Raw genomic sequence first — 112,769 nt, 5'->3', positions numbered from 1 at the left:
GTCCCGGCGGACTTCCAGTTCGGCCAGAGCGTCTGGCGCAGGCTGCAGCGCGTCCGCAAAGCTGGTGGCGGCCGCGGTCAGGCAGCAGGCGAGGGCTAGGCGGGATGCTTTCATAAGGGGGCTCGCGGTTCTGGTCCTGCGGTTTGGACCACGGACGAGCGGCTTCGGCTCCCGCCCATTCAAGGGTTCTAACCCTCGGGGCTGCCCATTACACTACGCGCCCCTCAACACACCCCTTCAGCTCCTATGCAAATCGCCTTGGCACCCATGGAAGGCCTGGTCGACGAAATCCTGCGTGACGTCCTCACCCGCGTGGGCGGCATCGACTGGTGCGTCACCGAGTTCATCCGCGTGTGCGACCGCTTGTTGCCCGCCACCACCTACCAGAAGCTGGCGCCTGAACTGGCCGACGGTGCACGCACCCGAGCAGGCACGCCCATGCGGGTGCAGTTCCTCGGCTCGGACCCGGTGTGCCTGGGCGAGAACGCTGCCTTTGCCTGCGAGCTCGGAGCGCCGGTCATCGACCTGAACTTCGGTTGCCCGGCCAAGACGGTGAACAAGTCCCGGGGTGGTGCCGTCCTGCTCAAGGAGCCCGAGCTGCTGCATGCCATCGTTTCCGAGGTGCGGCGCGCGGTACCGGCAGCCATTCCGGTGACGGCGAAGATGCGTCTGGGTTACGACAGCCCCGAGGTCGCCCTCGACTGTGCCCGCGCGCTGGCCGACGGCGGTGCCCAGCAGATCGTGGTCCACGCCCGTACCAAGGTGGAGGGTTACAAGCCGCCTGCCCACTGGGAGTGGGTCGCGCGGGTGCAGGACGTGGTGCGCGTGCCGGTGTTCGCCAACGGCGAGGTGTGGACCCTGGACGACTGGCGACGTTGCCGGGAGGTGAGCGGGGTGGAGGACATCATGCTCGGTCGCGGCCTGGTTTCGCGGCCCTCGCTGGCCCGGCAGATCGCGGCCGTGCGCGATGGTCGCGAGCCGGAGGAGATGAGCTGGGAAGCGTTCTTCCCGCTGCTGCAGGACTTCTGGCGCCAGGCCCGGCACAAGCTCGCGCCGCGCTACGCCCCCGGTCGCCTCAAGCAATGGGTGGGCATGCTGACCCGGACCTACCCCGAGGCGGTGGCGCTGTTCGCCGAGATCCGCCGGGAGCATGAGTGCCTGCGCATCGACAGCCTGCTGGGCTGCGATCTGCTCGCGGTTCAGCGGCCGCCCGAAACGTCCAGAATGGCGCCGGTGGTGTAGGACGCCTCGTCGCTGGCCAGCCACAGGATGGCCGCTGCAATTTCCTCCGCTTCGCCCCCGCGCTTCATCGGCACATTGTGGCGCACCCGTTCGATCCGGTCGGGCTCGCCGCCGCTGGCATGGATGTCGGTGTGGATCACCCCCGGGCGAACCGCGTTGACCCGGATGCCCTCGCCGGCCAGTTCCTTCGCCATGCCCAGGGTCATGGAATCGATGGCGCCCTTGGCGGCGGCATAGTCGATGTATTCATCGGGAGCGCCGATACGGGCTGCCACCGAGGACAGGTTGACGATGGCGCCACCGGTGCCGCCGTGCCGGGTCGACAGGCGGCGGATGGCCTGCTTCGCACACAGGAAGCTGCCTATCACGTTGGCCCGCAGGACGCGCTCGAAACGCGCCGCGTCCATGTCTTCCAGGCGCATCTGCCGCTCCAGCATGCCGGCGTTGTTCACCAGCACGTCCAGCCGGCCGAACGCCTCGTCCAGGCGCTGGAACATCTGCTCGACCTGTTCTTCGACACCCACGTCGGCCTGGATCGCCAACGCTTCGCCGCCCGCCGCGCATATGGCATTGACCAGCGCTTCGGCTTCTTCGCGCCGCTCCCGGTAGTTGATGCCCACGGCGTAGCCGCGTTGCGTGGCGAGGCGTGCCGTGGCAGCACCGATGCCACGACTGGCTCCCGTGACGAGCATGACCTTGCGCATGATTTGCCCCCTTGAAAAGTTTCGGCCTGTCCCTATCTAGGGTACTGCGGGATGCCGAAGTCGGGTCCCGCACCCGTAGAACCCTTGCTGATCTATTCAGGAGAACACTATGAGCACTGCATTTTCCCTGGCCCCCCTGTTCCGCCATTCCGTGGGTTTCGACCGCTTCAACGACCTGTTCGAGTCGGCCCTGCGCAACGAAGGGGGCAGCAGCTACCCGCCCTACAACGTCGAGAAGCATGGCGATGACCAGTACCGCATCGTGGTCGCGGCCGCCGGCTTCCAGGAAGACGACCTCGAACTGCAGGTCGAGCGTGGCGTGCTGACCGTCAGCGGTGGCAAGCGCGACAAGGGCCCCGAGAGCAGCGTGACCTACCTGCACCAGGGCATCGCCCAGCGCGCCTTCAAGCTGTCGTTCCGCCTGGCCGACCACATCGAGGTGAAGGGTGCGTCGCTGCAGAACGGCCTGCTCAACATCGACCTGGTGCGTGTCGTGCCGGAAGAGGCCAAGCCCAAGCGCATTCCCATCGGTGGCAATGGCGGGCCGGCCATGCTGGAGCACTGATCGACTCCTGGCCATGTGAAACAAGGGCGCCCGAGTGGCGCCCTTTTTCTTGTCCGGGAATCAGGCGTTGGCGGCCGTCGCCGGTTTGAGCAGGGTGCGGAAGGCGGAGAAGGGCAGGGGGCGGCTGAACAGGTAGCCCTGATAGAGGTGGCAGCCCTGCTGCTCGAGGAACTCCAGCTGCTCGGGCTGTTCCACGCCTTCGGCCACCATGCCCAGGCCTAGGCTGCGCGCCATGGCAACGATGGCGCGGATGATCTCGGCGTCATTGGGGTCGTTGGTGGCGTCGCGGACGAAGGACTGGTCGATCTTCAGCACGTCCACCGGCAGGCGCTTGAGGTAGGTGAGTGACGAATACCCCGTGCCGAAATCGTCCATGGCGAAGCTCACGCCGAGCTTCTTCAGTCGGCGCATCTTGCCGATGGTGTCGTCGATGTTCTGGATCACGATGCCCTCGGTCACTTCCAGCTTGAGGAGGCGGCGGGGCAGGTGGCTGTTGCTCAGGCTCTTCTCGATGCGCTCGACGAAATCGTTCTGGCGGAACTGCCTCGGGCTGATGTTGACGCACAGGCTGAAGTCGCTCGGGTCGATCAGGCCATCGGCGATCAGCGTGGCGCAGTTGCGACAGGCTTCCTCCAGTACCCAGCTGCCGACCTCGAGGATCTGCCCGCTTTCCTCCAGCACCTGGATGAACTGGCCCGGTGACTGCGGCCCCAGGGTCGGGTGCACCCAGCGCAGCAGCGCTTCGGCACCGACGATGCGGTTGCTGCGGGCGTCCACCTGGGGCTGGTAGTGCAACTCGAACTCGCTGCGGGCGAGCGCCAGGCGCAGGTCGTTCTCCAGGCGCAGTCGCTCGCTGGCCGCTTCCTGCATGGTGGAGCGGAACAGCTGGATGGCGTTGCGCCCGGAGTCCTTGGCCCGGTACAGCGCGATGTCGGCGCGCTTGAGCAGGTCGGCCGGGGTCTGGCCGTGGTCCGGGATCAGCGCAATACCGATGCTCGGCGTCACCTGCAGGTGGTGGCCGTCCAGCAGCATCGGCTCGGCCAGCAGCTTGCGCAGCTTGTCGGCGATCTGGCGGACCTGGCGGGTCACTTCCGAGCGCTTGCCCTCCAGGCCGCTGAGCAGCACCACGAACTCATCACCGCCCAGGCGGGCCACGGTGTCCTCCAGGCGCACGCTGGCTTCGAGGCGTGCAGTGACCATTTTCAGCACGGCATCGCCCACCGGGTGGCCGAGGGAATCGTTGATGTGCTTGAAGTGGTCCAGGTCGAGGAAGAGCAGGGCGCCGCGCAGATCGTGCCGCTTGAGCAGGGCGATCTGCTGGGTGAGGCGGTCCATCAGCAGGGCGCGGTTGGGCAGGTTGGTCAGCGGGTCGTGGTAGGCCAGGTGGTGGATCTGCTCTTGAGCATCCTTCAGGGCGCTGATGTCCCGCGCGGTTAGCAGCAGGCAGGCCTTGCCGTCCAGCTCGATGCGCTCCACCGACACTTCCACCGTCTTGGTGTGCCCGTCGCGGTGGCGACCGACCATTTCCAGGTGCAGCGCGCGGCCGTCGCGGTCCAGCACTTCCAGCAGCCGCCGGCGTTCGGCCGGGTCCGACCAGATCTGCATCTCGCCGGCGGTACGGCCGATCACCTCCTCGGCGCTGTAGCCGGTGAGGCGGCAGAAGCCTTCGTTGACCTCGATGTAGCGGCCGCTTTCCAGCTCGGTGATGGTGATGGCGTCCGGCGAGCTGTGGAACGCCTTGGCGAACTTCTCCTGGCTGGCCTTGAGCGCGGCTTCCGCCTGCTTGCGCTCGGTCACGTCGCGGAAGGTGGTGGTGATGCACAGCTGCCGTTCGACGCGGATGAAGCGGCTGGAGACCACGCAGGTGATCGGCTCGCCGGAGCGCTTCAGGTAGTGCACCTCGACGTTGTCCAGGCCCTTGTCCCGCATCAGTTGGGCGGAGAGTTGCTCGCGCTGTTCCAGGTTGGCCCAGAAGCGGATCTCGGGGGCGCAGCGGCCGACGATCTCTTCCGGTTTCCAGCCGAACACGTCGGTGAAGCTGGGGTTGATCTCGATGAAGGCGCCGTCACGCAGGCGGGTGACGCAGATCGGGTCCGGGCTGGCCTGGAACAGGGTGGAGAACTTTTCCTCCGAGGCAGCCAGGTGCTGCTCGCGGCGCACGCGCTCGGTGATGTCCATGAGGGTGCCCGCCATGCGCAGCGGTGCGCTGTTGGCATCGCGGTAGAGCTTGGCGGTGCTCTCCAGGTAATGCACCTCGCCATTGGCGAAGCGCGAGCGGTAGATCAGCTGGTAGCGCGTCTGCTGGCCGTCCTGCAGCTCCTGGTAGGCCTTGCGCATCGTCCGGCGGTCCTCGGCGGGAACGCTGGCGAAGAACAGGTGGAAGTCGCCGTCGAAGGGTTCCGGTGCCAGCCCGTGGAGGGCCGAGGCGCGTGCCGAGCCATACAGCCGCCCGCTGGGGATGTGCCAGTCCCAGGTGCCCAGGTCGGCTGACTCCAGCGCCAGCGCCAGGCGTTCCTGGCTGTCACGCAGGGCACGCTCCTGGGCGCGTACGGCGGTGATGTCGCGCACGGTGAGGACCAGGCAGTCGCGCCCCTGCAACTGGATCTGGTCGCCGTAGATCAAATTGGTGCTGGTGGTGCCGTCACGGTGGCGGAGTTCCACTTCCACGCCCATCAGCCGGCCGTTGTCGTCCTGGCCGAGGAGCATCTGCCGGCGCTGCGCGGGGTCGATCCACAGGCCCAGCTCGGTGGAGGTGTGGCCGATGGTCTCGGCGTTGGTCCAGCCGAACTGCCGGGCGAAGCTGGGGTTGGCCTCGATGAACAGCCCGCTCTCGCGCTCGGTGATGACGATGGCATCCGGCGAGCTGTGAAAGGCCTTGGCGAACTTTTCCTCGCTGGTGCGCAGGGCGGCTTCGGCCTGCCGACGCTCGGTGGTGTCGAGGAAGGTGCTGATGAAGAAGGCCTCGCCGTCCAGCTCCACGTACTGGGTGGACAGCACGCCATCCAGCAGGCGGCCGTCACGGGTGCGCATCTGCACTTCCTGCACCACGGGCTCGCTGGAGCCGGGGCCGATGCGATAGAGGTGCTCGCGCTGGCGGGTGTCGACCCAGAGGTCCAGCTCCAGTGCGTTGCGCCCGATCACCTCGCAGGAGGGCCAGCCGAACAGCGTTTCGAAGTGCTGGTTGGCCTCGGTGATGCGGCCGTCCTTCACGCGCACCAGCATCACCACGTCCGGACTGAGCTGGAACAGGGTGGAGAAACGCCGTTGCGAGCTGGCCAGAGCCTCGTCGCGCTCCTGCTGGGCGGTGACGTCGCGGATCACGCCGATGACATGGCGACGGCCATCGTCGTCCTGCTGCAGGCTGCCGCTGATCTCCAGCCAGTGCAGGCTGCCGTCCGGCCAGCGGATGCGGTGCCGGTAGGCGTGGGAGATGGGGCGGTTCTCCAGTACCAGCCTGAACAGCCCGATGATCCGTTCGCGGTCGTCCTCCGGGATCAGCTCCATGTAGTCGACCCGCTGCGCCAGCGGTACCCGCGGATCGAAGCCGAACAATGCCTGGGCACCCCGTGACCAGTTGACCCGGCCGCTGGCCAGGTCCCAGTCCCACGCCCCCAGCCGTGCGCCGTTGAGCGCGGCGATCAGTCGCGGGGCGTCCTGCCAGCTCTGTTCGAACTCGACCGGGTCCAGGGCTGGAATGAAGGGCAGCGGGGGGCTATCGGAAGATTGGGTCATGGCGCCTGGGTCTGTCAGGAGGGTACGAATTGGCGCGGTTGAGGCCTGGAACCGAGGCAGGCATGGGAAAGCCTTTTCTTATCGTTATGGCGTTCACGTTAGCCCCAGCTCCCCGGATCAGGCAAGCGGGTCGCGCTGCCCATCCAGCAGGACCATGAAGGCCCGGGCGGCGTTGGAGAGGGTGCGGTCGGTATGGAAGATGTAGCCGAGCTGGCGGCTCAGCTGGATGTCCTGCAGCGGCAGGCGCACCACCTGCTCGTCGAGCATGGTGCGTGGCAGCACGCTCCAGGCCAGGCCGATGGACACCATCATCTTGATGGTCTCCAGGTAGTTGGTGCTCATGGCGATGTTCGGTGTCAGGCCTTCCGCCTCGAACAGGCGGCGGACGATGTGGTGGGTGAAGGTGTTGCCGCCGGGGAACACCGCCGGGTGCTTGGCGACGTCGGCGAGGAAGATGGTCTTGTCGCGGGCCAGCGGGTGTTCGGGCGCGGCGACGAAGTCGAGGGCGTCGTCCCACACCGGCACGGCCTGGACCGGGTCGGCGGTCTCCGGAGCCAGTGTGATGACCGCCAGCTCGGCGCGACCGTGGAGGATCTCCTCGTAGGCCACCTCGGAATCGAGGAACTGGATATCCAGCGCCACCTGCGGGTAGGCGCGGGTGAAGGCGCGCAGCAGCGGCGGTAGCCGATGCAGGCCGATGTGGTGGCTGGTGGCCAGGGTGAGCCGACCGCTGATGTCGCCGGACAGGTTGCTCAGCGCGCGGCGGGTGTCGTCCAGCACGTTGAGGATCTGGTAGGCGCGGGGGAGGAGGGCGCGCCCGGCTTCCGTCAGCCCCACCTCGCGTCCCAGGCGGTCGAACAGGCGGACGTTCAGCTGCTGTTCCAGCGAGGCGATGCGCTTGCTCACCGCCGGCTGGGTGAGGTGCAGGCGTTCGCCGGCTTCGGAGAAGCTGCCGGTCTCGGCGATGGCGATAAAGGCGTTGAGGCTGGCGAGGTCCATCGGTATCGGCTCCTGGCGGCGATGGCGGATGCATCGCGGGCGTGTTCCGGTGCCTGTCGGCTACCGGGTTATGGATTCCTGTCAGGAATCATTTGGATAAAAAATATGAATTTGAGTTATTCAATGCAAGCCCCTAGCATCCCCACACGAGCCAAGGGGCCTTTGCAGAGCCCCCGCATAGAAACACGCCGATGAGGAAAGTCCGATGGCTGGCAAGACGCTCTACGACAAGCTCTGGGAAATGCATGAGGTGAAGCGCCGCGACGACGGTTCGTCGCTCATCTACATCGACCGTCACATCCTCCACGAGGTGACCTCGCCCCAGGCCTTCGAAGGCCTGCGCCTGGCCGGTCGCAAGCCGTGGCGCATCGATGCCAACATCGCCACCCCGGACCACAACGTTCCCACCACCACCGCCGAGCGCAAGGGTGGCCTCGAGGCCATCGCCGACGAGGTGTCGCGCATCCAGGTCAAGACCCTGGACGAGAACTGCGATGACTTCGGCATCCTCGAATTCAAGATGAACGACGTGCGCCAGGGCATCGTCCACGTGGTCGGGCCGGAGCAGGGCGCCACCCTGCCGGGCATGACCGTGGTCTGCGGCGACTCCCACACCTCCACCCACGGTGCGTTCGGTGCCCTGGCCCACGGCATCGGCACCTCCGAGGTGGAGCATGTGCTCGCCACCCAGTGCCTGGTGGCCAAGAAGATGAAGAACATGCAGGTCCGCGTGGAGGGCCAGTTGCCCTTCGGCGTCACGGCCAAGGACATCGTCCTCGCCGTGATCGGCAAGATCGGTACCGCCGGTGGCAACGGCCATGCGCTGGAGTTCGCCGGCAGCGCGATCCGCGACCTGTCCATGGAAGGCCGCATGACCCTCTGCAACATGGCCATCGAAGCCGGTGCCCGCGTCGGCATGGTGGCGGTGGACGAGAAGACCGTTGCCTACGTCGAAGGCCGCCCCTTCGCGCCCAAGGGTGCTGACTGGGACAGGGCCGTGGCTGCCTGGAAGGACCTGGTGTCCGATGCCGACGCCCACTTCGACACCGTGGTCGAGCTGCGTGCCGAGGACATCAAGCCCCAGGTCAGCTGGGGCACCTCGCCGGAGATGGTCCTGGCCGTCGACCAGAACGTGCCGGACCCGGCCGTCGAAGCCGACCCGGTCAAGCGCGACTCCATCGTCCGCGCGCTCAAGTACATGGGCCTGAACGCCAACCAGGCGATCACCGACATCCGCCTGGATCGCGTGTTCATCGGCTCCTGCACCAACTCGCGGATCGAGGACCTGCGCGCTGCCGCCGCCGTCGCCAAGGGCCGCAAGGTCGCCGCCACCGTCAAGCAGGCGCTGGTGGTGCCGGGCTCCGGCCTGGTCAAGGCCCAGGCCGAGCAGGAAGGGCTGGACAAGATCTTCATCGAGGCCGGCTTCGAATGGCGTGAGCCGGGCTGCTCCATGTGCCTGGCGATGAACCCGGACCGGCTGGAAAGTGGCGAGCATTGCGCCTCCACCTCCAACCGCAACTTCGAAGGGCGCCAGGGCGCGGGCGGCCGTACCCACCTGGTGAGCCCGGCCATGGCCGCCGCCGCTGCGGTGACCGGCCACTTCATCGACGTCCGTGAATTGATGCAGGCCTGAGGAGCAGAGTCATGAAAGCCTTTACCCAACACACCGGCCTGGTCTGCCCGCTCGATCGCGCCAATGTCGACACCGACCAGATCATCCCCAAGCAATTCCTCAAGTCGATCAAGCGCACCGGCTTCGGCCCCAACCTGTTCGACGAGTGGCGCTACCTGGACGTGGGCCAGCCCAACCAGGACAACTCCAAGCGCCCGGTGAACAAGGACTTCGTGCTCAACTTCCCGCGCTACCAGGGCGCCAGCGTGCTGCTGGCCCGCGAGAACTTCGGCTGCGGCTCCTCCCGCGAGCACGCCCCCTGGGCGCTGGATGAGTACGGCTTCCGCGCGGTGATCGCGCCGAGCTTCGCCGACATCTTCTTCAACAACAGCTTCAAGAACGGCCTGCTGCCGATCGTGCTGAAAGATGAAGAGGTGGATGAGCTGTTCGAGCAGTGCGAGGCCACCGAGGGCTACCAGCTGACCGTCGACCTGGCGGCCCAGACCGTGACCCGTCCGGATGGCAAGTCCTATGCCTTCGAGGTGGACGCCTTCCGCAAGCATTGCCTGCTGAACGGCCTCGACGACATCGGCCTGACCCTGCAGGACGCCGATGCCATTCGCACCTTCGAAGCCGGCTATCGCCAGCGCCAGCCCTGGTTGTTCCAGGGCTGATCAGCCAGAGGAGGCTCACCATGACCGCCAGCCAGCACGAGGATGTGGTCCAGCGCCAGTTCGGCAGCCAGGCCACCGCCTATCTGAACAGTGCCGTTCACGCCCAGGGCGAGGAGTTCGTCCTGCTACGCGAGACGGTGGCGGCTGACGCCGGGGCCCGGGTACTCGACCTGGGCTGCGGTGCCGGTCATGTGAGCTTCCAGGTCGCCGAGTTCTGCCACGAGGTGGTGGCCTACGACCTGTCCGCCCAGATGCTGGACGTGGTCGCCCGCACGGCCGCCGAGCGCGGGCTGGACAACATTCGCACCCAGCAGGGCGCTGCCGAGCGCCTGCCGTTCGATGACCAGGCCTTCGACTATGTCTTCAGCCGCTATTCCGCCCACCACTGGCGGGACGTCGGCCAGGCCCTGCGCGAGGTGCGTCGGGTCCTGCGTCCGGGCGGCGCGGCGTGCTTCATCGATGTGGTCGCCCCCGGCCAGCCGTTGCTGGATACCCACCTGCAGACGGTGGAAGTGCTGCGCGACACCAGCCATGTGCGCGATTATTCGCCCTCCGAATGGGCACGGCTGGTCGGCGAGGCCGGGCTGGTACTGACCGCTTCCAAGCGGCAGCGCCTGCGCCTTGAGTTCGCCACCTGGATCGAGCGCATGCGCACGCCGGACGTATTCCGCGAGGCCATCCTGGCATTGCAGCGCTCGGTGGGCGACGAGGTGCGCGAGTATTTCGAGATTGCAGCGGACGGCTCCTTCAGCACCGATGTGCTGGTGCTCTGGGCCGAGCGCTGAACACTGAACACCCCGGCGCCGAGGCGCCGACAGATGAATGACGAGGAAAGCATGAGCAAGCAGATTCTGGTTCTCCCCGGTGACGGCATCGGTCCGGAGATCATGGCCGAGGCGGTCAAGGTGCTCGAGGTGGCCAACGACAAGTACCAACTGGGCTTCGAGCTGGTGCACGACGTGATCGGCGGCGCCGCCATCGACAAGCACGGTGTGCCCCTGGCCGACGAGACCCTGGAGCGCGCCCGCAAGGCCGATGCCGTGCTGCTGGGCGCCGTGGGCGGCCCGAAGTGGGACAAGATCGAGCGTGACATCCGTCCGGAGCGCGGCCTGCTGAAGATCCGCTCGCAACTGGGCCTGTTCGCCAACCTGCGTCCGGCCATCCTTTATCCGCAACTGGCCGAGGCGTCCAGCCTCAAGCCGGAAGTGGTCGCCGGGTTGGACATCCTCATCGTCCGCGAGCTGACCGGCGGCATCTATTTCGGCCAGCCCCGCGAGCAGCGCGTGCTGGAGAATGGCGAGCGCCAGGCCTACGACACCCTGCCGTACAGCGAGAGCGAGATCCGCCGCATCGCCCGCGTCGGCTTCGACATGGCCCGCGTGCGTGGCAAGAAGCTGTGCTCGGTGGACAAGGCCAACGTCCTCGCCTCCAGCCAGCTGTGGCGCGAGGTGGTGGAGGAGGTGGCCAAGGACTATCCGGACGTCGAGCTCAGCCACATGTACGTCGACAACGCCGCTATGCAACTGGTGCGTGCGCCGAAGCAGTTCGACGTGATGGTCACCGACAACATGTTCGGCGACATCCTTTCCGACGAGGCCTCCATGCTCACCGGCTCCATCGGCATGCTGCCGTCCGCCTCTCTGGACGCCAACAACAAGGGCATGTACGAGCCCTGCCACGGCTCCGCACCGGACATCGCCGGCCAGGGCATCGCCAACCCGTTGGCGACCATCCTCTCGGTGTCGATGATGCTGCGCTACAGCTTCAACCAGGGCGCCGCTGCCGATGCCATCGAACAGGCCGTGAGCCGCGTGCTGGACCAGGGCTTGCGCACCGGTGACATCTACTCCCCGGGCACGACCAAGGTCGGTACCCAGGCCATGGGCGATGCAGTGGTCGAGGCCCTGCGTAATCTGTAATCTGTCGGGCCCGCTGCGCGGCAGCGGCCCACTTTTTTCCTGAAAGGTGCAGTTGTCATGAAGCGTGTAGGTCTGATCGGTTGGCGCGGCATGGTGGGTTCGGTGCTCATGCAGCGGATGCTTGAGGAGCGGGACTTCGACCTGATCGAGCCGGTGTTCTTCACCACTTCCAACGTCGGTGGGCAGGGCCCGGCGGTCGGCAAGGACATTGCCCCGCTGAAGGATGCCTACAGCATCGAAGAGCTGAAGACCCTCGACGTGATCCTGACCTGTCAGGGTGGCGACTACACCAACGAGGTCTTCCCCAGGCTGCGTGAAGCGGGTTGGAACGGCTACTGGATCGACGCCGCCTCCAGCCTGCGCATGCAGGATGACGCGGTCATCGTCCTCGATCCGGTCAACCGCAAGGTCATCGATCATTCCCTGGATGCCGGCACCAAGAACTACATCGGCGGCAACTGCACCGTCAGCCTGATGCTGATGGCCCTGGGCGGCCTGTTCGAAGCCGGCCTGGTGGAGTGGATGAGCGCCATGACCTACCAGGCAGCTTCCGGCGCCGGCGCGCAGAACATGCGTGAGCTGATCAAGCAGATGGGCGCCACCCACGCGGCCGTCGCCGATGACCTGGCCAACCCCGCCAGCGCCATCCTCGACATCGACCGCAAGGTCGCCGAGAGCATGCGCAGCGAAGCCTTCCCCACCGAGAACTTCGGCGTACCGCTGGCCGGCAGTCTGATCCCCTGGATCGACAAGGAACTGCCCAACGGCCAAAGCCGTGAGGAGTGGAAAGGCCAGGCCGAGACCAACAAGATCCTCGGCCGCTTCAAGAGCCCGATCCCGGTGGACGGCATCTGCGTACGCATCGGTTCCATGCGCTGCCACAGCCAGGCGTTGACCATCAAGCTGAACAAGGACGTGCCGATCGCCGATATCGAAGGGCTGATCAGCCAGCACAACCCCTGGGTCAAGCTGGTGCCGAACCATCGTGAGATCAGCATGCGTGAGCTGACGCCGACTGCCGTGACCGGCACCCTGTCGGTTCCGGTCGGCCGCCTGCGCAAGCTGAACATGGGTTCGCAGTACCTGGGCGCCTTCACCGTGGGTGACCAGCTGCTCTGGGGCGCTGCCGAGCCGCTGCGCCGCATGCTGCGCATCCTGCTGGAGCGTTGATCGAACCTGGCGCGTGCGGGGCTCGCCCGCGCCAATCGGTCCGATTGCCTGCATACGGGGTGACGGTTAAAGTGCCGCTCCCCGTTTCGCCATAGGCAATGACCATGAGCCCGTCCCTTGAAATCGCCGTGATCGGCGCCACCGGCACCGTCGGCGAAACCCTCGTCCAGCTCCTTGAGGAGCGCGAGTTCCCCGTATCCACCCTGCATCTCTTGGCCAGCATCGAGTCTGCCGGTGCCTCCGTGCCGTTTCGCGGCAAGAACCTGCGCGTGCGGGATGTCGCCGAATTCGACTTCGCCCGTGTCCGCCTGGCCTTCTTCGCCGCCGGCGAGGCCGTGACCCGCAGCTTTGCCTCCCGTGCGCTGCAGGCCGGTTGCTCGGTGATCGACCTGTCCGGGGCGCTGGAGCAGGGCGTGGCGCTGGTTGCAGGGGCCAACGGTTCGGCCCTGGCAAAGCTCCAGGCCCCGTTCGCACTGATAAGCCCCAGCCCCTCTGCCGTCGCGCTTGCCAGTGTGCTCGCGCCGTTGCGGGAAGTCCTGACACCTGAGCGCATCTGCGTGACGGCGTGCCTCTCGGTATCCAGTCGGGGGCGGGAGGGCGTGAATGAACTGGCCCGCCAGACGGCCGAGTTGCTCAATGCGCGCCCGCTGGAGCCGCGCTTCTTCGACCGGCAAGTGGCCTTCAACATCCTCGCGCAACCCGACGCGGTGGACGAGGAAGGCCATGCTCAGCTTGAGCGGCGCCTGGCACGGGAATTGAAAGAGGTATTGGCTTCGCCGGGGCTGGACGTCGCGGCGACCTGCGTCCTGGCGCCGGTGTTCTTCGGCGACAGCCTGAGTGTCTGCATCCAGTCCGCCACGGACGTAGATCTCGGTGCAGTCAATGCTGCACTGGAAGAGGCCGATGCGTTGGAGTGCGTCGAGTTGGGGGACTATCCCACGGCAGTAGGTGACGCTGTTGGGCAGGATGTGATCTACGTCGGCCGTGTGAGAAAGGGCCTGGAAGATCCACGTCAACTCAATTTGTGGATTGCGTCAGATAATGTGCGAAAAGGCGCTGCGCTCAATGCCATACAGTCTGGCGAGTTGTTGATAAAACACTATCTGTAAAAGATACTTACCTGAAAATTTGAAGTACTTTTCTAGCTTGACAATACTGATCTGGTTGATCGCTGGCGGGGAAGCGCAAAGCGCGCGTTGTGGCGGCGATCAATTACCCTCTCGTTCGAGCGAGAAGAAAAGATAAAACAAGGGATTACGCTATGGTTCGGGTTCGCAAACTGGTACTGGCAATTGCGGCAGCTTCGGCTCTGTCTTCCGGCATGGCACATGCCCTTGGGCTTGGTGAAGTCACTCTCAAGTCTGCATTGAACCAGCCGCTGGATGCTGAGATCGAGTTGCTCGACGTCCGCGATCTGTCGTCCAGTGAAGTCGTTCCCAGCCTCGCTTCCGCCGAAGAGTTCGGCAAGGCGGGCGTTGATCGCCAGTATTTCCTCACGGATCTCAAGTTCACCCCCGTGCTCAAGCCCAACGGCAAGAGCGTGGTGCGCGTGACCTCCAGCAAGCCAGTGCGCGAGCCCTACCTCAACTTCCTGGTTGAGGTGCTGTGGCCCAACGGCCGACTGCTGCGCGAGTACACCCTGCTGCTCGATCCGCCGGCCTATTCGCCTGAAACCGCTGCCGTCGCTCCTGCTCTGGCTGCCACCGCGCCGGCCCAGCAGGCTCGCCCGGCCGCACCGCGAGCCTCTGCACCGGTCGCCCAGGCTCCGTCCGCCTCCCCGGCCGCCAGTGCCAGCAAGGTTGCAGGTGGCGGCGATTACCGCACCACCGGCAAGGACACCCTGTGGGACATCGCCCAGCGCAACCGCGCCAGTGGCAGCGTTCACCAGGCCATGCTGGCCATCCAGGACCTGAACCCCGACGCCTTTGTGGGCGGCAACATCAACCGTCTGAAGAGCGGCCAAGTTCTGCGCATGCCGACCGAGCAGCAGATCGCCAGCCGTTCCCAGTCCGAGGCCATTGCCCAGGTCGCCGCCCAGAATGCTGCCTGGCGCAGCGGCAGTGCCGTGGCCGATACCGCTGGTCAGCGCCAACTGGATGCCACCAAGCGTTCCACCGCGGGTGCCGCCCCGGCCAAGGCCGAGAGCAAGGACAGCTTGCGTCTGGTTTCCGCCGAGAGTGGCAAGGCAACCGCCGGCAGCGAGAAGGGTGCCGCCAACGGTAACGCCAAGGCCCTGGCCGAGAAGCTGGCGGTCACCCAGGAAAGCCTGGACACCACTCGCCGCGAGAACGCAGAACTGAAGAGCCGGATGACGGATCTGCAGAGCCAGCTCGACAAGCTGCAGCGCCTGATCCAGCTCAAGGACGATCAACTCGCCAAGATGCAGGGCGATCTGTCCAAGAAGCCCGAGGCCGCCGCTCCGGCAGCACCGGCTTCCGCCACACCGCCGGCACCTGCCGCCGAGCAGCCCGCACCTGCACCGCAGACCCAGGCGCCCGCCGAGGCGGGCGCCCCGGCGACTCCGCCGGCCGGCGCCGCGCCGGACTACAACTACAACCAGGAGCCGGCCGCACCCGATGCGGCCAGCCAGACCCAGAACCAGCAGCCGGCCACAGAGCCGGCTGAAGCCGTTGAGAAGCCCGCTGCCCAGCCGACCCCGGCCCCGACTCCGGCGCCGGTTCCCCCGGTCGAGGCCGAGCAGCCGAGCTTCCTCGACGAACTGATGGGCAACACCATGTTGCTGGGCATCATTGGCGGCAGCGCGCTGCTGGTGCTGCTGGTGGTGCTGATGATCCTTTCCCGTCGTAACGCCATGAAGGAAGCCGAGCTGCAGAACAGCCTGGCCGACCAGGATGGCGATGCCAATGCGGACAGCGATCTCGACCTGCAGGACAATGCCTTCTCCGGTTTCGACGTCGAGCCGGCTGCCGCCCCAGCGGCCGCAGCCCAGGGCGCGTCCGAGGAGCGTGTCACCGCCCAGACTGGCGACGCCCTCAGCGAAGCCGACATCTATATTGCCTACGGCCGTTTCAACCAGGCTGCCGAGCTGCTGCAGAACGCCATCAACGACGAGCCGCATCGCGCGGACCTGCGCCTGAAACTGATGGAGGTCTACGCCGAACTCGGTGATCGCGACGGTTTCGCCCGCCAAGAAGGCGAGCTGCGTGAAATCGGTGGTGCCCAGGCTGACGTGGACCTGCTCAAGTCCCGCTACCCGGCCATGGCCGCCGTGGCGGCCGCGGGTGCCGGCTTTGCCGCTGCCTCGGTTGCAGACGACCTGGACAGCTTCAGCCTCGACGACCTGACCCTGGACGAGCCGGCTGCTCCGACCCAGAAGCCGCAGGATCTGGACGATGCCTTCGACCTCAGCCTCGACGACGAACTGGATGCCACGCCGGCCGCCCGTGCCCCGGTCGAAGAGCCCCTGCCCAGCCTCGACGACCTGGATCTGGATGCCGATCTGAACCTCGACCTGCCGGCTTCCAGCCCCGCCGCCGCTGACGACGACCTCGGTTTCGACCTGGATCTCGACAGCAAGCCCCTCGCCGAGGACAACCTTTCTCTGGGTGACGACCTGGCCGATTTCAGCCTGGACCTGGACGAAGGCTCCAAGCCCTCGGCTGCTGCGGAAGACGACTTCCTGCTGAGCCTGGACGACGACCTGCCGGCCGCCGAGCCCGCCAAGCTCGAAACCAGTGACTTCGACCTGCCTTCCGACTTCGACCTGTCCATGCCCGAAGAGCCGGCGCACGTCGAGCCGCAGGCAGACAGCTTCGCCGCCAAGCTGGAGGAAGTCACCGCCGAACTGGACCAGCTCGCCGAGAGCCTCGACCAGCCGGCCGAAGAGGCGCCCATCCCGGCTCCGGCTCCTGAAGTCGCGGCACCTGCTGCGGACCTGGAAGGGGACGACGACTTCGATTTCCTCTCGGGCACCGACGAAACCTCCACCAAGCTCGACCTGGCACGTGCCTACATCGACATGGGCGACACCGAAGGTGCTCGCGACATCCTCGACGAGGTGCTGACCGAAGGCAGCGAAACCCAGCAACAGGAAGCGCGCGACCTGATCGCCCGTATCAGCTGATCCATGACACAAGCAGTACCCGCAACGGCAGCCGAAAAGGCTGCCGTTGGCATTTCCAGAATCGCCCTTGGCGTTGAGTACAAGGGTTCCCGCTACCGTGGCTTCCAGCGCCAGATCGCCGGTGTGCCGTCCATCCAGGAAGCCCTCGAGAAGGCGCTGACCAAAGTGGCTGGCGGGCATCCCGTCACCCTCAGTTGTGCGGGCCGGACAGACGCGCTGGTTCACGCCAGCGGCCAGGTCGTGCATTTCGACACGCCGGTCCCGCGCTCCATGCACGCCTGGACCATGGGCGCGAACATGAACCTGCCCGGCGACATCAGCGTCACCTGGGCCCAGGCCATGCCTGCGCATTTCGATGCGCGCTTCAGTGCCATGGCGCGGCGCTATCGGTACGTCATCTACAGCGACCCGATCCGCCCGGCCCACATGGCCGAAGAGGTGACCTGGAACCACCGGCCTCTGGACGTCGAGCGCATGCGCGAGGCGGCTGCCTACCTGGTGGGCACCCACGATTTCACCTCGTTCCGCGCCAAACAGTGCCAGGCCAAATCGCCGGTGAAGACGGTCCATCACCTGCAGATCCACGAGCATGGCCGTTTTATCGTGCTGGACGTGCGAGCCAATGCCTTCCTCCACCATATGGTGCGCAACTTCGCAGGCGTGCTCATGGCCATTGGTGCCGGCGAGCGCCCGCCGGAGTGGGCGAAGGAAATCCTCGAAAGCCGTTGCCGGCGTACCGGCGGTGTCACTGCGCACCCCTACGGGCTCTACCTGGTGAAGGTGGAATACCCGGAGGAGTTCGAGCTTCCCAGGCGTTACCTGGGGCCGCATTTCCTCTCCTGGATGCCTGAAGACGCAAGCTGACGCTGTAGCGGACCTTTGCTACCATCCAGCAACTTTTTGCCCAGCAGGTGTCTGCACGTTGTCTACCGTTCGCGTCAAAATCTGTGGCATCACCCGTGTCGAGGACGCCCTGGCGGCTGTAGCCGCCGGTGCCGATGCCATCGGGCTGGTGTTCTACGCGCCCAGTCCCCGGGCCGTGACCGCCGAGCAGGCGAGGGCGATCATCTCCGCTCTGCCGCCCTTCGTGACCACGGTCGGATTGTTCGTCGACATGCCGGGGGAGGAACTGGACAGCGTGCTGGCGACGGTGCCGCTTGACCTGCTGCAGTTCCACGGCGACGAATCGCCGGAGGCATGCCGGCGCCATGGACGCCCTTATCTCAAGGCCCTGCGTATCCGTCCCGGTGACGATGTCCCGGCGCTAATCGACCGTTACCCGGATGCATCCGGCGTTCTGCTGGATACCTACGTGCCCGGCACGCCCGGCGGCACGGGCGAGGCCTTCGACTGGAGCCTGGTGCCCAGCGCGCCTTCCCGTCCGGTGGTGCTTGCCGGTGGCCTGACCCCCGGCAACGTCGCCGAGGCCATCCGTCGCGCGCACCCCTATGCCGTCGATGTCAGCGGCGGGGTCGAGGCGTCCAAGGGCATCAAGGACCCTGTGCTGATCCGTGCCTTCATCGATGCCGTGCGTTCTGCCGAGTGATCGTCTTTCCCGCCATCGTGTCGAGCGGCAGCGCTCGACTGGATGTGACGACGGCGAGCGGGCTGCCGTCCATAACCCAGTTGTCCGCTCGGACGCTCCCCGGGAGCGCCGCGAGCCGGGCCGGAACCAGGTGCTGCCGGCACGTTCTATTGGCGTGGATGGCGGCGGCGGTCGGGGCGAACCCGGCCATGAATTTGATTTCGCTCAGGAACAGGCGCAGCGCTTCGAGCCGCTAGCGCGTGTTCGGGCCTGAAGCTATGGAGAACGAGAGCATGAGCAACTGGCTGGTAGACAAGCTGATCCCTTCGATCATGCGTTCCGAAGTTAAGAAGAGCTCGGTACCCGAAGGCCTCTGGCACAAGTGCCCGTCCTGCGATGCCGTGCTGTACAAGCCCGAGCTCGAGAAGACCCTGAATGTCTGCCCCAAGTGCGACCACCACATGCGCATCGATGCGCGCACTCGCCTGGACATCTTCCTCGATGCCGAAGGCCGGGAAGAACTGGGCGCCGACCTCGAGCCGGTGGATCGCCTGAAGTTTCGCGACAGCAAGAAGTACAAGGACCGCCTGGCCGCCGCGCAGAAGGACACCGGTGAAAAGGATGCCCTGATCGCCATGAGCGGCAGCCTCGAAGGCAACCCCATCGTGGCCTGCGCCTTCGAGTTCTCCTTCATGGGCGGCTCCATGGGCGCCATCGTCGGTGAGCGCTTCGTGCGTGCCGCCAACGTTGCGCTGGAGAAACGCTGCCCGCTGGTGTGCTTCTCCGCCTCCGGTGGCGCGCGCATGCAGGAGGCGCTGATCTCCCTGATGCAGATGGCCAAGACCTCCGCTGTCCTGGCGCGCCTGCGCGAAGAGGGCATTCCCTTCATCTCCGTGCTGACCGACCCGGTCTACGGCGGCGTGTCGGCCAGCCTGGCCATGCTGGGCGATGTGATCGTCGGTGAGCCCAAGGCCCTGATCGGCTTCGCCGGCCCGCGCGTGATCGAGCAGACCGTGCGCGAGAAGTTGCCTGAAGGCTTCCAGCGCAGCGAGTTCCTGCTGGAACACGGCGCCATCGACATGATCATCCCCCGCCAGGAACTGCGCAGCCGCCTGTCGCGCCTGCTCGCCCAGTTCCAGAACCTGCCGTCTCCCGAACCCACCCCCGTACCGGCCACTGCATGACCCAGAGAACCCTCGCCGACTGGCTCGATTACCTCGAACACCTCCACCCCAGCGCCATCGACATGGGGCTGGAGCGCAGCCGGCAGGTGGCCGAGCGCCTGGGTATCGGGCAGCTTGCCCCCAAGGTGATCACCGTCACCGGCACCAACGGCAAGGGTTCCACCTGTGCATTCCTGGCTGCGCTGCTGCGCAGCCAGGGGCTGCGCGTCGGGGTCTACAGCTCGCCGCACCTGCTGCGCTACAACGAGCGCGTCCAGTTCGACGACGGCCTCGCCAGTGATGAGGCCCTCTGTGAGGCCTTCGCCGCAGTCGAAGCGGCGCGTGGCGATATCACCCTGACCTATTTCGAGATGGGCACCCTGGCGGCCTTCTGGCTGTTCCAGCGCCGAACCCTGGATGCGGTGGTGCTGGAAGTCGGCCTGGGTGGACGGCTCGACGCCGTGAACCTGGCCGATGCCGACCTGGCCCTGGTTACCAGCATTGGTATCGACCATGCCGACTGGCTCGGCGACACCCGTGAAAGCGTGGCCTTCGAGAAGGCCGGCATCTTCCGCCCGGGCAAGCCAGCCGTGTGTGGTGATCTCGACCCGCCTGCCCCCCTGCTGGGCCGGGCTGCCGAGATCGGTGCGCCGACGCTGGTGCGGGGGCGCGACTTCGACCTGGCCGAGGCCGAGCAGAGCTGGCACTGGCGTGGCCGCTCGCCGTCCGGCGAGTTGCTGCAATTGCACGACCTGCCGCTGCTGGACCTGCCCCAGGAGAATGCGTCCCTCGCCCTGCAGGCCTATGCGCTGCTTGGCCTGCCCTGGCAGCCCGAGCACCTGGCGCAGGCCCTGGCCGCTACCCAGGTCAGTGGGCGTCTCGAGCGTCGCAACATCCTGTGGCAAGGCAAACGCATCTCCCTGGTGCTGGATGTCGGGCACAACCCCCATGCCGCCGAGTTCCTTGCCGGCCGCCTGGTTGCGCGGCCTGTCGCGGGGCGCCGCCTGGCCGTGTTCGGCCTGCTGGCGGACAAGGACCTCGACGGCGTGCTCCGCCCGCTGCACGCGCATCTGGCGGACTGGGCGGTGACTGCGTTACCGTCGCCCCGTTCCCGGCCGGCCGGCGAACTGCAGGCTGTCCTCGATGCCCTGGGGGCGCGGGTGCATGGCCATGAGTCCGTCGCCGCCGCCCTGCAGGCGCAGTGCGAACAGGCCGGGGAGGGGGATGAAATCCTGGTGTTCGGATCGTTCTATTGCGTGGCCGAGGCCCTGGCCTGGCTCGCGCAGCAGGCTTGATAGTGGGGGTAGCCGTGCTGGACAAGGGACTCAAGCAACGTATCGTCGGCGCCGTGGTGCTGCTGGCATTGGCCGTGATCTTCCTGCCGATGCTTTTCACCCGCGAGGACGAGTTGCGCCAGGTGCACGTCGAAGCACCGCCGATGCCCCAGGCGCCAGCCATGCCCTCGACCGAGCTGGAGGACGTCCAGGTCCCCGAGCCCCAGGCCCTGCCGGACGAGCCCGTGCCCCCGCTGGACGCCAACGGTGGCGTGGCCCAGGTGCCGACCACTCCCCCTGCCGTTCCGGCGCCCAGCCAGGCGCCGCGCCAGCAGCCGGCCCCGGCACCTGCACAGCCCGTTGCGGCCCCGCCCGTCGCCCAGGCTCAACCCCAGGCTGCTCCGGCACAGCCGGCGGCCAAGGTCGAGGAAAAGCGCCTGGACCCCAACGGCCTGCCCGTCAGCTGGTCCATCCAGCTGGCCAGCCTGTCCAACCGGGCCAGTGCCGAGAACCTGCAGAAGTCCCTGCGCAACCAGGGCTACAACGCCTACATTCGCAGCGCGGACGGCATGAACCGGGTGTTCGTCGGGCCGGTCATCGAGCGCGCCGAAGCCGAGCGCCTGCGCGATTCCCTCAGCCGCCAGCAGAAGCTCAACGGTTTCGTGGTGCGGTTCCAGCCGGAGAAGGGCTGAGTCAGCACCGCCGTCGGACCTTTCTGATTCGCGGGTTACCGGAGTCCAAGGCCTCTGTTAAAATGCCCGCCTTTTCCGTTCGTGGGCTGCATACGTGGCATTCACCTGGGTCGATTGGGCGATCATCGCCATCATCGCCATTTCCAGCTTGATCAGTCTGAGACGCGGCTTCGTCAAGGAAGCCCTCTCGTTGCTCACCTGGATCATTGCCGGTGCAGTCGCCTGGATGTTCGGGGGCGCGCTGTCGCAGCACCTCACCCAATTCATCGAAATGCCCTCGGCCCGCGTCATCGCGGCCTGCGCCATTCTCTTCATCGCCACCCTGCTGGTGGGGGCGTTGGTCAACTTCCTGATCGGCGAGCTGATCAGGGTCACCGGCATGGACGGCACCGACCGCTTCCTCGGCATGGTCTTTGGCGCGGCGCGCGGGGCCTTGCTGGTGGTGGTACTGGTCGGCCTGCTCAGCCTGGCACCGGTGCAACAGGATCCTTGGTGGCAGCAGTCCACGCTGCTGCCGCACTTTCTCATGGTCGCCGACTGGTCCAAGAACCTGATCCTGGGTCTGACCGGTCAGTGGCTCAACGGCAGCGTCAGCCCACCCGGCTGAGCTGCCAGACGAAGGGCGCCACCCCGGGGTAAACCCCGTGCGGCGCCCAGTATTGGCTCGAACTACTAGCAGGGGTTGCGTCACATGTGTGGCATCGTCGGTATCGTCGGCAAGTCGAACGTCAATCAGGCGCTGTATGACGCGCTCACCGTTCTCCAACATCGCGGCCAGGATGCGGCCGGGATCGTGACCAGCCATGACGGCCGCCTGTTCCTGCGCAAGGACAATGGCCTGGTGCGCGATGTGTTCCAGCAGCGCCACATGCAGCGCCTGGTCGGCCACATGGGCATCGGCCATGTGCGCTACCCCACCGCCGGCTCCTCCAGCTCCGCCGAGGCGCAGCCGTTCTACGTCAACTCGCCCTACGGCATCACCCTGGCCCACAACGGCAACCTGACCAACGTCGAGCAGCTGGCCAAGGAGATCTACGAGTCCGACCTGCGCCACGTGAACACCAACTCCGACTCGGAAGTGCTGCTCAACGTGTTCGCTCACGAGCTGGCCCATCGCGGCAAGCTGCAGCCCACCGAGGAAGACGTGTTCGCCGCCGTCTCCGGCGTGCATGACCGCTGCCTGGGCGGCTACGCCGTGGTGGCGATGATCACCGGCTATGGCATCGTCGGCTTCCGCGACCCCAACGCCATCCGCCCGATCGTGTTCGGCCAGCGCCACACCGACGAAGGCGTCGAGTACATGATCGCCTCCGAGAGCGTGGCCCTGGACGTGCTCGGCTTCACCCTGATCCGTGACCTCGCCCCGGGCGAGGCGGTGTACATCACCGAGGAAGGCAAGCTCTACACCCGCCAGTGCGCCAAGGCGCCGAAGCTCTCCCCGTGCATCTTCGAGCACGTCTACCTGGCGCGTCCGGACTCCATCATGGACGGCGTCTCCGTCTACAAGGCGCGCCTGCGCATGGGCGAGAAGCTGGCCGAGAAGATCCAGCGCGAGCGCCCCGACCACGACATCGACGTGGTCATCCCGATCCCGGACACCAGCCGCACCGCGGCACTGGAACTGGCCAACCACTTGGGCGTGAAGTTCCGCGAGGGCTTCGTGAAGAACCGCTACATCGGCCGGACCTTCATCATGCCGGGCCAGGCGGCGCGCAAGAAATCCGTGCGCCAGAAGCTTAACGCCATCGAACTGGAATTCCGCGGCAAGAACGTGATGCTGGTGGACGACTCCATCGTCCGTGGCACCACCTGCAAGCAGATCATCCAGATGGCCCGCGAAGCCGGCGCCAAGAACGTCTACTTCTGCTCCGCCGCTCCGGCGGTGCGCTACCCCAACGTCTACGGCATCGACATGCCGAGTGCCCATGAACTGATCGCCCACAACCGGACAACCGAGGACGTGGCCGAGCTGATCGGTGCCGACTGGCTGGTCTACCAGGACCTGCCGGACCTGATCGAAGCGGTCGGCGGTGGCAAGGTGAAGATCGAGCACTTCGACTGCGCCGTGTTCGACGGACAGTACATCACCGGTGACGTCGACGAGCAGTACCTGGACAAGATCGAGCAGGCCCGCAACGACCTCGCCAAGGTCAAGGCCAGTGCGGTCAGCGCCATCATCGACCTGTACAACAACTGAGCCAGGCGCGGCCCAGGCCGCGCCCTCCGTGACACCCCGCAGCCCGGACCCGATCCGGGCTTCGTTTCTGGAGAGATAGGGTTATGACGCAAGAATGGGAAGCCGGAAGGCTGGACAGTGACCTCGAAGGCGCCTCCTTCGACACCCTCGCCGTGCGTGCCGGCCAGCGCCGTTCGCCGGAAGGTGAGCACGGCGAGGCCATGTTCCTCACCTCCAGTTACGTGTTCCGCACCGCCGCCGATGCCGCCGCGCGCTTCGCCGGCGAAGTGCCGGGCAACGTCTACTCGCGCTACACCAACCCCACCGTGCGCACCTTCGAGGAGCGCATCGCCGCGCTGGAAGGCGCCGAGCAGGCCGTGGCCACCGCTTCCGGCATGTCCGCCATCCTCGCCATCGCCATGAGCCTGTGCAGTGCCGGCGATCATGTGCTGGTCTCGCGCAGCGTGTTCGGTTCCACCATCAGCCTGTTCGAGAAGTACCTCAAGCGCTTCGGCGTGCAGGTGGACTACCCGGCGCTGTCGGACCTGGCCGGCTGGGAAGCGGCGATCAAGCCCAACACCCGCCTGCTGTTCGTCGAGTCGCCGTCCAACCCCCTGGCCGAGCTGGTGGACATCACCGCCCTGGCCGAAATCGCCCACGCCAAGGGCGCTCTGCTGGTGGTGGACAACTGCTTCTGCACCCCGGCGCTGCAGCAGCCGCTGAAGCTGGGGGCCGACATCGTCATGCACTCGGCCACCAAGTACATCGACGGCCAGGGCCGTGCCATGGGAGGCGTGGTGGCCGGCCGTGCCGAGCACATGAAGGAGGTGGTGGGCTTCCTGCGGACCGCCGGCCCGACCCTCAGCCCCTTCAACGCCTGGTTGATGCTCAAGGGCCTGGAAACCCTGCGCGTACGTATGCAGGCCCACAGCGCCAGTGCGCTGGAGCTGGCGCGCTGGCTGGAAACCCAGCCGGGCATCGAGCGGGTGCACTACGCCGGCCTGGAAAGCCACCCCCAGCATGAGCTCGCCAAGCGCCAGCAGAAGGCCTTCGGCGCCGTGGTCAGCTTCGAGGTGAAGGGCGGCAAGGAGGCGGCGTGGCGCTTCATCGATGCCACCCGGATGATCTCCATCACCACCAACCTGGGGGACACCAAGACCACCATCGCCCACCCGGCCACCACCTCCCACGGGCGGCTGTCGCCCCAGGAGCGGGCCAATGCCGGCATCGCCGACAACCTGATCCGCGTGGCGGTCGGTCTCGAAGACGTGGCCGACATCCAGGCGGACCTGGCGCGAGGCCTGGCGGTTCTGTGATGGAGTGGAGTGTTGAAACCTGCCTCGCCAACAATGGCAAGGTCGCGCTGGTTACCGGCGCGGCCCGGGGCATCGGGCTGGGCGTCGCCGCCTGGCTGCTGGCCGAAGGCTGGCAGGTGGTGTTGTCCGACATCGATCGGACCCGGGGTTCCAAGGTCGCCAAGGCGCTGGGCCCCAACGCCTGGTTCGTCGGCATGGACGTGGCTCACGAAAGCCAGGTAGCCGTGGGCATTGCCGAAGTCCTCGGCCAGTTCGGCCGGCTGGATGCCCTGGTGTGCAACGCCGCCGTTGCCGATCCCCATGGCGCACCGCTGGAAAGCCTTGAGCTGTCAGCCTGGAACCGCACCCTGGCAGTCAACCTCACCGGCCCCATGCTGCTGGCCAAGCACTGCGCCCCATACCTGCGGGCGCACAAGGGCGCGATCGTCAATATCGCCTCCACCCGCGCCCACCAGTCCGAGCCGGATACCGAGGCCTATGCCGCGAGCAAGGGTGGCCTGGTGGCGCTGACCCATGCACTGGCTATCAGCCTGGGGCCGGATGTTCGGGTGAATGCGGTCAGCCCCGGCTGGATCGACAGCCGTGACCGTGCCGAGCGCGAGGCCGTGCCGCTCACCGAACTGGATCATGACCAGCACCCGGTGGGCCGGGTCGGGCTGGTGGAGGATGTGGCGCCGTTGGTGGCCTGGCTGCTGTCCGACCAGGCGGAGTTCGTCACCGGCCAGGACTACCGCGTCGACGGCGGGATGACCCGCAAGATGATCTACCTCGACTGAGGTCGGGCTCTAAAAACGTAGGCGAGGCGGTCAGCGCAAGGCGAAAGCAGGCGAAAAAGCGCAGTTTACGTGCGGTAAATGAGCATTTTGATCGGACTCGCGCACGAGCCTGCTTTTAACGCCGCGATGACAACGCAGGTAGTTTTTAGAGGTGCCCTGAAGTCGGGGAGGGGCCTGAACGGGCGGTGGCGCTGGCGCGTCACCGCCCGTTTGCGTTTCAGGGGCGCAGGTCGATGGCCGGGGTGCCCTGGCCGTCGAACAGCTGGGCCGGTTCGGACGGCAGGATGCTCGGGCGGCTGCGTTGCGGGCCCGGATCGCCAAGTACGCGGATGTCGCTGTACTTCTTGCCTGACAACGCCGCCAGGCCGGCGCGGTCGCGCACCACGGTGGGCCGCAGGAACACCATCAGGTTGCGTTTCACATGGCTGTCCTTGGTGGAGCGGAACAGCCGGCCGAGCAGGGGGATGTCGCCCAGCAGCGGCACCTTGGAATCGGTGGTGGTGATGTCGTCCTGGATCAGGCCGCCGAGCACGATCACCTGGCCGTCCTCGGCGAGGATGGTGCTCTTGATCGAGCGCTTGTTGGTGATCAGGTCGACGGCCTGTGCGCTGACGCTGGCCGTCGGGGCGATGGAGGAGATTTCCTGCTCGATCTCCAGGCGCAGGGTGGCGCCTTCGTTGATGTGCGGGGTGACCTTGAGGGTCACGCCGATGTCCTTGCGCTCGATGGTGGTGAAGGGGTTGCTGGCGCCGGTCGAGCCCGTGGTGTAGGAGCCGGTCTGGAAGGGCACGTTCTGGCCCACCAGAATCTCCGCCTTCTGGTTGTCCAGGGTCAGCAGGCTCGGCGTGGAGAGCAGGTTGCTCTTGCTGTTGGCCGACAATGCCGTGACCAGGGCGCCGAAGTGGTCGGTGCCGACGCCGATGATGGCGCCGTCCGGCAGCGAGTCCGGCACCTTCTTGTCCTGGATGGCCTTGAGCACGGTGCCCACCGACAGGCCGGTGTTGGCGAAATTGGCGCCGCCCAGGCCACCGGTGCGGCCACGGGCGTCCACGGCCCACTGCACGCCGAGGGCGTCGCTGATGTCGCCGGAGATTTCCACAATGGCGGCTTCCACCATCACCTGGGCGCGTGGCACGTCCAGCTGGCGGACGATGTCTTCCAGTGCATTCACTGTGTCCGGTTCGGCCAGCAGCACCAGGGCATTGAGGCTCTCGTCGGCGCGGATGAGGATGTTCTGCGGCTTGCCCTTCTGCTCGGTGCCTTCGGGGGACTTGAGGCCCTCGGAAATCTCGCCGAGGGTGGTCGCCAGGGCCTTGGCATCGTTGTGGCGCAGGCGGATCACCCGGGTATTGGCCGAGCGCGCGGTGGGTGTGTCCAGGGACTGCGCTAGGGACACCAGCTTGGCCCGGGCCGAAGGCGGGCCGACGATGATCAGGCGGTTGGTGCGGGAGTCGGCGATCACCTGGGCGGCGTTGGTGCCCTTGGCCTGGCCGCGTGTGACGGCGTTGTTGAGCACCTCGGCGGCGTCCATCACCCAGGCGTTCTGCAGGTTGAGCACGGTGTAGTCGCGGTCGCCCTTCTGGTCCAGCTGGCGCATCAGGTCTTCGATGCGGGCGATGTTGGCGGCGCGGTCGCTGATGATCAGTGCGTTGGCCGAGGTTACCGCGGCCAGGTGGCCGTACTGCGGCACCAGCGGGCGGATCAGCGGGATCAGCTCGGTGACCGGCGCGTGCTGGACCTGGATCACCCGGGTCTCCAGCGTGTCCGGCGCTTCCGGGCCGCTACCGGCTTCGGCCTTGGCCTCGGCGTTGGGGATGATCCGCGCCTGGTCACCCTGGGTGATCACGGTGAAGCCGTGGGTGGCCATCACCGAGAGGAACAGCTGGTAGACCTCCGACAGGCTCAGCGGCGCCTTGGAGACCACGCTCACCTGGCCCTTCACCCGCGGGTCGACGATGAAGGTCTGCCCGGTGATGTCGGCCACCTGGTCGACGAATTCGCGAATGTCCGCATCCTTGAGGTTGATCGTCCAGCTGTCCTGCTGGCTGCTGCTGGAGGCGGAAACGGGTTCGGCGGCGAAAACGGGGAGCGGGGCGGTCGCAAGTCCGGCGACCAGTACGGCAATACTCAGGCGCGAGAGGGCTGTGGGCATTGATTCATTCGCTTTCCATGGGCTGTTCGGGCGGTGAGTCCGGGGGCAGGCCGCCGGATTCTTCCATCTGTTTTCTGAGGGCTTCCATGCGCTCACGCAGCTCGGCGGCATTCTCGTCCTGAAGGCCTTCGAGTGCCTCGATCGCTCCGTCGGCGGGCGCTGCGTCCATCACCGGCGAAACGGTTGCACTGGGGCGGGTATGGGGAAAGGTCAGGGTCTCCAGGCGGCCACCCCGTTCGATCTCCACCCGGTCGCGGTAGACAGCGTGCAAGCGTACGCCGTCGCTGATCGACTCGCCTGCCAGTATCCGCCTCGGCTTGTTGTCGTCCGCGCGGATGATGGCGCTGGAACGTGCCGGGTCGGCGTTGATGAAACTGCCCAGCAGCACCAGGCGCAGGTTGGTCGCCGGCGGCGGTCCCTCCTGCTGGATGCGGGCCGGGCCGAACAGGCGCTCCAGGCGGTCGAGGCTGGGCGGAACCGCCGCCGCTTGCGGGCTGTCGCTACTGGTGGGGGCGGGCGCGCGCAGCAGGCGGATCCAGTCGGCGGTCTGCCAGGCGAGGCTCAGGCTCATCGCTGCGACCAGCGCCACCCCGACGACGACGGGGGCCTTTTCCTGCAAGCGATATCGGGCACCTGGAACGTGCAAAAGAGGGTCTCCGCGAGGCGAGTCAGTGGTGATTGTGGGGGGACGTCGGGGAAAAAGTGCGTTGATCATAGCAGCACGAATGGATCACGCTGCAAGCGTCCGGAAGATGTACGACCGGCGACGATGTGCTAAAGATAGCGCCGTTTTTTTACGACTTGCCGTGCATCCGGCAGCACAACGAAAAGAATTCGGCAGGGATTCGCCGAACAACCGTCAGACCCCGTGCTAGACGTTTCCGGGGTGATTTCATTAAGGCATGACACGGATGAATTCCTCTTCGCTGGACGCGCCGCTGCGGCGCCTGCCATTCGGTTTCGCCAAACGACACGGTGTCTTCCTTCAGGATGGCGCCGAACCCTGCCTGGCCCATCGCCAGGGCGCCGAGCTGGTGGCCCTGGCCGAGGCCCGCCGCTTCGTCGGGCGCAGCCTGCCGTTCCGGGCGCTTGCCCCCGAGGCCTTCGACCAGGCCCTGGCCCAGGCCTATCAACACGATTCGTCCGCCACCATGCAGTTGGCCGAGGACCTGGGCGGCAGCCTGGACCTTGCCGCGCTGGCCGAGCAGATGCCCGAGACCACCGACCTGATGGAGCAGGAGGACGACGCACCGATCATCCGCCTGATCAACGCCATCCTCGGCGAGGCGATCCGCGAGAACGCCTCGGACATCCACCTGGAAACCTTCGAGAAGCGCCTCGTGGTGCGCTTCCGCGTCGACGGCATCCTGCGCGAAGTGCTGGAGCCCAAGCGCGAGCTGGCGGCGCTGCTGGTGTCGCGGATCAAGGTCATGGCCAAGCTCGACATCGCCGAGAAGCGCATCCCACAGGACGGCCGCATTTCCCTGCGGGTGGCCGGCCGCGAGGTGGACATCCGCGTCTCCACGCTGCCCTCGGCCAATGGCGAGCGCGTGGTGCTGCGTTTGCTCGACAAGCAGGCCGGGCGCCTGACCCTGCAACACCTGGGCATGAGTGCACGGGACCGCGCGCTGATGGAGGAGACCGTGCGCAAGCCCCACGGCATCCTGCTGGTCACCGGCCCCACCGGCTCGGGCAAGACCACCACCCTCTACGCCAGCCTCACCACTCTCAACGACCGTACCCGCAACATCCTCACGGTCGAGGACCCCATCGAGTACCACCTGGAAGGCATCGGCCAGACCCAGGTCAACCCCAAGGTGGACATGACTTTCGCCCGGGGCCTGCGGGCCATCCTGCGTCAGGACCCGGACGTGGTGATGGTGGGCGAGATCCGCGACCACGAGACCGCCGAGATCGCCGTGCAGGCCTCGCTCACCGGTCACCTGGTGCTCTCTACCCTGCACACCAACAGCGCCATCGGGGCCATCACCCGCCTGGTGGACATGGGCGTCGAGCCCTTCCTGTTGTCGTCTTCCCTGCTGGGCGTGCTGGCCCAGCGCCTGGTGCGGGTGCTCTGCCCGCACTGCAAGGAGGCCTACCAGGCCGACGCTGCCGAATGCCAGCTGCTGGGCGTCGACCCGACGCAGCCGGTCACCCTCTATCACGCACGTGGCTGCAGCGAATGCCACCAGCAGGGCTATCGCGGGCGAACCGGCATCTACGAGCTGGTGGTGTTCGACGACCACATGCGCAGCCTGATCCACAACGCCGCCTCCGAGCAGGAGATGACCCGCCACGCCCGCCGCTCAGGCCCGAGCATCCGTGACGACGGCAAGCGCAAGGTGCTGGAAGGCGTGACGACCGTGGAAGAAGTCCTCCGCGTAACCCGGGAAGAATAAATGGCCGCCTTCGAATACATCGCCCTGGACGCCCGCGGACGCCAGCAGAAGGGCGTGCTGGAGGCCGACAGTGCCCGGCAGGTCCGCCAATTGCTGCGCGAGCGGCAGCTGGCGCCGCTGGAGGTCAAGGCCACCCGCACCCGCGAGCAGGCCGTCGGCGGCCAGCGCTTCGGCTTCGCCCGGGGGCTGTCCGCCCGCGACCTGGCCCTGGTGACGCGCCAACTGGCGACTCTTGTGCAGGCGGCGCTGCCCATCGAAGAGGCCTTGCGTGCTGCGGCGGCCCAGTCCACTTCATCGCGCATCCAGTCGATGCTGCTGGCGGTGCGTGCCAAGGTGCTGGAGGGTCACAGCCTGGCCGGCAGCCTGCGCGAGTTTCCCGCTGCCTTCCCCGAGCTCTACCGCGCCACCGTTTCGGCAGGGGAGCACGCCGGCCACCTCGGCCCGGTGCTGGAACAACTGGCGGACTACACCGAACAACGCCAGCAGTCGCGGCAGAAGATCCAGCTGGCGCTGCTCTACCCGGTGATCCTGATGTGCGCCTCCCTCGGCATCGTCGGCTTCCTGCTGGGCTTCGTGGTGCCGGACGTGGTGCGGGTGTTCATCGATTCCGGGCAGACCCTGCCGCTGCTCACCCGTGGCCTGATCGCCCTCAGCGACCTGGTCAAGCACTGGGGCTGGCTGGCCATCCTGCTGCTGGTGGCCGGCATCACCGCGATCCGCCTGGCGCTGCGCCAGGAGGCGGCGCGCCAGCGCTGGCACGGCATCCTGCTGCGGGTGCCTTTGGTGGGGCGGCTGGTGCGTGCCACCGACACTGCGCGCTTCGCCTCTACCCTGGCGATCCTCACCCGGAGCGGCGTACCGCTGGTGGAGGCCCTCGGCATTGCCGCCGAGGTCATCGCCAACCGGGTGATCCGTGCCGAAGTGGTGCTGGCCGCACAGAAAGTGCGCGAAGGCGGCAGCCTGACCCGCGCCTTGGAGCAAACCGGTCAGTTCCCGCCGATGATGCTGCACATGGTGGCCAGCGGCGAACGTTCCGGCGAGCTGGACCAGATGCTGGCCCGCACCGCCCGCAACCAGGAAAACGACCTGGCCGCGCAGATCGCGCTGCTGGTGGGGCTGTTCGAGCCCTTCATGCTGGTGTTCATGGGCGCCGTGGTATTGGTCATCGTCCTGGCTATTCTCCTGCCCATCCTTTCTCTCAACCAACTCGTGGGGTAAACGCGTGAAATCGAGCCGTCTACAGAGGGGCTTCACCCTCATCGAAATCATGGTGGTGGTGGTCATCCTCGGCATCCTCGCCGCGCTGGTAGTGCCCCAGGTGATGAACCGCCCGGACCAGGCCAAGATCACCGTCGCCAAGGGCGACATCAAGGCCGTCGGCGCCGCCCTGGACATGTACAAGCTGGACAACTTCGCCTACCCCAGTACCCAGCAGGGCCTGGAGGCGCTGGTGAAGAAGCCAAGCGGCAACCCGCAGCCGAAGAACTGGAACAAGGACGGCTACCTCAAGCGCCTGCCGGTCGACCCGTGGGGCAACCCCTACCAGTACCTGGCGCCGGGCACCAAGGGCCCGTACGACCTGTATTCCTTCGGTGCCGACGGCAAGGAAGGCGGTACCGACGCCGATGCCGACATCGGTAACTGGGACAACTGATGGGCGCGCGCGGGGCCCGGGGCTTCACCCTGATCGAGCTGCTGGTGGTCCTGGTGATCATCGGCTGCCTGGTCGGGCTGGCAGTCTTCAGCACCGGCATTGCCGGGCCCTCGCGTGAACTGAACAACGAAGCCGAGCGCCTGGCCGGCCTGATCGGCGTGCTGGTGGACGAGGCCGTGCTGGACAACCGCGAGTACGGCCTGCGCCTGGAAAACGACCGCTACCAGGTGCTGCGCTTCGACGAGGCCAAGGCCCGCTGGGAGCCGGTGGGCAAGCAGCCCCACGTGCTGCCCGCCTGGGCGGAGATGAAGCTCGAGCTGGAAGGCGATGCCCTGGTGCTGCCGGGCAGCGTTACCGATGGGGATGAGAAGAAGGGCAGCCCGAACGCCCGGGCGCCGCAATTGCTGATTCTCTCCAGCGGCGAACTTAGCCCGTTCCGCCTGGAGATGGGTGAGCGCAGCAAGGACGGTATTCGCCTGCAACTGAGCAGCGACGGCTTCCGCCTGCCGCGAATCGAACCGGTCGTGCGGGGGCGCGCCGGATGAAAGCGCTGCGCGGCTTCACCCTGCTGGAAGTGCTGGTGGCCCTGGCGATATTCGCCGTGGTCGCCGCCTCGGTGCTCACCGCCAGCGGCCGCAGCCTGCGCAACGCCGCCCGCTTGGAAGACAAGACCCTGGCCATGTGGGTGGCCGACAACCGCCTCACCGAGATGCAGCTGAGCCGCACGCCCCCTGCTGAAGGCCGCGACCAGGGCGAGGTGCAGATGGCCGGCCGGCGCTGGGAATGGCAGAGCCAGGTGGAGGCCACCTCCGACCCCGCCCTGCGCCGGGTCACCCTGTGGGTGGCGCAGCGGCCCGAGCGCAGCGAGCGCGGCAAGCTGGAAGAGCGCGCTGCGGCTCGCCTGGTCGGCCTCATCGAGACCGCACCATGACCCGCCAGCGTGGCTTCACCCTGCTGGAACTGCTGATCGCCATCGCCATCTTCGCGCTGCTGGCCCTGGGCACCTACCGCATGCTCGACAGCGTGCTGGCCACCGACCGCGCCACCCGCGTGCAAGAGCAGCAGCTGCGCGAGCTGGTGCGTGCCATGGCCGCACTGGAGCGTGATCTGCAGCAGGTGGTGGTGCGCCCGGTGCGTGACCCCAACGGCGAATGGCGCAGCGCCCTGCTGGGCGAGCGTGCCGACAACGACAGCGTCGAATTCACCCGCAGCGGCTGGCGCAACCCCATGGGCGCGCTGCGCTCGGGCCTGCAGCGGGTGCGCTGGCAGCTCTCCGGGGAAAAGCTCGAACGCCGCTACTGGACGGTGCTCGACCAGGCCCAGGACAGCCAGCCCCGGGTCCAGGAGGCGCTGGATGGCGTCACACGGATGCGCCTGCGCTACCTGGACAAGGACGACAACTGGCTGGAGACCTGGCCGCCGGACGGCGAAAGCGACAGCAAGCGCCTGGAGAAAGTACCGAAGGCCGTCGAAGTGACCCTGGAGCACCGCCGCTACGGTGAGCTGCGCCGTGTCCTGCGGCTGGTGGACGAGCCGCCGGAGCGCAAACCGGTACCCAACAGCACCGATCCCGACTCGGACACACCGCTTCCCGAGGAGGGCGCCCAGTGAGAGCACAACGGGGCGTGGCCCTGATCACCGTGCTGCTGGTGGTGGCTGTGGTGACGGTCGTCTGTGCCGGGCTCATCGCCCGCCAGGAACTGGCCATTCGCTCCAGTGCCAACCAGTTGCACACCCGCCAGGCGTTGCAGTACGCCCTCGGGGGCGAGGCGCTTGCCCGGGCGATCCTGGTGCGTGATCTGCGCGCCGGTGACCCGCGCACCCCGGTGGACCACCTGGGTGAAGCCTGGGCGCGGCCCCTGACCAGCTTCCCGCTGGACGACGGCGGTGAACTGGTTGTGCGCATCGAGGACGCCACCGCACGCTTCAACCTCAATGGCGTGGTGCGCCAGGGCCGGGTAAACGAGCAGGGGCTCAAGCAGTTCCGCCGTCTGCTGCTGCGCCTGGGCATCGAGGCGCCCTACGGCGAACGCCTGGTGGACTGGCTGGACAAGGACCAGGAGCCTACCGGTGCCAATGGCGCCGAAGACAACCAGTACCTGCTGAACCAGCCGCCTTATCGCGCGGCCAACCGCGTGATGGCGGACGTATCCGAGCTGCGCCTGCTGGCCGGCATGACGGAGGCCGACTACCGTCGCCTGCTGCCCTTCGTTACCGCCCTGCCCAGCGACGCCACCCTCAATGTCAACACCGCCGGGGCCCTGGTGCTCTCCAGCCTGGGCGACACCCTCAGCCCCTCGGTGGCCGAATCCCTGGTGGCGGCCCGCGGCCGTGAAGGGTTCAAGACGGTGGACGCCTTCCTCGGCCAGCCGGCTCTGGCGGGCCTCGGCCTCGAAGCCCAGGGCCTGGCAGTGGGCAGTGAATATTTCCGCGTGACCAGCGAAGTCCGTCTGGGCGACCGCCGGCAGGTGCTGGTGAGCACCCTGCAGCGCAGCAATGACGGTCGGGTACGGGTGCTGGCGCGCGACCTGGGACAGGGCGGATTGCCGCTCACCCTCAACAAGGAGCAGGACAAACAATGATTCAGACGAGCGTGTTCCTCCCGCCCCAGGCCCTGCAGTGGGGCATGGGTGACCTGGAGGTACGACTGGTCAGTGGGGGCGAGGTGCGGCGACTGCCGTTCGCCGACGCCGTGGCAGCCGCAGGCAAAAACTGGCGGCTGGTGCTGCCCGTGGAGGCGGTGACCGCCTGTGCCGTGCGCCTGCCGACGCAAAAGGCGCGCTGGTTGCGCCAGGCCCTGCCGTTCGCGGTGGAGGAACTGCTGGCCGAGGACGTGGACGGCCTGCACCTGGCCGTGGGGGAGCCCCTGGAGGACGGTCGCCACCGGGTCCTGGCCGTGCGCCGGGCCTGGCTGGCGTCGTGGATCGACCTGGCGGCGGCGAGCGGTACCTCGCCGGCCAGCCTGCAGGTAGACGCGGACCTGCTGCCGCTGGAAGGCACCCGGCTGTTCTGGCTGGATGGCCGCTGGCTGTTGGGCGGGGAGGGCGTCTCCCGCCTGAGCGTGCAGGACGAGGACTGGTCGATGCTGCGCGAGGCCTGTCCGCACCCGTGGATCGGCCAGGCGAGCGCCGACCGTCGCAGCCTGGAGGGCATCGAACGCTGGGAGGGCGTGCAGGACAGCCACGTCGACCTGGCGCGCTGGCAGGGCACCGAACTGGCCCAGGGCGACTTCGAGGTCCGCCAGCGCAACCGTCAGTGGGCGCTGTGGCGGCCGGCACTGGGGCTCGTGGGGCTGTGGGCGGTCCTGCAGTGCGGCTTCTACCTGGCCCAGGGCTGGCACCTGCGGCACCAGGGGGATGCCTATGCCCAGGCCAACGAGGCGCTGTACCGCGACCTGTTTCCCCAGGACACCCGGCTGGTGAACCTCCGGGCGCAGTTCGACCAGCACCTGGCCGACGGCAACCGGCCCGGGCAGGGCAAGCTACTGGAAACCCTCGGACAGGCCTCCGGGGCCTTGCTGGAAGACGGCGCCGTGGTGCGCATCCAGCAACTGGATTTCAGCGAAACCCGTGGCGACCTGGCCCTGCAGGTGCAGGCCCCCGGGTTCGACGCACTGGAGCGGCTGCGCGAGCGCCTGATCGGCGCCGGGCTGGCCGTGCAGATGGGCTCTGCCAGCCGGGAAGGTGACAGCGTGAGCGCGCGACTGGTGATCGGAGGATGAGCATGGTCACTCTCAGGGATCGTTTGCAGACCCACTGGCAGGCCTCCAGCGCCGCGACCCGCTGGCAAGCCCTGCCACCCCGCGACCGGCTGGCACTGGCGGCGCTGGGTGGTTTCCTGGCGCTGGTGCTGCTGTACCTGGCCCTCTGGCGTCCTGCCCACAACGGGATGCTGGAGGCGCGCCGGTATTTCGAGCAGCAGCGCGCGCTGAACCTCTACATGCAGGCCCAGGCGCCCCAGGCGCGGGCCGGCGTCGAGCGGCCCCAGGCCAGTGTCGAGCCCGAGCGCCTGCAGGGGCTGGTCACCGCCAGTGCCGCAGAGCAGGGCCTTTCGGTGGAGCGCATGGACAGCGATGCACCCGGCCAGGTGCAGGTCAGCTTGCAGCCCACCGCCTTCCCCCAGCTGCTGCGCTGGTTCGTGGCGCTGGAGGCCCAGGGCGTGCGCATCGAGGAAGCCGGGCTCGATCGTGCGGAAGAAGGACGCGTTGCCGCCCGGCTGACCCTGCGGGTCGGCGGCTGAGTCATCGGTCGAGCGGGAAAAGGGACGCGGCGAAGACGTCCCCTCAGCCCCTCGAAAAATCGCCTCGATGAAAAAAACTTCAAGCAGGGTGTTGACTTAGGTGAGCCCTCTGCGTAAATTGCGCGCCTCGCAAGGCGATGGGTGATTAGCTCAGCCGGGAGAGCATCTGCCTTACAAGCAGAGGGTCGGCGGTTCGATCCCGTCATCACCCACCACTCCTTGTGATACTTCGGACGAAAGTCCGGCCGACGCGCAGCGGTAGTTCAGTCGGTTAGAATACCGGCCTGTCACGCCGGGGGTCGCGGGTTCGAGTCCCGTCCGCTGCGCCACTTTTCTTCCATCCAGGGTCCTGCCCGGGATGAGGCGAAGGCCGAAAGGCAAGCGCCAGACGCTCCAAAGCAAAGCTCCACCGGACGCAAGTCCAAACCGACGCGCAGCGGTAGTTCAGTCGGTTAGAATACCGGCCTGTCACGCCGGGGGTCGCGGGTTCGAGTCCCGTCCGCTGCGCCATATACGAAAGCCCTCAGGTAGCGATACCTGGGGGCTTTTTCTTTGCCTGCCTTTTATAGGCCTGCCGAGGTCCTGGCCGGTTGGCCTGGGCTTCCTTCCTTCCAGAACCGCTGCACAGCCCTAGGGCCATGGCAGCACGCTGCATGGGAGATTCCTGGATTTCGCTTCAGCCGGTTCGTTACTTCCCAGAGGGGCCTGGACAAGGCCGCCCAGGGAGGGAACTGAGATGGATGATTACCAGGAAGAACTGCTCGACCTGCATGCCCGCGAGCGCGACATGCCCGAGCCCGCCGACGACGCCACCGAACTGTGATCAGCCGACCTGGCGCTGGGCGCGGCGGAATTCGCCGGGAGTGCTGCCGCTCCAGCGCTTGAACGCGCGCTGGAAGGCCTCGGCCGAGGCGAAGCCCAGCAGGTAGGCGATCTCGCCGAAGGCCAGCTCGGTGTCGCGGATGTAGGCCATGGCCAGGTCGCGGCGGGTGTCGTTGAGAATGCTGCGGAACTGCGTGCCTTCCTCGGCGAGCTTGCGGCGCAGGGTCCAGGTCGGCAGTTGCAGGCGCGCCGCGACCTCTTCCAGGTCGGGCTCGCGGCCGTGGAGCAGGGGGCCGAGCAGCTGCGCGATGCGCTCGCGCAGGCTGCGGGTGCGGGTCATGTGCTCCAGCTCGCGCTCGCACAGTTCCAGCAACTGGCGCCAGGTGCTGGGGCAGTGGGCCGGGTTGCGCAGGGCCAGGGTGGCCCGTGACAGGCGCAGCTGGTTGGTGGCGGCGCCGAACTCCACCGGGCAGCCGAACAGCTCGCCGTAGCGCTCGGCGTAGGTCGGGGCGGGGAACTCGATCTCGACCCGTTCCGGCTGCAGCGCCTGGCCGGCGAGATGGCCGAGCTGGCAGGCCCAGCTGGCCAGCACCGAGTCCACCACGAAGCGGTTGTAGGCGTTGTACGGGCTGATGGAATAGAAGCGCAGCCAGGCTCCGCTGGCGTCTTCGTGGAAGCTCGACTGGCCCCGGTAGTTCTGGGCGTAGAGCGGCTCGAAGCGGGTCAGAGCGCGGGCCGCCTCGCGCACGTTCGGCGCCTGTTCGGCGGTGACGCCCGCCAGGCCCAACTGGCTGAAGCGCCCCAGGCGGCCCATGGCCAGGCCCAGGGCGGGTTCGTCCAGCAACTGGCTGGCGGCGTGGCCCAGGCGCATGTAGCGGGGGATGGACAGCCGGCCCCGGGGTTCGGCCAGGCGCGCGGCGTCCAGGCCGTACTGGTCCAGCAGCGGCACCGGGTCATGGCCGTGGGCGCGCAGGGTTTCCGCCAGGTTCTGCACGAAACCGACGGACAGGTCCCCCAGCTTGACCCGGGGCGCCTTCATAGCCAGATGTTCACCAGCTTGGCGCCGCGCCCGGCATCGGCCACCGCCGTGTCCGTGGCGCTGCCTGCCAGGCTGCGGCCATCGCTGCCCAGGTCCCACAGCTGGCCACGCAGGAATACCGCCAGCGCCGCGCGGGCTTGGGGGGCGTGCAGCTGTTCACGCCAGAGATCCAGGGCGTGCGCGCCGTCGGCCAGTGGACGCTCCCAGCTGCCGTTGCCGGGGGCGAAGGCCGGGTAGGCCAACAGCTCCGCGCCCTGTTCCGCGAGGGCCTGGCGGCCTTCGGGGCTGCGGCCGTCTTCGCCGAGGAGGACGCCCAGGCGGCCGGCGGGGGTGTCCAGAGCGCTCAGCCCGGTGATCGTGCCGGCCTGGGTGTAGGCGAGTTCGTGGTGGTCCGGATGCAGCTTGGGCTGCGGCTGGCCGATGGGCAGGCCGTGGGCGTCGAAGACCAGGCTGACGTTGTACAGCGGGCCGTCGCTGGCCCGCAGGGTGCCGCCTTCGACCCGGGGGGCGGGCAGCAGGATGGAGCCGGCCACCAGGGTCACGCCGAAATCCCTGGCCAGGCCGCCGAACAGCGCCTGGTAGTCGTCGGCCATGCGCCGTGCCTTCATGCGGAAGACCGCATCGGTGAAGCGATCATCGCCGTGGCCGCTGGCCAGGGCGCGGGCCAGGCGCAGGGGGTTGGCGGCGGCCAGCCAGAGCATCGCCTCGTCGAGGTGGTGGGCCTCGTAGACCTGGGGTTTCTCGCCGGCAGCCACCAGCCAGGTGCCGACGTGCTCGGGCAGCACGACGATGGTGCGCGCATTGAGCAGGCCCTGGTCACGGGCCTTGCCCAGGTAGGCGGCCAGCTTCAGGCGCAGGCGCTCCACGCTCTGGTAGTCGGCGGCGAAGAGTTCGGGCTGGATGCCCAGCAGGTTGCCGCGCTCGCCGGGCTGGCCCTGGTTGGCCGCCACTTCGCTGCGCAGGTCCGACAGGTAGTGGCCGACCGGGCGCCGGTCGGTCCACAGCGAGTAGGCCACCAGCAGGCCGGCCAGCAGGGCACAGGCGAAGATGTAGAGCAGTTTGCGCATGTCGGCTCGGTCATCGTGAAGGTGCCGGCCAGGGTAGGGGAGCGGGCCCGGCTTGCCAAGGGCGGCTGTGCGTTTGGATCAGTAAGTTGTCACTTTCGATCATTGAGCGGCCTCGTGTCGCTGACTATCGTCTGGCCCATAACCGACCATGGCCCGCGAGGCCGTGGCACCCGTGAGAGAAAAAGCCTGCTGGAGATACCACCCCATGGCCGCTTACCCGCACCTGCTCGCGCCCCTCGACCTGGGCTTCACCACCCTGCGCAACCGCACCCTGATGGGGTCGATGCACACCGGCCTGGAGGAGAAGCCCAACGGCTTCGAGCGCATGGCCGCCTATTTCGCCGAGCGCGCCCGTGGCGGCGTCGGCCTGATGGTGACCGGCGGCATCGGCCCGAACGAGGAGGGCGGTGTCTACTCCGGCGCGGCCAAGCTGACCACCGAGGAAGAGGCCGAGAAGCACCGCATCGTCACCCGCGCCGTGCACGAGGCGGGCGGCAAGATCTGCATGCAGATCCTCCACGCCGGCCGCTACGCCTACAGCCCCAAGTCGGTCGCGCCGTCCGCCATCCAGGCGCCGATCAACCCCTTCAAGCCCCACGAGCTGGATGAGGCGGGCATCGAGAAGCAGATCCAGGACTTCGTGAACTGCTCCGTGCTGGCGCAGAAGGCCGAGTACGACGGCGTCGAGGTCATGGGCTCCGAAGGCTATTTCATCAACCAGTTCCTCGCTGCCCACACCAACCAGCGCACCGACCGCTGGGGTGGCAGCTACGAGAACCGCATGCGCCTGCCAGTGGAGATCGTCCGCCGCGTGCGCGAGGCCGTGGGCCCGAACTTCATCATCATCTACCGCCTGTCCATGCTGGACCTGGTGGAAGGCGGCAGCACCTGGGACGAGATCGTCACCCTGGCCAAGGCCATCGAGGCCGCCGGTGCCACCCTCATCAACACCGGCATCGGCTGGCACGAGGCGCGCATCCCCACCATCGCCACCAAGGTGCCGCGCGCGGCCTTCACCAAGGTCACCGCCAAGCTCCGGGGCGAGGTGAAGATCCCGCTGATCACCACCAACCGCATCAACACCCCGGAAGTGGCCGAGCAGGTGCTGGCCGAAGGCGACGCCGACATGGTGTCCATGGCCCGTCCGTTCCTCGCCGACCCGGACTTCGTCAACAAGGCCGCCGAAGGCCGCAGCGACGAGATCAACACCTGCATCGGCTGCAACCAGGCCTGCCTCGACCACACCTTCGGGGGCAAGCTGACCAGCTGCCTGGTGAACCCGCGCGCCTGCCACGAAACCGAACTGAACTACATCCCCACCACCCAGGTGAAGAAGATCGCCGTGGTCGGCGCCGGCCCGGCGGGCCTGGCCAGTGCCACCGTCGCCGCCGAGCGCGGCCACAGCGTGACCCTGTTCGACGCGGCTGCCGAGATCGGTGGCCAGTTCAACGTGGCCAAGCGCGTGCCGGGCAAGGAGGAGTTCTACGAGACCCTGCGTTACTTCAAGCGCAAGCTGGAAACCACCGGTGTCGACCTGCGCCTGAACACCCGCGTCAGCGTCGAGGACCTGGTCAAGGGCGGCTTCGACGAGATCATCCTGGCCACCGGCATCGCCCCGCGTACCCCGGCCATTCCGGGCATCGACCATCCGAAGGTGATCGGCTACCTGGACGCCATCCTCGAGCGCAAGCCGGTGGGGCAGACCGTGGCGGTGATCGGCGCCGGCGGCATCGGCTTCGACGTCTCCGAGTTCATCACCCACCAGGGCACCTCCACCAGCCTGGATCGCGAGGCGTTCTGGAAGGAGTGGGGCATCGACGGCGCGCTGGAAGCCCGTGGCGGCATCGCCGGCGTCAAGCCGCAGCCCCACGCGGCGGCCCGCCAGGTGTTCCTGCTGCAGCGCAAGAAGACCAAGGTCGGCGACGGCCTGGGCAAGACCACCGGCTGGATCCACCGCACCGGCCTGAAGAACAAACAGGTGCAGATGCTCAACTCGGTGGAGTACCTCAAGGTCGACGACGCCGGCCTGCACATCCGCGTGGCCGAGGGCGAGCCCCAGGTGCTGCCGGTGGACACCGTCATCGTCTGCGCCGGCCAGGACCCGCTGCGCGAGCTGCACGAGGGCCTGGTGGCTGCCGGGCAGTCCGTGCACCTGGTGGGCGGTGCCGACGTGGCCGCCGAGCTGGATGCCAAGCGTGCGATCAACCAGGGTTCGCGCCTCGCCGCCGAACTCTGATGGAAAGACGCCCCGCCTCGTGCGGGGCGTTCTCTTTACAGGCTCATAAGAACAAGGAGAAGCCGATGTCCCTCGACGCCCGACTCAACCCTGCCGCGGCCGCCAGCCTTCAGCGCTGGCACCAGTTCATCGCCAGCCAGGACCTCAGCCGCCTGCCCGAGCTGCTGCACCCCGAGGCGGTGTTCCGTTCGCCCATGGCCCACACGCCCTACCCGGGCGCGCAGGCGGTCAACCTCATCCTCAATACCGTGCTGCAGGTGTTCCAGGATTTCGCCTATCACCGCGAACTGGCCAGTGACGATGGCCTCAACGTGGTGCTGGAATTCAGTGCGCGGGTGGGCGGGCGTGACCTCAAGGGCATCGACATGATCCGCTTCGACGAGCAGGGGCTGATCCGCGAATTCGAGGTGATGGTGCGCCCGATGAGCGGCCTGGCGGCCCTCGGCGAGGAGATGGGGCGGCGCCTGGCACCCTATCTCGCCGCCATGAAAGGCTGAAACTCTCCAACCCCATCACAAAACGGCCGTGCACTTCGTCCGCCTCCCGCCAGGGGCCGGGCGAGTGCCAACCCAGTCACATTGCCCGCCTCGGCTTTTACCCTAGACTCCGACAATCAGCCGGTGCGCCTGTCATAAAGGCCCCGTTTTACCGACAAGGAAGTCGCCCGTCCCCTCCGGGACTCACCGCGTTGGCCAGAGGTAAACCCGATGAGCATGCAGAACAAGCCGCAGATGGTTGAGGCCGTGCTGTTCTTCAATGAACGGGGCATCTGCAAGGAAATGCTCTTCCCCGAATTCGAAGCGATGCTCGACGGCGTGGTGAACATGCCCGAGTTCGCCGACCAGCAGATGCGCCTGGTCTACGTCCTGATCAACCCGCGCCTGATGGTCCGCTCGCTGGTCTTCTTCTACCTCGACTTCGACGAGAAGGGGCAGGCTGACACCGGCTGGAACATGCCCCTGCGCCACCTGGCCGAACGCGCCGGGCGCGGCCCCGACCTGGGCGCCGGCCCCATCCGCCTCGCCTGCCGCAGCCAGTGCCCGGTTTCCTGGCATCAGATGCACATGTGGGACCCGAACCTCGCCCCCGGCCAGAACGACCTGGCCCTGGTGCGCGACACCGTGCGCCGCAATGCCCTGGGCCTGATGGTGGAGGAGGACGCGCCCCAGGTGGTCGAGCCCCAGCGCCTGCAGATGGCGCCGGAGGACAAGTGGTACGCACCGCCGGATGCCGCCGCCGAAATGGCCGAGAAGCTGGCGCAGCAGCTGGAGCAGGAGCACCGCCTGAAGACGGCCCAACTGATCAAGCAGCAGCGCCTGCGCATCGCCAGCCTCGGCCAGCAGAACGAAGAGGCCCTGGCCAAGTACCGCCTGGCCGCCGAAGAGAAGGCGCGCGAGCTGCAGCAGACCATCGACTCCCTGCAGCTGGAACTGCGCCAGCAGCAGGACATGAACGCCGACCTCAAGCGCCAGCTGCAGGTCCAGGCCGAGGGCTTTCAGAAATCCCGCGAGGAGATGAGCCAGCAACTGCGCGCATTGGAGCGCCACGGGCGCACCGAGGTGGACATCCTCCGTTCCCAGTTCGAGGGCGAACTGCAGGCCAAGGTGGCCGCCGCCGTCATGGACTACAAGGAGCAGCTGGCCATCCGTGACGTCGAGCTGGCCTACCGCAACGAGCTGGACACCCAGCTGCAGCAGGAGATCGACCGCCTCAAGCAGGAGCGCGAGCAACTGGTGAACCAGGGCGGTGACCAGATCCTCGAGCGCCTGGCCCGCCTGGGTGTGGTGTTCGTGGTCTACCACCCGGGCGCCGGCCACCTGACCATCCCGCTGCAGGACATCGCCCGCTACCAGGACAACCCTTACGCCTACGCGGCGGCCAAGTGCTTCGTCTCCGAGGCGCAGTACCGCCAGTGGCTGGCCCACTACCAGCAGCCCACCTGCGAGGCGACCCTGCCGGGCGGCGAGCGCTGCGGCATGCCCATCGACCGGGTGGATACGCCCAGCCGCTTCGTCGCCGGGGACTCCAACTGCTGCGCCCGCCACAAGGCCACTGCCCGCCTGCGCACGGTGGGCTGATCGCCATGGCGCGGCGCTTGCCGTAAGCTCCGCGCCTTTTCCGAGCGAGCCCATCCGTGCCGTTGCCGCCTCCCGACTGGAACCCGCAAGCCCTTCTCGAACCCTTGCACCTGGGGTGGCTGAGGCGTGCGGGCGTCGAGGTGGCGATGCTGCGCCTCGACCGCATCGACCCGCTGGTGAGCGGCAACAAATGGTTCAAGTTGGCGCCCCATCTTCAACGCGCGGCTGCCAAGGGTTTCGCCGGGGTGATGACCCTGGGCGGGGCCCATTCCAACCACCTGCATGCGGTGGCCGCTGCCGGCCAGTGCTTCGGCTTCGACACCGTGGGCCTGCTGCGTGGCGACCCTCAGAACACCCCGACCGTCGCGGACCTGCGCCGCTTCGGCATGACCCTGCACTGGCTGGGCTATGGCGGCTATCGGGCCCGCCACGCGCTGGGCTTCTGGGATGACTGGCAGGCCCGCTACCCCGCGTTGATGCCGGTGCCCGAGGGCGGCGGCGGATTGCCGGGCGCCCTCGGCTGCGCGCCGCTGGTGGCGATGATCCAACGGCAACTGCCGGTGCTGGGCTGGGCCGACTACGACGCGCTGTGGACCGCTGCCGGCACCGGTACCACCCTGGCGGGGCTGGTGCTCGGCGAGGCTGGCCGCCATCCGGTGGTGGGTGCCCTGGCGGTACCGGCGGACCATGGCGTGGCGGAGCAGGTCCGCGCGCTGCTGGTTGAAGCCGGCGCAGTCGATGCCGGCTACCGCCTGTTGGATGCCTGCCGAGGCGGTTTCGGTCGTGTCGATGCCGAGCTGGCCTGCGCCATGCTCGCCTGGGAAGCGGAGGGCGGCATCGAGCTGGACCCGCTCTACACCGTCAAGGCATTGCTGGCGTTGCGCCAGCAGATCGAGGCCGGTTACCTTGCTGCCGGCAGTCGGATCGTCCTGCTGCACACCGGTGGGCTGCAGGGGCGCCGCGCCCTTTCAACGCGCCTGCACCACCTGGCTGGCTACACTTCCACCTCAGCCGATGCCCTGGAAATCAACCGATGACCGAACCGCTCAATCCGGATCAGCTGCGCAGCCTGACCCCGCTCAATGCGCTTTCCGAGCAGCAGTGGCGGGAGCTGCGTGGGCAACTGGTGCCCCAGCCCCTGCTGGCGGGCCAGGTGCTGTTCCGGCGCGGCGACCAGGCCCGGCTGACCTATTACCTGCTGGCCGGCGAGCTGCTGCTGCGGGACGCCGCGGGGGCGGAAATCCGCCTGGTGGCTGGCAGCGAAGCCAGCTGCCACCCGCTCTCGCCCAGCCTGCCGCGCCTGCAGGAGGCGGTGGCGCTCACCGAGGTCAGCGTGCTGGCCATCGACAGCGCCACCCTCGCGCGCCTCATCACCTGGCGTTCCGCCTACCAGGACCTGTTGCTGCAGATGGACAGCGACGACGTCGAATGGCTGGAGCGCCTGCTGGAGAACCCGCTGTTCAGCAAGGTGCCGCCGGCCAACGTCCAGCAGATGGTTGGGCGGCTGCAGCGCATCGAACTGCCGGCGGGCAGCGAGGTGCTGCGCGAAGGCGAGGCGGGGGATTGCTGCTACTTCCTCCGCGAGGGCCGCGCGGAGGTGATCCGTGGGGCCGGCAGCGATCACCAGGTGCTGGCGGAGCTGGAGGTAGGGGCCTGCTTCGGTGAGGAGGCGCTGCTGTCCGACCGGCCGCGCAACGCCAGCGTCACCCTGCTGGAGGACGGCGTGGTGATGCGCCTGGACCGCCAGGATTTCTTTGCCCTCCTGCGTGCCCCCGTGGTGGACGAGGTGTCCCTCGGTGAGGCGTCGCGGCTGCTGGCGGCGGGCGGCCAATGGCTGGATGTGCGCCTGCAGGACGAATACGAGCGGGCCCATGCCCCCGAAGCGCTGAACATGCCGCTGCACCTGCTGCGGCTGAAGACGCGCCTGCTCGACCCGGCGCGGGACTACCTCTGCTATTGCGACAGCGGCAAGCGCAGCGCCAGTGCGGTGTTCCTGCTGTCCCAGCTGGGGTTCCGCGCTTATGCGCTGCGCGATGGCCTGGACGCGCTGCCGGCGGTGCAACGCGATGCGCTGTTGTGCGAAAGCGGTGCCGGTTACCTGGCCCGTTCCGGTGGGCGCACCGAGCGCAGCCGCTGACCGGTCGCTGCGGCGGGCTTAGCCCGTCGCGGGCCAGGCGTCGTTCACCACCAACCCCCGTTCCACTTCCCGCCAGTGGGTGCCTTCCGGCGCCAGCCTTGCCAGCATCCAGGCCGGCCCGCCGGGTGGTTGCGCGGCCAGCCACTCCATCATCTGCGTCCGAGGCCAGGCCTGCTCGGCCGGCACCTGCGCGTGGCCCAGCCAGTCCGGGCGGGGCAGGGGGTACCAGCGGGCGTCGGGATGCTGGTCGATGAGGGCCTGGCAGTGGCGGCGATGCAGCCATAGGCCCCGGTTGTGGCCGGGGTTGGCGATGGTCGGCGCTTCGCACCCTCCCGGCCAGGGATAGAACAGGTAGCCGCCCAGCCAGGCCGATGCCTGGGCCGGCCAGGCGCCGATGCTCTCCAGGGCGGAGCGGCTGACGGCGAGGCTGGAAAGGGGCAGCTGACGCTCGCGCAGGTGGGCGAGCTTGAGGTCGAGGCGGTCGCTGACATCGGTGCCGCACCAGTGCTCCGCGTCATGCCCGCCACCCGCCTGGGGGCCGAGGTAGAGCTTGATGGCCAGCTCCACGTGGTGGATGCCGTGGTCGTCCTGCAGCAGCAGGTCCATTTCCCCCAGCGTCTTGCCTTGCTGGCGCACCGGCAGGTTGCTGGCCAGCAGGCGCACGCCCGGTGCCTGAGCCAGGGCGTACTGCCAAAGTCGCTCGAAGCGAAGCCCCAGGCGGCTGGAGGCAAGGCCGGCGAGCCATGCTTCCAGCGGGTGCGGCGCCTGCTCCTGACTCTGCAACCAGGCTTCCAGCCGGTGGGGCGCGGCGGCCCACTCGGAGGCACTCAGCGGATGCCGCTGGGCCAGCCCCGGACGCGCCAGCAGCGGTGGGGCGAGCAGTGCCCAGGCGAGGTCGCGCACGGCAGGGTGGTGCAGGTGACGGGGCAGGTCGGCGAGGGTGGGGAAGGGCGTCATGCACGCAGCATAGCCGAGCAGCGGTTTGCCGCTGCCACGGGCTTTCGCCCATAATCGCCGGCATTTCCTCCCGTCGTAGAGCCTTGCTGGAGCCCCATGGAGCAATTCCGCAATATCGGCATCATCGGACGCCTGGGGAGCCCCCACGTGCTCGATACCATCCGCCGCCTGAAGCGATTCCTGCTGGATCGCCACCTCCACGTGATCCTCGAGGACACCATTGCCGAAGTGCTGCCCGGGCACGGCCTGCAGACGTCGTCGCGAAAGATCCTCGGCGAGGTCTGCGACCTGGTGATCGTGGTCGGCGGTGACGGCAGCATGCTCGGCGCCGCCCGTGCGCTGGCCCGCCACAACATCCCGGTGCTGGGCATCAACCGTGGCAGCCTGGGCTTCCTCACCGACATCAAGCCCGATGAGCTGGAGGTGAAGGTGGCCGAGGTGCTGGACGGCCACTACAGCGTCGAGACGCGCTTCCTGCTGGAGGCCGAGGTGCGCCGCCAGCACGGCGAGGCCATCGGCCAGGGCGACGCGCTGAACGACGTGGTGCTGCACCCGGGCAAGTCGACCCGGATGATTGAGTTCGAGCTGCACATCGACGGCCAGTTCGTCTGCACCCAGAAGGCCGACGGCCTGATCATCGCCACGCCCACCGGCTCCACGGCCTACGCGCTGTCCGCCGGGGGGCCGATCATGCACCCGAAACTCGACGCTATCGTCGTGGTGCCCATGTACCCGCACACCCTGTCCAGCCGGCCCATCGTGGTGGACAGCACCAGCGAGCTGAAGATCGTGGTCTCGCCGAATCTGCAGATCTACCCGCTGGTGTCCTGCGATGGCCAGAACCACTTCACCTGCGCCCCCGGCGACACCATCACGGTGCGCAAGAAGCCGCAGAAGCTGCGCCTGATCCACCCGCTGGACCACAACTACTACGAGGTGTGCCGCACCAAGCTCGGCTGGGGAAGCCGCCTGGGTGGTGGCGACTGATGGAACTGGACGCCGGGCGTGGCTACGACCTGATCGGCGACATCCACGGGTGTGCGCATACCCTGGAGCGCCTGCTGGATCGGCTGGGCTATCGCAAGCAGGGGGATGTCTGGCGCCATCCGTGGCGCATGGCCCTGTTCCTCGGCGACCTCATCGACCGTGGGCCACGCATCCGCGAGGCGCTGCACCTGGTCCACGCCATGGTCGAGGCGGGCCAGGCCCGCTGCATCATGGGCAACCATGAGTACAACGCCCTCGGCTGGGTGACGCCGGCACCGGCCGGCAGTGGCCGGACCTTCGTCCACGACCACACGCCGCGCCACACCCGCCTGTTGAAGGAGACCCTCGAGCAGTTCGAGGGTCACCCCGGCGACTGGCATGACTTCCTCCGCTGGTTCCAGGACCTGCCGCTGTTCATCGACGGCGGCCGCTTCCGCCTGGTGCATGCCTGCTGGGACCACGACCTGATCGAGGCGGTGCGCCGCGACTACCCGGACGGGCGGATCGACGCCGCCTTCATCCAGGCCTCGGCCGAACGCGGCGGCTTCGCCGAGCGGGTGTTCAAGCGCCTGCTGCGGGGGACCGACCTGCCGCTGCCCGGCGGCATGACCCTGACCGGCAGCGACGGCTTCACCCGCTCGGTGTTCCGCACCAAGTTCTGGGAGGACAACCCGCGTACCTACGGCGACGTGGTCTTCCAGCCCGATGCGCTGCCGGAAGACGTGGCGCGGCAGCCGCTCTCCGACGCCCACCGCTCGGCGCTGCTCAGCTACGGCGTCAACGAGCCGCTGCTGTTCGTCGGGCACTACTGGCGCCGCGGACGCCCGGCGCCGCTGCGCCCCAACCTGGCCTGCCTGGACTACAGCGCCGTGATGTACGGCAAGCTGGTGGCCTACCGGCTGGACGATGAATTGCGCCTGGACCCCGCGAAGTTCGTGTGGGTCGAGGTGGAACGCCCGGAGGAGCCCCGATGACGGTGGTGGCCGCGATGCGTCTGCCGGCCTCGGTGGACTTGAGTGGATTCGTCAGCCTGCTGCAACGCCTGGAGGTGCCGCACCGGGTCAGCGAGGAGCGCGAGGAGCAGGTGCTCTGGGTGCCCGGCGAGGACTGGGCGGAGCAGGTGCGTGGCCTGTATGCGCGCTTCCCCCAGGGTGATCCGCAGTTCGTGCTGGAACACGCACCGGCCGAGCCGGTACGCGAGTCCTGGGGCGCGCGGCTCAAGGCCACGCCCTTCACCGTGGCCCTGCTGTTGGTGACCCTGGTCTGTGCCGGTGTGACGGCGCTGGGTGACAACCTCCAGGCTGTCAGCTGGCTGACCTTCCTCGACTTCCGTGTGGAAGGCGACTACGTGCTCTTCACTCCGCTGGCCGACAGCCTGCAAGCCGGCCAGTGGTGGCGCCTGGTGACGCCCATGCTGGTGCACTTCGGCATCCTGCACCTGGCCATGAACGGCATGTGGGTGTGGGAGCTGGGGCGGCGCATCGAATACCGCCAGGGCGGCTGGATGCTGCTGGGGCTCACCTTGCTGCTGAGCCTGGTGTCCAACCTGGTGCAGTACGAGGTGAGCGGGCCGAGTTTGTTCGGTGGCCTGTCGGGTGTGCTTTATGGCCTGCTCGGCCACTGCTGGCTGTTCCAGCGCCTGGCGCCGTGCCCGGCCTACCGGCTGCCGCCGGGGGTGATGGTGATGATGCTGGTGTGGCTGGTGGTGTGCCTGTCTGGCGTGGTCAGCCTGCTGGGCTTCGGCGCCATCGCCAACGGTGCCCATGTGGGCGGCCTGCTGGCGGGCTGCGCCACCGGCCTGATCGGTGGCCTGCTGGCCCGTCTGCGCCGCTAGGTCGGGGCGCGGGCGGCCTCGCCTGGCGCCCGCTGCGACCTGCTAGAATGCCGCTCCTTGTTCCCCCGAACGAATGCAGCGAGTCATGCCATGTCCTCTTTCGCCCAACTGATCAGCAACATCACCGAGGATGTCTACCAGAGCCTCAAGCTCGCCGTGGAAATCGGCAAGTGGGCCGATGGTCGCAAACTCACCGAGGAGCAGAAGGAGCTGAGCCTGCAGGCCATCATCGCCTGGGAGGCCAAGAACCTGCCGGAAGACCAGCGCACCGGGTACATGGGCCCGCAGGTCTGCAGCTCCAAGTCCGAGCCCGTGCCGAACATCCTCTTCAAATCCGACTCCATCCACTGATGGGGGCTGAAACCATGCTGGAGCTGGGGCGCGGTGCGCTGAGCAAGATGTCGGCGCAACTGGGTGACCCGGTGGTGCAGTACGCCTTCCGCCTGGGCGATGAGCAGGTGTCGGTGAACCCCCTGCTGGGCAAGCGCATCCGCCTGGAATACCTCGGCGGCATCCATTGCAGCCATTGCGGGCGAAAGACCAGCAAGAGCTTCAGCCAGGGCTACTGCTACCCCTGCTTCACCTCGCTGGCCCAGTGCGACACCTGCATCATGAGCCCGGAACGCTGCCACTACGACGCCGGTACCTGCCGCGAGCCGAGCTGGGGCGAGTCGTTCTGCATGGCCGACCACATCGTCTACCTGGCCAACTCCTCGGGCATCAAGGTCGGCATCACCCGCGCCAGCCAGGTGCCCACCCGCTGGATCGACCAGGGCGCCCGCCAGGCGCTGCCCATCCTGCGGGTCGCCACGCGCCAGCAGTCCGGCCTGGTGGAGGACCTGCTGCGAACACAGGTGGCGGACCGCACCAACTGGCGCGCACTGCTCAAGGGCGAGGCCGAGGCACTCGACCTGCTCGCGGTGCGCGAGGCGCTGTTCGATGCCTGTGGCGAGGGCATCCAGGCCCTGCAGTCGCGTTTCGGCCTCCAGGCCATCCAGCCGCTCGATGACGTCGAGCCGCTGGAAATCCGTTACCCCGTCGAGGCTTACCCGACCAAGGTGGTGAGCCTCGACCTGGACAAGACACCGGTGGTGGAAGGGACCTTGCGCGGCATCAAGGGGCAGTACCTGATCCTCGACACCGGCGTCATCAACATCCGCAAGTTCACGTCCTACCAGGTCGCGGCCAGCTGCGAAGGCTGAGCCACTGGCAGGCAGCAATCCAACCATGCGCAGGCGGGCCACGAGCCCGCGCTGAACCGGAGAGGCAAGCATGCGAACCGAGCAACCGAACGTCATCCACCTCAAGGACTACCAGGCACCGGACTACCTGATCGACGAGACCGCCCTGACCTTCGAGCTGCACGAGGACCACACCCTGGTCCATGCCCAACTGGTGATGCGCCGCAACCCCGAGCGTGCCGATGGCACCCTGCCGGCGCTGGTGCTGGACGGCCAGCAACTGGAGCTGCTGTCGCTGTCCATGGATGACCGCGAGCTGGGCGCCGCCGACTACCAGCTGACCGACTGCCACCTGACCCTGCAGCCGGTTGCCGAGCAGTTCACCCTGGACAGCACCGTGCGCATCCACCCGGAAAGCAACACCGCACTGGAAGGCCTGTACAAGTCCGGGAAGATGTTCTGCACCCAGTGCGAGGCAGAAGGTTTCCGCAAGATCACCTACTACCTCGACCGCCCCGATGTGATGAGCCGCTTCACCACCACAGTGAGTGCCGAGCAGCATCGCTACCCGGTGCTGCTGTCCAACGGCAACCCGGTAGCCAGCGGGGCCGGGGAGGGCGGGCGCCACTGGGCGACCTGGGAGGACCCGTTCAAGAAGCCGGCCTACCTGTTCGCCCTGGTGGCGGGCGACCTGTGGTGCGTGGAAGACGTGTTCACCACCATGAGCCAGCGCAACGTGACCCTGCGCATCTATGTCGAGCCGGAAAACATCGACAAGGTGCAGCACGCCATGGACAGCCTGAAGAAGTCCATGCGCTGGGACGAGGAGGTCTACGGCCGTGAATACGACCTGGACATCTTCATGATCGTCGCGGTCAACGACTTCAACATGGGCGCCATGGAGAACAAGGGGCTCAACATCTTCAACTCCAGCTGCGTGCTGGCCCGTGCCGAAACCGCCACCGACGCCGCCCACCAGCGCGTCGAGGCGGTGGTGGCCCACGAGTACTTCCACAACTGGTCGGGCAACCGCGTGACCTGCCGCGACTGGTTCCAGCTGTCGCTGAAGGAAGGCTTCACCGTGTTCCGCGATGCGGAATTCTCCGCCGACATGAATTCGCGCACGGTCAAGCGCATCGAGGACGTGGCCTTCCTGCGTACCAACCAGTTCGCCGAGGATGCCGGCCCGATGGCTCATCCGGTGCGCCCGGACTCCTTCATCGAGATTTCCAACTTCTACACCCTGACCGTCTACGAGAAGGGCTCGGAAGTGGTGCGCATGATCCACACCCTGCTGGGCGCCGAGGGCTTCCGCAAGGGCACCGACCTGTACTTCGAGCGCCACGACGGCCAGGCCGTGACCTGTGACGATTTCGTCAAGGCCATGGAGGACGCCAACGGCGTCGACCTTACCCAGTTCAAGCGCTGGTACAGCCAGGCCGGCACCCCGCGCCTGGTGGTCGAGGACGCCTACGATGCCGCTGCCAGGACCTACAGCCTGACCTTCCGCCAGAGCTGCCCGGCCACCCCCGGCCAGACCGAGAAGCTGCCCTTCGTCATCCCCGTCGAGCTGGGGCTGCTGGACGCCGCCGGCAACGACCTGCCGTTGCGCCTGGCAGGCGAGGCGAAGGCCGAGGGGGGCAACCGGGTGATCGCCGTCACCGAGGCCGAGCAGACCTTCACCTTCGTCGATGTGGCGGAAAAGCCGTTGCCGTCCCTGCTCCGCGGTTTTTCCGCACCGGTGAAGCTGAGCTTCCCGTACAGCCGCGATCAGTTGATGTTCCTCATGCAACACGACAGCGATGGCTTCAATCGCTGGGATGCCGGTCAGCAACTTTCCGTGCAGGTGCTGCAGGAGCTGATCGGGCAGCACCAGCGTGGCGAGCAACTGGTGCTGGACAGCCGCCTGCTGGATGCCTTCCGCACCTTGCTGGAGGACCAGTCCCTGGACCAGGCGATGGTGGCGGAGATGCTGTCGCTGCCCAGCGAGGCCTATCTGACCGAGATCAGCGAGGTGGCGGATGTGGACGCCATCCACGCGGCTCGCGAGTTCGCCCGTCGTTCGATCAGTGATGCCCTGTTCCCGCAGTTGCTGGCGCGTTACCAGGCCAATCGCGCCATTTCGCGCGAGACGCCCTATGTCGCCTCCGCCGAGCACTTTGCCCGTCGCACCCTGCAGAACATCGCGCTGTCCTACCTGATGCTCAGTGGCAAGGCCGAGGTTCTCCAGGCCTGCCTAGAGCAGTTCGAGGCGTGCGACAACATGACCGAACGCCTGACGGCGCTCTCGGTGCTGGTCAACTCCAGCTTCGAGGACGAGAAGGCCAAGGCGCTGGCGAGCTTCGCCGATTACTTCAAGGACAATCCGCTGGTAATGGACCAGTGGTTCAGCGTCCAGGCCGGCTGCACCCTGCCGGGCGGGCTGGAGCGGGTGCAGGCGCTGATGGCCCACCCGGCCTTCACCCTGAAGAACCCCAACAAGGTGCGTGCGTTGATCGGGGCGTTCGCCAACCAGAACCTGGTGAACTTCCACCGGGCCGATGGTGCGGGTTATCGCTTCCTTGCCGACCACGTCATCACGCTCAACGCGCTCAACCCGCAGATCGCCTCGCGCCAGCTGGCGCCGCTGACCCGCTGGCGCAAGTACGATGCGGCCCGGCAGTCCCTGATGCGTGCAGAGCTGGAGCGCATCCTCGCCTCTGGCGAGCTGTCCAGCGACGTCTTCGAGGTGGTCAGCAAGAGCCTCGCCTGATCCGAGGAGGGCTTGCCCCTCCGTGTCGGATTCCTCCCTATGGAAAGTGTTACTGGCAAACTGCCGGTAACACTTTTTTGTTACCCATGGGAATAATCCGTCCCCTGCTTAGGCGTAAAAAGCGTGAAGGGCGTCGTCTTTTCCTTGACCGTACGGGGAAGGTGTGAATCGGCAATCGCTCAAGGTGTGGTTTTGAGTGACAAATCGAGCCAGCTTGTAGGACAAAATCGGCCGATTTTTCCGATTTGATCAGTGGATGATCAGTCACACGTTTGAATGATAGTTGCCCGGGTGATCAAGTCGGGTTTTCGACTTCAGTCGTACGGATTTGGCACCTTGGTTGCACGTGCGCAATCCGATCCAGGTTCGTCCGACCGGCAGTTGATCGCTGGAACGTGCGGGCCAGACGCGTTGGGGACTCGAAGTGCCAACGCCGGAGCCGCCCCAGGTGGCCGAAACAGCTCCCATGACGGGAGCCATAACAAATGATCTGTCCACGGAGTAGACACCTCGATGGAACTCAAGTCCCGCAAGCCCCAATTGCGTTTCGCACCGGCCAAGGCCGGTTTCGCCCTCGCCGGCCTCCTGCCCCTGATGTGCGCCGTCCAGGCCCAGGCGGTTGAATTCAGCTTCGCCGACGACGAGATCAGCGGCTCCATCGACACCACCGTCTCCTACGGCCAACTGTGGCGCGTCCAGGGCCAGGACAAGACCAACAACGACATCAACACCAACGACGGCAACCGTAACTTCGACACCGGCCTGGTTTCCGAGGTGTACAAGATCACGTCCGACCTGGAGGCGACCTACAAGAACTACGGCGTGTTCGTCCGTGGCACCGCTTTCTATGACACCCAGATCATGGACAAGCGCAACGACTACCTGGACAACAACAGCCCGCGCCAGCCGAGCCAAAACTACCCGAACGACAGCAGCTTCACCCGCGAGACCCGCCACAAGGCCGGTCGCGATGCGCAGATCCTCGACGCCTACGTCTACGGCAACTGGGACGTGGCCGACATGCCGCTGACCGCGCGCTTCGGCAAGCAGGTGTTCAACTGGGGTGAGGGCATCTTCTATCGCGGTGGCATCAACACCACCAACCCGCTCAACGCCGCCCAGTTCCGCCTGCCGGGTTCCGAACTGAAGGAAGTGCTGGTCCCGGTTGAGGCGCTGAGCTTCAACATCGGTCTGACCGACAACCTGTCGATGGAAGCCTTCTACCAGTTCAACTGGAAAGAAAGCGCGATTGACCCTGCGGGCACCTACTTCTCTGAGACCGATCTGTTCGCGGATGGTGGTAATACTGCTTATAACCAGAGTGGTTCGTTGGCTGGACTCATGACCCCGAACCCTTTGCTTGGCGGCAACTCGCTCTATGGTCTGCTGGCCTCCAACCCGTTGAGTGGTATTCGTGGCAGTGAGTTTGCCAACAGAGATGCCTTCAAAGTTGCCTCCATCGGTCCTGACATCAATGCCAAGAACGACGGTCAGTTCGGTGTTAACTTCAAGTACATCGCTGAGGAACTGAATTCAACGGAGTTTGGCGCCTACTTCATCAACTATCACTCCAAAGAGCCCTATATCTACGCGGACGTGAACAGCGCCTACCGCGGTATTACGGGGGCACAATACGCTGCCCTGCTTGGTAACCCGGCCGTAGGTGGAGCTGCCGCTGCTGCTGGTACATCTGCTCAGCAAATTGTTGGTGGTCTGCTGGCTGTGGATCTGGGCAACCAAATCCAGGCACGGCGCGAATATGTCGAAGATATCCGTGTATACGGTTTCAGCTTCAACACCACGATCAATGAAACTTCGGTGTTTGGTGAGATCGCCTACCGTCCGAACATGCCAATCGGCATTGCCGCTACCAACGACGCGCTCCAGCAGTTCCTCGGCCAAGCCACCCAGTTCTCGCTCGGTCGAGGCATTAATGTCGCTGGGCAGGATGTTCGCTTGGGCGGTCAACTGCATAACTACGAACGTGTTGAGTCCTTCAATACCTCGTGGGGTGCGATTCAGAACTTCGGCCCGTCGCTTGGCTTCGATTCGCTGGTCGGTATTGCAGAGTTGGCGTCTGAACACCTTCGTGGCAGCGACCTGAAGTACACCGATTACCAAGGCAATGTTCGTTACTATGCCGGCCGTGCCAACGGCGCCTACGCCAGCGGCTATGACCGTGACGACCAGATCAACAAGAACGCCTACGGCTACACCCTCGTTCTGTCTGGTACGTGGAACGACGTCTATGCCGGCGTTAACGTTTCCCCGTTCGTCGTCTACAAGGATGACTTCGAGGGCAACTCCCACCAGACCGGTAACTTCATCGAAGGCCGCAAGGCGTATACCGTTGGTGTGAAGGCGACCTACCTGAACAGCCTGGAAGGCGAGATCCAGTACACCGAGTTCTACGGCGCCGGTCAGAACAACGCAGCTCGCGACCGCGACAACATCGGCGTCAACGTCAAGTACTCCTTCTAACTAGAAAAGAACGCGGGGGCCTTCAAGGGCTCCCGCCGCTGAACCCTCACGGAGATTCAACATGCTGAAAAAGCTTTCGCTGATTGGCGCGGCAGTTGCGTTCGCACTGTCCGCCGGTAGCGCGCTGGCGGCAGTGTCCGCCCAGGAAGCCGCCAAGCTGGGCACCAGCCTGACCCCCTTCGGTGCCGAGAAGGCCGGTAACGCGGCTGGCACCATTCCCGAGTGGACCGGTGGCATCACCCAGGCCCCAGCCGGCTACAAGCCGGGTCAGCACCATGTCGATCCGTTCCCGGGCGACAAGCCGCTGTTCACCATCACCAAGGCCAATCTGGACCAGTACAAGGCCAACCTGACCCCCGGTCAGATCGCCCTGTTCAATGCTTACCCGGACACCTTCCAGATGCCGGTCTACCCGACCCGTCGCTCCGGCTCCGCGCCGCAGTGGGTCTATGACAACACCGTGAAGAACGCCACCACCGCCAAGCTGCTGGATGGCGGCAACGGCTTTGCCGATGCCTATGGCGGCATTCCGTTCCCGATCCCGCAGAACGGCGTCGAGGCCCTGTGGAACCACATCGTTCGCTACCGTGGTTCCTACATCGTGCGTCGCGCTTCCGAAGTGGCCGTGCAGCGCAATGGCGACTACTCCCTGGTGACCTCGCAGCAGGAAGCCCTGTTCAAGTACTACAACCCGAAGGGTTCGTACGCTGACCTGAACAACATCCTGTTCTACTACCTGTCCTTCACCAAGAGCCCGGCTCGCCTGGCGGGCGGCGCCGTGCTGGTACACGAGACCCTGGACCAGGTGAAGGAGCCGCGTCAGGCCTGGGGCTACAACGCCGGCCAGCGTCGCGTTCGCCGCGCGCCGAACCTGGCCTACGACACCCCCATCGCTGCCGCCGACGGCCTGCGTACCGCCGACGACACCGACATGTTCAACGGTGCGCCGGATCGCTACGACTGGAAGCTGGTGGGCAAGAAGGAAATCTATATCCCGTACAACAACTACAAGGTCTCCAGCCCTGAGGTTAAGTACAAGGACCTGCTGAAGCCCGGCCACCTGAACCCGGCCGTCACCCGTAACGAACTGCACCGCGTGTGGGTCGTGGAAGGCACCCTGAAGTCGGGCGCCCGCCACATCTACTCCAAGCGCACCCTGTTCCTCGACGAGGACAGCTGGCAAGCCGCCGTGGTCGACCAGTACGACGGTCGCGGTGAGCTGTGGCGTGTCTCGGTGGCCTACCTGAAGAACTACTACGACCTGCCGACCACCTGGTCCGCGCTGGACGTGTTCCATGATCTGCAGGCCCGCCGCTACCACGTGCAGAACCTCGACAACGAGGAGTCGAGCACCATCGACTTCACCCAGCCGGTCCCGGATGACGGCTACTTCAAGCCGTCTGCCCTGCGTCGTCGCGGTACTCGCTGATCGATTCGCAGGACAGAAAAAGGCCGCTACTCTGGTAGCGGCCTTTTTCATTCATCAGAGGCCCTGATAAGGGCTCAATCACGCGGGTTTGGCTTAACAAAACATAACGTCCCGCCGATTGTCAGCGCTTTCCAAAGCTGGATAGCATTAGTCGCCTGCCTGAGGGGCAGGACCACCTATAACAATAAGGGGGAAAGGTGTATGAGTGAGCCCGTCATGCGGCGCACCCAGTCCGGTCGTGGCGCGCGTCATTCCGCCCAGCCGGCGTTCCGCTTCCACTCGCCGCTGGCCAAAGCGCTCTCGCTGTTCAGTGTGCTGTCCATCCTGACTTCCGCCATGGTGCCCACCGTGCATGCCGCCGAGGCAGCACCGGTCTACTCCATCGAATCACCCAAGGCCATCACCAGCCTGCTGCTGGACGTCGCCCACGCCGGCAAGCGCCTGGTTGCCGTGGGGGATCGTGGCCATATTCTCTATTCCGACGACGACGGCACGAGCTGGACCCAGGCCAAGGTGCCGACCCGGCAGATGCTGACCGCCGTCTACTTCGTCGATGACAAGAAGGGCTGGGCCGTCGGCCACGACGCGCAGATTCTCGCCAGTGAGGATGGCGGGGCGACCTGGACACTCCAGTTCGAAGACCTGCAGCGTGAAGCCCCGCTCCTGGACGTCTGGTTCAAGGACGCCAGCACCGGCTTCGCCGTTGGCTCCTACGGCGCCCTGCTGGCCACCGAGGACGGTGGCAAGAACTGGGAAGACGTCAGCGACCGCCTCGACAACGAAGACCAGTACCACATCAATGCCATCGCGGCGGTGAAGGACTCCGGCCTGTTCATCGTCGGCGAGATGGGCAGCATGTTCCGCTCCCCCGACTGGGGCCAGACCTGGGAACGCCTCGAAGGGCCCTACGAGGGCTCGCTGTTCGGCGTGTCCGGTACCGCAGAGCCCGGCGTCGTGATCGCCTACGGCCTGCGTGGCCACCTGTTCCGCTCCGCCGATTTCGGCACGACCTGGGAAACCATCCCGCTCAAGAACGCCCGTGGCGGCACCCTGGAGTTCGGTCTTTCCGGCGGCACCCTGCTCGACGACGGCACCCTGCTGGTGGTCGGTCATGGCGGCAGCGTCCTGAAGAGCACCGATGCCGGTCGCACCTTCAGCGTGGTCAACCGCGCCGATCGTCTGTCGCTGGCCAGTGCCACGGTCGACAGCAAGGGCAACCTGATCCTGGTGGGACAGGGTGGGGCGCGTGTCGCCTCGCCGACTGGCGCCGAGCTGGGCCAACAATAACAAGGTGGGGGAGTTTCGATGAGTAACCATCACCAGGACAAGGCGACCTTCCTGGAGCGCCTGATCTTCAATAACCGGCCGGCGGTGATCGTCATCTGCCTGCTGGTCAGCATCTTCCTCTTCTGGCAGGCCACCCAGGTGCGCCCGTCCACCAGCTTCGAGAAGATGATTCCGCTGCACCACCCCTTCATCCAGAAGATGATGGAGCACCGCAACGACCTGGCGAACCTGGGTAACACCGTGCGCATCTCGGTGGAAGCCAAGGACGGGGACATCTTCAGCAAGGACTACATGGAGACCCTGCGCCAGATCCATGATGAGGTCTTCTACATTCCCGGCGTCGACCGTTCCGGTCTGAAGTCCCTGTGGAGCCCCAGCGTTCGCTGGACCGAAGTGACCGAGGAAGGCTTCGCCGGCGGCGAGGTCATCCCGCAGACCTATGACGGTTCCGCCGACAGCCTGGAAGAGCTGCGCAACAACGTGCTCAAGTCCGGCCAGATCGGCCGCCTGGTGGCCAACAACTTCAAGTCCAGCATCATCGACGTGCCGCTGCTCGAGTCCTACCCGGACCCGAACGACCAGGGCAAGCTGCTGAAGCTCGACTACCGTCAGTTCTCCCATGAGCTGGAAGAGAAGATCCGCGACAAGTACCAGGCCCAGAACCCGAACGTCCAGGTGCACATCGTCGGCTTCGCCAAGAAGGTCGGCGACCTGATCGACGGCCTGATCATGGTCGTGGCCTTCTTCGGCATCGCCTTCCTCACCACCCTGGTGCTGCTCTACTGGTTCACCTGGTGTATCCGCAGCACCATCGCCGTGCTCTCCACCACCCTGGTGGCGGTGATCTGGCAACTGGGCCTGATGCACTCGGTGGGCTTCGGACTCGACCCGTACTCCATGCTGGTGCCATTCCTGATCTTCGCCATCGGCATCTCCCACGGCGTGCAGAAGATCAACGGCATCGCCCTGCAATCCAGCGACGCCGACAACGCCCTGACCGCGGCCCGGCGCACCTTCCGCCAGCTGTTCCTGCCGGGGATGATCGCCATCCTGGCTGACGCCGTGGGCTTCATCACCCTGCTGATCATCGACATCGGCGTGATCCGCGAGCTGGCCATCGGCGCTTCCATCGGCGTGGCGGTGATCGTCTTCACCAACCTGATCCTGCTGCCGGTCGCCATCTCCTATGTCGGCATCAGCAAGAAGGCCATCGACCGCAGCAAGAAGGACGCGACCCGCGAGCACCCGTTCTGGCGCCTGCTGTCCAACTTCGCGCACCCCACCGTGGCGCCCATCTCCGTGGTCATCGCCATCATGGCCTTCGGCGGCGGCCTCTGGTACGGCAAGCACCTGAAGATCGGCGACCTCGACCAGGGCGCGCCGGAGCTGCGTCCGGACTCGCGCTACAACAAGGACAACAACTTCATCATCAGCAACTACTCCACCAGCTCCGACGTGCTCGTGGTGATGGTCAAGACCAAGCCTGAAGGGTGCTCCACCCACGAGGCGCTGGCCCCCATCGACGAGCTGATGTGGACGATGGAGAACACCCAGGGCGTGCAGTCCGCCATCTCCATGGTCACCGTCTCCAAGCAGGTGATCAAAGGGATGAACGAAGGCAACCTGAAGTGGGAAACCCTCTCCCGCAACCAGGACGTGCTGAACAACTCCATCAGCCGCGCCGACGGCCTGTACAACACCGACTGCTCCCTCGCACCGGTGCTGGTGTTCCTCAACGACCACAAGGCCGAGACCCTGCAGCGCGCGGTCAAGGCGGTCCAGGGCTTCGCCCAGGAGCACAACAAGGACGGGCTGGAGTTCCTGCTCGCCGCCGGTAACGCCGGTATCGAAGCGGCCACCAACGAGGTGATCGCCCAGACCGAGCTGACCATCCTGATCCTGGTGTACATCTGCGTCGCGGCCATGTGCCTGATCACCTTCCGCTCGATCCCGGCGACCATCTGCATCGTCATCCCGCTGATCCTCACCTCGGTGCTGGGCAATGCCCTGATGGCCTTCCTCGGCATCGGCGTGAAAGTGGCGACGCTGCCCGTGGTGGCACTGGGCGTGGGTATCGGTGTCGACTACGGCATCTACATCTACAGCCGCCTGGAAAGCTTCCTGCGCGCCGGCCTGACCCTGCAGGAGGCCTACTACCAGACGCTGAAGTCCACCGGCAAAGCCGTGCTCTTCACCGGCCTGTGCCTGGCCATCGGCGTGGCAACCTGGATGTTCTCGGCGATCAAGTTCCAGGCCGACATGGGCCTGATGCTGACCTTCATGTTCATCGTCAACATGTTCGGCGCGCTCTGGCTGCTGCCGGCCTTGGCCCGCTTCCTGATCAAGCCCGAGAAGCTCGCCGGCAAGACCGGGGGCTCACTCCTCGCGCACTGATCGGTGCTCTTCGAAAACCGCGGCCTCGGCCGCGGTTTTTCGTTTCGGGGGGGGGCTGATCTTGACGCCGGGAACAGTCTGACATCTAATGATATGCATTCTCATTTGTTGCTTTCCGTTATCTGTCAGCCTTGAGCAGGCGGGAAGCACCTGCAGTCGGGGGTGTCGTGAAGTCAGGTCTGGCCGGTGGGAAAGCCCGCCATGGATGAGCAGTTCCGTGGCACCGTCTCGGGCGCCTACCGGGCCTTCCATGCCGAACTGCTGAAGTTCCTCGGCAAGCGCCTGGGCAGCCAGGCCGATGCGGCCGATCTCGCCCAGGACGCCTTCGCCCAGTGGCTGGGCTCCCGCGATCGCGCCCGTGTGGCGCAGCCCCGCGCCTTCCTGTTCCAGATCGCTCGCAACCTCCTGCGCGACCACTGGCGACGCCAGCAGGTGAGGGGAGGGACGGAGCCGGCCCCGGTCGGGCACGATGAGGCGCTGTTCGAGCATGCCGCCCCAGGCCCCCAGGACAAGGCCGAGCAACACCAGCGCTTGCATCACCTGGCCCGGGCGCTGGATGATCTGCCGCCGCGCCGGCGGGAGGCCTTCGTCCTGCACAAGTTCGACGGGCTTTCCCAGGCCGAAGTCGCCGAGCGCATGGGGATTTCCCTCAGCATGGTGGAGAAGCACGTCGCCTGTGCCCTCCTGCATTGCAGGCAGCGCCTGCTCGATGCGGGACAGGAGGACGTGCCATGAATGAGAACACGTGGATGGAAGCACGCCCCTCGATCGACGAGCAGGCCGCGACCTGGCAGGCGCGGCGCTCCGGTAGCCAGTTCAGCACGCAGGACGAAGCCGAGTTGCAGGCCTGGCTGGCCGCCAGCCCTGCGCATGCCCGCGCCTTTTCCGAGATGCAGCAGATCTGGGCAGAACTCGATCGCGTACCGCGTCCGAGTCTGTCAGCACCGTTGGTGCCCCTGCGCCCACGGCGCTGGCGCCTGCCCCTGGCTGCCGCTGCGTCCTTGCTGGTGGCCTGCGCCCTGGTGTTGGTTTCCCGGGGTGGGCCCGAGGTCGACGAGACCTTCGCCAGCCCCCTTAGCGCCACGCAGCAGGTGACCCTGGCCGACGGCACCCGCATCGACCTCAACCGTGCCACGCGCCTGCGCGTTCGCCTGTATGACGACCACCGGGAGGTGGACCTGCTGGAAGGCGAAGCCTTCTTCGCCGTTGCCCGTGATGAGTCCCGTCCCTTCGATGTCACCGCCGGAGACGGACGGGTGCGGGTACTGGGCACCCGCTTTAGCGTGAGACGCGGCGAGCAGCGGCTCGATGTGGCAGTGGAGAGTGGTCACGTGGCCGTCGAGCCGCATTCAGGAACGGCGCAGCCGCTGGAACTGCTGACAGGGGACAGCCTCGACTACGACTACCGCACCGCCACCCTCGAACAAGGCCACCGCCGGCCCGAGGAGATCGCCAGCTGGCGTCGAGGGCAACTGGTCTTCCGGGACCGCCCCCTGGCGCAGCTGCTCGACGAAGTGTCGCGCTATCGCCCGGCCCCGGTGGACCTGGCGGACCCGAGACTGGCCCAGCGGCGTGTCTCCGGCAGCCTCAACCTCGCCAACCCGGATGCCTTCCTCGCTGCCTTGCCGCAGCTGCTGCCGGTCCAGGTCGAGCACCTGGCGGATGGGCGGGCGTTGATCCATCCGCGCTAAAGGCCTGGCTGATTCGCTACAAATAAAAATATTTTTCATTCGCATATGTGGGTTTTTCTCGTCTGTGCGTCTTCCTCCCGGTAACCGCCAGCTGCCGTGGCGGTCCTGCAGCACAAGGGGAGACCTGCATGAACACCCGTACCACCCGCTTCGTCCTGCGCCGGCTCGTTGCCGGTAGCGCCCTGGCGACCTGGCTGGCCAGCGCCTCGGCACTGGCCCAGGACCACGACTTCGACCTGCCGGCCCAACCCATGGCTAGCGCCCTGACCAGCCTTGCCCAGCAGGGGCAACTGCAGGTGCTGTTCGATGAAGCCCAGCTGCGCGATGTACGTGCGCCGGCGTTGAAGGGGCGCTACAGCCCGCGTCTGGCCCTGGAGCGGTTGCTCTCGGGGACGGGGCTGGAGCTGGTGGAAGCGGGGGATGGGTTCGTGGTGCGGCGTCGTGTGCAGCAGGCGAGTGCCGACAACGCCCTCCAACTGGATGCTCAGACCGTGGTGGGTAACGGCACCAGCGTCGACTCCAGCAGCGTCGGGCGCTCCACCCTGACCCGCAAGGAGATCGAGCGGCAGCAGGCGGACAACGTGCCGAGCCTGCTGCAGACCCTGCCCGGGGTGACCATGGGCGGATCGGCCAAGCCCGGCGGCCAGACCGTGAACATCTGGGGCCTGGGCGATGCCGAGGACGTGCCCTTCACCCTCGACGGGGCCTCCAAGAGCGGCTTCGAGCGCTACCAGCAGGGCACCGTGTTCATCGAGCCGGAGCTGATCAAGCGCATCGAGGTGGAGAAGGGACCTTATTCGGTCTTCACCGGCAACGGCGGTTTCGGCGGCACCGTCCACATGGAGACCAAGGACGCCCCCGACCTGCTGGAGGATGGCCGTGACGTCGGCGCCATGCTCAAGTACGGCTACCACAGCAACGACCAGCAGAAGATCTACAGCGGCGCGGTCTACGGCCGCACCGAGGACGGTCGTGCAGACGGCCTGGCCTACCTCACCACCCGCGACGGCCGCGACATGAAACTGGCCGACCACATCCAGATCGAACCGGGCTACGAGTACCCGGAGCGCTACCCGCACACCGACCAGAAGCTGGACGGCGTGCTGCTCAAGGGCAACTTCCGGCCCAACGAGGAGCACGGCTTCGGCCTGACCTACATGCGCTCGGTCACCGAGCAGTTCGGCCCCTTCAGCGCCGCGAGCTTCTACCTGCCCAGCAAGTACAGCGTCGACCTCTACGGCGGCCTGGAGAACGCCATGCGCCGCAATCTCGCCGATCGCGAGGTGGTGGATACCACCTGGGCCGGCAAGTACACCTACCAGCCGCTGGACAACCCCTGGATCGACCTGGAGCTGAAGGCCTCCTACTCGGAAACCGAACAGACCGATGAACGCCGTGCTGGCGCGAACTACTCCCTGACCTCGGGTGGCAAGTGGATCCGCACCGACTACCAGGACAAGGTGGTGGAGCTGCGCAACATCAGCCGATTCTCCACGGCGGCCCTCGAGCACGAGCTCACCACCGGTCTCGCCTGGCACCACCACAACCGCGACGTGCTGATGTACCTGCCGGGCAGTACCTACAACGTCGCGCGCTACAACTACGGTTGGTTCCAGCCGTACTTCATGCCCCGTGGCGAGCAGACCACCCGCAGCGCCTACGTGCAGGACGCCATCACCCTCGGCGACGTGACCATCACCCCCTCCATGCGCTTCGATGCCGTGCGCAACCAGGGCAAGGAGAACCTCGCGTCGGTCTACAACAACGCCGCCCTCGGGCATGACTACAGCGCCCAGGAGTATTCCGGCTGGTCGCCTCGCCTGTCCGTGTTCTGGCGGGTGAACGACAACGTCGGGTTGTTCGCCGACTACGCCAAGACCTGGCGTGCCCCGGTGATCGACGAGCAGTACGAGCTGCAGAACAGCACCACCATCGGTGGCACCAGCCGTGGCCTGGACCCCGAGCGCATCCGTGGCGTGCGGGTCGGCAGCGTCCTCAGCTTCGGTGACCTGATCGCCGCCAATGACGCTCTGCAGGTCCGTACGACGCTGTTCCACCACAAGATCGAGGACGAGATCTTCAAGCTGCGCAGCATCGCCTGCGAGCGCCAGGCCATCGAAGGCGGGAGCATCTCCGCGAAATGCGCGGCGCTACTGCCCTTGCCCAACTACCGCAACCTGGACGGCGTGACCCTCAAGGGCGCGGAGTTCGAGGCCTACTACGACAGCTCGCGGATGTTCGGCAGCCTGTCCTACTCCTGGGTCAGCGGTAAGCACCAAGGGGCCTACAGCAATCCCTGGGGGCCTGATGTCTGGGCCCGTGATGTACCAGCCCCCAAATGGGTGGCCATGGTCGGAGTGAAGATTCCCGAGATCGCCACCCAGGTCGGCTGGCAGGGCGAGTTCGTGCGCAAGACCGACCGTGTGCCCGGCGACCTCTACAACGTCTCCGGCGAAACCGTCTGGGACAACTTTGAAAACGACAGCTACGACGTCCATCGGCTGTTCGCCGAATGGGCACCCCAGAGTGGCGACCTGAAGGGCACCAAGGTGAATTTCACCGTGGACAACGTCTTCAACCGCTTCTACCGCGCCAACCTCAGCGGCGATGCTGCCTATAGCCAGGGGCGCAACGCCAAGATCAGCATCACCCGGTTCTTCTGACCCCTACAGCTCGCCCCTTCGCGCACTCCGTGGGAGCGAGCTCTGCTCGCGAAGCGCCTGGGATCCGCCTGGATGTGGTGGGCTGAAGCCCACCCTACGGCCTGTCCCTTCGTGCATTCCGCAGGAGATCCCATGTCAATTTTCTGTGGCGACGCGAGGTCAGATAGGGCTTCTGATTTCTCATGACGGCAAAGGTGATCCTTGCCAGGACGTAGGGTGGAGTGCGCTTCATCGGTCCACCATGTGGGTTCTCGGCGAACGTCATTGGTGGATGGAAAAAGCGCCATCCACCCGACGCCCCGACCGAAGACACGCTGGTCTGTGGGAGCGAACTCTGCTCGCGAGGTGTTTGAGATCCGCCCGGACGAGGTGGCTGAAGCCAGCTCACCGGGCGTGACTTCACTCCCCGAGCAGCTGCAACAACGCAGCGGCGGTGGGCTCCGAGGAGGCTGGGTTCTGCCCGGTGATCAGGTGGCCGTCGGCGACCACATGGGGTTGCCAGTCGGCCACCTTGGAGTAGTAGGCGCCGAGGTCGCGGAGCATGTCCTCCACCAGGAAGGGCACCACCTCGGTGAGGCCCACCGCCGCTTCTTCGGAGTTGGAGAAGCCAGTCACCGCGCAGCCCTGCACCAGCGGGTTGCCATCGGCGGCGCGGGCATTCTTCAGTACGGCAGGGGCGTGGCACACCGCCGCCACCGGCTTGCCGGCGCTGTGCAGGTCTTCGATCAGGCGGATGGAGAAGGGATCGTCCACCAGGTCCCAAAGCGGGCCATGGCCGCCGGGGTAGAAGAGGGCGTCGTAGTCGGCCGAGACCAGTCCCGCCAGCGGCAGGGTGTTGGCCAGCGCCTGCTGGGCCTGCGGGTCGCTGCGGAAGCGGTGGGTGGCTTCGGTCTGCGCGGCCGGGTCGTCGCTCTTCGGATCCAGCGGCGGTTGGCCGCCCCGGGGAGAGGCCAGCACCACCTCGGCCCCGGCATCACGGAAGGCGAAATAGGGCGCGGCGAACTCTTCCAGCCAGAAGCCGGTTGGCTGGCCGGTATCGCCCAGGCGGTCATGCGAGGTCAGCACCATGAGGATTTTCATCGGCTACTCCTTGAGGTCATCGAGGGGTGTGACTGGCGCCGTTACGGCAAGGTTCCGGTGGCCGGCCGATGAATTCTAGACGCGCCGATGAAGGTTCTCAGCCCTGTGTAGGCCGCTGTCGGGCGGTGAGGCCGCGGAGGAAGTTGCGCAGCACCTGGTCGCCGCAGGGGCGGTAGTTCTTGTGGTCCTTCTTGCGGAACAGCGCCCCCACCTCGGCACGGGTCATGGGCAGGTCGGCTTCGCGGAGGATGTCGAGGATGTCGTCCTCGCGCAGCTCCAGGGCCACGCGCAGCTTCTTCAGCACCTGGTTGTTGCTCATCGGCAGTTCGAGGGGGAAGGGCGGGCGGCTCTCGTCCTTGCCGCGCATGGCGTAGACCAGCCCGTCGAGAAAGCCGGCCAGGCGCCGGTCGCTGCAGGCGTGGTAGCCCTCCTCATCTTCGCGGGCCAGCCAGGCCGCCACTTCCTGCAGGCTCACTTCCTGGTCGGCCAGGCCGATGATCTCCATCACCCGGGCGTCGCTGATGTCCAGCAGGTAGCGCAGGCTGCGCAGTATGTCGTTGTTGGTCATGGGGCATTCCGTCGGAGTGGTCGGGCAGCCGTGAGCTGGCCGTTAGACTGGGGGCGTCGATGCCGAAAGGCAGGAGGTCCAGATGAAGCGCGCCATTGTGCTCGCATTTTCCGCGCTGGTCGCGATCAGTTGCGCCGCCCAGGCCCAGCAGCCGCCCTTGTTGCGCTCGCCCGGCACGCCGGCACCCGGTTCGCCCGGTACCGCCACGCCGCAGCCCTATTCCCAGCCCAGTCCGCCGAGCTTTCCGTCTGCCGCCCCGCCGGGCAGTCCGCCGTTGCTGGTGAACCCGCCGACCACGCGCCAGGCAGACCCGCGTGACGAACGCATTCCGCTGCTGCAGGAACAGCTCGACCGCAACAGCAAGGGGCTGGGCAACGGCGAGAAGAAGCCGGCGCCCTAGCGCAGCAGCGGCGGTACCCGGGCCTGGAGCAGCGCCACCAGGGCCGGGTCCATGTAGTCGTACTCGTCGGGGATATCCAGGCTGACCACGCGCTTGCCCTTGAGCGCGGCGGGGAAGCGTGCGGCCAGCTTGCGCCGATGGCTGCTCTCCATCACCAGGATCAGGTCCGCCCAGGCCAGGGCCTCGGGCGTTACCGGAGTCTCCGCTTCGGCCTTCAGGCCGGCCGAGTCGGTTTCCACGCCGGGCCAGCTGGCGAACAGCTGCTCGGCGGTGGGGCTGCGCAGCCGATTCTGGCCGCAGATGAACAGCAGGCGCTGGACCTTCACGCAGCAGCCAGCCCCAGCACCTTGAACAGGAAGGCGTATTCCAGGGCGACGTCGCGCAGCGCCTGGTAGCGCCCGCTCATACCGCCGTGACCCGCACCGAGATCGGTCTTGAGCAGCAGCAGGTGGTCGTCGGTGCGGGTCGCCCGCAGCTTCGCCACCCATTTGGCGGCTTCCCAGTACTGCACCCGCGAGTCGTTGTAGCCGGCCACCACCAGCAGCGCCGGGTAGGCCTGGGGCTTCACGTTCTCGTAGGGGGCATAGCTGCGGATGCGCTCGAACACCTCGGGATGGTTCGGGTCGCCCCACTCGTCGTACTCGGTGACGGTGAGCGGCAGGTCGGGGTTCTGCATGGTGTTGAGCACGTCGACGAAGGGCACTTCGGCGATGGCCGCTGCGAACAGCTCCGGACGTTGGTTGAGCACGGCGCCGATCAGCAGTCCGCCGGCGCTGCCACCGCTGATGACCAGCTGTTCGCGGGTTGTCAGGCCCTCCGCCAGCAGGTGCTCGGCGCAGGCGATGAAGTCGCCGAAGGTGTTGGCCTTGTGCTCCAGCTTGCCGGCGCGGTACCAGGCTTCGCCCAGCTCACCGCCGCCGCGTACGTGGGCGATGGCGAAGACGAAGCCACGGTCCAGCAAACTCAGACGGGCATGGGAGAACCAGGGGTCGAGGCTCGCACCGTAGGCGCCGTAGCCATAGAGGTAGAGCGGCGCCGGGCGGCCCAGGGTTTCGCGGCGGGCGACCAGGCTGATGGGGATGCGCGTGCCATCCGCTGCCGTGGCCCAGAGGCGCTGGCTGACGTAGGCATCGGCGTCGAACGGACCTTCCACCGGCGTCTGCTTGAGCACCCGCTGCTCGCCGTCGGCCAGGCGCAGTTCGCGGACCTGGGCGGGGCGGTTGAGGGCTTCGTAGCGCAGGCGGATCACCGGGCTGTCGAACTCCAGGCTGTCCTGCACGTAGAGGCTGTAGGCCGCATCCGGCAGTTGCACGCGGTAGGCGGTGCCGCCGGCAGGGTGCACTTCGATCACCGGCAGGCCGCCTTCGCGCAGGCTGAGGGTGAGGGCACTGCTGTTGAGGCTGAGGTCCTCCAGCATGCGCTCCGGGGCGTGAGGGATACGCTCCTGCCAGTGCTCGCGGCTCGGGTCCGCCTCCTCCGCCAGGTAGAGGGCGAAGTTGATGCCGGCCTGGTTGCTGCGGATCAGCCAGCACCAGCGTCCGTCGACCTGGCCGTGGTCGACGTAGTACTCGTGACCTTCCTCGCGGGGGGCAATGCAGCGGAAGTCGGCATCGGGCGTCCCGGCGTCCAGCACCCAGGTTTCGCTGGTGGTCTTGCTGGACAGGTCCAGCAGCAACTGACGCTCGGAGCTGGCGCGGTGGCAGCCGAGGAAAAAGCGCCCGTCCGGTTCCTCGAAGACCTGTTCAGCATGGGCCTCGCCCAGGCGGTAACGGTGCAGGCGGAAGGGGCGGTGGGTCTCGTCCAGCTCGCCGAAGAACAGCGTGCGGCTGTCGTTGGCCCAGGTCATGCTGCCGTCGCAGTCCTCGAAGGGGAGGGCATGCAGGGTGCCGTCCACGAGGTCGCAGACGAACAGCTGATAGACCTCGTCGCCGCTGGTGTCGAGGCTGTAGGCCAGCAGGCGGTGGTCGGGGCTGACGCTGAAGGCGCCGACCGAGAGGAAGCCGCCGTCCGCCAGCGCGTTCGGGTCCAGTAGTAACTGCTCGGTGGCCGGGTCGATGTCCAGCGAGCCGTCCTGTGGGCGCGCGCAGCGGTAGTGGCGCGGGTATTCATCGCCGGCAGTGGTGCGCTGGTAATAAAGGTAGGGACCCCAGGGCGTGGCGAGGGACAGGTCGGTCTCGCGGATGCGGCCGCGGATTTCCTGGAACAGGCGCTCGCGCAGGTCGGCCTGGTCGGCCAGTTGCTCGTCCAGCCAGGCGTTCTCGGCCTTCAGGTAATCCAGCACCTCGGGGGCGTCGCGTTCTTCCAGCCAGCGGTAGGGATCGGCGCCATCCTGGGCTCGGGCGATGGGGGCGTGTGACATGAGGTCCTCTCGGGTGCGGCGGGCGACGGCGGGGGGACGCCGGAGCGGGGAAAAGTCGCTATCATAAGCGCCCCTTTGCCCGCCATGCCACGGAAGCCAATGAACGAACACGACTACCTACTTGCCTGGGGTGCCTACGCCGTGGCGGCCCTTGGCTGCCTGCTGGTGTGCTTCCGTGCGACTGGCTGGATGTGGCGCTGGCTGCGTGAGCCGGTGCGCCTGGTGGTGGCGGTGCTGCTGCTGACCCCGACGCCGGTGGACCCGGGTCGCGACCTGTACGCCCCCGCCGTGGCGGTGACGGCGCTGGACATGGTGTTCAAGGTGGGCAACAACGCCTGGAAGGCGGTTTCCGACCTGGCCATGTACGGCATGATCGGCTTCGTGCTGTACCTGGTCTTCGTGGCCATCCGCTGGCCCATCGAGCGGGCGATCAAGGCTCGCCGTGCGGCCCGCGAGCGGCCGGCCGAGGAGCCCGTGGACGACGAGGAGCCCACCCTGCGCCAGTTGATGGAGCGCGAGGGGGATGCCCGCTTCGACACCCGCACCGATGCCCGTGGCGACCGCCGCCTGCGGATCGAACCGCGCCTCTAGCCACGCAGCAGGACCCTTTCATTCGCCAGGGAGTGCCCGATGGATTGCGTGTTCTGCGCCATCGCCGGTGGCCATGCGCCGGCTCATGTGCTGCACGAGGAAGCGGATTTCCTGGTGCTGCTGGATATCTTCCCCCTGCGCCCGGCCCACGTCTTGGTGGTCGCCCGGCAGCATGCGCCGTATCTCCATGACCTGCCCGAGAGCGCCCGCGCGCGCCTGCTGCCCCTGGCCGATGAGCTGATGGCGGCGATGCGCCGGGCTGGCCTTGGCGAACAGGGCATCAACATGCTGGTGAACGACGGGCCGGATGCGAACCAGCACGTGCCCCACCTGCACCTCCACCTGATTCCAAGACGCCGGGGTGACCTGGCGGGCCTGTTGTGGCGAGCGCTGACCCGTTTCCTGCCCCTGGGGCGCACTGCGCTCCAGGCGCGCCTGGAACGGGAAGCCGATCTGTTGCGGCGGGCCATGAAACGAGAGCCTTGATCCATGTGCGAACTGCTCGGCATGAGTGCCAACGTCCCCACCGACATCGTATTCAGCTTCACCGGCCTGATGCAGCGTGGCGGCGGCACGGGGCCCCACCGTGACGGTTGGGGCATCGGCTTCTACGAGGGGCGGGGGCTGCGCCTGTTCCAGGACCCGTCGGCCAGCGTCGATTCCGAGGTGGCGCGCCTGGTGCAGCGCTACCCGATCAAGAGCGAGACCGTCATCGGCCATATCCGCCAGGCCAACGTCGGCAAGGTCTGCCTGGCCAACACCCACCCCTTCGTGCGGGAGCTCTGGGGGCGTAACTGGTGCTTCGCCCACAACGGCCAACTGGCCGACTTCCAGCCCGTTCCCAGCTTCTACCGCCCAGTGGGCGATACCGACAGCGAGGCGGCCTTCTGCGACCTGCTCAACCGGGTGCGCCAGGGCTTCCCGGAGCCGGTGCCGGTGGAGGTGTTGCTGCCGGTGCTGGTGCAGGCCTGTTCCGAGTACCGCACCCGGGGTGTGTTCAATGCCCTGGTCAGCGACGGTGACTGGCTGTTCTGCTTCTGCTCCACCAAGCTGGCCCACATCACCCGCCGTGCGCCCTTCGGCCCGGCGCGGTTGAAGGACGCCGACCTGACGGTGGACTTCCAGGCCGAGACCACCCCGGACGACGTGGTGACGGTGATCGCCACCGAGCCGCTCACCGACAACGAAACCTGGACGCGCTACCAGCCGGGGGCCTGGGCCCTGTGGCGACGCGGCGAATGCCTGGCCTCGGGCCAGACCTGAGAGGAGAGGGGCGATGCTGAGGAGCTACCTGAGGCTGGTGCTGTTCACCCTGGGGCTGCTGGTCGGCGTGCAGATTCCCGGATTCGTCGATGACTACGCCAAGCGCGTGGAGGCCCACCGACTGGAAGCCGAGCGTGCCCTGGCCGGGTTCCGTGAGACGGCCAAGCGCTTCTTCGACGGCAACCTGGACGCCCTGGTGGCGCATTACCGCCAGAGCGACGACCCGGTGATGCGCAGCGACGCCGACAGCGTCGCCACCCTGGTCAACCGCGATGCCTTGCTGCAGCGGGAATGGCAGGCCATGCAGGGGGCCTGGTACGCACGCACCTGGCACGTGCTGAGCGGGGCCGACCGCGAGCTGTTGCTGGAGACCGCCAATGCCTACAGCTACCAGGTGCTGCTGGTGCCCGAGGCCATCGGCTGGGGCCTGGCCTGCGCCTTCCTCCTGGCCTGGCTGCTGGAGAGCCTGGCGCTGGGCCTGGGGCGCCTGGCCGGTGTCGGCCGCGCCCGCAAGGTTCAGCAGCGCCACTGGCGCTGATCAGGCTTCGAAACGTTCCGCCCCGTGGCGCAGGGTGCTGGCGAGGGCGAGGAAACCGTCGTACAGCAACTGGTCGCTGGTGGAGGCATTGCTGACGCTGGCCCGTACGTACTGGGGCACTGCCGCCCGGCCGACGGCGAAGGTCTCGGCGGCGGTGATCAGGTAGTTGCGCAGCTTCAGGTCGGCCTCCACGTCGGAGGCGCGCCAGGCCTCCGGCACCTCGATCCAGAAGTGCGGACTCTGCGGGTGGGTGCGGTACTGCAGCCCGTCCAGCAAGCCTTCCACGAGCGCCTTGCGCCGGCCGATCTCGGCGATCTGCTGGTGCAGCAACTTGCTCGCCGTACCGTTTTCGATCCATTGGGTGGACAGCTCCAGCGCCAGGGGCGTGGCCATCCAGCAGGTGGCGCGCAACGCGGCGGCGATGCGGCTGACCAGCGTGGTCGGTGCATGCAGGTAGCCCACCCGCAGCCCGGCCGCCACCGCCTTGCTCAGGCTGCTGATGAGTATGCAGCGCTCCGGCGCGTAGTGGGTCATCGGCGGCGGGCGGTCCTCCACCAGCACGGCGTGGGCCTCGTCCTCGATGATCAGCAGGTTGTGCTCGCGGCACAGCCGCGCGATGGTCTCCCGCCGCTGCGGTGAGAGCACCGCCGTGGTGGGGTTCTGGATGGTCGGCGTGCAGTACAGCGCCGACACCCGGTTGCTGCGGCACAGCTCGTCGAGGGATTCCGGGACCAGCCCTTCCTCGTCCATGTCCACGCCCAGCAGCTTGATGCCGAGCATGCGCGCCACGGTGATCAGTCCGGGGTAGGTGAGCTGCTCGGTGACGATGGTGTCCCCGGCCCGCACCAGTGCCATCAGGGTGCAGAGCAGCCCGTGCTGGCCACCGTTCACGCACAGCACCTGGTCCGCCTGGGGCTGGAAGTCGCCGTGGCCGAGCCAGTGCGCGCCCGCCTGGCGGTAGCGCGGCAAGCCGGCGTCCGGCGTATAGAGCGCCAGTTCCCGCAGGGTCTGCGGGTCCCGCGCCAGGTCCATCAGGCTCTGGGCGAGGAAGGCGGTTTCAGGGCCGGGGATGTGCATGTTCCGGCTCATGTCGTACAGCTCCGGCGCCTCCTCGATGAAGTTGCGGAAGCCCTCGTCGCGCTTGCGCTCCAGGCCGCGACGCCGCACGAAGGTGCCGTCGCCGACCCGCGCCACCACCAGCCCCATTCGCTCCAGCTCGGCATAGGCGCGGCTCACCGTGCCGATGGTGACCCCCAGCCGGTCCGCCAGGTTGCGGTGGGGCGGCAGCTTGGAGCCGCCTTCGATCGTCCCTTCCAGGATCCTGATCTCCATCGCTCCGGCGAGGCGCTTGTACTTGGCGCCCTGCCCGGAATTCAGTGCGTCTTTCAGGATTGACACCGTGTCAATAATTGGTTTGACAGCCATTTTTCGTCCTAATAGCCTGATTGAGCCGTGTCAATCAGTGATTGATACCTGGATTTTAGGGGTCAATTTAGCAGCTACGAAGGATTGTCATCATGCCAATGTCCGCGGTAATTGAAAACACCAGCAAATCCAGGAAGCAATGGCTGGGGGCATTGGTCACCAGCCTGCTGTTCCTGACCGTGTGCCTCAGCTGGGGCACCACCTGGCTGGGCATCAAGATCGCCGTGGAAACCGTGCCACCGCTCACCGCTTCCGGCCTGCGCTTCCTCATCGCCTTCCCGCTGTTCCTCTGCTTCGCCCTGATCCGTGGCGACTCGATCTTTTTCCCCCGGGGCAGCTTCGGCTTCTTCGTGTTCGTCACCCTGTGCTATTTCAGCGTGCCGTACTACCTGCTCAACTACGGGGAGACCCACGTCTCCTCCGGGCTCACCGCGCTGCTGTTCAGCTGCATGCCGGTGTTCATCCTGATCTTCTCCTCGCTGTTCCTGCAGGAGCGCATCTACCTCTCCCAGGTGGTGGGCATCGCCATCGGTTTCGGCAGCCTGTTCATGATCCTGCGCGGGCAGGGGCTGAGTCTGGAACACTCCGAGGCCGTCGGCGTACTGGCCATCCTCGCGGCGGCCGTGATGCATGCGCTGTGCTACGTGGTGACCAAGAAGAAAGGCGCGGAGATCAGCGTCATCACCTACAACACCCTGCCCATCGGCCTGGCCGGCCTGATGCTGTTCCTCGTGGGGCTGGGCGTGGAGCAGCCGGATTTCGGCGCCATCAGCGGTCGTTCCTGGGGGGCGCTGGCCTACCTGGGGCTGTGCGCGTCGGTGGGGGGCTTCATCGTGTACTTCTTCCTGCTCAAGCGCCTCAACCCGGTAATCCTGTCCTTCGTCTTCATCATCTTCCCGGTGTTCGCGGTGATCATCGGGGCCTGGTACGAAGGCCACACCATCTCCCGTGACCTGGCGTTCTATTCCTCGCTGCTGTTGATCGGCTTCGCCATCACCAAGGTGCCCATGGAAAAGTTCCTGGCGAAGAAGGACTGACCCATGGCTGACCAGGACGTCTTCAGCGCCGAGGTCCTCGGCGCCATCTACCGCCATGCCGCCGAGACCTACCCCGAAGAGTGCTGTGGCTTCGTGTTCGCCGATGCCCGGGTGCACCGTGGCGAGAACATCCAGAACCAGCTCAACGAGCGCAGCCCCGAGGTGTACCGGCGCAGTGCCGCCAACGGCTACACCTTCGCCGTCGCTGACACGCTGCTGCTCAACCGCAGCCTGCGCGGGGACAACCCGGTGCGCGTCATCTACCACTCCCACCCGGACGTCGGGGCCTATTTCAGCCGTGAGGACGAGGACAAGGCGCTGTTCATGGGACAGCCCATCCACCCCGTGACCTACCTCGTGGTGGACGTCCGCGCCGGCGAGGCGATGGGCGCCAAGCTATTCGAATGGAACGGCGAAGGATTCGTCTGCAGCCGGGAATTCCCCGGCAACCCATAACGACCTGCAAGAAAAGGAGTTTGGCTATGAATGTGGTGATCTTCCCCGACGTACTGGCGCGGGTCGCCAAGTTGCCCGCCGCGCGGGTGGAAGGCGAAGGCCGGACGGTGCGCGAACTGGTGGAGGGCATCTGCGAGCAGCATGCCGCCCTGCGCGAGCACCTGTTCTACGGCAACGCCCAGATCAAGGAGCACTTCCTGCTCACCGCCAACGGCGAACTGGTGGACGTGGACAGCGAACTGGCCCCGGGCGTCGAGCTGGACATCATGCTCGCCACCTCCGGCGGGCTGGATGTCGACGAGCTGAGCAACGACGAAGTGCGGCGCTACGTGCGCCACATCACCCTGCCGGACGTCGGGCGCCAGGGCCAGCTGCGACTGAAGAAGTCCCGCGTGCTGGTAGTCGGCACTGGTGGCCTGGGCTCCCCGGTGAGCCTCTACCTCGCGGCAGCCGGCGTCGGCACCCTGGGGCTGGTGGATTTCGACCGGGTGGAAAGCAGCAACCTGCAGCGCCAGGTGGTGCATGGCACTTCCACCCTCGGCTTGCCGAAGGTGGAGTCCGCCCGGCGCCGCCTGGAGGACCTCAACCCCGGCATCCAGATCCACGCCCACGACTGCGCCATCACCCCCGACAACGCCATGCGCCTCGTTGGGGACTACGACCTGGTGGTGGATGGCACCGACAACTTCGGCACCCGCTATCTGCTCAACGATGCCTGCGTGCTGCTGCGCCGGCCGCTGGTGTACGGCGCCCTGCATCGCTTCGACGGGCAGATGAGCGTGTTCAACCACCAGGACGGCCCCTGCTACCGCTGCCTGTTTCCCAAGAGCCCACCTGCCGAACTCGCGCCCAACTGCAATGCCGGCGGCGTCATCGGCGTACTGCCGGGCGTGGTCGGGCTGATCCAGGCCACCGAGGCCATCAAGCTCATCCTCGGCATCGGCGAACCCCTGGTGGGCCGCCTGATGCGCTTCGACGCGCTGTCGATGAAGTTCTCCGAAATCCGCTTCAAGCGCCGTGCGGACTGCCCCACCTGCTCGCCAAGTCGTACCGACCGCGAGCTGCAGGTGGAGGAGCCGGTGGTCTGTGCCTCCAGCCAGATGAGCGAGTCGACCCTGCCCGCCGACTTCTTCGTCAGCCCGCGCGAACTGCAGCTGAGCCTGGCCCGGGGCGAGAAGCTGCAACTGCTCGATGTGCGCGAGCCGAACGAGCTGGAGGTGTGCCGCCTGCCCGGCAGCCTCAACCTGCCCCTGGGCGAGCTGGAGGCTCGCCTCGCTGAGCTCGATCGCGAACGCCCGCTGTGCATCGTCTGCTACGGCGGCACGCGTGCCGAGCGCGCCGCCCAGCTGCTGCTCAGTGCCGGCTTCACCGGCTTGCGGGTGCTGCAAGGCGGCATCAAGGCCTGGGCCCGGGATGTCGACCACGACATGCCGCTGTACTGAGGGACCGAGATGATCCACGAATCGCTGCTTCAGGCTATCGGCGAGACACCCATCGTCCGCCTCGCTGCCTTCAGTGCCGAAACCGGTCTGGAGGTCTACGCCAAGCTGGAGTCCCTCAACCCGGGTGGCAGCCACAAGGCCCGCATCGCCCTGGCCATGGTCCGTGACGCCGAGGCGCGCGGCATCCTGGTGCCCGGCAGCGGGCAGACCATCATCGAACCCAGCGGCGGCAACACCGGCATCGGCCTGGCCATGGCCGGCAACCTGCTCGGCTACCGCGTGGTGCTGGTCATCCCCGACAACTACAGCCCCGAGAAGCAGAAGCTGCTGCGGTTGTACGGCGCCGAGGTGGTGCTCTCCGACAGTCGCCGTGGCAACAACTCCCACGGCGAGAAGGCCATGGAGCTGCAGCTGGAGAACCCCGGCTACGTGATGCTCAACCAGCAGCGCAACCCGGCCAACCCGGAGATCCACCGGCGCACCACTGCGCAGGAAATCCTCCGGGACTTCGACGACCGGCCGCTGGATTGCCTGGTGGCCGGCATCGGCACTGGTGGGCACATCACCGGCCTGGGGGAGACCCTCAAGGCACGCTGGCCACACCTGCGGGTATTCGGCGTCGAACCGGAGCAGTGCGACCTGCTCAACGACCGTCACGCCCCGCATGAGATCCAGGGCCTGTCCATCGGGTTGGTGCCGCGCATCCTCAACCTCGGCGTGCTGGACGGCATGCTCAAGGTCTCCAAGGCCGCCTGCCTGGAGCGGGTGCGCCACACCATGCGCACCGACGCCATCAGCCTGGGGTTGTCCTCGGCGGCCAACCTCGTGGCCATCGCCGAGCTGGCCCACGAGCTGCCCACCGGCACCCGGGTCCTGACCCTGGTGTACGACGGTGTCGACAGCTACCTGCCACATTTCGAATGACCAGCCAGGGGAGGGCTAACAGCATGTGGGGATATCTCGATCGGTTGAAACTCTATGACGGCTTGCTGGACCACCTGGTCCGCATCCTGTCTTCCGATGAGCTGGGTGTGCTCATGCCGCACCTCGACGGCATCATGGAAGTGGCCGTGCAGCAGGTGGCCGAGGACCTCCAGGCCTATGCCGCGCGCGATCCCGCGTCCTGCGGGCGCACCGGGCTGATCCTCGAGACCTATGCGTCGTTCAAGGCCATCCTCTTCCATCGCCTGGCCCACCAGGTGTGGCTGCATGGCGGGCTGGCCGAGCGCGAGATCATCGCCCACAAGCTCGCCAGCGTCGGCAAGCTGCAATCCGGCGCGGAGATCCATCCGGCTGCGCGCATCGGGCGGCGCTTCGTGCTGGATCATGGTTTCGGCACCGTCATCGGCGAAACCTGCGAGATCGGCGACGACTGCTACCTGCTGGCGGGCGTCACCCTCGGCGCCAGCGGCATCGCCGACAACCCCGGCGGCAAGCGCCACCCTCGGCTCGGCAATGGGGTAGAAGTCGGCGCCGGCGCGCGCATCCTCGGCGCGGTGAGCATCGGCGACAACGTGTTCATCAGCCCCGCCTGCGTCATCACCCGGGACGTGCCCGCCAACACCCGGGTGAGCATCGTCAACCAGTTGCAGATGCAGCGGGCCAGCATGTCGTCCAGCTGCGGCTTCCTCGGTGCGTTCGTCCTCGGCGAGCGCCTGCACCTGGTGGGCGAGCTGCCCGAGTCGGGCGAGGTGATGGTGCTGGACGCCGACCACCGCCGCCTCGGCTGCCTGTCTCTGGAATGCACCCTCAGCGAGCAACACCACCGCCAGTACCGCCTGCGCAACCTCGGCGCCGTGGTGCCGGCCCCGCGTTACCCCCTGAACCTGCGCATCGTCGGGCCGGTCCAGGACATCACCCTGCTGGACCCGCCGGGCCTCTGTGCCCTGGTCAGGTCCGTGCTGCAACCCCACCTCATCAGCATAGGAGGCTGACCTCATGTCGGTATTCACCCTGCATACCCATGCCCTGTTCGACGAGGCGCCTTACCAGCGCACCTTCACCGCCCGCGTCCTCGCCGTCAGCGAGCAGGGCGTGGCCCTCGACCAGACCCTGTTCTATCCCACCGGCGGCGGCCAGCCGGGTGACCAGGGGCACTTCCTGCTGCCCGATGGCTCGGTGGCGACGGTGATCGGCACCCAGCGCGACCCGCTGCTCAAGTCGATCATCTGGCACCAGCTGGAGGAGGGCGCACCGGTGGTCACCACCGGCATGGAGTTGCAGGGCTGCCTCGACTGGGAGCGTCGCTACCAGCACATGCGCATGCACACCTGCCTGCACCTGCTCTGCTCAATCATCGATGCACCGGTCACCGGCTGCAGCATCGGTGCGGAGAAGGGCCGCCTGGACTTCGACCTGCCCGAGTCGACCCTCGACAAGGAGGTGATCACCCAGAGCCTCAACGAGCTGGTCAATGGCGCCCTGGACGTGCGCGTCCACATGCTGCCGTCCAGCGACTACCAGACCGTGCTGGAGATGACCCGCACCCAGGCCGTGGCGCCGCCGGTCATGCAGGGCATGGTGCGGGTGGTGGACATTCCCGGTGTCGACATCCAGCCCTGCGGCGGTACCCATGTGAAGAACACCGCCGAGGTCGGCCAGGTGGTCTGCGACAAGATCGAGAAGAAGAGCCGGCACAACCGGCGCGTCACCCTGCGCTTCGCGTGAAGCGCCAGCGGCCCGGATGGACTCGGGCCAACACCCGCCTCAGATCCACTGGTCGTTGCGCTTGCGCCTGACCCGCAGCAGCGTCGGCAGCACCAGCCCGGCCAGGAGGCCGGCGCCGGCAATGCTCCCGCCGTACACCATGTAGCGCATCAGCACCTGCTTGTTCTCATCCCCCAGCTGCGCCTGGGCCTCGCGCAGGTCCGAACGGGCCTGGCTCAGCTCGCTGTCCAGCGAGGCGCGGGCCGCCTGGAGCTCGTCGATCAGCGCCTTGCGTGAATCCAGCGTTTCCTGCATGCCTTGCACCCGCTGCTTCCAGGTGTCGTCGATGCCGGCCAGCTGCGTGCTCAGCTCGGCGACCTTCTGTTCCAGCTGTGGCAGCCGCTCGGCCTGGCCGGGCACCTCCTGCAGGTCGCGGCTGGGAATCCACACGGCGCTGCCGTTCTCCCCGCGTACCTGGCTGTAGTCGCCCTGGGTCGAGAGCAGCTCCACCTTCTGCCCCGAGGTCAGCGTACCGACGATGCGGTAGCCATCGGTGGGGCCGCTGCGGACGTAGGTGGTCAGGCTGTCGCTGATCCAGCGGACGTTGCCGGCTTTCTCCTCCTCGGCCAGGGCGGCACTGCCGGCCAGCAGCAGACCGGTGGCCAGGCTGGCGCCGAGCAGGCGCGGGGAGAGCAGGGAGCGGAAGGCGAACGGGGGACGGGGTCGGGACATGGCGCAATCTTCATAGGGTGATGGACGGGCCCGCCGGGCGGGCATGACGGAAGCCGGCTCCCTGTCGCGGGAGAGCCGCGTCCGGATGGCCCATGGCCATGCCGTCCACCCGGCGAGCCGACAGCGAACTGACAGCTCGCGACCCACCGGAGTTCACTCAGGGCCGGAAAGCGAGACGAGTGGCCCCGTCGTTCCAGCCCCGTCCGTGACTCAATGAGTGGCCTGCACCACCCGGTAGTTCAGCAGCAGCGGCTCGTCCGCCAGCTCGAGCTGTTGAACCGCGCGGGGCAGGTCCTGCAGCACGGCCTGCCAGAAGGCGAGGGCGGTGGCATCGTCCTGGTAGAAGCGCACCAGCCAATCGCGCTCCCCGCTGGTCAGCACCTGGCTGACTAGTGCGCGCCCCAGGCCCTGGCGCCGGTACTTCTTGAGGATGAACAGGTCCGCCAGCTCCAGCGCGTCCATCCCCGGTAGCTCGCTGGCCTCCACCAGCAGGAACCCGGCGATGAAACCGTCCACCAGCAGCAGGTTGGCGCTCCAGTCGGGCTCCTGCCAGTAGCGCACCAGGTGCTCCTCATGGAGGTAGAAGCGGCCGTCGGCCTCCACGTCCTCCTGCTCCCAGTCCGAGGACTCATAGGCATAGAACTGGTAGAGGTTGCGGATCAGGTCGGCCTGGTCCGGGCCGGTCTGGACCAGCTCGACGACAGGGGCGGAGAAGGGCGGCAGGTCGCGCATCGGGCACTCGTGGCAGTGAAGGCGGGGTGCGTATTTTCGTCGCGGTCGAGCCGGCGGTAAACGCCCGAATCGCCGCAGGGCGCGGCGTCGGCCCGGCCGGGGTATCGCGGCCCGCGCGCCAGGCTGCCGGCAAGTACTTGTAGGCCGCCCGCGCCAGTCGCATTCTTGCCAGCGGGCCCGCAGGGAAGGATGGGCCCCGCGCAGACATTGTCTCGTCCCCATCCTGCGGATGAAGCTGGCGACACGCCGGTATCGTTCTACGCTTGCGGTGCCTCGTTCACCCTTTCTACAGCCAGGAAATAACCACAATGAGACGTTCCTTCGCGCCCATGCTCCTGACCCTCGCCGTATCCGGTGTGGCCCAGGCAGCGGATACGGTGAAGATCTACAACTGGACCGACTACATCGCCCCCGACACTGTCGCCAACTTCACCAAGGAGACCGGCATCAAGGCCGTCTACGACGTGTACGACAGCAACGAGACGCTCGACGGCAAGTTGATGACCGGCAAATCCGGCTACGACATCGTGGTGCCCTCCAACCACTTCATGGCCAAGCAGATTCAGGCCGGCGCCCTGAAGAAGCTGGACAAGTCCCAGCTGCCCAACTGGAAGAACCTCAACCCGGTGCTGATGAAGGCACTGGAAGTGAACGACCCGGGCAACGAGCACGGCTTCCCCTACATGTGGGGCAGCACCGGCATCGGCTACAACCCCGCCAAGGTCAAGGCCGTGCTGGGCGACAACGCCCCGCTGGACTCCTGGGACCTGATCTTCAAGCCCGAGTACATGGAGAAGCTCGCCAAGTGCGGCGTTGCCATCCTCGACAACGGCCCCGAGCTGCTGCCCATCACCCTCAACTACCTCGGCCTGCCGCACCACAGCCAGAAGGCCGATGACTACAAGACCGCCCAGGCCGCGCTGCTCAAAGTGCGCCCCTACGTGCGTTACTTCCACTCCTCCAAGTACGTGGGCGACCTGGCCAACGGCGAGATCTGCGTGGCCGTCGGCTTCTCCGGCGACATCCTCCAGGCTGCCACCCGCGCCAAGGAGGCCGGCAACGGCGTCGAGGTGAAGTACTCGATTCCCAAGGAAGGCTCGCCCATGTGGTTCGACATGGTGGCCATGCCCGCCGACGCCCCGAACGAGAAGGCCGGCTACGCCTTCATGAACTACCTGCTGCGCCCCGAAGTGATCGCCGGCGTGAGCAACTACGTGAAGTACGCCAACGGCAACAGCGCCTCCGATGCCCAGGTGAACCCGGACATCAAGGCCGACCCGACCATCTACCCGCCGGAAGAGGTCATGGCCAAGCTGTTCGCCCTCGAAGCCATGCCCATGAAGCTCGACCGCATCCGCACCCGCGTGTGGAGCACGGTGAAGACCGGCAAGTAAGCCGCAACCGAACCCGAAACGCCCCGGCTTGCCGGGGCGTTTTCGTTGGGCTGAATCTTCTCGTCCCTAGAGGGCGGCCTCGAAGACTTCACGGCCGGCGAACCAGGTCTTCAGCACCTGGGTGTCGCGCAGGGCCTCGGGCTCCACCTGGAACACGTCGCGGTCCAGCAGGATCAGGTCGGCCTGCTTGCCGGGGGCCAGCGAGCCGATCTGCTGGTCCAGGCCGATGGTGCGCGCGGCGTTGAGGGTGTAGGCCTGGAACATGGTCTCCCGGTCGATTGCCTCGCCCGGGTTGAGCACGCCCTTGGGCCCCTTGCGGCTGACGGCCTGGTAGATCGCCTTCCAGGGTTGCGGCGTGCTCACCGGCCAGTCGCTGGCGCCGGCGAGGGTGGCGCCGTTCTTCAGCAGCGAGCGGGCCGGGTACTGGTATTGGAAGGCCATGGCGCTGATGTAGGGCTGCACCAGATCGAGGGTCGCGTCATCGGCGCTGGCCCAGTAGAGCTGCATGGAGGCGATCACGTCGAGCGGCTTGAAGCGGGCGAACTCCTTGGGGTTGACCATCTGCAGGTGGGTGATGGAGTGGGGGATGCCGCTGTGCCGGTCGCGGCGTGCCTGCTCGATGCCGTTGAGGGATTCGCGCACCGCGCGGTCACCGATGGCGTGCACGTGCACCAGCCAGCCACGGGCGTCCGCCGCACTGACCAGCTCGCCGAAGTGCGCCGGGTCGATCAGCAGCTCGCCGTACTTTTTGGAATTCTTGTAGGGCTCCAACAGGGCGGCGGTCTGCGCCGGGTACTCAGGCACGCCGTCGGCGAAGATCTTGATCCCCGGCAGGCTCAGGTTGGGGATGCCCTGGAACTGCCGGCGCACCTGGTCGAGGGTGTCCAGGTCGGCCGGGCGGCTCTTCGGGTGGGCCACCAGCAGCGCGGCGACGTGGGCGGTCAGCTCACCTTTCTCGGCCATCGCCTTGTACACCGGCAGGATGCCGAGGGTCTGGGCGGTGGGCTTGAAGTCGAACAATGGCTCGCCGGGGGCGGCGTTGGCGGCCGGGTCCATCCAGGCGGTGATGCCCAGGCTGAGGTTGTAGCGCAGGGCCGCGCGGCCGGCCTCCAGCAACTGCCCGGGGGTCGCTTTCGGGTATTGCGCCAGCACCGGGTCGAGGCCAGCGTCGGCGAGGAAACCGTTGGGGCGCATGTCTTCGTGGTGGCCGACGGTGGCCAGCTGTTCGCCCTTTAGGGCTTTCACCGTGTCGGCATCGATGCCGGCGCGTTTCAGCATGGCCTGGTTGACCCAGCCGGTGTGCTGGTCCCAGCCGATGAAGGCGATGGGCACGTCCTTCCATTCCTCCTGGTTGAAGCGTCGCTCGAACTCCGCCACCTGGCTCCAGTAGGCCGAGGGAAGGCCGCCGACGCTGAGGATGTCGCCCTGGCGCGCCTTGCCGTCGTCGCGCCACTGGCGCAGGCGCCGCTCCAGTTCGTCCATGGGCAGGAGCTGGGTGTCGACGGTGGCCGACGCCAGTTCCAGGCCCCCCATGACCGCATGGGAGTGGGAGTCGACGAAACCGGGCATCAGCACCTTGCCGCCCAGGTCGACGATGCGTGTGCCGGCCTCCTTGAGGCGCAGCATGTCGGCGTCGCTGCCCACCGCACGGATCTTGCCGTCCTCCACGGCCACGGCCTGCTGCAGGGGGTGGCCGGGTTCGGCGGTGTAGACCTTGGCGTTGTGCAGGATCAGGTCCACCGCCGCCATGCTTTCCATGGAGGCACAGATGAGGGCGGTGGCCAGGAGGGTGGGGGCGAGGCGTTTCATCGGTGGGTTCCGGTTCTTGTTGGTCTGGCGCTGAGCCTAACCAAGCCGGCGCAGCGGCAGAATGCTATGTTCGCGCACAACTTCTATGCCGGATCGGAACAGGTCGATGGACAAGCTCAGTGCCCTCTCGATGTTTATCGCCACCGCTGATCACGGCAGCTTCAGCCGCGCAGCCGAGCACCTGGGCAAGACGCCCTCGGCGCTGACCAAGGCGGTGGGCCACCTGGAATCCGAACTGGGAGTGCGCCTGTTCGAGCGCACCACCCGGCGCATGGCGCTGACCGAGGCCGGGCACATCTACCTGGAAGGTGCGCGCCAGGCACTGATGCAACTGCAACTGGCCGGCGAGGAAGTGGACCAGCTGCAGCACGCGTTGCGCGGCACCCTGCGCCTCACCGCACCGCCGTCCTTCGGCCCGGCCTTCCTAAACGAGGTCTGCTGCCGCTACATGGACGCCCATCCCCAGGTGCGCCTGGAAGTGGACCTCAACGACGCCTTCGTCGACCTGATCGACGGTGGCTACGACCTGGCCCTGCGCGACGGCCCCACCGACCTGCCGGGGCTGATCGCCAGGCCCCTGGCCGATAACCGCGTCTACCTGTGCTGCACCCCGGGCTACCTGGAGCGCAAGGGCATGGGGGTGACCCTGGAGAACTTCCAGCAGCACGACTGGCTGATCTTCCAGCACCCCATGCTCAACCGGCACTTCTGGTGGCTGCGGCTGGGCGAGGAGCGCATCCGCCTGGCCCATCCGGTGGCGCACCTGGCCAGCGACAACTACGACTTCCTGCTCGCCTGCCTGCTGCGCGGCCACGGCCTGCAGCCGCTCCCACGCTGGAGCGCCAAGCCGTACCTGGCCAGCGGCCAACTGGTGCGGGTGATGCCCGAGTACCTGCTGGAGCCCGATGTCTTCGGCCCCTGGGTGCATGTGCTCTACCTCTCCCACCGCCGCCGTACCCGCAAGGTCCGGGCGTTCATCGAGATGCTGGAGGCGTATATGCAGGAGCAGGGGATCGCTTGATGGCCGGTGTCGGGCCATCGCGAATGAGTTCGCTCCCACCCGTAGGATGGGTAGAGCGCAGCGAAACCCATGCTGTCGTTGGGCCCGCTGCGCGTGCCTTGGCGAATGAATTCGCCCCTACAGGGCCGTCAGAACGTCTTGCTGACGCTCGCCACCACCGTTGCGCTGCAGGTGTCGGTGAAGCCGTAGTTGCTGGCGCACTGGCTTTCCGAGAGGTCGGTGTCTACGTAGGCGAGGCCCCAGGTGACGCCGAGGAAGTCACGGGTCAGCTTGGCTTCCCACTCGCGGTACGACTCGCTGCCGGTGCCGCTGCGGGACCACAGCAGCGGGTCCTTGAAGTCCATACGCCCGTAGCGCAGCTCCAGGCCGACATCGAGAGGCAGCCGGGTTTCGTAGCCGACCCTGGTGTAGAGGGTGTCCTGGTCCTCGCCGATGGCGTTCGGCGCATCGGCCGAATAGTAGGCGGCAGCCTTGAAACCGTAGGCATCGAGCACGGCGTACACCTCGCTCTGGTTGAACTGGCTTTCCTTCGGGTAGGCGTACTTGATCACGCCCAGGTCGAGGCTTACGTCGTCCGTGGCCTGCCAGTACCAGCCGGCGTAGTAGTCCACCTCCTGGCGGGTCTTGAGGCCGAAGCCGTAGTCGACGTTGGAGGTCCAGGCGCCGGTGTAGAGGCCGCTGGCATGCAGCAGCGTGGCGCCGGCCTGGGCGGCCGGGTCGCCCTGGGTTTGCGAGATGCCTCGGGTGCGGTAGTCGCTGGTCAGTTTGAGGTCGATCTCGACGGCCAGGTCCTCGCTGATCGGCAAGGCGGCCTGGCTGCACAGCGGGGCCAGCGCGAGGCCGGCGAGGAGGAGGGTGGTGGAACGCTTCATGGTGGATTCCCGATCTTGTGGTTGTTATGGGCAGATGAAGGGCAAGGCTTCGCCCGACCCCCGTGCAGCGGGAGCCAGGCATCAGCGGTGGAGCGGTGTTGTTATCGGGCGGCGGTGTAGACCTCGCGGCCGCCGAACCAGGTCTTCAGCACCCGGGTTTCGGCCAGGGCCTTGGCGTCCACGGTGAACACGTCGCGGTCGAGGAGGATGAAGTCGGCCTGCTTGCCGGCGGCCAGCGAGCCGATGCGCTGCTCCTGGCCGATGGCACGGGCGGCGTTGAGGGTGTAGGCGTAGAACATCGTCTCCCGGTCCAGGCGCTCATCGGCATTGAGCACGCCTTTCTCGCCCTCGCGGGTCACCGCCTGGGCCATGGCGGCCCAGGGGTTGGGCGAGGACACGGGCCAGTCGCTGGCACCGGCGAGGGTCGCCCCCTGCTTCAGCAGCGAGTGCGCCGGGTACTGGTAGCGGAAGGCGAAGGCGCTGACGTAGGGCTTGACCATGTCCAGCGTGTAGTCGTCCCCGGCGGCCCAGAGCAACTGCATGGAGGCGATCACGTCGAGCGGCTTGAAGCGCGCGAACTCCCTGGGGTTCACCAGCTGCAGGTGGGTGATCGAGTGGGTGATGCCACTCTGCCGGTCTCGGCGTGCCTGCTCGATGCCATTGAGCGCCTCGCGCACCGCACGGTCGCCGATGGCGTGGATGTGTACGAGCCAGCCGCGTGCATCCGCCGCGCTGACCAGCTCGCCGAAGTGCGCCGGGTCGATCAGCAGCTCGCCCTGCTTGTGGCTGTTGCTGTACGGGTCGATCAGCGCCGCGCTCTGTGCCGGGTACTCCAGCACGCCGTCGGCGAAGACCTTGATCCCCGGCAGGCTCAGGTTGTCGATGCCCTGGAACTGCTGGCGCACCTTGTCCAGGGTGTCCAGGTCGGCGGGGCGGCTCTTCGGGTGGGCCACCAGCAGCGCGGCGACGTGGGCGGTCAGCTCGCCCTTGTCCGCCAGGGCCTTGTACACCGGCAGTACGCCGACGGACTTCTCCGTGGGCTTCAGGGCGAACAGCGGCTCACCCGGGGCACCGTTGGCGGCCGGGTCCATCCAGGCGGTCACGCCCAGGCTGTTGAAGGTGTTCACGGCGTTCTCGCCCGCCCGCAGCAGGGTCGCGGCCTCCAGCGGTGGCAGTACGGCGGCCACGCGGTCCCAGCCGGCGTCCACCAGGAAGCCGTTGGGCGCGCCGTCCTTGCCCAGGCCGATGGTGCCGCGCTCGGCCTCGGGCAGGCTGGCCAGCAGCTTGGCGTCGATGCCGGCGCGCTGGCGCATGGCGGCGTTGGCCCAGGCGGTGTGGTGGTCGCTGCCGACGAAGACGATGGGCACCCCGGCCCACTCGCCCCGGTCGAAGCGCTGGCCCAACGCATCGGCCTGGGCCCAGTAGGCCGAGGTCATCCCGCCCACGTAGAGCGCATCGCCCCGGCGCGCAGTGCCATCGTCACGCCAGGCCCGCAGGCGTTTCTCCAGCTCGTCCAGGCTCACCTGCTCATCGCCCATGTTGGCGGTGGACATCTCCAGGCCGCCGAAGATGGCGTGGGCGTGGGTGTCGATCAGCCCCGGCATCAGCGCCTTGCCGCCCAGGTCGATGCGCTGGGTGCCGGCGTCCGCCAGGGCACTGATTTCCGCATCGCTGCCCACCGCCAGCACCTTGCCGTTCTCCACGGCGATGGCCTGCACCATCGGCCGCGCCTTGTCGGCGGTGAAGACCTTGCCGTTGAGCAGCACCATGTCGGCGCCGGCCATGGCTTCCCACGAGGCAAAAGCCAGTGCCGTGGCCAGGAGTCGAGGAACGAAGATTTTCACGGGAGCCCCCTTGTTTTTGTAGGTGTGGCGGCGAGACTAGCGGCTCGTTCCGCCGTGGATAACGGCGAGGTCACGCAAAACGCTTTTGCCCCGTTGGAAAAGTCCCATGGATAAGCTCGGTGCCATCACGATGTTCGTCGCCACTGCCGACCACGGCAGTTTCAGCCGGGCGGCCGAGCACCTGGGCAAGACCCCCTCGGCCCTGACCAAGGCCGTCAGCCACCTGGAAGCGGAACTGGGCGCGCGCCTGTTCGAGCGCAGCACCCGGCGCATCGTGCTCACCGAGGCCGGGCGGCTCTATCTGGAAACGGCGCGGCAGCTGCTGCAGCGCCTGCACGATGTCGGCGAAGAGATCGGCCAGCTGCAACACGGGCTCAAGGGCAGCCTGCGGATGACCGCGCCGCTGGCCTTCAGCCGCGCTTTCCTCGACGAGGTGTGTGCCGGCTTCCTCGCCAGCTACCCGCAGATCACCCTGCGGGTGGACCTGACCGACACCTTCGTCGACCTGGTGGAGGCCGGTTACGACCTGGCCCTGCGCGAAGGCCCCTGCGACCTGCCGGGGCTCATCGCCCGCCCGGTCGGGCGCAACCGCATCGCCCTCTGCGCCAGCCCCGACTACGTGGCGCGGCGCGGCCCCTTCAGCCTGGACGCCATCGACGCCCACGACTGGCTCAGCTACCGCCACCCGGCCCTGAGCCGGCAGTTCTGGTGGGTCGAGCGTGATGGCCAGCGCACCCGCCTGCTGCACCCGAGCGTGTCGCGGCTGGAGAGCGACAACTACGACCTGCTGCTGGCCAACGCCCTGGCAGGCATGGGGGTGATCCACGCGCCGCTGTGGAGCGCCGCTCCCTACCTGGCCGACGGGCGCCTGGTGAACCTGCTGCCGGATCACGAGATCGACCCGGATGCCTTCGGCGACCGCATCCTCGCCGTCTACCCCAGTCACCGCCGGGCCACCGGCAAGGTGCTGGCCTTCATCGACTACCTGGCGGCCTACCTGCGCGACCGCGGGCTGGCCTGAGCCCCCTTCGCCTGGCTGCAACGCGACCCGCGAGTCAGTCCGGGGCGGCGCTTTTTTTCGGCCCGGCCTGTGGCTAAGCTCGCTGTTCCGACACCACAGCCGAGTGTGAGTCCATGACGCAGCAATGGCCGGCCGCCGACATCGCGCGCCTGATCCTCGAAGGGTTCGACGACTACCGGGAGCACTTCCGCCAGATCACCGACGGCGCGCGCAGCCGTTTCGAGCAGGCCCAGTGGCAGGAGATCCAGGGCGCCGCCGCGGCACGCATCGCCCTCTACGAAGACAAGGTCAGCGAAGTCAGCGAACGCCTGCGCAGCACCTTCGACGACGAGGTGCTGCTGGACGTGCAGCTCTGGCCGCTGGTCAAGAGCGCCTACATCAAGCAGATCGACCTGCGCCTGGACGACGAACTGGCCGAGACCTGGTTCAACTCCATCTTCTGCAGCCTCTTCAGCCACGACCTGATCAGCGACGGCTGCATGTTCATCCACACCACGCGGCCCTCCCTGCGCAGCCAGGAGCGTGCCCCGCAGACCCGCAGCTACCACCCGCGCGGTGATCTGCGCGAAGTGCTGCGCGAGGTCTTCGCCGACTACTGCTTCGACGTGCCCTTCGAGGACATGGAGCGCGACCTCGACCGCCTGGTGGAGCAGTTGCGCGAGAGCCTGCCCGACTGGGTCATCAAGGACCCGGAGCTGTGCATCGAGCTGTTCTCCTCCACCCTCTACCGCAACAAGGGCGCCTACCTGGTGGGCCGCATCTACAACCGTGACGAGCAGTGGCCGCTGGTGGTGGCGCTGCTGCACCGCGAGGGGAGGGGCATCCAGGCCGACGCGCTGATCACCGACGAGGCGGAGGTGTCGATCATCTTCTCCTTCACCCGCTCCTACTTCATGGTGGACGTGGCCGTGCCGGCGGAGTTCGTCGGCTTCCTCAAGCGCATCCTGCCGGGCAAGCACATCGCCGAGCTGTACACCTCTATCGGCTTCTACAAGCACGGCAAGTCGGAGTTCTACCGGGCGCTGATCAACCACCTGGCCAACACCGACGACCGCTTCGTGATGGCGCCGGGTGTGCGCGGCATGGTGATGAGCGTGTTCACGCTGCCGGGCTTCAACACGGTGTTCAAGATCATCAAGGACCGCTTCGCCCACGCCAAGACGGTGGACCGCAACACCGTGATCGAGAAGTACCGGCTGGTGAAGAACGTCGACCGCGTCGGGCGCATGGCCGACACCCAGGAGTTCGCCGACTTCCGCTTCCCCCGCGCCAAGTTCGACCCGGACTGCCTTGCCGAACTGCTGGAGGTGGCGCCCTCCACCGTGGCGCTGGAAGGCGACACCGTGCTCATCCGCCACTGCTGGACCGAGCGCCGCATGACCCCGCTGAACATCTACCTGGAGAACGCCAGCGAACCCCAGGTGCTGGAGGCGCTGGACGACTACGGGCTGGCCATCAAGCAGCTGGCCGCGGCCAACATCTTCCCCGGTGACATGCTGCTGAAGAACTTCGGCGTCACCCGCCACGGGCGGGTGGTGTTCTACGACTACGACGAGATCGGCTACCTGACGGAGATGAACTTCCGCGTCATCCCGCCGCCGCGCTACCCCGAGGACGAGATGGCCGCCGAGCCCTGGTACTCGGTGGCGCCGAACGACGTCTTCCCCGAGGAGTTCCCGCGCTTCCTGTTCGCCGACATCGGCCAGCGGCGGCTGTTCAACAAGCTGCATGGTGAGCTGTATGACGCGGCGTACTGGAAGTCCCTGCAGGAGGCCATCCGGGCGGGCAAGGTGATCGACGTGTTCCCGTATCGGCGCAAGGGGCGGGATGACACGATCCAGTGATCTGCTGGGCGGCGGCAGTCGCTTAGCCAAGTTGATTGCCGCGTTTTGCTGACAGCCTTTGTTTCGCCTTGCCTGGCGAGTTTCTTTTTTCAGTCGCCAAAAAAGAAACCAAAAAGGCTCGCCCCTGCATGCGGGTTTGGCTGCGCCAAACTTCCCTCGCTTCATCATCGCGTCGGGGAGCGTCGCGACAGGCCATCCATGGCCTGGCGCTCCTTTCGCGGCATCCATGCCGCTCAATCCCCTTTGCAATGACTCCGCTCGGCCTCCTGAAGGGGCAATTTCCCCCGCCCCACCCAATGTGAGCACCCAGCGCAATGCTATGCGCAGCCACCACGGTGAAGGAGGTGTGGCACTTAGATGATGCAGGCGCTCATAAAAAACGCCGCGATCAACGCGGCGTTCTTCATTCAGGCGGGGAGGGCAGGGTTCACTGCCAGAAGCGCTGCTGCTGCAGGCGGCCCCACCAGTTCATCAGCAGGCGATCCACGCTGGCGCTGGCAGCGATGCCGAAACGCTCCGGCAGGCTCTTCTTCTCCACGTAGCTGAGCAGGAACAGCTCCGACTCGCGGGCGCGCTCGGCCAGGTACTCGTCGCTGGTGCGCAGGTCGTCCACCAGCGCCTTCTCGCGGGCGGCGGTGCCCAGCCAGACCTCGCCGGTCGCCACGTCCTCGATGGCCAGCTGCGGGCGGTACTGCGCCACGTAGTCCTTGAAGCGGTCGTGGATGCTCTCCAGGTCTTCCTGGAACTTCTCCCGACCCTTCTCGGTGTTCTCGCCGAACACGGTGAGGGTGCGCTTGTACTCGCCGGCGGTGAGCACTTCGTAGTCCACGTCGTGCTTCTTCAGCAGGCGGTGCACGTTGGGCAACTGGGCCACCACGCCGATGGAGCCGATCAGCGCGAAGGGCGCCGCCAGGATGCGGTCCCCCACGCAGGCCATCATGTAGCCGCCGCTGGCCGCCACCTTGTCCACGCACACCGTCAGCGGCACGCCGGCCTGGCGGATGCGCGCCAGCTGCGAGGCGGCCAGGCCGTAGCTGTGCACCATGCCGCCGCCGCTTTCCAGGCGCAGCACCACCTCGTCCTTGGGCGTGGCCAGGGTCAGCAGGGCGGTGATCTCGTGGCGCAGCTGGTCGGCGGCGGAGGCCTTGATGTCGCCGTCGAAGTCCAGCACGAACACTCGGGGCTTGGCCTGGGGATTCTTGCGCGCGGCCTTCTCCGCCTTGGCTTCGGCCTTGCGTTGGGCCTTGAGCGCGTCCTTGTCCAGCAGGCTCTGCTCCAGGCGCTCGCGCAGGCCTTTATAGAAGTCGTTGAGCTTGGTCACTTCCAGGTGGCCACCGCCACCACGACGGCCCCGGCCACGCAGTGCGGCAAGCATCACCAGAACGATCAGGATGGCCACCACCACGGTGACCGTCTTGGCGAGAAAGCCCGCGTAATCGGCTAGGAACTCCACATAACCCCCTTCAGGAATCGACACGCGCCCCGTCTGCGGGCGCGAAAACCGGCCAAGCATACCCGCCCCGCGCAGGGCTCCACCAGCAACTGAAAAACGGCGTCATAAACAGCGGGAATGCATTCAAACAAGCGTATGTTTTTTCGTTGACAGCCCCTGTGCTTCCCCATAACCTCGCGAAACTTTCAACGTCCCGGGACGGCAGCGTACGTGGGCAGCATCTACCTGATCCGACATGGCCAGGCCTCTTTCGGCGCCGATAACTACGACGTGCTTTCCAGCGTCGGAGTTCGCCAGGCCGAAGTCCTCGGCGAGCACTTCGCCCGCCTCGGCGTGCGCCTGGATCGATGCGTCGCCGGCAGCCTCCAGCGCCAGCGCCACACCGCCGAATCCGCCCTGGAGCGCCTGCGGGTTGCCGGCCTGGCCGCACCCGAGGTGGACGTCGACCCCGCCTTCAATGAATTCGATGCCGATGCGGTGATCCGCGCCCTGCTGCCCAGCGTGCTGGAGCAGGAGCCCGAGGCGCTGCACATCATGCGCAACGCCGCGCAGAACCGCGCCGAGTTCCAGCGGCTATTCTCCAGCCTGGTATTGCGCTGGGTGGCCGGCGACTACGACGCCCCGCAGCTGCAGAGCTGGGTCGATTTCGTCGACCAGGTGCGCGGCGGTCTGGAGCGGGTGCTGGAGCGGGCGGACAGCAAGCAGAACATCGCCGTGTTCACCTCCGGCGGCACCATCACCGCGTTGCTCCACATGGTGGCCGGCGTGCCGGCCGACCGGGCGTTCGAGCTCAACTGGCAGATCGTCAATACTTCCCTCTCGCGCCTGAAGTTCCGGGGGCGGGATGTGGCGCTGGCTTCCTTCAACAGTCATGTGCATCTGGAGCTGTTGAGGGCGCCGGAACTCATCACCTACCGATGAGCCCGGCCCACCGGCCGCAAGGCCGTTATAAAACCTGAAAAACAAAGGATCGAACCATGACCACCGTTGCTGACATCGTCAAAAACATGCAGTCCAAGTTCAACGCCGGTGCTGCCGCTGGCCTGGACCTGGTATTCCAGTTCAACATCGAAGACGGCGACAACCACTACCTGGTCGTCAAGGACGGCACCTGCGACGTACAGCAGGGCGATGCCCCGAACCCCAACGTCACCCTGATCATGAGCACCGAGACCCTGGTCGGCATCATGACCGGTGAAACCGACGGCATGCAGGCCTTCATGGGCGGCAAGCTGCGCGCCGAAGGCGACATGATGCTCGCCATGAAGCTCGGCGAGCTGTTCCCGGTCTGATCGGCGAGGCCGAACCGGAAACACCCGAAACCGGAGTCCCTGGGCTCCGGTTTTTTTTCGCCCGGAAGGCTCTGCACCGGGCCAATCAGGCAGCCTGATCGAGTGGCAACACGCCTGCCTATAACGGTTGTTCGTGCTTGAGGCGCCCACTCGGCGGCATTAGGCTTGCGAATAATCATGGGTCCTAATCATAAGTAGAAGGGATAAGCATGACGCTTACAGATCAGTCCACCCGCATCCGCGACGGCGAAGAGCTCGATGCCGCGGCCATCGACCCGTATCTCAAGGCGCACATCCCCGGGCTCAGCGGCACCCCGCGCATCAGCCAGTTCCCCGGCGGCGCCTCGAACCTGACCTACCTGCTGGAATACCCCGAACAGGAGTTCGTCCTGCGTCGCCCGCCGTTCGGGCACAAGGCCAAGTCCGCCCATGACATGGGCCGCGAATTCCGCATCCTCAACCAGCTCAATGCCGGCTTCCCGTACTGCCCGAAGGCCTACGTGCACTGCACCGACGATTCGGTGATCGGCGCCGAGTTCTACGTGATGGAGCGGGTCAAGGGCGTGATCCTGCGGGCTGATGCGCCGGCCGAGCTGGGCCTGGACGAAACCCGTGCCCGCGCTCTGTGCAAGACCTTCATCGACCGCTTCGTCGAACTGCACAACGTCGACTACAACGCCTGCGGCCTGGGCGACCTCGGCAAGCCCGACGGCTACGTGCGCCGCCAGATCGAAGGCTGGAGCGACCGCTACGAGAAGGCCATGACGCCCGACGCACCCACCTGGGAGGCGGTTCGCGCCTGGCTCAAGGACAAGATGCCCGCCGACCACGGCAAGCCCGGCATCGTCCACAACGACTACCGCTTCGACAACGTCATCCTCGACCCCAGCGACCCGCTGAAGATCATCGGCGTGCTGGACTGGGAGCTGACCACCATCGGCGACCCGCTGATGGACCTGGGCAACACCCTGGCCTACTGGATCGAAGCCAAGGACCCGGCCCCGGTGCAGCTCATGCGCCGCCAGCCCAGCCACCTGCCGGGCATGCTCACCCGCCGCGAGTTCGCTGACTACTACGCCGAGCGCGCCGGCCTGCCGCCCATCGACAACCTGGACTTCTACTACACCTACGGCCTGTTCCGCCTGGCCGGCATCGTCCAGCAGATCTACTACCGCTTCTTCCACGGCCAGACCCAGGACAAGCGCTTCGCCCAGTTCATCCACATGAACAAGCTGCTGGAGCAGATGAGCCTCCAGGTGATCGGCCAATCCCGGCTGTAACCGGACCACTACAAGGGGAACCCCATGTCCAAGACCCAACTGTTCGACCTCGACGGCAAGATCGCCTTCGTTTCCGGCGCCAGCCGCGGCATCGGCGAAGCCATCGCCAAGCTGCTGGCCCAGCAGGGCGCCCACGTGATCGTCTCCAGCCGCAAGATCGACGGCTGCCAGGCCGTGGCCGATGCCATCGTCGCCGAGGGTGGCAAGGCCACCGCCATCGCCTGCCACATCGGCGAAATGGAGCAGATCCAGAACGTCTTCGCGCAGATCCGCGAGCAGTTCGGTCGCCTGGACATCCTCGTCAACAACGCCGCCACCAACCCGCAGTTCTGCAACGTCCTGGACACCGACCTGTCGGCCTTCCAGAAGACCGTCGACGTCAACATCCGCGGCTACTACTTCATGTCCATCGAAGGCGGCAAGCTGATGAAGCAGAACGGTGGCGGCAGCATCATCAACGTCGCCTCTATCAACGGCGTATCCCCCGGCGAGTTCCAGGGCATCTACTCCGTCACCAAGGCCGCCGTCATCAGCATGACCAAGGTGTTCGCCAAGGAATGCGCCCAGTACGGCATCCGCTGCAACGCCCTGCTGCCGGGCCTGACCGACACCAAGTTCGCCTCGGCGCTGACCAAGAACGACGCCATCCTCAACGTCGCCCTGCAGCGCATCCCGCTCAAGCGCGTGGCTGACCCGAGCGAAATGGCCGGCGCCGTGCTCTACCTCGCCAGTGCAGCCTCCAGCTACACCACCGGCGTGGCCCTGAACGTGGACGGTGGCTTCCTGTCCTGACCCCCGCCCGGTCCGCCAGAAGAGGGAGCCACCAGGCTCCCTTTTTCGTGGCCGGCCCTTTGACTTGCCCGGCGAAAACGCATACAGAACAGCGCCAGCCCACCTGGAATGCCTGCATGCCGTACGCCCACCCGCCCCGCGAAACCTGATGCCATGGCCGAGACCCTCTTCTCCCGCGCCAGCTGGCTCAACTCCCTGCACATGTCCACCCTCACCGTCGCCTGCATGGCCGAGCGCGGCGTGGCGGCCGACGCCGTGCTGGAGGGCAGCGGCATCACCGTCGACGACCTGCGCGACCTGCGTCGGCTGATCAACCCCGGGCAGGAGCAGCAGGTGTTCGCCAACGCCGTGCGCCTGGCCGGCTCGCCCGCCCTCGGGCTGGAGCTGGGGCAGCGCACCCGCATCTCCGCCTATGGCCTGCTGGGCTACGCACTGCTCTCCGCCCCGACCCTCGGCGACGCCTTGCGCATCGGCCTCGGCTACCCCGTGCTGCTCGGCACCTACTTCCACCTGCGCCTGGAGCGCGAAGGCGAGCTGGCCTGGCTGCTGGCCAGCGGCTACGGCGAGGACGAAGCCCTGCGCCCGTTCAACACCGAGCTGTGCCTGGGTTCGTTGCGGGTCATCTGCGCCGACCTGCTCGGGCAGCCGCTGCCTGTGTCCGCCCTGGAGCTGGACTACCCCGAACCGGCTGGAGCCGCGCCCTATTACCGCCGCGTATTCGAACGCGCCCCGCGCTTCGCCCGTGGTCGCAGCGGGTTCGGCTTCCCCGCCGCCTGGCTCGACCGGCCGCTGCCCCTGGCCGACCCGGTCACCCACAGCGAAATGCTCGAACAGTGCCGCCGGCAGAACGCCGAATTCGCCGACCGCCGCGCCTGGCTGGAGCGGGTGCGCGACCTCCTGGCCCAGCGCCTCGCCACCCCGCCCGGGCTCGACGAGCTCGCCCGCGCCATGAACACCTCCACCCGCAGCCTGCGCCGCCACCTCGCCCAGCAGCAGACCAGCTACCAGCAGCTGCTCGACGAATTGCGCTTCGAACGGGCCAAGGCCCTGTTGCGCGAAGGGGACCTGCCCATCTACCGCATCGCCGAAATCCTCGGCTTCAGCGAAACCGCCAGCCTCCGCCACGCCTTCCAGCGCTGGAGCGGCCAGACACCCAGCCACTTCCGAGGCTGACGACTCACGACCCAGCCGGCGGTGGGGCTACGACGGCAACCGTAGGATGGGCTGAGCTATACGAAGCCCATCATTGGCCGGGCGACGCGGGCTCGATGCGGTTCGCCGAGCTCACCGCATCCTACGGATGCGACCGTGCGTGGATCGCGTTTCATCGATCCACCGCCGGAACCATGCCGAAGGCCACACGCGCCGAGGTACGGGGAGGGTGTGGGAGCGGTTTCAACCGCGAAGAGCGTCGCGAATGAATTCGCTCCCACGGGGTGCTGCCCGGTGGGCTGAAGCCCACCCTACATGGCCGTCACGTATGGGCATCGATGCGGTTCGCCGAGCTCACCGCATCCTACGGACGCGACCGTGGCGTAGGGTGGATCACGCTTCATCGATCCACGCGGTGACGATATATCCGACCTGACGTGGCCAGCCATGTTGGCCATTTCGATCCCCTATTGGCCGTTACCCCCACTGCTCAAAGTGGGGGCGGCGGCCGAGAATCGGGCTCACCAACAACAAGAACCCCGATGAGGTACGCCCCCATGCTGACCGTGTACAGCGACGATCATCGCCTCCACTTCGGCCAGTCCGAACTGGTCGACGGCAAGCTCCAGCCCTGTTTCGAAATGCCCAGCCGCGCCGACACCGTGCTCGCCCGCGTGCGCCAGCAGGCGCTGGGCGAGGTGATCGAGCCGCGCGACTTCGGCCTCGACCCCATCCTCCGTGTGCATGACGCCGGCTACGTGAAGTTCCTTCAGGGCGCCTGGGCCCGCTGGGAGGCCGAAGGCCACAGCGGCGACCTGGTCTCCACCACCTTCCCGGCCCGTCGCCTGCGTCGCGACGGCCCCATCCCCACCGCACTGATGGGCGAGCTGGGCCACTACAGCTTCGACACCGAAGCGCCCATCACCCCCGGCACCTGGCAGGCCGTGTACAGCTCCGCCCAGGTGGCGCTGACCGCCCAGGACCACATGCGCCAGGGCGCCCGCACCGCCTTCGCCCTGTGCCGTCCGCCGGGCCACCACGCTGGCAGCGACTTCATGGGGGGCTACTGCTTCTTCAACAACGCCGCCATCGTCACCCAGGCCTTCCTCGACCAGGGCGCCAAGCGGGTCGCCATCCTCGACGTGGACTACCACCACGGCAACGGCACCCAGGAGCTGTTCTACACCCGCAACGACGTGCTGTTCGCCTCCATCCACGGCGACCCGCTGGTGGAGTACCCCTACTTCCTCGGCCATGCCGACGAGCGCGGCGAGGGCGCGGGGGAGGGCTTCAACGTCAACTACCCGCTGCCCCATGGCACCGCCTGGGATGGTTGGTCCGCCGCGCTGGAGGATGCCTGCCAGCGCATCGCCGCCTACGCCCCGGACGCACTGGTGATCTCCCTCGGCGTGGACACCTACAAGGACGACCCCATCTCCCAGTTCAAGCTGGATTCGCCGGACTACCTGCGCATGGGCCAGCGCATCGCGGCCCTCGGCCTGCCGACGCTGTTCATCATGGAAGGCGGCTACGCCGTCGAGGCCATCGGCGTCAACGCGGTGAACGTGCTGCAGGGCTACGAAGGGGCTGCCCGATGAGCGCCCGCCTGCTGCTCGCCGGCGCCCTCCTGGGCGCCTCGCTGAATGCCGTGGCCGCCGAGCCGGTGGTGCGCATCTACAACTGGTTCGACTACATCGCCCCCGACACCCTGGAGAACTTCCACAAGGCCAGCGGCATCCAGCCCAAGTACGACGTCTACGACAGCAACGAGGTGCTGGAGGCCAAGCTGCTGTCCGGCCACTCCGGCTATGACCTGGTGGTACCCAGCGACGGCTTCCTGCCCAACTACATGAAGGCCGGCGTGTTCCAGCCCCTGGACAAGAGCAAGCTGCCCAACTGGAAGAACCTCAACCCGGCGCTGCTCAAGGTGCTGGCCGCCAAGGACCCGGGCAACCAGTACGTGATGCCCTACATGTGGGGCACCAACGGCATCGCCTACAACGTCGACAAGGTGAAGGCGGTGCTCGGCGATAACGCCCCGGTGGACTCCTGGGACCTGATCTTCAACCCCGACAACCTGGCCAAGCTCAAGCAGTGCGGCGTGGCCTTCCTCGACTCGCCCACCGAGGTGATTCCCGAGGTGCTGCACTACCTGGGCCTGCCGCCCAACAGCCGCAACCCGGAGGACTACAAGAAGGCCGAAGCGCTGCTGGAGAAGCTGCGCCCGAGCGTGCGCTACTTCAGCTCCTCCAAGTTCGTCAGCGACCTGGCCAACGGCGAGGTGTGCGTGGCCCTGGCCTGGTCCGGCGGCGCCATGCAGGCCGCCGCCCGCGCCCGCGAGGCCGGCAACGGGGTGAAGGTGGAGTACCGCATTCCCAAGGAAGGCACCGCCGCCTGGTTCGACGTCCTGGCCATCCCCAAGGACGCGCAGAACGTCGAGCAGGCCCACGCCTTCCTCAACTACCTGCTGCAGCCGGAAGTGGTGGCGCCGATCTCCGACCACGTGGCCTACGCCAACCCCAACCAGGCTGCCGACGCGCTCACATCGGCCGAGCTGCGGGACAACCCCAACGTGTACCCGCCGGCCGAGGTGCAGGCCAAGCTGTTCTCCGTGGAGATGCTGCCGCCGAAGATGGAGCGCATCCGCACGCGGACCTGGACCAAGATCAAGACCGGGACCTGAGCAGGGCAGTGCTGTGCAAAAGGGCCGCCATGCGGCCCTTTTCATTCGGTGAGTGGTTGATTCGCGGGTTCAGCCGAGGCCGCCTGGTTCGCCTGGCCGGGCGAGTTTCGGAACCAGAAGGCGGCGGGTCTGGCTGCGCCAGACTGCCCTCGCTTCATCGTTGCGTGTACCCCATGAGTCAATCCGAAATGCTATGTTATGTAGCATTTTATATATGGAGTATTTGCCATGGGCATCGTCAAGATCTCGGATTCCCTGCACGAGGAGGCCCGCGTCGCCTGCCGGGCCATGTCCCGTTCCATCAACGCCCAGGCCGAGCACTGGATGCGCATCGGCATGCTCGCCGAGGCGCATCCCGAGCTGACCTACGCCGACATCATCCGCCGGCTGATGAGCGAGGCCCGCAAGCTGGAAGGCGCCGGTGCGGCAGAAGAGGTGGTGCAATGAGCAAGGTGACGATCAAGACCGCCGACGAGATCGCGCGCATGGTCGTGGCCGGGCGGCTCGCCGCGCGGGTGCTGGAGGCGCTGGAGGCGTTCATCGTGCCCGGCATCACCACGATGGACATCGACGCCTTCTGCGAGCGCTACATCGTCGAGACCCTCGACGCCATCCCCGGCAGCAAGGGCCAGTACGGCTACCCGTACACGGTCAACACCTCGGTGAACCACGTGGTCTGCCACGGCTGGCCGTCGGCCAGCGAGGTGCTGAAGGAGGGCGACATCGTCAACGTGGACGTCACCGTCATCAAGAACGGCTACTACGGCGACACCAGCCGGATGTACGCCGTCGGCCGCATCAGCGAAGACGCCAAGCGGCTGGTGCGGGTGACCCGCGAGTGCCTGTACGACGCCATCCGCGTGGTGCGCCCGGGCGCGACCCTGGGAGACGTCGGCCATGCCATCCAGACCCACGCCGAGCGCATGGGCTACTCGGTGGTGCTGGAGTTCTGCGGCCATGGCATCGGCCGGCAGATGCACGAAAGCCCCCAGGTGCTGCATGTCGGCCGGCCCGGCCAGGGGCTGCGCCTGGAGCCGGGCATGACCTTCACCATCGAACCGATGATCAACCAGGGCCGCCGCCAGGTGCGCACCCTGGCCGATGGCTGGACGGTGATCACCCGCGACGGCAGCCTCTCCGCCCAGTTCGAGCACACCGTGCTGGTCACCGAGACCGGCTTTCGCGTGCTGACCCTGCGTGAGGAAGAGCGCGAGGCCTTCCCGGCTGATCCTGTGCTCCCCGCGTAGCCCGGGCTCCGGCCCGGGACCGTCAGGTGGCACCCGGGCCTTGCGGCTCAACCCCGGCACGTCGCAACGCTGTTCACCTTCACGGCTTCCCGCGCCTTCAGCATCAACCCGCCCGCCAGCAGCAGGGCGCCGGCGGCCAGCAGCAGGGCCGGGCGCAGGCCGCCGCTGAAGTGGCTGCTCAGGGCCGCCAGCAGCGGGCCACTGAGCTGGCCGAGGGCGAAGCCGGCAGTCAGCAGGCCGACGTTGCGGGCGTGGCCCTGGGGGTCGATTTCCCGCGCTCGCTGCATCACCAGCAACATGCTGGCGAGGAAGGGCGCACCGCACAGCACCACGCCCAGGGCCAGCCCGGTCATGCCCGGGAACAGGCAGGCCAGCACGCCAAGCGCCTGCAGCCACAGCGCCCCCACCAGCCAGCGACCGGTGCTGCCCATGCCGGGGCGGCGCAGGCTTACCAGCAGCACCCCCAGGGTCGCCACCAGGCCGAAGGCCGGCCAGAACAGGTCCGCCTGCCAGTGCCCGTGGAACTGGCTGGCGGCCATCTGCGAAAGGAAGGTGGCCGGCAGGATGTAGCCCATCCCCACCAGGCTGTAGGCCACCAGCAGCGGGTAGAAGGCCGCCGGACGCGGCCCGGCCTGCATCGCGCCGGTCGCCGAGGCGGTACGCGGACGCGGCAGCAACGGGTGGGCGATGGCCGCCAGCACCAGGGCCACGCTGCCGAAGGCCAGCCAGGCCTGGGCCGAACCCGCTCCTTGCAGGTTCAGGCCGAGGGCGATGAGGCCGGTGAGGATCACCCCCAGGCTGGGCCCGGTGAAGATCAGCCCGCCCAGGCGCGGCCGGCCGGCGTCTGCCGCCACCTGGGCGGCCAGGCCGGTCACCACCACCAGCACCCAGGCGCTGGTGACGCCGGCGGCGAAGCGCAACAGGGCGTGGGCCCAGAAGCCTTCGGCCCAGGCCGAGGCCAGGGTGATCGCCACGCCCACCCAGAGCCCGCCGAACAGGCGCCGGCGGGCACGCTGGGTGGTGGTGGCGCGCAGGGCGTCCAGCGCACCCACCAGGTAGCCGAGGTAGTTGGCGGCGGCTATCAGGCCGGCGGCGGTGAGGTCCACCTGGCCTTCGGCGATTAGGTGCGGCAGCTGCGGGGTCAGGGCGAAGCGGCCGATCCCCATGGCGGCGATGAGGGCCAGGAGGCTGGCGAGGATGCGGATCGAGGGGGCCATGGCAGGGCTCCATGCAGGACATCGGAAGACCATGCTAGGGCGTTGCAGTGTTCATAAAAAACGAATAATAAAGAACAACTCATTCAGCAAAAGAGAATGCATGCCATGGAATTCAGCCAGTTGCGCATCTTCCAGGCGGTGGCCGAGTCCGGCTCCATCGCCCGCGCGGCGGAGCGCCTCAACCGGGTGCCGTCGAACCTGTCCACGCGGCTGCGCCAACTGGAGGAGCAGTTGGGCGTGGACCTGTTCCTGCGGGAGCGCCAGCGCCTGCAGCTGTCGGCCTCGGGCAAGGTGCTGCTGGGCTATGCCGAGCGGCTGTTCGCCCTGCAGGCCGAGGCGGAGGCGGCGATCAAGGTCGGCGAGCCGGCGGGGGACTTCCTCATCGGCTCGATGTACAGCACGGCGGCCATCCACCTGCCGCCGATGCTGGCGCGCTACCACCGGGCTTGGCCGGCAGTGAACCTGCAGGTGCAGACGCAGCCCAGCGGCGAGCTGGTGGAGGGGCTGGTGGCCGGGCGACTGGACGCGGCGCTAGTGGACGGCCCGTTGGAATACGCCGACCTGGATGGCATCCCGCTGTTCGACGAGGCGCTGGTGCTGATCACCGCCCTCGGCCATGGGCCGGTGGCCAGCGCGGCGGACGTGGCAGGGGCGGCGGTCTACACCTTTCGCTCGCGCTGCTCCTACCGCAAGCGCCTGGAGCGCTGGTTCGCCGAGTCGCGGGTGGCCATGGGCCGGGTGATGGAGATCGAGTCCTACCACAGCATGCTGGCCTGTGTGGTGGCTGGCGGCGGGGTGGCGCTGATGCCGCGCTCCATGCTGCAGAGCATGCCGGGGCGCGAGGCGGTGACGATTCACCCGCTGGCCGAACCCTTCGCTACCGCCACCACCTGGCTGATGTGGCGCAAGGGCATGCTGGGGGCGAACCTGAAGGCCTGGATCGAGCTGATGGACCTGCAGCCCAAACCCCAGGCGCGACCGTAGCCCGGGTTTCAGCCCTGGATGCCGGCCGCGCTGCTACGAAGCGCTCCCCTGGAAGCTCTGTCGCCAGGCCGACGGCGAGACGCCGAAGTGACGACCGAAGTGGTGCCGCAGGGAGGCGGGCGAGCCGAAACCGGCGAGGGTGGCGATCTGCTCCACGCTCTGGTCGGTGTTCTCCAGCAGGCGCTGGGTCAGGGCCAGGCGCTCGGCCTGCAGCCAGTCACCCAGGGTGGTGCCGGTGAGCTGGCGGAAGTGCCGGGTGAAGCTGCGCCGGCTCATCAGCGCGCGCTCGGCCAGGCTGTCCAGGCTGTGGGGTTCGCGCAGGTTGGTGCGCACCCAGTCGAGCAGCCCGGCGAGGCGGTCATCGCGGGCGCTGGCGGGCAGCGGCTGTTCGATGAACTGCGCCTGGCCACCCTGGCGGTGGGGCGCCACCACCAGCAACCGGGCCACGCGGTTGGCCCGTTCGGCGCCGCAGTGCTGACGCAGCAGGTGCAGGCAGCAGTCGAGCCCGGCGGCGGTGCCGGCGGAGGTGAGCAGGTTGCCTGCTTCCAGGTAGAGCACGTCCGGGTCCACGTCGACGGCCGGGTAGCGGGCGCTGAAGTCCCGCGCCCAGGCCCAGTGGGTGGTGGCGCGCTGGCCGTCGAGCAGCCCGGTTTCGGCCAGCACGTAGGCCCCCAGGCACAGCCCCACCAGGCGGGCGCCGCGCTGGTGGGCGGCGAGCAGCGCGTCCAGCAGGGGCTGCGGCGGGCGTTCGTCGGGGTCGCGCCAACTGGGGACGATCACCGTGTGGGCGTCCTCCAGGGCCTCCAGGCCGTGGCTGACGCTGATCTGGAAACCGGCGCTGGTGCGCAGCGGGCCGTCTTCCGCCGCGCAGACGCGCAGCTCGAAGGGCGGCGCATCGGGCTGCATCTCGCCGAATACCAGGCAGGGCACGGACAGGTGGAAGGGGCTGATGTGGTCGAAGGCGACCACGGCGATCACGGGGGCTGGCATGGAGGGGCTCCGGTTGGCTTGGCCCGATCTTAGCGGAACTTGGCAACTGGGCCACTCGTGCGTCGCAGGGGGGCTGGCCAACAATCCTCGCCACCTTCACTGCCTGAGCTTGCGAGGAGCCCCTGATGTCCCAGTCCCCGAAACGCGCCCTGATCGTCATCGACGTGCAGAACGAGTACTTCAACGGCAGCCTGCTGATCGAGTACCCGCCGGTGAGCCAGTCGCTGCCCAACATCACCCGCGCCATGGATGCGGCCCACGCTGCCGGCATCCCGGTGGTGGTGGTGCGGCACCTGACCCCGGAAGGCACGCCGATCTTCGCCCGTGGCAGCGCCACCGCCGAACTGCACCCGGAGATCGCCCGTCGCCCCCATGACCTGCTGGTGGACAAGGAGGAGGCCAGCGCCCTGTACGGCACCGGCCTGGGTGACTGGCTGCGTGCCCGTGGCGTGGACACCCTCACGGTGGTCGGCTACATGACCCACCACTGCGACGACTCCACGGTGCGCCAGGCTGCCCACGAGGGCTGGACGGTGGAGCTGCTGAACGACGCCACCGGCTCGCTGCCCTACGCCAACGCCGCCGGTTCGGTCACCGCCGAGGAGATCCATCGGGTGGTCACCGTGGTGCTGCATGCCGGCTTCGGCGCCGTGGCCAGCACTCAGGACTGGCTGGCGGCGGTGGAGGCGGGCCGGGCGCTGGAGCCGGACAACATCCTGGCGTCCAACCAGCGCGCGGTGGCGGCGCGCGGCTGACCCTGCGGTGGCGACCGTCCGTCAGGTCGGTGGCCGTTCAGCGTCGGTGAAAAATGCTTGAACCCTTGCCCGTGGTGCCGGTCGATCCTGTGTTGCTCCCTGACCTCGAAGGACTGACCCATGGGCGAGCCCAACCCCCTCAATGTGCTGTTCAGCGCGGTGGCCGTGCTGTTCCTGGCCATCATCATGGCCGGCTATGCGCGCGGCGAACCGTTCCCTGGCCCGTTTCCCGCCGCGTGCTGTGGCGCCGAGGCGGTTCCGTCCGGCGGGCTCCGTTAGTCGGCTTCCTACGCTGGCCGCTCCTGGCGTCTGACCGGCTCCTGTAAATTTTGATTCAGCGCAGTTCGCCCTTTCCGGGGCAGGTCTACGCTGTAATTGGCAGCGGAATCCTTCCGCCGCCTGTCCTGATGAGGAGGGGACCATGAAAGCTTGGCTGAGCCGTTTCGCCTGGCAGTTGTCCGTGACCCTTGGGCTGATCGAGCGCCCGCGCCTGCAACCCATCCCTGTCCGCAGTGACGAGCAGCGTCGCCTGGCCGAGGCCCGGCGCCAGCGCCGTCCGTGAACCTGGCGCGGGGCGTTCTGCCCGCGCCGTCATGACCTGACCCAGCCACCCCCGGCGCCTTCGCGCCGGGCGGCTGCCTGCGCGTGGCTGATGGTCGAAAGGCTGTTGGTCGGGCAACAGTGCATCAGCAGGTTGTCCTCGTCCGGGCAGCCGCCCGTTGTCTGCTGATTGATGCAAATCATTGTTCGTAAAGGCTTTTTTATCCTGGCATGGTTGCTGCTGAAGACCTTGTGCAACTGGCCGCCGGTGCGGCCATCCGTCCGTTCGCACAGGAGAGAAGCCATGAGCCAGCAACCGATCAAGTTCGCCTACTGGGTCCCCAACGTCAGCGGCGGCCTCGTCGTCAGCACCATCGAGCAGCGCACCCGCTGGGACATCGACTACAACCGCACCCTGGCCCGCACGGCCGAGGCGGCCGGCTTCGAATACGCGCTGTCGCAGATCCGCTTCACCGCCGGCTACGGCGCCGAGTACCAGCACGAGTCGGTGGCCATCAGCCATGCGCTGCTGGCGGCGACCGACAAGCTCAAGGTGATCGCGGCCATCCTGCCGGGGCCCTGGAACCCGACCCTGGCGGCCAAGCAGCTGGCGACCATCGACCAGCTCACCGGCGGGCGCATCGCCATCAACGTGGTGTCCGGCTGGTTCCGGGGCGAATTCCACGCCATCGGCGAGCCCTGGCTGGACCACGACGAACGCTACCGCCGCTCCGAGGAGTTCATCCGCGCGCTGAAGGGTATCTGGACCGAGGACAGCTTCACCTTCAACGGCGATTTCTACCGCTTCCGCGACTACAGCCTGAAGCCCAAGCCGCTGCAGCAACCGCACCCGGAAATCTTCCAGGGCGGCAGTTCGCGAGCCGCGCGGGACATGGCGGCCCGGGTGTCGGACTGGTACTTCACCAACGGCAACACGGTGGAGGGGATCAAGGCCCAGGTGGACGACATCCGCGCCAAGGCCGCCGCCAACGGGCACAGCGTGAAGATCGGGGTGAACGCCTTCATCATCGCCCGCGACACCGAGGAGGAGGCCCGCGCGGTGCTGCAGGAGATCATCGACAAGGCCAACCCCGAGGCGGTCAACGCCTTCGGTGCCGAGGTGAAGCACGCCGGCGCGGCCAGCCCGGAGCGCGAAGGCAACTGGGCCAAGTCCACCTTCGAGGACCTGGTGCAGTACAACGACGGCTTCAAGACCAACCTGATCGGGACGCCCCGGCAGATCGCCGAGCGCATCCTCGCCCTCAAGGCCGTGGGGGTGGACCTGATCCTCTCCGGCTTCCTGCACTTCCAGGAGGAGGTGGAGTACTTCGGCCAGCACGTGCTGCCACTGGTTCGCGAGCTGGAGGCCGAGGCCGCCGCCGAGCGCGAGTCCAGGGCCGTGGCCTGATCACAGGGCGGCGGCGCCGGGAGGCGCTGCCGCGTTGATCGGTTGTTCTTGTACAAATAGTCAGTTTGTACAATATTGGCCGTCACCTAACCGGAGTGACGCCATGCATCCTTTCTTTCGCCGGGCCGTGCTGGCCTGCTGCCTGTTGACTGCCACCGGCCTGGCCCAGGCCGACTGGCGCCAAGCCCTGCCCGAGGCGCGCCTGGTGGGCAGTGCGGACTACAGCTTCTTCGGCTTCCGCCTCTACAGCGCCCGCCTGTGGTCGCCAACGGCGCCGCTGGCGGCGGACGCGCCGTTCGCCCTGGAGCTCACCTACCACCGCAGCATCGAGCGCGATGACCTGGTGGCCGCCAGCCTCAAGGAAATCCGCCGCACGGCGGGGGATCGGGTCAGCGAGGCACAGTTGCAGGCCTGGGCCGAGCAGATGCGCCAGGCCTTCGTCGACGTGCAGCCGGGGCAGCGCATCACCGGGGTATTCCTGCCGGGGCAGGGCGCGCGCTTCTACTTCGGCGACCGGCTCACCCACGCCGTCGACGACCGCGCCTTCGCCCGGGCCTTCTTCGACATCTGGCTCTCGCCCCGCACCCGTGAGCCGGAGCGCCGCGAAGAACTGCTGGGGCTGGCCAGCAACTAGGTATGGGCCGCCAACGGCGGCCCGGGGTCATCAGAGCTTGAACAGGCGCGCGGCGTTGCCGTGGAAGAACTTCTCCAGCACCTCGTCCCGCAGGCCCAGGCGCTGGGCATCCTCGATGCTCTGGCGGATCGGCCGGAAGGTGTAGGAGGAGCCGAACAGCAGCTGGTCGGCGAGGAAGCCGTTGGCCGCCTGCACGTAGCCTTCGCTGCCGGGCAGGAACAGGTACATGTCCGGCACCAGGTGGATGTTCGGGTAGCGGAAGGCCACGCCCAGGGCCTGCTGCACGTTGGGCCAGTAGCCGTGGTAGACCACGATGGGCAACTGCGGGAAGGCCCGGGCCACGGCTGCCAGCCGGCCGGGGTCGTTGTAGGCCGGGTCCGGCGTGGTCGGCCCGCTCATCAGGAACAGCGGGATGCCGCGCGCCTGCAGGTGCTCGTAGAGCGGCCAGTACAGCGGATCGTCCGGGTGCCGGGCGGGGTCGCCGAACCCCGGCTCCAGGTCGATGCCGGCCAGGCCCAGCTGGTCCACCGCGCGGTCCACCTCCGCCAGCGCCGCGTCGATGCCCTGCAGGGCCGGCTCCACCGAACCGATGCCGATCAGTGCCTCGTGCCCCTGGACGATGGCCTGGATGCGTTCGTTGGGCAGATGCTGGGAGGGGGTATGCCGACCCACCACCACGGCGCGGTACAGCCCGGCGTCGCGCACCTCGGCGAGGAAGCCCTCGGGCGTGAGCGAGCGCTCGAAGTGGTTGTCCGCTCCCCGCGTGCCCACGCGGCGGTTCAGCCAGCGGGCCGTGTCATGTTCCGGCGTGCCCGGCGCCCCGCCGAAGAAGGGGTGCAGGTAGGCCGGGCGGCAGCGCATGTCGATGATCTTCACGCGACGTTCTCCTTGCCGGCGCGAATGTCGAAGGCGCCGCCGGTGAAGGCACCGTCCACCGTGACCTTGCCCTTGCCGGGCAGCAGCGGGAACACCAGCTCGGCGAAGCGGTAGGCCTCTTCCAGGTGCGGGTAGCCGGACAGCACAAAGCTGTCCACGCCCAGCTGCGCATACTCCAGCAGGCGCGCGGCCACTGTCTCGGGGTCGCCCACCAGGGCGGTGCCGGCGCCGCCGCGTACCAGGCCGACGCCGGCCCAGAGGTTGGGCGCCACTTCCAGCTTGTTGCGGTCGCCGCCGTGCAGCGCGGCCATGCGTCGCTGGCCTTCGGAGTCCATCCGCGCGTAGTTGGCCTGGGCGGCCGCGATGGTGGCGTCGTCCAGGTGGCTGATCAGCTCGTCGGCGGCGGCCCAGGCGGCTGCGTTGGTCTCCCGCACGATCACGTGCAGGCGCACGCCGAAGCGCACGCTGCGGCCATGGCGAGCGGCGCGGGCGCGCACGTCGGCGATCTTCTCGGCGACGGCCGCCGGCGGCTCGCCCCAGGTCAGGTAGGCGTCCACGTGCTTGGCCGCCAGCTCGTGGGCGGCGGGGGAGGAGCCACCGAAGTACAGCGGCGGGTAGGGTTGCTGCACCGGCGGGAAGAAGTTCTGGGCGCCCTTGACCTTGAGGTGCTGGCCGTCGAAGTCCACCGTTTCGCCCTGCAGCAGGCGTCGCCAGATGCTGAGGAACTCGTCGGAGGCGGCGTAGCGCTCGTCGTGGGCGAGGAACACGCCGTCGGCCTCCAGCTCGGTGGCGTCGCCGCCGGGCACCACGTTGAGCAGCAGGCGCCCGCCGCTGGCCTGGTCCAGGGTGGCGGCCTGGCGGGCCGAGGCGGTGGGGTTGCCGAGGGAGGTGCGCAGGGCCACCAGCAGCTTGATGCGCTGGGTCACCGGCACCAGGCTGGCGGCGGTCACCCAGGGGTCCAGGCAGCTGGCGCCGGTGGGGATCAGCAGGCCGTCGTAGCCCAGCTGGTCCGCCGCCACGGCGATCTGCCGCATGTAGGCATTGGTGGCCGGGCGGCCGCTGGCGGAGTGGCCCAGGTAGCGGGTGTCGCCGGAAGTCGGCAGGAACCAGAAGATATCCAGACTCATGGTGTTGTCCTCGTTGCCATCGTCGTTGCCCGTCAGGGCGTTGGGTGCACGCGTGGCGTCGTTGTCGTTGGAATTCAGATCGACAGGTTGATGACCCGTCCGCCCTGGGCGCTCTGGGCCGGTCGGCGCTTGTTCACCACCAGCTCGCCGATGCGGATGAGGTGCGCGCGGGTGATGTTGCGCGACAGCCCCAGCAGGCTGGCGGTGTGCACCTGGTTGTGGTGGCAGAAGCGGTAGGCGGCGCGCAGCAGGGCGTCCTCGACCTTCTCGTGGAGGGCGCCGCTCTGCTCCTCGAACAGGCGCTCGAAGGCCCGCAGCAGCAGGTCGTCGGCGCTTTCCTCGCGGGGCCGGCTGTCGTCCGGGCGCTCGATGCGCAGGTTGGACAGGTGCAGGTCCTCGGCGCGGATCAGCCTGTCGCGGCAGATCAACAGGGTGTGGTGGATGACGTTTTCCAGCTCGCGGATGTTGCCCGGCCAGTCGTAGCTGGCCAGCCGGCGGGCGGCGTCCTCGCTGAGGGTGACGTCGCTGTAGCCCAGGCGCCGGCTGTACTCGGCGACGAAGTGACGGGCCAGCGGCAGGATGTCGCCGGGCCGCTCGCGCAGCGGGTGCAGCTGCAGGCTGACCACGTTCAGCCGGTAGTAGAGGTCCTCGCGGAAGTGCCCGGCGTTGATGGCCTTCTCCAGGTGCACGTTGGTGGCCGCCAGCACCCGCACGTTGATGGGGATGCTCTTGCGCGAGCCGAGGCGGACCACTTCGCGCTCCTGCAGCACGCGCAGCAGTTTGACCTGGATGGGCATCGGCAGGTCGCCGATCTCGTCGAGGAACAGGGTGCCGCCGTTGGCCTCCTCGAACCACCCGGCCTTGGCGGCCAGGGCGCCGGTGAAGGCACCTTTCTCGTGGCCGAACAGCTCGGCCTCCACCAGGGATTCGGAGAAGGCGCCGCAGTTCACCGCGACGAAGGGGCCGTTGCGCCGGCCGCTGAGGTTGTGCACGTGGCGCGCGACCAGCTCCTTGCCCGTTCCGGTCTCGCCGATGATCAGCACGCTCGCCTCGCTGGGGGCGACCTGTTGCAGGTGGGCGAGCAGGGCCTGGGAGCGCGGGTCTTCGAAGACCTGTGCGGTCGCCCGGATCGAGGTGGCCAGTGTCGGGGACGGGGGGAGGGTCAGCAGGTGCATGGGCTTGCCTTACGAGTAGAAGGACGGAGTGGGGCGCGTGCCGTTGAGCGCCCAGTCGCCCAGCTCGTGGATGCGGTAGTCCACGGGGTCGTGCAGCGTCTGGGTGCGCAGGTTGCGCCAGTGCCGGTCGAAGCGCAGGGAGGCGTGGGTGGCCCGGGCGCCGGTGACTTCGAACAGGCGGTTGCAGATGTCGAGGCCGTTGCGGGTCGCCGCGACCTTGGCGGTGCCGATGGCCAGGGCCAGGCGCGCGCGCTCCTCGGCGCTCAGGGCGTGTTCCTTGGCCCAGGCCGCGTCCAGCTGCTCGGCGGCGCGCTCCACCAGCAGGCGGGTGCTCTCCAGGCCGACCCAGAATTCGCCGTAGTGGCGCAGGACGTACGGGTCCTCGCCGCTGTGGCGGGCGCTGGAACGGAACCAGGGGCGGCTCTCGTGCAGGGTGTACTGGCGGGCCTCGTCGAAGGCGCCTTCGGCAATGCCGAGGAACAGGTTGGCGAAGTGCAGCTGGGCGATCAGCGGGCGCAGGCAGGCGAACGGCGTGCTCAGCGGGCCCGGGTCGAGCAGCAGTTCGTGCTGCTCCACGCGCACCCGTTCGAAGGTGGCGCTGCCGCTGTCGGTCTGGCGCTGGCCGATGTTGTCCCAGTCGCCGTGCAGGGTGATGCCGGTGCGCCCGCTGGGGATGGCGGCGATCAGCAGCTTGCCGCCGTTGCCTTCGTCGACGGCGGAGGCGATCAGCATCTCGGAGTCGCTGGCGCCGGAGCAGAAGCTCTTCTTGCCGGAGAACTCGCACCAGCCGTCGAAGCGCTTGACCAGGGTGCGGGTGTCCAGGGGGTTGAGGGCATTGCCCCAGAACCAGTGCTTGCGGGCGGTCTGTTCGAACCAGGGTTGCCATTGCTCGGGCCGCGAGAACAGCCGCACGGTGGCGAGCATCAGGTGCTGGAAGCCGAATACGTGGGCGATGGAGCTGTCGACCCGGGCGAATTCGCGGGTGACGGCCAGGGTCTCGCTCCAACTGGCGCCGAGGCCGCCGTACTGGCGGGGAATGGCCAGGCCCAGCAGGCCGCTGGCACGCAGCGCGTCGCGCTCGGCCTTGGGCGTGCCGCCTTGGGCGTCGCGCTCGACGGCGCTTTCGGCGAACTGCGCGGCGAGCTGGCGGGCGCTCAGCAGCGGGTCGAGAACGGTGGTTTGCGGACGGGCGCTCATGGTGTCGTCCCGCTGGCTCAGGCGATCTTGCGCAGCGGGCGGCTGCCGGCGGTGGTGCTGTGCAGCAGGTCGGCGGCACGTTCGGCGGCCAGCTCGATGCGGGCCTGCAGCGGGGCGCTGGTGATGCGGTAGTCCTGGAAGTCGGCCTCGCTGGCGTAGACGCCGATGGGCAGGGTCAGGGCCTGGAAGAAGCTGAACAGCGGGCGCAGCTGGTGATCCAGCACCAGGGCGTGGCGTTCGCTGCCGCCGGTGGCGGCCAGCAGCACCGGGGTGTCGATCAGGGCGTTCAGTTCGATGAGGTCGAACAGGTGCTTGAACTGGCCGGGGTAGGAGCCGCGGTACACCGGTGCGGCCACCACCAGCAGGTCGGCCTGCTCGATGGCGCGCAGTTGCGCTTCCACGTCGTCCGGCAGTTCCTTGCGGGACAGGGCGCCGCCGACGGGGCGGGCGATGTCGCCCAGTTCGATGATGCGGGCGTTGAACTCCAGGCGTTCGCCCAGGGCGGCGACCAGGGCTTCGGTGAGCACCAGGGTGCGGGACGGGCGGTAGGCTCCACCGGAGACGGCGACGACGTTGAGGGCAGTGCTCATGGTTGGTGTTCCTTTGGCGTGCTGTGGGAGCCAGGGGTTCAGCAAGTCCCGTTCCAGTTCGGTAAAGCGTTATTTATCAATGAGTTGGTAGGCCATGGCGCTGGGCGGTGCTGCTGCCAGGCCAGCGAACTGTTGATGCGCTGTTGCCTGGCGGGCAGTGGAACGGCTGTTGCCCGGCGGACAGTGACGGCCTGCCGGAGCCGTTTTAGGCGCTGCGTCTTATTCTGTGAAGGAATTTGAATAAATATTCTTATTCAAATAAGGGATAAGTCAGGCGTGGCGGGCTGCCGAGGGCGGGTCGGGCGCCAGGACGGCGCCCGGGCAGGATCAATCGTGTTGCGCGAACCAGTCGTCGATCAGCGTATTCAGGCGCTCGCCGGAGAAGCTGGGGAAGTGGCCACCGTGCACGGTACGCACCGGCAGCTCGCGCAGACGCGCCAGGCTGCGGGCGTAGTCGTCGAGGTTGGAGTGGTAGGCGTCTTCGATCAGCGGGCCGTCGTAGATGATGTCGCCGCTGAACAGGGTGCCGGTGCGAGCCTCCCAGAGGCTGATGCCGCCGGGGGAATGACCGGGGGTGTGCAGCACCTCCAGCACGCGGTCGCCCAGGTCGATGACGTCGCCTTCCTCGATCAGCCGGGTGGCCGGGGCCGCCTTGACCCGGTACTCGGCGTAGCACAGCGGGCAGTCGGGGTGGGCCTCGAACATGGCGTCGTCGACGAAGGCGCGGGCCAGGGTGTTGTCGCTGTCGGGGCGGGCGAGGATGTCGGCCTCGGCGGGGTGCACCAGGCGTTCGTCGAACTCGTGGTGGCCGGCGATGTGGTCGAAATGGGTGTGGCTGGCCACGGCCAGCAGCGGGCGCTGGGTGAGCCAGGGCAGCTGTTCGCGCAGGCTGACCAGGCCGGAGCCGGAGTCCACCAGCACGTCGCGGTCGCGACCCTGGATGTGCCAGAGGTTGCAGCGGTAGAAGGGCCGCACGTAGGGCTCGCTGATGAGGCTGACGCCGTCGTAGAGGTGCTCCACCTCGAACCAGCGGTCTCGGCTGACGATTTTCATCGGAGGCTCCTTTGTTGTGGTTGTGGGCGCAGCATACCTGGCGGCGCCCCGCCGCACCTGCAGGGGCGACTTCTGATCCGTAGCCCGGGCTTCAGCCCGGGGATTCGGGTTGAAGCGTCCCGGACTGAAGTCCGGGCTACGGTCTGGC

104 protein-coding genes and 3 tRNA genes (1 of these 107 only partly in view) are annotated in these 112,769 nt (G+C 67.1%); 78 read left to right on the top strand and 29 right to left on the bottom strand.

What is annotated here, in order from left to right:
• Positions 1-114 carry the 5' portion of a hypothetical protein gene (locus tag BM198_RS05800; protein ID WP_074968495.1) on the bottom strand. It extends 258 nt beyond the left edge of the window, so only the first 114 of its 372 coding nucleotides appear in the window; it begins with the start codon at positions 112-114; its stop codon lies beyond the left edge, outside the window.
• Positions 115-246: 132 nt separating this feature from the next.
• Here BM198_RS05800 and BM198_RS05795 point away from each other — a divergent pair, with 132 nt between their 5' ends.
• The gene (locus BM198_RS05795; RefSeq protein WP_074968494.1) at positions 247-1,242 is read left to right on the top strand and encodes a tRNA dihydrouridine synthase; all 996 of its coding nucleotides are present in this window, start codon (positions 247-249) and stop codon (positions 1,240-1,242) included.
• On the opposite strand, the gene BM198_RS05790 is transcribed toward BM198_RS05795, so the two are convergent.
• Positions 1,200-1,946: an SDR family oxidoreductase gene (locus BM198_RS05790; protein ID WP_074968492.1), complete on the bottom strand. Its 747-nt coding sequence runs from the start codon at positions 1,944-1,946 to the stop codon at positions 1,200-1,202. The genes BM198_RS05795 and BM198_RS05790 overlap by 43 nt on opposite strands.
• Before the next feature lie 109 nt (positions 1,947-2,055).
• Here BM198_RS05790 and BM198_RS05785 point away from each other — a divergent pair, with 109 nt between their 5' ends.
• Positions 2,056-2,511, top strand: a complete 456-nt coding sequence (locus BM198_RS05785; RefSeq protein ID WP_044408679.1) for an Hsp20 family protein — start codon at positions 2,056-2,058, stop codon at positions 2,509-2,511.
• 60 nt (positions 2,512-2,571) lie between these two features.
• On the opposite strand, the gene BM198_RS05780 is transcribed toward BM198_RS05785, so the two are convergent.
• Together BM198_RS05780 and BM198_RS05775 are read right to left on the bottom strand one after the other, a co-directional pair.
• Entirely contained in the window at positions 2,572-6,243 is a 3,672-nt protein-coding gene (locus BM198_RS05780) for a PAS domain S-box protein (protein WP_074968485.1), read from the bottom strand.
• 117 nt (positions 6,244-6,360) lie between these two features.
• Positions 6,361-7,242 carry a LysR family transcriptional regulator gene (locus BM198_RS05775; RefSeq protein WP_044408673.1) on the bottom strand — a complete coding sequence of 294 codons (882 nt, stop codon included), beginning with the start codon at positions 7,240-7,242 and terminating at the stop codon, positions 6,361-6,363.
• Positions 7,243-7,447: 205 nt separating this feature from the next.
• Here BM198_RS05775 and leuC point away from each other — a divergent pair, with 205 nt between their 5' ends.
• The 16 genes from leuC (at position 7,448) to BM198_RS05695 (ending at position 25,623) form a co-directional block, all read left to right on the top strand.
• Entirely contained in the window at positions 7,448-8,875 is a 1,428-nt protein-coding gene (gene leuC, locus BM198_RS05770) for a 3-isopropylmalate dehydratase large subunit (protein WP_074968484.1), read from the top strand.
• Positions 8,876-8,886: 11 nt separating this feature from the next.
• Complete coding sequence (leuD, locus tag BM198_RS05765; protein ID WP_074968482.1) at positions 8,887-9,528, top strand: 3-isopropylmalate dehydratase small subunit; 642 nt, start codon at positions 8,887-8,889, stop codon at positions 9,526-9,528.
• 20 nt (positions 9,529-9,548) lie between these two features.
• Positions 9,549-10,313, top strand: a complete 765-nt coding sequence (locus BM198_RS05760) for a class I SAM-dependent methyltransferase (RefSeq protein ID WP_074968480.1) — start codon at positions 9,549-9,551, stop codon at positions 10,311-10,313.
• Between the two features lie 51 nt (positions 10,314-10,364).
• Positions 10,365-11,447 (top strand): 3-isopropylmalate dehydrogenase, encoded by a 1,083-nt coding sequence (leuB, locus tag BM198_RS05755; protein ID WP_074968516.1) that lies wholly within the window; start codon positions 10,365-10,367, stop codon positions 11,445-11,447.
• A 57-nt stretch (positions 11,448-11,504) separates the two neighbouring features.
• On the top strand, positions 11,505-12,617 hold the full coding sequence (gene asd, locus BM198_RS05750) for an aspartate-semialdehyde dehydrogenase (RefSeq protein ID WP_074968478.1): 1,113 nt from the start codon (positions 11,505-11,507) through the stop codon (positions 12,615-12,617).
• A 104-nt stretch (positions 12,618-12,721) separates the two neighbouring features.
• Positions 12,722-13,726: an aspartate-semialdehyde dehydrogenase gene (locus BM198_RS05745; RefSeq protein WP_074968514.1), complete on the top strand. Its 1,005-nt coding sequence runs from the start codon at positions 12,722-12,724 to the stop codon at positions 13,724-13,726.
• Positions 13,727-13,878: 152 nt separating this feature from the next.
• Positions 13,879-16,701 (top strand): motility hub landmark protein FimV, encoded by a 2,823-nt coding sequence (locus BM198_RS05740; RefSeq protein ID WP_074968476.1) that lies wholly within the window; start codon positions 13,879-13,881, stop codon positions 16,699-16,701.
• A 3-nt stretch (positions 16,702-16,704) separates the two neighbouring features.
• Positions 16,705-17,565: a tRNA pseudouridine(38-40) synthase TruA gene (truA, locus tag BM198_RS05735; RefSeq protein ID WP_044408655.1), complete on the top strand. Its 861-nt coding sequence runs from the start codon at positions 16,705-16,707 to the stop codon at positions 17,563-17,565.
• A 58-nt stretch (positions 17,566-17,623) separates the two neighbouring features.
• The gene (locus BM198_RS05730; protein ID WP_074968474.1) at positions 17,624-18,247 is read left to right on the top strand and encodes a phosphoribosylanthranilate isomerase; all 624 of its coding nucleotides are present in this window, start codon (positions 17,624-17,626) and stop codon (positions 18,245-18,247) included.
• Between the two features lie 272 nt (positions 18,248-18,519).
• On the top strand, positions 18,520-19,410 hold the full coding sequence (gene accD, locus BM198_RS05725; protein ID WP_074968472.1) for an acetyl-CoA carboxylase, carboxyltransferase subunit beta: 891 nt from the start codon (positions 18,520-18,522) through the stop codon (positions 19,408-19,410).
• Complete coding sequence (gene folC / locus BM198_RS05720; protein WP_074968469.1) at positions 19,407-20,684, top strand: bifunctional tetrahydrofolate synthase/dihydrofolate synthase; 1,278 nt, start codon at positions 19,407-19,409, stop codon at positions 20,682-20,684. Before accD ends, folC begins: the two co-directional genes overlap by 4 nt.
• 14 nt (positions 20,685-20,698) lie before the next feature.
• Positions 20,699-21,355, top strand: a complete 657-nt coding sequence (locus tag BM198_RS05715; RefSeq protein WP_236210276.1) for an SPOR domain-containing protein — start codon at positions 20,699-20,701, stop codon at positions 21,353-21,355.
• Positions 21,356-21,449: 94 nt separating this feature from the next.
• Complete coding sequence (locus BM198_RS05710; protein WP_074968464.1) at positions 21,450-21,962, top strand: CvpA family protein; 513 nt, start codon at positions 21,450-21,452, stop codon at positions 21,960-21,962.
• An 84-nt stretch (positions 21,963-22,046) separates the two neighbouring features.
• The gene (gene purF / locus BM198_RS05705) at positions 22,047-23,552 is read left to right on the top strand and encodes an amidophosphoribosyltransferase (protein WP_044408636.1); all 1,506 of its coding nucleotides are present in this window, start codon (positions 22,047-22,049) and stop codon (positions 23,550-23,552) included.
• An 83-nt stretch (positions 23,553-23,635) separates the two neighbouring features.
• Positions 23,636-24,847, top strand: coding sequence for an O-succinylhomoserine sulfhydrylase (locus tag BM198_RS05700; protein ID WP_044408633.1), 1,212 nt, complete (start codon positions 23,636-23,638; stop codon positions 24,845-24,847).
• Positions 24,847-25,623: an SDR family oxidoreductase gene (locus tag BM198_RS05695; RefSeq protein ID WP_074968462.1), complete on the top strand. Its 777-nt coding sequence runs from the start codon at positions 24,847-24,849 to the stop codon at positions 25,621-25,623. Before BM198_RS05700 ends, BM198_RS05695 begins: the two co-directional genes overlap by 1 nt.
• A 217-nt stretch (positions 25,624-25,840) precedes the next feature.
• Here the strand turns inward: BM198_RS05695 and gspD are convergent, their stop codons facing one another.
• Together gspD and BM198_RS05685 are read right to left on the bottom strand one after the other, a co-directional pair.
• On the bottom strand, positions 25,841-27,775 hold the full coding sequence (gene gspD, locus BM198_RS05690; protein WP_044408626.1) for a type II secretion system secretin GspD: 1,935 nt from the start codon (positions 27,773-27,775) through the stop codon (positions 25,841-25,843).
• Positions 27,776-27,779: 4 nt separating this feature from the next.
• A complete protein-coding gene (locus BM198_RS05685) occupies positions 27,780-28,346 on the bottom strand; it encodes a type II secretion system protein N (RefSeq protein WP_236210278.1) in 567 nt (188 codons plus the stop codon).
• 340 nt (positions 28,347-28,686) lie between these two features.
• Here BM198_RS05685 and gspE point away from each other — a divergent pair, with 340 nt between their 5' ends.
• The 12 genes from gspE to BM198_RS05625 all read left to right on the top strand — a co-directional run bounded on the left by gspE (position 28,687) and on the right by BM198_RS05625 (position 36,577).
• Positions 28,687-30,174: a type II secretion system ATPase GspE gene (gene gspE, locus BM198_RS05680; RefSeq protein ID WP_083422335.1), complete on the top strand. Its 1,488-nt coding sequence runs from the start codon at positions 28,687-28,689 to the stop codon at positions 30,172-30,174.
• Positions 30,175-31,392: a GspF family T2SS innner membrane protein variant XcpS gene (gene xcpS, locus BM198_RS05675; RefSeq protein WP_074968456.1), complete on the top strand. Its 1,218-nt coding sequence runs from the start codon at positions 30,175-30,177 to the stop codon at positions 31,390-31,392.
• A gap of 49 nt (positions 31,393-31,441) precedes the next feature.
• A complete protein-coding gene (gene gspG / locus BM198_RS05670) occupies positions 31,442-31,828 on the top strand; it encodes a type II secretion system major pseudopilin GspG (RefSeq protein WP_044408614.1) in 387 nt (128 codons plus the stop codon).
• A complete protein-coding gene (gene gspH / locus BM198_RS05665) occupies positions 31,828-32,373 on the top strand; it encodes a type II secretion system minor pseudopilin GspH (RefSeq protein WP_044408610.1) in 546 nt (181 codons plus the stop codon). The genes gspG and gspH overlap by 1 nt, the downstream gene beginning before the upstream one ends.
• On the top strand, positions 32,370-32,759 hold the full coding sequence (gene gspI, locus BM198_RS05660; RefSeq protein ID WP_074968454.1) for a type II secretion system minor pseudopilin GspI: 390 nt from the start codon (positions 32,370-32,372) through the stop codon (positions 32,757-32,759). The genes gspH and gspI overlap by 4 nt, the downstream gene beginning before the upstream one ends.
• Positions 32,756-33,439, top strand: coding sequence for a type II secretion system minor pseudopilin GspJ (gspJ, locus tag BM198_RS05655; RefSeq protein ID WP_074968452.1), 684 nt, complete (start codon positions 32,756-32,758; stop codon positions 33,437-33,439). The genes gspI and gspJ overlap by 4 nt, the downstream gene beginning before the upstream one ends.
• Positions 33,436-34,410: a type II secretion system minor pseudopilin GspK gene (gene gspK, locus BM198_RS05650; RefSeq protein ID WP_074968450.1), complete on the top strand. Its 975-nt coding sequence runs from the start codon at positions 33,436-33,438 to the stop codon at positions 34,408-34,410. The genes gspJ and gspK overlap by 4 nt, the downstream gene beginning before the upstream one ends.
• The gene (gene gspL / locus BM198_RS05645; RefSeq protein ID WP_074968448.1) at positions 34,407-35,549 is read left to right on the top strand and encodes a type II secretion system protein GspL; all 1,143 of its coding nucleotides are present in this window, start codon (positions 34,407-34,409) and stop codon (positions 35,547-35,549) included. Before gspK ends, gspL begins: the two co-directional genes overlap by 4 nt.
• Complete coding sequence (locus tag BM198_RS05640; protein WP_107328347.1) at positions 35,546-36,067, top strand: type II secretion system protein M; 522 nt, start codon at positions 35,546-35,548, stop codon at positions 36,065-36,067. The genes gspL and BM198_RS05640 overlap by 4 nt, the downstream gene beginning before the upstream one ends.
• A 139-nt stretch (positions 36,068-36,206) precedes the next feature.
• A tRNA-Val gene (locus BM198_RS05635) sits at positions 36,207-36,282 on the top strand.
• A 37-nt stretch (positions 36,283-36,319) separates the two neighbouring features.
• Positions 36,320-36,396 (top strand) — tRNA-Asp (locus BM198_RS05630).
• Between the two features lie 104 nt (positions 36,397-36,500).
• Positions 36,501-36,577: transfer RNA gene (locus BM198_RS05625), tRNA-Asp, on the top strand.
• A gap of 313 nt (positions 36,578-36,890) precedes the next feature.
• Here the strand turns inward: BM198_RS05625 and BM198_RS05620 are convergent.
• A complete protein-coding gene (locus tag BM198_RS05620; protein ID WP_044408597.1) occupies positions 36,891-37,928 on the bottom strand; it encodes an AraC family transcriptional regulator in 1,038 nt (345 codons plus the stop codon).
• Positions 37,925-38,995 carry a carbon-nitrogen hydrolase family protein gene (locus BM198_RS05615; protein ID WP_074968444.1) on the bottom strand — a complete coding sequence of 357 codons (1,071 nt, stop codon included), beginning with the start codon at positions 38,993-38,995 and terminating at the stop codon, positions 37,925-37,927. Before BM198_RS05615 ends, BM198_RS05620 begins: the two co-directional genes overlap by 4 nt.
• Before the next feature lie 205 nt (positions 38,996-39,200).
• On the opposite strand from BM198_RS05615, the gene BM198_RS05610 reads away from it, so the two are divergent.
• The 5 genes from BM198_RS05610 to BM198_RS05590 all read left to right on the top strand — a co-directional run bounded on the left by BM198_RS05610 (position 39,201) and on the right by BM198_RS05590 (position 45,446).
• Entirely contained in the window at positions 39,201-41,231 is a 2,031-nt protein-coding gene (locus tag BM198_RS05610; protein WP_074968442.1) for an NADPH-dependent 2,4-dienoyl-CoA reductase, read from the top strand.
• Positions 41,232-41,296: 65 nt separating this feature from the next.
• Positions 41,297-41,728, top strand: a complete 432-nt coding sequence (locus BM198_RS05605) for a nuclear transport factor 2 family protein (protein ID WP_044408590.1) — start codon at positions 41,297-41,299, stop codon at positions 41,726-41,728.
• 210 nt (positions 41,729-41,938) lie between these two features.
• On the top strand, positions 41,939-43,309 hold the full coding sequence (locus BM198_RS05600) for a chromosome partitioning protein ParA (RefSeq protein WP_074968440.1): 1,371 nt from the start codon (positions 41,939-41,941) through the stop codon (positions 43,307-43,309).
• Between the two features lie 56 nt (positions 43,310-43,365).
• Entirely contained in the window at positions 43,366-44,346 is a 981-nt protein-coding gene (locus tag BM198_RS05595; protein ID WP_074968438.1) for a 1-aminocyclopropane-1-carboxylate deaminase/D-cysteine desulfhydrase, read from the top strand.
• Positions 44,343-45,446 (top strand): cyclic nucleotide-binding domain-containing protein, encoded by a 1,104-nt coding sequence (locus tag BM198_RS05590; RefSeq protein ID WP_074968436.1) that lies wholly within the window; start codon positions 44,343-44,345, stop codon positions 45,444-45,446. Before BM198_RS05595 ends, BM198_RS05590 begins: the two co-directional genes overlap by 4 nt.
• A gap of 18 nt (positions 45,447-45,464) precedes the next feature.
• On the opposite strand, the gene BM198_RS05585 is transcribed toward BM198_RS05590, so the two are convergent.
• Positions 45,465-46,403 carry a DUF1853 family protein gene (locus BM198_RS05585; RefSeq protein WP_074968434.1) on the bottom strand — a complete coding sequence of 313 codons (939 nt, stop codon included), beginning with the start codon at positions 46,401-46,403 and terminating at the stop codon, positions 45,465-45,467.
• 96 nt (positions 46,404-46,499) lie between these two features.
• On the opposite strand from BM198_RS05585, the gene BM198_RS05580 reads away from it, so the two are divergent.
• From BM198_RS05580 to BM198_RS05520, 13 genes are all read left to right on the top strand, one after another.
• Complete coding sequence (locus BM198_RS05580) at positions 46,500-47,390, top strand: NAD(+) kinase (RefSeq protein WP_044408577.1); 891 nt, start codon at positions 46,500-46,502, stop codon at positions 47,388-47,390.
• Positions 47,390-48,364 carry a metallophosphoesterase gene (locus tag BM198_RS05575; protein WP_044408574.1) on the top strand — a complete coding sequence of 325 codons (975 nt, stop codon included), beginning with the start codon at positions 47,390-47,392 and terminating at the stop codon, positions 48,362-48,364. Before BM198_RS05580 ends, BM198_RS05575 begins: the two co-directional genes overlap by 1 nt.
• Positions 48,361-49,224: a rhomboid family intramembrane serine protease gene (locus tag BM198_RS05570; RefSeq protein WP_074968432.1), complete on the top strand. Its 864-nt coding sequence runs from the start codon at positions 48,361-48,363 to the stop codon at positions 49,222-49,224. Before BM198_RS05575 ends, BM198_RS05570 begins: the two co-directional genes overlap by 4 nt.
• Positions 49,225-49,314: 90 nt before the next feature.
• A complete protein-coding gene (locus tag BM198_RS05565; RefSeq protein WP_044408569.1) occupies positions 49,315-49,575 on the top strand; it encodes a YeaC family protein in 261 nt (86 codons plus the stop codon).
• A gap of 14 nt (positions 49,576-49,589) precedes the next feature.
• Entirely contained in the window at positions 49,590-50,426 is an 837-nt protein-coding gene (locus BM198_RS05560) for a DUF2797 domain-containing protein (protein ID WP_074968430.1), read from the top strand.
• A gap of 70 nt (positions 50,427-50,496) precedes the next feature.
• Entirely contained in the window at positions 50,497-53,157 is a 2,661-nt protein-coding gene (gene pepN / locus BM198_RS05555) for an aminopeptidase N (RefSeq protein ID WP_074968428.1), read from the top strand.
• Positions 53,158-53,670: 513 nt separating this feature from the next.
• Positions 53,671-55,638 carry a DUF1302 domain-containing protein gene (locus BM198_RS05550; protein ID WP_074968426.1) on the top strand — a complete coding sequence of 656 codons (1,968 nt, stop codon included), beginning with the start codon at positions 53,671-53,673 and terminating at the stop codon, positions 55,636-55,638.
• Positions 55,639-55,699: 61 nt separating this feature from the next.
• A complete protein-coding gene (locus BM198_RS05545) occupies positions 55,700-57,067 on the top strand; it encodes a DUF1329 domain-containing protein (RefSeq protein ID WP_074968424.1) in 1,368 nt (455 codons plus the stop codon).
• Positions 57,068-57,268: 201 nt separating this feature from the next.
• Positions 57,269-58,354, top strand: a complete 1,086-nt coding sequence (locus tag BM198_RS05540; RefSeq protein WP_074968422.1) for a WD40/YVTN/BNR-like repeat-containing protein — start codon at positions 57,269-57,271, stop codon at positions 58,352-58,354.
• Between the two features lie 18 nt (positions 58,355-58,372).
• The gene (locus BM198_RS05535; RefSeq protein ID WP_044408553.1) at positions 58,373-60,748 is read left to right on the top strand and encodes an efflux RND transporter permease subunit; all 2,376 of its coding nucleotides are present in this window, start codon (positions 58,373-58,375) and stop codon (positions 60,746-60,748) included.
• Between the two features lie 201 nt (positions 60,749-60,949).
• On the top strand, positions 60,950-61,483 hold the full coding sequence (locus BM198_RS05530; protein ID WP_074968420.1) for a sigma-70 family RNA polymerase sigma factor: 534 nt from the start codon (positions 60,950-60,952) through the stop codon (positions 61,481-61,483).
• A complete protein-coding gene (locus BM198_RS05525; RefSeq protein ID WP_074968418.1) occupies positions 61,480-62,439 on the top strand; it encodes a FecR family protein in 960 nt (319 codons plus the stop codon). The genes BM198_RS05530 and BM198_RS05525 overlap by 4 nt, the downstream gene beginning before the upstream one ends.
• Before the next feature lie 128 nt (positions 62,440-62,567).
• Complete coding sequence (locus tag BM198_RS05520; RefSeq protein WP_074968416.1) at positions 62,568-65,102, top strand: TonB-dependent receptor; 2,535 nt, start codon at positions 62,568-62,570, stop codon at positions 65,100-65,102.
• A 399-nt stretch (positions 65,103-65,501) separates the two neighbouring features.
• Here BM198_RS05520 and BM198_RS05515 read toward each other — a convergent pair whose 3' ends face one another.
• Both BM198_RS05515 and BM198_RS05510 read right to left on the bottom strand, forming a co-directional pair.
• Entirely contained in the window at positions 65,502-66,182 is a 681-nt protein-coding gene (locus BM198_RS05515) for a type 1 glutamine amidotransferase domain-containing protein (RefSeq protein WP_074968414.1), read from the bottom strand.
• Between the two features lie 97 nt (positions 66,183-66,279).
• Positions 66,280-66,750, bottom strand: a complete 471-nt coding sequence (locus BM198_RS05510) for a YehS family protein (RefSeq protein WP_074968412.1) — start codon at positions 66,748-66,750, stop codon at positions 66,280-66,282.
• A gap of 82 nt (positions 66,751-66,832) precedes the next feature.
• Here BM198_RS05510 and BM198_RS05505 point away from each other — a divergent pair, with 82 nt between their 5' ends.
• Positions 66,833-67,150 (top strand): hypothetical protein, encoded by a 318-nt coding sequence (locus BM198_RS05505; RefSeq protein ID WP_044408541.1) that lies wholly within the window; start codon positions 66,833-66,835, stop codon positions 67,148-67,150.
• Here the strand turns inward: BM198_RS05505 and BM198_RS05500 are convergent.
• On the bottom strand, positions 67,147-67,476 hold the full coding sequence (locus BM198_RS05500) for a low molecular weight protein tyrosine phosphatase family protein (RefSeq protein WP_074968410.1): 330 nt from the start codon (positions 67,474-67,476) through the stop codon (positions 67,147-67,149). The genes BM198_RS05505 and BM198_RS05500 overlap by 4 nt on opposite strands.
• Positions 67,473-69,509, bottom strand: a complete 2,037-nt coding sequence (locus tag BM198_RS05495; RefSeq protein WP_074968408.1) for a S9 family peptidase — start codon at positions 69,507-69,509, stop codon at positions 67,473-67,475. The genes BM198_RS05500 and BM198_RS05495 overlap by 4 nt, the downstream gene beginning before the upstream one ends.
• A 99-nt stretch (positions 69,510-69,608) precedes the next feature.
• Between BM198_RS05495 and BM198_RS05490 the strand changes: the two genes are divergently transcribed.
• From BM198_RS05490 to BM198_RS05475, 4 genes are read left to right on the top strand one after another with little or no spacing between them, the layout of a single operon-like run.
• Positions 69,609-70,100, top strand: coding sequence for a hypothetical protein (locus tag BM198_RS05490; protein WP_044408532.1), 492 nt, complete (start codon positions 69,609-69,611; stop codon positions 70,098-70,100).
• Positions 70,101-70,139: 39 nt separating this feature from the next.
• A complete protein-coding gene (locus BM198_RS05485; RefSeq protein ID WP_069561767.1) occupies positions 70,140-70,586 on the top strand; it encodes an HIT family protein in 447 nt (148 codons plus the stop codon).
• Between the two features lie 3 nt (positions 70,587-70,589).
• A complete protein-coding gene (locus tag BM198_RS05480) occupies positions 70,590-71,363 on the top strand; it encodes a class II glutamine amidotransferase (protein WP_074968406.1) in 774 nt (257 codons plus the stop codon).
• A 13-nt stretch (positions 71,364-71,376) separates the two neighbouring features.
• Positions 71,377-71,901, top strand: coding sequence for a DUF2937 family protein (locus BM198_RS05475; RefSeq protein ID WP_074968404.1), 525 nt, complete (start codon positions 71,377-71,379; stop codon positions 71,899-71,901).
• Here BM198_RS05475 and BM198_RS05470 read toward each other — a convergent pair whose 3' ends face one another.
• Positions 71,902-73,326 (bottom strand): aminotransferase-like domain-containing protein, encoded by a 1,425-nt coding sequence (locus BM198_RS05470; protein WP_044408520.1) that lies wholly within the window; start codon positions 73,324-73,326, stop codon positions 71,902-71,904.
• Between the two features lie 98 nt (positions 73,327-73,424).
• Here BM198_RS05470 and BM198_RS05465 point away from each other — a divergent pair, with 98 nt between their 5' ends.
• Genes BM198_RS05465 through BM198_RS05445 form a run of 6 tightly spaced genes read left to right on the top strand, consistent with a single transcriptional unit; the run spans position 73,425 to position 78,928 of the window.
• Positions 73,425-74,363, top strand: a complete 939-nt coding sequence (locus BM198_RS05465) for a DMT family transporter (protein ID WP_044408517.1) — start codon at positions 73,425-73,427, stop codon at positions 74,361-74,363.
• A gap of 3 nt (positions 74,364-74,366) precedes the next feature.
• Positions 74,367-74,819 (top strand): M67 family metallopeptidase, encoded by a 453-nt coding sequence (locus BM198_RS30750; protein ID WP_044408514.1) that lies wholly within the window; start codon positions 74,367-74,369, stop codon positions 74,817-74,819.
• Between the two features lie 26 nt (positions 74,820-74,845).
• Complete coding sequence (moeB, locus tag BM198_RS05460) at positions 74,846-76,261, top strand: molybdopterin-synthase adenylyltransferase MoeB (protein WP_373323461.1); 1,416 nt, start codon at positions 74,846-74,848, stop codon at positions 76,259-76,261.
• Positions 76,262-76,270: 9 nt separating this feature from the next.
• Positions 76,271-77,185, top strand: a complete 915-nt coding sequence (locus tag BM198_RS05455; protein ID WP_074968399.1) for a PLP-dependent cysteine synthase family protein — start codon at positions 76,271-76,273, stop codon at positions 77,183-77,185.
• A 23-nt stretch (positions 77,186-77,208) separates the two neighbouring features.
• Entirely contained in the window at positions 77,209-78,195 is a 987-nt protein-coding gene (locus BM198_RS05450; protein WP_074968397.1) for a serine O-acetyltransferase, read from the top strand.
• Between the two features lie 4 nt (positions 78,196-78,199).
• Positions 78,200-78,928 carry an alanyl-tRNA editing protein gene (locus tag BM198_RS05445; protein ID WP_044408503.1) on the top strand — a complete coding sequence of 243 codons (729 nt, stop codon included), beginning with the start codon at positions 78,200-78,202 and terminating at the stop codon, positions 78,926-78,928.
• Positions 78,929-78,967: 39 nt separating this feature from the next.
• Here BM198_RS05445 and BM198_RS05440 read toward each other — a convergent pair whose 3' ends face one another.
• Together BM198_RS05440 and BM198_RS05435 are read right to left on the bottom strand one after the other, a co-directional pair.
• Complete coding sequence (locus tag BM198_RS05440) at positions 78,968-79,639, bottom strand: TIGR04211 family SH3 domain-containing protein (RefSeq protein ID WP_074968395.1); 672 nt, start codon at positions 79,637-79,639, stop codon at positions 78,968-78,970.
• A 210-nt stretch (positions 79,640-79,849) separates the two neighbouring features.
• Positions 79,850-80,371 carry a GNAT family N-acetyltransferase gene (locus BM198_RS05435; RefSeq protein ID WP_074968393.1) on the bottom strand — a complete coding sequence of 174 codons (522 nt, stop codon included), beginning with the start codon at positions 80,369-80,371 and terminating at the stop codon, positions 79,850-79,852.
• Positions 80,372-80,679: 308 nt separating this feature from the next.
• Here BM198_RS05435 and BM198_RS05430 point away from each other — a divergent pair, with 308 nt between their 5' ends.
• Positions 80,680-81,765: a polyamine ABC transporter substrate-binding protein gene (locus BM198_RS05430; RefSeq protein WP_044408495.1), complete on the top strand. Its 1,086-nt coding sequence runs from the start codon at positions 80,680-80,682 to the stop codon at positions 81,763-81,765.
• Positions 81,766-81,831: 66 nt separating this feature from the next.
• Here the strand turns inward: BM198_RS05430 and BM198_RS05425 are convergent, their stop codons facing one another.
• On the bottom strand, positions 81,832-83,574 hold the full coding sequence (locus BM198_RS05425) for an amidohydrolase (RefSeq protein ID WP_074968391.1): 1,743 nt from the start codon (positions 83,572-83,574) through the stop codon (positions 81,832-81,834).
• A 106-nt stretch (positions 83,575-83,680) separates the two neighbouring features.
• On the opposite strand from BM198_RS05425, the gene BM198_RS05420 reads away from it, so the two are divergent.
• On the top strand, positions 83,681-84,595 hold the full coding sequence (locus tag BM198_RS05420) for a LysR family transcriptional regulator (RefSeq protein WP_074968388.1): 915 nt from the start codon (positions 83,681-83,683) through the stop codon (positions 84,593-84,595).
• A gap of 128 nt (positions 84,596-84,723) precedes the next feature.
• Here the strand turns inward: BM198_RS05420 and BM198_RS05415 are convergent, their stop codons facing one another.
• Both BM198_RS05415 and BM198_RS05410 read right to left on the bottom strand, forming a co-directional pair.
• Complete coding sequence (locus tag BM198_RS05415) at positions 84,724-85,467, bottom strand: TorF family putative porin (RefSeq protein ID WP_074968386.1); 744 nt, start codon at positions 85,465-85,467, stop codon at positions 84,724-84,726.
• A 101-nt stretch (positions 85,468-85,568) separates the two neighbouring features.
• A complete protein-coding gene (locus tag BM198_RS05410; RefSeq protein WP_074968383.1) occupies positions 85,569-87,311 on the bottom strand; it encodes an amidohydrolase in 1,743 nt (580 codons plus the stop codon).
• A 106-nt stretch (positions 87,312-87,417) separates the two neighbouring features.
• Between BM198_RS05410 and BM198_RS05405 the strand changes: the two genes are divergently transcribed.
• Positions 87,418-88,332, top strand: a complete 915-nt coding sequence (locus tag BM198_RS05405; protein ID WP_074968381.1) for a LysR family transcriptional regulator — start codon at positions 87,418-87,420, stop codon at positions 88,330-88,332.
• A gap of 113 nt (positions 88,333-88,445) precedes the next feature.
• On the top strand, positions 88,446-90,176 hold the full coding sequence (gene aceK / locus BM198_RS05400) for a bifunctional isocitrate dehydrogenase kinase/phosphatase (protein ID WP_074968379.1): 1,731 nt from the start codon (positions 88,446-88,448) through the stop codon (positions 90,174-90,176).
• A gap of 427 nt (positions 90,177-90,603) precedes the next feature.
• Here aceK and sohB read toward each other — a convergent pair whose 3' ends face one another.
• Entirely contained in the window at positions 90,604-91,629 is a 1,026-nt protein-coding gene (gene sohB, locus BM198_RS05395; protein WP_074968377.1) for a protease SohB, read from the bottom strand.
• Positions 91,630-91,839: 210 nt separating this feature from the next.
• Here sohB and BM198_RS05390 point away from each other — a divergent pair, with 210 nt between their 5' ends.
• The 9 genes from BM198_RS05390 to map all read left to right on the top strand — a co-directional run bounded on the left by BM198_RS05390 (position 91,840) and on the right by map (position 100,075).
• Entirely contained in the window at positions 91,840-92,550 is a 711-nt protein-coding gene (locus BM198_RS05390; RefSeq protein ID WP_074968375.1) for a histidine phosphatase family protein, read from the top strand.
• Positions 92,551-92,606: 56 nt separating this feature from the next.
• Complete coding sequence (locus BM198_RS05385) at positions 92,607-92,921, top strand: SCP2 sterol-binding domain-containing protein (RefSeq protein ID WP_021221784.1); 315 nt, start codon at positions 92,607-92,609, stop codon at positions 92,919-92,921.
• A 209-nt stretch (positions 92,922-93,130) separates the two neighbouring features.
• A complete protein-coding gene (locus BM198_RS05380) occupies positions 93,131-94,201 on the top strand; it encodes a phosphotransferase family protein (RefSeq protein WP_044408457.1) in 1,071 nt (356 codons plus the stop codon).
• Between the two features lie 24 nt (positions 94,202-94,225).
• Positions 94,226-94,993: an SDR family oxidoreductase gene (locus tag BM198_RS05375; protein WP_044408455.1), complete on the top strand. Its 768-nt coding sequence runs from the start codon at positions 94,226-94,228 to the stop codon at positions 94,991-94,993.
• Positions 94,994-95,146: 153 nt separating this feature from the next.
• Complete coding sequence (locus BM198_RS05370; RefSeq protein ID WP_074968373.1) at positions 95,147-96,166, top strand: AraC family transcriptional regulator; 1,020 nt, start codon at positions 95,147-95,149, stop codon at positions 96,164-96,166.
• Between the two features lie 536 nt (positions 96,167-96,702).
• A complete protein-coding gene (locus tag BM198_RS05365; protein ID WP_069566285.1) occupies positions 96,703-97,743 on the top strand; it encodes a histone deacetylase family protein in 1,041 nt (346 codons plus the stop codon).
• Complete coding sequence (locus BM198_RS05360) at positions 97,740-98,828, top strand: extracellular solute-binding protein (RefSeq protein ID WP_044408445.1); 1,089 nt, start codon at positions 97,740-97,742, stop codon at positions 98,826-98,828. Before BM198_RS05365 ends, BM198_RS05360 begins: the two co-directional genes overlap by 4 nt.
• 228 nt (positions 98,829-99,056) lie before the next feature.
• On the top strand, positions 99,057-99,275 hold the full coding sequence (locus tag BM198_RS05355) for a ParD-like family protein (protein WP_074968371.1): 219 nt from the start codon (positions 99,057-99,059) through the stop codon (positions 99,273-99,275).
• Entirely contained in the window at positions 99,272-100,075 is an 804-nt protein-coding gene (gene map, locus BM198_RS05350; RefSeq protein WP_074968369.1) for a type I methionyl aminopeptidase, read from the top strand. The genes BM198_RS05355 and map overlap by 4 nt, the downstream gene beginning before the upstream one ends.
• Positions 100,076-100,122: 47 nt before the next feature.
• On the opposite strand, the gene BM198_RS05345 is transcribed toward map, so the two are convergent.
• Positions 100,123-101,292 (bottom strand): YbfB/YjiJ family MFS transporter, encoded by a 1,170-nt coding sequence (locus BM198_RS05345; protein WP_074968367.1) that lies wholly within the window; start codon positions 101,290-101,292, stop codon positions 100,123-100,125.
• Positions 101,293-101,397: 105 nt separating this feature from the next.
• Here BM198_RS05345 and ptrR point away from each other — a divergent pair, with 105 nt between their 5' ends.
• Complete coding sequence (gene ptrR / locus BM198_RS05340; RefSeq protein WP_074968365.1) at positions 101,398-102,276, top strand: putrescine utilization regulator PtrR; 879 nt, start codon at positions 101,398-101,400, stop codon at positions 102,274-102,276.
• Between the two features lie 33 nt (positions 102,277-102,309).
• On the opposite strand, the gene BM198_RS05335 is transcribed toward ptrR, so the two are convergent.
• Complete coding sequence (locus BM198_RS05335) at positions 102,310-103,266, bottom strand: GlxA family transcriptional regulator (protein ID WP_074968363.1); 957 nt, start codon at positions 103,264-103,266, stop codon at positions 102,310-102,312.
• A gap of 122 nt (positions 103,267-103,388) precedes the next feature.
• Between BM198_RS05335 and BM198_RS05330 the strand changes: the two genes are divergently transcribed.
• From BM198_RS05330 to BM198_RS30090, 3 genes are all read left to right on the top strand, one after another.
• Positions 103,389-104,021 (top strand): cysteine hydrolase family protein, encoded by a 633-nt coding sequence (locus tag BM198_RS05330; protein ID WP_232060868.1) that lies wholly within the window; start codon positions 103,389-103,391, stop codon positions 104,019-104,021.
• A gap of 120 nt (positions 104,022-104,141) precedes the next feature.
• Positions 104,142-104,300, top strand: a complete 159-nt coding sequence (locus BM198_RS30095) for a hypothetical protein (protein WP_160298844.1) — start codon at positions 104,142-104,144, stop codon at positions 104,298-104,300.
• A gap of 142 nt (positions 104,301-104,442) precedes the next feature.
• Positions 104,443-104,583, top strand: a complete 141-nt coding sequence (locus BM198_RS30090; protein WP_164707369.1) for a PA1414 family protein — start codon at positions 104,443-104,445, stop codon at positions 104,581-104,583.
• A gap of 29 nt (positions 104,584-104,612) precedes the next feature.
• Here the strand turns inward: BM198_RS30090 and BM198_RS29500 are convergent, their stop codons facing one another.
• Entirely contained in the window at positions 104,613-104,867 is a 255-nt protein-coding gene (locus BM198_RS29500; RefSeq protein ID WP_139233570.1) for a hypothetical protein, read from the bottom strand.
• On the opposite strand from BM198_RS29500, the gene sfnG reads away from it, so the two are divergent.
• Together sfnG and BM198_RS05320 are read left to right on the top strand one after the other, a co-directional pair.
• Positions 104,866-105,969 carry a dimethylsulfone monooxygenase SfnG gene (gene sfnG, locus BM198_RS05325; protein WP_074968362.1) on the top strand — a complete coding sequence of 368 codons (1,104 nt, stop codon included), beginning with the start codon at positions 104,866-104,868 and terminating at the stop codon, positions 105,967-105,969. The genes BM198_RS29500 and sfnG overlap by 2 nt on opposite strands.
• Positions 105,970-106,072: 103 nt before the next feature.
• The gene (locus BM198_RS05320; RefSeq protein WP_074968360.1) at positions 106,073-106,603 is read left to right on the top strand and encodes a chalcone isomerase family protein; all 531 of its coding nucleotides are present in this window, start codon (positions 106,073-106,075) and stop codon (positions 106,601-106,603) included.
• A 30-nt stretch (positions 106,604-106,633) separates the two neighbouring features.
• On the opposite strand, the gene BM198_RS05315 is transcribed toward BM198_RS05320, so the two are convergent.
• The 6 genes from BM198_RS05315 to BM198_RS05290 form a co-directional block, all read right to left on the bottom strand.
• Positions 106,634-107,479 (bottom strand): amidohydrolase family protein, encoded by an 846-nt coding sequence (locus BM198_RS05315; RefSeq protein WP_074968358.1) that lies wholly within the window; start codon positions 107,477-107,479, stop codon positions 106,634-106,636.
• Positions 107,476-108,606, bottom strand: a complete 1,131-nt coding sequence (gene ssuD / locus BM198_RS05310) for an FMNH2-dependent alkanesulfonate monooxygenase (protein ID WP_074968356.1) — start codon at positions 108,604-108,606, stop codon at positions 107,476-107,478. The genes BM198_RS05315 and ssuD overlap by 4 nt, the downstream gene beginning before the upstream one ends.
• Before the next feature lie 74 nt (positions 108,607-108,680).
• On the bottom strand, positions 108,681-109,781 hold the full coding sequence (locus BM198_RS05305; RefSeq protein WP_074968354.1) for a sigma-54 interaction domain-containing protein: 1,101 nt from the start codon (positions 109,779-109,781) through the stop codon (positions 108,681-108,683).
• A 9-nt stretch (positions 109,782-109,790) separates the two neighbouring features.
• A complete protein-coding gene (locus BM198_RS05300) occupies positions 109,791-110,978 on the bottom strand; it encodes an acyl-CoA dehydrogenase family protein (RefSeq protein WP_074968352.1) in 1,188 nt (395 codons plus the stop codon).
• A 17-nt stretch (positions 110,979-110,995) separates the two neighbouring features.
• Positions 110,996-111,568, bottom strand: coding sequence for an FMN reductase (gene msuE / locus BM198_RS05295; protein WP_074968350.1), 573 nt, complete (start codon positions 111,566-111,568; stop codon positions 110,996-110,998).
• A gap of 327 nt (positions 111,569-111,895) precedes the next feature.
• Entirely contained in the window at positions 111,896-112,621 is a 726-nt protein-coding gene (locus BM198_RS05290; RefSeq protein ID WP_074968348.1) for an MBL fold metallo-hydrolase, read from the bottom strand.
• Positions 112,622-112,769: the final 148 nt, after the last annotated feature.

The organism is Metapseudomonas otitidis, assembly GCF_900111835.1.
In the GTDB taxonomy this organism is placed as follows: Bacteria; Pseudomonadota; Gammaproteobacteria; order Pseudomonadales; family Pseudomonadaceae; genus Metapseudomonas; species Metapseudomonas otitidis.
This window is presented reverse-complemented; position numbering and strand designations above follow the sequence as displayed.

Bases quoted from the DNA above. Each gene is read 5' to 3' on its own strand.
- BM198_RS05795 (WP_074968494.1), top strand. From the start codon at position 247: ATGCAAATCGCCTTGGCACCCATGGAAGGCCTGGTCGACGAAATCCTG.
- BM198_RS05790 (WP_074968492.1), bottom strand. From the start codon at position 1,946: ATGCGCAAGGTCATGCTCGTCACGGGAGCCAGTCGTGGCATCGGTGCT.
- BM198_RS05785 (WP_044408679.1), top strand. From the start codon at position 2,056: ATGAGCACTGCATTTTCCCTGGCCCCCCTGTTCCGCCATTCCGTGGGT.
- BM198_RS05780 (WP_074968485.1), bottom strand. From the start codon at position 6,243: ATGACCCAATCTTCCGATAGCCCCCCGCTGCCCTTCATTCCAGCCCTG.
- BM198_RS05775 (WP_044408673.1), bottom strand. From the start codon at position 7,242: ATGGACCTCGCCAGCCTCAACGCCTTTATCGCCATCGCCGAGACCGGC.
- leuC (WP_074968484.1), top strand. From the start codon at position 7,448: ATGGCTGGCAAGACGCTCTACGACAAGCTCTGGGAAATGCATGAGGTG.
- leuD (WP_074968482.1), top strand. From the start codon at position 8,887: ATGAAAGCCTTTACCCAACACACCGGCCTGGTCTGCCCGCTCGATCGC.
- BM198_RS05760 (WP_074968480.1), top strand. From the start codon at position 9,549: ATGACCGCCAGCCAGCACGAGGATGTGGTCCAGCGCCAGTTCGGCAGC.
- leuB (WP_074968516.1), top strand. From the start codon at position 10,365: ATGAGCAAGCAGATTCTGGTTCTCCCCGGTGACGGCATCGGTCCGGAG.
- asd (WP_074968478.1), top strand. From the start codon at position 11,505: ATGAAGCGTGTAGGTCTGATCGGTTGGCGCGGCATGGTGGGTTCGGTG.
- BM198_RS05745 (WP_074968514.1), top strand. From the start codon at position 12,722: ATGAGCCCGTCCCTTGAAATCGCCGTGATCGGCGCCACCGGCACCGTC.
- BM198_RS05740 (WP_074968476.1), top strand. From the start codon at position 13,879: ATGGTTCGGGTTCGCAAACTGGTACTGGCAATTGCGGCAGCTTCGGCT.
- truA (WP_044408655.1), top strand. From the start codon at position 16,705: ATGACACAAGCAGTACCCGCAACGGCAGCCGAAAAGGCTGCCGTTGGC.
- accD (WP_074968472.1), top strand. From the start codon at position 18,520: ATGAGCAACTGGCTGGTAGACAAGCTGATCCCTTCGATCATGCGTTCC.
- folC (WP_074968469.1), top strand. From the start codon at position 19,407: ATGACCCAGAGAACCCTCGCCGACTGGCTCGATTACCTCGAACACCTC.
- purF (WP_044408636.1), top strand. From the start codon at position 22,047: ATGTGTGGCATCGTCGGTATCGTCGGCAAGTCGAACGTCAATCAGGCG.
- BM198_RS05700 (WP_044408633.1), top strand. From the start codon at position 23,636: ATGACGCAAGAATGGGAAGCCGGAAGGCTGGACAGTGACCTCGAAGGC.
- BM198_RS05695 (WP_074968462.1), top strand. From the start codon at position 24,847: ATGGAGTGGAGTGTTGAAACCTGCCTCGCCAACAATGGCAAGGTCGCG.
- gspD (WP_044408626.1), bottom strand. From the start codon at position 27,775: ATGCCCACAGCCCTCTCGCGCCTGAGTATTGCCGTACTGGTCGCCGGA.
- BM198_RS05685 (WP_236210278.1), bottom strand. From the start codon at position 28,346: ATGAGCCTGAGCCTCGCCTGGCAGACCGCCGACTGGATCCGCCTGCTG.
- gspE (WP_083422335.1), top strand. From the start codon at position 28,687: ATGAATTCCTCTTCGCTGGACGCGCCGCTGCGGCGCCTGCCATTCGGT.
- xcpS (WP_074968456.1), top strand. From the start codon at position 30,175: ATGGCCGCCTTCGAATACATCGCCCTGGACGCCCGCGGACGCCAGCAG.
- gspG (WP_044408614.1), top strand. From the start codon at position 31,442: ATGGTGGTGGTGGTCATCCTCGGCATCCTCGCCGCGCTGGTAGTGCCC.
- gspH (WP_044408610.1), top strand. From the start codon at position 31,828: ATGGGCGCGCGCGGGGCCCGGGGCTTCACCCTGATCGAGCTGCTGGTG.
- gspI (WP_074968454.1), top strand. From the start codon at position 32,370: ATGAAAGCGCTGCGCGGCTTCACCCTGCTGGAAGTGCTGGTGGCCCTG.
- gspJ (WP_074968452.1), top strand. From the start codon at position 32,756: ATGACCCGCCAGCGTGGCTTCACCCTGCTGGAACTGCTGATCGCCATC.
- gspL (WP_074968448.1), top strand. From the start codon at position 34,407: ATGATTCAGACGAGCGTGTTCCTCCCGCCCCAGGCCCTGCAGTGGGGC.
- BM198_RS05640 (WP_107328347.1), top strand. From the start codon at position 35,546: ATGAGCATGGTCACTCTCAGGGATCGTTTGCAGACCCACTGGCAGGCC.
- BM198_RS05620 (WP_044408597.1), bottom strand. From the start codon at position 37,928: ATGAAGGCGCCCCGGGTCAAGCTGGGGGACCTGTCCGTCGGTTTCGTG.
- BM198_RS05615 (WP_074968444.1), bottom strand. From the start codon at position 38,995: ATGCGCAAACTGCTCTACATCTTCGCCTGTGCCCTGCTGGCCGGCCTG.
- BM198_RS05610 (WP_074968442.1), top strand. From the start codon at position 39,201: ATGGCCGCTTACCCGCACCTGCTCGCGCCCCTCGACCTGGGCTTCACC.
- BM198_RS05605 (WP_044408590.1), top strand. From the start codon at position 41,297: ATGTCCCTCGACGCCCGACTCAACCCTGCCGCGGCCGCCAGCCTTCAG.
- BM198_RS05600 (WP_074968440.1), top strand. From the start codon at position 41,939: ATGAGCATGCAGAACAAGCCGCAGATGGTTGAGGCCGTGCTGTTCTTC.
- BM198_RS05590 (WP_074968436.1), top strand. From the start codon at position 44,343: ATGACCGAACCGCTCAATCCGGATCAGCTGCGCAGCCTGACCCCGCTC.
- BM198_RS05585 (WP_074968434.1), bottom strand. From the start codon at position 46,403: ATGACGCCCTTCCCCACCCTCGCCGACCTGCCCCGTCACCTGCACCAC.
- BM198_RS05580 (WP_044408577.1), top strand. From the start codon at position 46,500: ATGGAGCAATTCCGCAATATCGGCATCATCGGACGCCTGGGGAGCCCC.
- BM198_RS05575 (WP_044408574.1), top strand. From the start codon at position 47,390: ATGGAACTGGACGCCGGGCGTGGCTACGACCTGATCGGCGACATCCAC.
- BM198_RS05570 (WP_074968432.1), top strand. From the start codon at position 48,361: ATGACGGTGGTGGCCGCGATGCGTCTGCCGGCCTCGGTGGACTTGAGT.
- BM198_RS05565 (WP_044408569.1), top strand. From the start codon at position 49,315: ATGTCCTCTTTCGCCCAACTGATCAGCAACATCACCGAGGATGTCTAC.
- BM198_RS05560 (WP_074968430.1), top strand. From the start codon at position 49,590: ATGCTGGAGCTGGGGCGCGGTGCGCTGAGCAAGATGTCGGCGCAACTG.
- pepN (WP_074968428.1), top strand. From the start codon at position 50,497: ATGCGAACCGAGCAACCGAACGTCATCCACCTCAAGGACTACCAGGCA.
- BM198_RS05550 (WP_074968426.1), top strand. From the start codon at position 53,671: ATGGAACTCAAGTCCCGCAAGCCCCAATTGCGTTTCGCACCGGCCAAG.
- BM198_RS05545 (WP_074968424.1), top strand. From the start codon at position 55,700: ATGCTGAAAAAGCTTTCGCTGATTGGCGCGGCAGTTGCGTTCGCACTG.
- BM198_RS05540 (WP_074968422.1), top strand. From the start codon at position 57,269: ATGAGTGAGCCCGTCATGCGGCGCACCCAGTCCGGTCGTGGCGCGCGT.
- BM198_RS05535 (WP_044408553.1), top strand. From the start codon at position 58,373: ATGAGTAACCATCACCAGGACAAGGCGACCTTCCTGGAGCGCCTGATC.
- BM198_RS05530 (WP_074968420.1), top strand. From the start codon at position 60,950: ATGGATGAGCAGTTCCGTGGCACCGTCTCGGGCGCCTACCGGGCCTTC.
- BM198_RS05525 (WP_074968418.1), top strand. From the start codon at position 61,480: ATGAATGAGAACACGTGGATGGAAGCACGCCCCTCGATCGACGAGCAG.
- BM198_RS05520 (WP_074968416.1), top strand. From the start codon at position 62,568: ATGAACACCCGTACCACCCGCTTCGTCCTGCGCCGGCTCGTTGCCGGT.
- BM198_RS05515 (WP_074968414.1), bottom strand. From the start codon at position 66,182: ATGAAAATCCTCATGGTGCTGACCTCGCATGACCGCCTGGGCGATACC.
- BM198_RS05510 (WP_074968412.1), bottom strand. From the start codon at position 66,750: ATGACCAACAACGACATACTGCGCAGCCTGCGCTACCTGCTGGACATC.
- BM198_RS05505 (WP_044408541.1), top strand. From the start codon at position 66,833: ATGAAGCGCGCCATTGTGCTCGCATTTTCCGCGCTGGTCGCGATCAGT.
- BM198_RS05495 (WP_074968408.1), bottom strand. From the start codon at position 69,509: ATGTCACACGCCCCCATCGCCCGAGCCCAGGATGGCGCCGATCCCTAC.
- BM198_RS05490 (WP_044408532.1), top strand. From the start codon at position 69,609: ATGAACGAACACGACTACCTACTTGCCTGGGGTGCCTACGCCGTGGCG.
- BM198_RS05485 (WP_069561767.1), top strand. From the start codon at position 70,140: ATGGATTGCGTGTTCTGCGCCATCGCCGGTGGCCATGCGCCGGCTCAT.
- BM198_RS05480 (WP_074968406.1), top strand. From the start codon at position 70,590: ATGTGCGAACTGCTCGGCATGAGTGCCAACGTCCCCACCGACATCGTA.
- BM198_RS05475 (WP_074968404.1), top strand. From the start codon at position 71,377: ATGCTGAGGAGCTACCTGAGGCTGGTGCTGTTCACCCTGGGGCTGCTG.
- BM198_RS05470 (WP_044408520.1), bottom strand. From the start codon at position 73,326: ATGGCTGTCAAACCAATTATTGACACGGTGTCAATCCTGAAAGACGCA.
- BM198_RS05465 (WP_044408517.1), top strand. From the start codon at position 73,425: ATGTCCGCGGTAATTGAAAACACCAGCAAATCCAGGAAGCAATGGCTG.
- BM198_RS30750 (WP_044408514.1), top strand. From the start codon at position 74,367: ATGGCTGACCAGGACGTCTTCAGCGCCGAGGTCCTCGGCGCCATCTAC.
- moeB (WP_373323461.1), top strand. From the start codon at position 74,846: ATGAATGTGGTGATCTTCCCCGACGTACTGGCGCGGGTCGCCAAGTTG.
- BM198_RS05455 (WP_074968399.1), top strand. From the start codon at position 76,271: ATGATCCACGAATCGCTGCTTCAGGCTATCGGCGAGACACCCATCGTC.
- BM198_RS05450 (WP_074968397.1), top strand. From the start codon at position 77,209: ATGTGGGGATATCTCGATCGGTTGAAACTCTATGACGGCTTGCTGGAC.
- BM198_RS05445 (WP_044408503.1), top strand. From the start codon at position 78,200: ATGTCGGTATTCACCCTGCATACCCATGCCCTGTTCGACGAGGCGCCT.
- BM198_RS05440 (WP_074968395.1), bottom strand. From the start codon at position 79,639: ATGTCCCGACCCCGTCCCCCGTTCGCCTTCCGCTCCCTGCTCTCCCCG.
- BM198_RS05435 (WP_074968393.1), bottom strand. From the start codon at position 80,371: ATGCGCGACCTGCCGCCCTTCTCCGCCCCTGTCGTCGAGCTGGTCCAG.
- BM198_RS05430 (WP_044408495.1), top strand. From the start codon at position 80,680: ATGAGACGTTCCTTCGCGCCCATGCTCCTGACCCTCGCCGTATCCGGT.
- BM198_RS05425 (WP_074968391.1), bottom strand. From the start codon at position 83,574: ATGAAACGCCTCGCCCCCACCCTCCTGGCCACCGCCCTCATCTGTGCC.
- BM198_RS05420 (WP_074968388.1), top strand. From the start codon at position 83,681: ATGGACAAGCTCAGTGCCCTCTCGATGTTTATCGCCACCGCTGATCAC.
- BM198_RS05415 (WP_074968386.1), bottom strand. From the start codon at position 85,467: ATGAAGCGTTCCACCACCCTCCTCCTCGCCGGCCTCGCGCTGGCCCCG.
- BM198_RS05405 (WP_074968381.1), top strand. From the start codon at position 87,418: ATGGATAAGCTCGGTGCCATCACGATGTTCGTCGCCACTGCCGACCAC.
- aceK (WP_074968379.1), top strand. From the start codon at position 88,446: ATGACGCAGCAATGGCCGGCCGCCGACATCGCGCGCCTGATCCTCGAA.
- BM198_RS05385 (WP_021221784.1), top strand. From the start codon at position 92,607: ATGACCACCGTTGCTGACATCGTCAAAAACATGCAGTCCAAGTTCAAC.
- BM198_RS05380 (WP_044408457.1), top strand. From the start codon at position 93,131: ATGACGCTTACAGATCAGTCCACCCGCATCCGCGACGGCGAAGAGCTC.
- BM198_RS05375 (WP_044408455.1), top strand. From the start codon at position 94,226: ATGTCCAAGACCCAACTGTTCGACCTCGACGGCAAGATCGCCTTCGTT.
- BM198_RS05370 (WP_074968373.1), top strand. From the start codon at position 95,147: ATGGCCGAGACCCTCTTCTCCCGCGCCAGCTGGCTCAACTCCCTGCAC.
- BM198_RS05365 (WP_069566285.1), top strand. From the start codon at position 96,703: ATGCTGACCGTGTACAGCGACGATCATCGCCTCCACTTCGGCCAGTCC.
- BM198_RS05360 (WP_044408445.1), top strand. From the start codon at position 97,740: ATGAGCGCCCGCCTGCTGCTCGCCGGCGCCCTCCTGGGCGCCTCGCTG.
- BM198_RS05355 (WP_074968371.1), top strand. From the start codon at position 99,057: ATGGGCATCGTCAAGATCTCGGATTCCCTGCACGAGGAGGCCCGCGTC.
- map (WP_074968369.1), top strand. From the start codon at position 99,272: ATGAGCAAGGTGACGATCAAGACCGCCGACGAGATCGCGCGCATGGTC.
- BM198_RS05345 (WP_074968367.1), bottom strand. From the start codon at position 101,292: ATGGCCCCCTCGATCCGCATCCTCGCCAGCCTCCTGGCCCTCATCGCC.
- ptrR (WP_074968365.1), top strand. From the start codon at position 101,398: ATGGAATTCAGCCAGTTGCGCATCTTCCAGGCGGTGGCCGAGTCCGGC.
- BM198_RS05335 (WP_074968363.1), bottom strand. From the start codon at position 103,266: ATGCCAGCCCCCGTGATCGCCGTGGTCGCCTTCGACCACATCAGCCCC.
- BM198_RS30095 (WP_160298844.1), top strand. From the start codon at position 104,142: ATGGGCGAGCCCAACCCCCTCAATGTGCTGTTCAGCGCGGTGGCCGTG.
- BM198_RS30090 (WP_164707369.1), top strand. From the start codon at position 104,443: ATGAAAGCTTGGCTGAGCCGTTTCGCCTGGCAGTTGTCCGTGACCCTT.
- sfnG (WP_074968362.1), top strand. From the start codon at position 104,866: ATGAGCCAGCAACCGATCAAGTTCGCCTACTGGGTCCCCAACGTCAGC.
- BM198_RS29500 (WP_139233570.1), bottom strand. From the start codon at position 104,867: ATGGCTTCTCTCCTGTGCGAACGGACGGATGGCCGCACCGGCGGCCAG.
- BM198_RS05320 (WP_074968360.1), top strand. From the start codon at position 106,073: ATGCATCCTTTCTTTCGCCGGGCCGTGCTGGCCTGCTGCCTGTTGACT.
- ssuD (WP_074968356.1), bottom strand. From the start codon at position 108,606: ATGAGTCTGGATATCTTCTGGTTCCTGCCGACTTCCGGCGACACCCGC.
- BM198_RS05305 (WP_074968354.1), bottom strand. From the start codon at position 109,781: ATGCACCTGCTGACCCTCCCCCCGTCCCCGACACTGGCCACCTCGATC.
- BM198_RS05300 (WP_074968352.1), bottom strand. From the start codon at position 110,978: ATGAGCGCCCGTCCGCAAACCACCGTTCTCGACCCGCTGCTGAGCGCC.
- msuE (WP_074968350.1), bottom strand. From the start codon at position 111,568: ATGAGCACTGCCCTCAACGTCGTCGCCGTCTCCGGTGGAGCCTACCGC.
- BM198_RS05290 (WP_074968348.1), bottom strand. From the start codon at position 112,621: ATGAAAATCGTCAGCCGAGACCGCTGGTTCGAGGTGGAGCACCTCTAC.